This is a genomic window from Clostridium sp. AF35-15 (genome assembly GCF_003477745.1).
In the GTDB taxonomy this organism is placed as follows: Bacteria; Bacillota; Clostridia; order Lachnospirales; family Lachnospiraceae; genus Otoolea; species Otoolea fessa.
Genome location: NZ_QUDY01000004.1, coordinates 51521 through 166863 on the forward strand (window position 1 = coordinate 51521; position 115343 = coordinate 166863).

The window sequence follows — 115343 nt, forward strand, 5'->3', positions numbered from 1 at the left end:
CCGTGTTCTGCCATCGGCTTGCGGATATAAGAAATCCGGTTATCTGTTTGACGTCCCATGCAGACACCTCCCAATTGCACGTGTAATCCACTGGCAGAGGTAGCCAGCAATTCCACCTAACGTATTTAAAAACATATCATCCACATCAAAACTTCCCACCTTGAATACGAGCTGAATCGTCTCGATGCTCAAAGTCAGAAGGAAGCTCAGAATCAACATCAGGTACCATTTTCCAAATCTCGGACTGATGATCGGCAGGAAAAATCCAAACGGCATGAAGCACACCACGTTGCCAGCCGTATTTAACAGGAACGCTTCCGTTCCCACTATATCACGATAAATATAAAACCGTTTGATTTCCTTAAATAAAACGAGATTATAGGCATACTCCACATGCGGCGCGCGCCCGAATCCGTCCGAAAAAAACATAAAATATATAAGAAGCACCAGGTATGCGACAAAGAATATCCAGCACACCTTCTGATGCGTTTTTGTCCGTTTCCACATAATTCCCCACATAAACTGCCAGAAATGAGAAAAACCGTACACCGTCCCCGGTCATACGGTTTTTCTCTTTCGACTGGGCATATCTGCCCTGTTTCAAATCCAATTTTTAGAATGTAATATCTGATTTGCGTTTCAGTAAAAACGCACCGCTGACGATCGCCATCACACCGGCTGCCAGCCCTACCGTGATGATCACGCTTCCAATCACGATATTAATCACACCGGTTCCCTGCATCGTTTTGTAGATCTTTTCCATATCGATCCGCTCCTTCTTACACTCCGTCGCATGGCATTTCCCATTTCAAGCATGCCGCTCCGTGAACCAAATCTCTATTTTGCACCGTACTGCTCATAGTATGCGTCGATCGCTGCTTTCAGTGTATCATCGATCACGACCTTGCCCTGGCACTCCTTGTTGTACAGGCACTCTACGACATCTGACATCGATACGATCGCTGCGGTCGGGAAGCCGTACAGTTCCTTGATCTCATCCAGCGCACACTTTTCTCCCTTGCCGCGCTCCATACGGTTTAAAGATACCATCAGGCCTTTGATCTCCACATCTGCCTGGGATTTGAGGATCGGGAAGGTCTCCTCGATGGATTTACCGGAAGTGGTTACATCCTCGATGATAACGACGCGGTCGCCGTCCTTTAACTTGCTTCCCAGAAGGATGCCGGTATCGCCGTGATCCTTGACCTCTTTCCGGTTGGAGCAGTAACGTACTTCTTTGCCGTACAGCTCACTGATCGCCATCGAGGTGGCAACTGCCAGCGGGATTCCCTTGTAAGCCGGTCCAAACAGGACATCGAAATCCAGACCATAGTTGTCATGAATCGCCTTTGCGTAATACTCGCCCAGACGGCGCAGCTGCGTACCGGTTACATATGCACCCGCGTTCATGAAGAACGGAGATTTACGTCCGCTCTTTAAGGTAAATTCGCCAAACTTGAGCACTTCGCTCTCTACCATGAAATTGATAAATTCCTGCTTATACTGTTCCATCATACTCTCCTATCTTACCGAACCGCACCAATCAGTTCATGTATATCTTCAATGCCATATTTTTCCATGTAGGCGTCGATGCCCTTCACGATCTCCTCCGTCGCATACGGATTATGGAAATTCGCCGTACCGACTGCCACCGCGCTTGCGCCTGCCAGAATAAATTCGATCGCATCGTCCGCATTCATGATACCGCCCATGCCGATGATCGGAAGCTTGACCGCCTGCGCCACCTGATAAACCATGCGGACTGCCACTGGTTTCACTGCCGGGCCGGACAGACCGCCGGTACGGTTGGCTACCGCAAAGGTTCTCCGGTTAATATCGATCTTCATGCCAGTCAGTGTGTTGATCAGGGACAGCACATCCGCACCGCCTGCCTCGGCTGCCTTCGCCATCTCCGTGATGTCGGTAACATTCGGGCTGAGCTTCATGATAATCGGCTGTTTCGCATGGCGTTTTACCTCGCGGGTGATCGCCTCCACTGCTTTCGGATCCTGTCCAAATGCGATGCCGCCCTCCTTGACGTTCGGGCAGGAAATGTTGATCTCCAGCATATCGACCGGCTGGCTCGCCAGTTTTTCCACTACATCGACGTAATCTTCCGTCGTTTTTCCACATACATTGACGATAATCTTCGTATCATACTGACGTAAAAACGGGATATCCCTCGATGCAAATAAATCATACCCCGGATTCTGTAAGCCGATCGCGTTGATCATGCCGCCGTACACCTCCGCAATACGCGGGGTCGGATTGCCTGGCCACGGCACATTTGCCACACCCTTGGTCACAACCGCGCCGAGCTTGTTCAGATCGACCATCTCGCCGTACTCTGCCCCTGAACCAAAGGTTCCGGATGCCGTCATGACCGGGTTTTTAAGCTCTACACCCGCAAGATTGACTGCCATCTGTCTCATAATTCTACCTCCTCGGCTAAAAATACGGGACCATCCTTGCAGATCCGCTTGTTGTGTACATTGCTGTGGTGGTCTACATCCTTCGACTGGCAGACACATGCCAGACAGGCGCCGATTCCACATGCCATCTTCTCCTCCAGGGAAATATAGCACTTGATTCCCTTTTCTGCCGCATACTCCTTGATGGCGCGCAGCATCGGAGTCGGTCCGCAGGCGTAGATCACATCCGCCGTCAGGTTCTGCTCCCGGATCGCGTCCAGGACATTGCCCTTCGTGCCGACGCTTCCGTCCTCGGTCGCCACAAAGACTTCTCCATATGCCTCAAATTCATCCCGGAGGAAGAGATTTTCATCCCGGTATCCTAAAATGATCTGTTTTTCGCAGTTTAACTGTTTCGCCATCTCAAGCATCGGCGGAACACCGATACCGCCGCCGATCAGAAATACATTTTCGCCCTCCTGCGGGAAACCATTTCCCAGAGGTCCCATGATGTTGATCGGGTCTCCGGAAACATATTTGGAAAATTCATCCGTTCCTTTACCGGCAATCCGGTATACGATCCGCAGGCGTCCTTCATCCGGATCTGCCTCGCAGATACTGATCGGGCGCGGAAGAAGTCTGGAACCGTCCTGGCTGTAGACCGAGATAAACTGTCCCGGTCTTGCCTCGTCCGCTATGTCCGTCACGATCCACATACTGAAAATGCCAGGTGCCAGTTCTTCCTGACTATATACAACTGCTGTCTCTTTCTTCTGTGCCATGAGCTCCTCCTTACAGTACGCGTCCGATGTCCGCAATCATATCGATGACAGCCTGTCTCGATGCATCCGCAAAATGCTCCGGACCGAATTTGGCGTATGCGTCTTTCTTGTATGCCGCGATGATACCGCGGGAAGAATTGACGATCGCGCCCAGTCCATCCTCGTTGAAGCAGTATTTTAAGTCTTCGGCCGTACCGCCCTGTGCGCCATAACCCGGAACCAGAAAGTAAGTCTTCGGCATCAGCTTACGCAGAATCTTGCTCATCTCCGGGTAAGTTGCGCCCACAACTGCGCCTACATTACTGTAGTCGCCATCCATGGAAGCCTCCCCCCACTCAACGACCTTCTCCGCTACCAGCTCATAAAGCGGGCGGCCGTCCACCAGACGATCCTGGAACTCGCCGCTGGATGGGTTAGAAGTCTTTACCAGTACAAAGATACCGCGGTCGGATGCGTTGCACTCGTCCACAAATGGTTTCACGCCGTCGGTTCCCAGATACGGATTGACCGTGACATACTCGGTATTGAACGCGGAACAGGTCGTATTTCCAACCTTCACGTTGCCGAGATGACCGGTTGCGTAGGCAGCCGATGTGGAACCGATGTCGCCGCGCTTGATGTCTCCGATGACAATTAAGCCCTTCTGCTGGCAGTATTTGACAGTCCGGTCATACGCTTTCAGGCCTTCGATGCCAAACTGCTCATACATCGCAATCTGCGGTTTGACCGCCGGAATCAGATCAGCCGTCGCATCCACGATCGCACAGTTAAACTGCCAGATCGCCTCTGCCGCTCCTTCCAGGGTCTCTCCGAACTCCGCAAATGCTTTTTCCTTCACGTGCTCCGGAATATATCCAAGCATCGGATCCAGTCCTACACAGATCGGTGCCTTTGTCTTCTGAATCTTCTCAATCAATTTACTAACCATCACGTTCTCCTCCAGAGTATCTCTCATAAATAATCAACTTATTTTATCATAAGTGGAGGGCGCTTTCAAGGGCACGGAGCAAGGAAAAAAGGGTTTTTGCTTATGCCCTTTTGATTGCCCCGAAAGAAGCGCGCCAGCTGTCACGGCATCGGACGGCTGGCGCGCTTCTTTCTTGAGTGTATCGTTTCTTTGAATAATTGGTTTTAAAATTACAAAATTAGTTTTTCTTGCTTAAATATAAACTATTTCAACATTTAACACAATGAATCAATGCATCTAATGCAGCGTCAACGTCGCCACATAATCTCCATTTTTGTAACTTTTAGCCGCAAAATGTTCCTCCGTCTCCGTCTGAAGTTCCATCCAGAGTTCTTCGGCGGCGAGCATAATGTGGGAGAGCATAATGCCGATGCTGAATTCGCGCATCGCATGGAAGCTTTTGCCCGGAAAGCGGGTTTTTAGGGCGAACACATAGATTCGGTCGGAATAGACGATGAAGCGCCACGGCTGGGTGTTCATCGCGGACGGTGCGAGACGCGCCGCACGGAGAATCGTCTTCATCTGCTCTCCGGCTTCTTCCTTGAAAATACAGAGTTCATTGAGCGGGAGGCGCTTTGCCAGCGGGCTTTCACGGTAGAGCTTGCCCTCCGGGTAGCCGAATGCGACCATCATCAGGCAGCGTTTGCCGCCGCGCACCTTCTGCGCCGGCTGCACGCTGCCCAAATAGCAGGTTCCAAGCCCTTTTGCCGTCATATAGAGCACCATCTGCTCCATCAGATAACCGGCATTGCGCTCGCAGCCTTCCTCCTGGTCCGAATAGATCGCCAGATAGTAGGGAGCATCCACCTTCCAGAGTCCGTGGACATCGGCTTTTTTCTTTGTATTGTCGAATATCACTGCCTCAACCCGGATCCGGTCATTTAACCGGGAGGTCTTATCAAAATAGGACAGGATCTGCCCACGCAGCTTCTCCGTGACCTCCCGATCGGTGTATTTTCGAACTGAATGGCGACATCCTATCGCCTCATACAAATTCATCATACCTGCTCCCCTCCTATCTTTTTGCTGCCGTTATCATGCGCATGACCCGCAGTATCTTTTTCTCTGCCTCTCTATGTGCATTCCAATTTCTATACAAATTCTGACCGTTTCAGCACCACCTTTAAATCAGTCCCGACATCAGTGGTACTACCACTACGGTCAAAAGACCGGCGACCGCAATTGACAAGCTGCTCATCGCACCCTCGATCTCGCCTAATTCCAGCGCCTTTGCCGTTCCAATCGCATGGGCTGCTGTTCCAAGTGCCAGACCCTTCGCGATTGGCTCTTCAATTTTAAATATCTGAAACAGCCAGTCGGCTATAATATTTCCCAAAATTCCTGTAATTATAATGCTGATAACCGTCAGCGTCACGATACCTCCCGCTTCCTCGCTGACGCCCATGCCAATCGCCGTCGTAATGGACTTCGGAAGCAATGTCACATAGTGCGTATGCTCCAGTTGAAAGAAACGGCACATCACATAGATACTGCCGACACTTCCCGCTACCCCTGCCACAATTGCAGAAGCAACCGCAATCAGGTGCTGGCGCAAAAGCTCCAGCTGCTTATACAGCGGAATCGCCAGACAGACCGTTGCCGGTGTCAGGAAATAGCCCAGATACACCGCACCGCGGTTATACTCCTTATATTCTATATGAAAAACAGATAAAAATGCAATCACAACTATAATTGCAACCAGCAGCGGATTTAAAATCGCCCAGCCGGTCTTCTTTTTCAGCCAGACGCCCAACATATACGCGCCAACGCTGACCAGCATTCCAAAATAAAGAGAAGAATGAATCAGTCCATTCATGCTTTCGCACCTCCTTTATTCTTTCTGCGGATGATGCTCTGCGCCACGCACCCGGTCGCAACCATAACAAATACCGTCGAAATCACGGTAATCACTGTCAGCGGCACCAGGATGGACTCCGCCTCCTGCACGCTGTCAAGCAGACCTACACCTGCCGGTATAAACATAATCGGCATCGTATCCAGGAAGAAATCTCCCACTTCCGCCACATCTTCTGTATGTAATGCACCTGTGCAAAGCAGAAGCAGAAGAATGAACAATCCGTATACGCCGGACGGAACCGGAAACGGAAGCAGATAGTTCAAAAACTCTCCCAGCATTGTGATGCCAAAAATAATTGTCACTTCTTTCAAGTACTTCATGATGTCTTCACCTTTCGTATTTAATGCCTCTATTCTATCACTCCCAAATTTATAGGACAATATGAAAATTAGCATAAATTCTGTCAATTTCCTTGAATTTTTTGCGTCTTTTTTATACGATACAGGTAAGCTTTTCCGATTCGTAAAATCCAGACATTTTCGATCCAAAAAACGTGAAGTTTTTATCCGCAAATACGTTTATCTTTATGAAAGACTTATCTTCTCAGCTGCTTTTGTAGCTGGTACACTTTGTATTGCAAGAAAGAAAGGATTAGAAGTTATGAATTTAATTCAGACAAACTCTCTCTCTGCCAGACAGGCAGAACAGATCCTGGCACTGTTGAATGAATGCCAGAAGACGCAGCCGATCCACATTTCTTTTCCATTTGAAGACGGAAATTGTTTCCTGCTTCTTCTGGATGAATCAGAGACACTTGCAGCCATCATGGGAATGATCCTTCCACCGGATGGCTCTTCGGACGAGGAACCCGTCGAATGCATCGCCTTCACCCGCCCTTCCCTGCGCCGACGCGGATATTTTGCCGCACTCTTAGAAAAAGCCTGCGACATCTCCGGTGAGCACGATATTCTATTTCCGGTTGACCCGGAATCTGCTGATACGGCTGCCACGATGAAAGCCATTCACGCTGACCGCGTTGATCAGGAATATCAGATGAAATGGGACTTTGACCCGGCGGCCGAACGCTTTGACTCTCCCATGGTTGAAAAACGCCCGCTTACCTTTACCTGCACTTCTGCACCGGAAGGTGACGTCAACGAAAGTGTTGATCCCGACAGCTGCTGGGACTGCTTCCACAGCGCCGATGATCCAGATCCGGCCGTTACAATTCTGACCTATAAATTTTTAGAGACTCCGCCAGATCCGATGTGCTCTCCGGCTGCCGTGTGCATGGCGCGTATGCAGCCCGTCCCGGACGTTCCCGGCACATTTCATGCCTGTTTCTACGGTTTCCGGGTCCATGACCTCTGCCGCGGACTAGGAATCGGTGAAGCTGCTTTCTGTCTGGTCTTAAACGATCTGATCGCGCGCGGCTGCACCCGGATTGTTCTTCACGTCAGCAGTGACAATTATCCGGCACTCTCGATCTATAAAAAAGCAGGGTTCCGAATTACCGAAACCCTGTCCTATTTTATGTATTAAAGATATGGCAGGCGCTTCAGCCGCCAAAAGCACCCCGATACATGGGCTATTCGTTTACATCACGACTATTCTTCCTGCGTCGGATGTTTTTCCTCAATCTTCTGACGGATGCTTAACATCTTGCAATCCGTCTCCGCGATGACATCCGCGCACTTTTTCAGCTCCGCACCGATCTCTGCGGCTTCCTGGGCATCCAGCTGCTTTTTATACTTGAGCTGGTGATCCAGACTCGCCCAGAAATCCATAGCGATCGTGCGGATCTGGACTTCCACACGGATATTTTTCTTACTGCTTGAAAAGAATACCGGTACTTCCACGATCATGTGGTAGCTGCGGTAGCCGTTTTCCTTCGGCGCCTTGATATAATCTTTGATCGCAATGATGGTCACATCATCCTGGCGTTCCAGCATCCGGCTGATCTCGTAAATATCGTCCACAAACGAACATATCACACGGACACCCGCTATATCATCCAGGTTGGACTCCATCGATTCGATCGAAAGCGGAAGTCCGCGCCGCTGCAGTTTTTCTACAATACTCTTCGGCTTCTTCACTCTCGCCTTGATCATCTCGATCGGGTTTCTTGCATTCCGCATGGAAAGCTCATCGTTGAGCACTTCCAGCTTCGTCTTAAACTCTCGAATCGCGCAGCTGTACTGCATCATCGCTTCCTGAAACTGCCTTGCCGTCTCCCGGAATGTCTCAGGAATCTCAAACACCTGAGGCGTATTGACCGCGAAATGGCTCAGCTCGCTGTTGGGATTCTGAGCAATATTCATTTGTATTCTTCCACCTCTTCTATATATCTATATTCTTTTATGCCTTCTCAACTGCGTCAGCCGCCGCATCCAGCCATGGGGATTCCACATACTCAACCAGCCCCTCGTCCACCTTGGACGCAATCGACGGATCGATCGGAATCTTCGCAAGCACCGGAATCCCATACTCGTCTGCCGTCTCCTCGATATGGCTTTCACCGAACACAGAAATCTTCTTTCCGCAGTCCGGACATTCCAGATAACTCATGTTTTCAACCAGTCCCAGAATCGGAATATCCATCTTCTTCGCCATGTTGACCGCTTTTGCCACGATCATCGAAACCAGCTCCTGCGGGGAAGTCACAATAATAATACCTGCCAGCGGCAGGGACTGAAATACAGTCAGCGGCACATCGCCGGTTCCCGGAGGCATATCGACAAACATATAATCAATGTCCTTCCAGAGTGCCTCGCTCCAGAACTGCTTAATCACGCCGCCCACAACCGGTCCACGCCAAATTACCGGATCCGTCTCATGCTCCAGAATCAGGTTCGAAGAAAGAATCTCTATCCCCGTCGAGGTCGTGCGCGGCAGCATCAGCTGATCCGCTGTCACACCTACCATGCCGTGAATGCCAAATGCCTTCGGGATCGACGGTCCTGTAATATCTGCATCAAGAATGCCAACGCGGTTGTTTCTCGCACGCATCTTACATGCCATCAGGGATGTCACCAGGGATTTTCCGACGCCGCCCTTGCCGCTGACTACACCAATTACTTTTTTAACTGAACTCTGTGGATTTAACGGCACCCGGAAACTCTCCATCGTCCGGCTGGCACACGTTTCGCCGCAGCTTGAACAATTATGACTGCAATTCTCACTCATACATACTTCTCCTTTTTATCAGGTTGGATTCTGATCGTTCGCTGGTTTTCGTTTTTGCATCCTCTTCAGACGTTTTCCAAGACCAAAAACCTGTAACGCCCAAATCCTCCCCTGTCGTAATCTCCGTACATTTTACCATATTTTCTGCAAAAATGATAGGGGGCAAACACAACTGGCAGCGTTACAAAAGAATGTGCCGTTACTGTACATGTATGCGTGAACAGTAACGTTTTCTATGAGACAAAAACAGACAGCCCGTTTGCTGCACTGCATTCAGACTGTCTGTCTTTTTTATATCCTATTCATTTTTCTCTACAGATACGCCTGTACCATCGGGCGCAGCCGTCTTGCCATGATCGCCGCCAGAATGCAGAGAATATAATCCGCCGGCATCTCCGGCAGGCAGTAAACCAGCACAATCGCTTTCCAGCCGATCGGCTGCAGGGTTACGAGATGGGTAATCAGATAGAAATAAACCATTCCCATTCCATAATATACCACATATCCAGCCGTCGCCGCCGTCATCAGCGCTCCCATTTTCCAGGAATTCAAACATTCACAGACCTTTCCCATGACCCACGCCGCAAGGAGAAATCCCAGCAGAAAACCAAAGGTCGGGCGCAGCAGATACGCCGGACCGCCGCCGCGTGCAAAGATCGGGACGCCCGCAAGTCCAATCAGCAAATAGACACCCACACTGGTAAATGCCCGTCTGGAGCCCAGCAGAAATGCTGCCAGCATCACGAAAAACCACTGCAAGGTGAAGTTCATGGTATCTGCGCCGGTCGGAATGACAACCTTGATAAATGCCCCCACGGCGACCAGCGCCGCAAACAGACCGCAAAGCGCCACATCCTTCGAATGTTCCCGGCTCCGCGAAACTGCTTTTTCTCTCATCTGTTTTCCTCCATCATGCATGATGCATTTTTTCATAAACGGTTCCTTTCATGGCATGCAGCCACCGTGCCTGCAGACTTTCGCTGTCCATGTATGTTTCCTTTTGCTCAAAACGAATCCTCCAGCATCACTCCGCCTGGAATTTACGGATCATCCGCACAAGTCCAAGACTCTCCATCCGTTTTGCAATCAGATAAAAGAGTGCTGCATCCACCGGCCACTTGATGAGATTCTTAAGCACACGCATCGGCAGAAGCACCATCATTGCTTTTCCAGACATCATGCTAAGCCAGAGTGTGTTCAAAAATATGTTGCAGATCAGCGCCACCACCAGATCCGCCCAGAGCGCCCGGCGGAAGGTAAGCGGTTTCCGATACAGAATTGTGCCATATAGCACGCCGCCCAGCATCGCATTCAGCGTAAATCCCGGAAAAAATGCCCCTGTCGGCTTTACGACATATTTGACCAGGTCCAAGACTCCGCCATAGACCGCTCCAGCCACCGGACCGAAGAGGTAGTAGACAAACTGGTTGACCACACCGCCGAATCCGATTTTCAAATACGGACCAGCCTCAATCGTGAAGTATCCCAGAACAACGGAGACAGCCATCAGCATGGCGGCAGTCGTGAGTGTTTTCACGTGTTTCAGTTCCTGAAAGGATGCCTGATAACATACTGCAAATTTTTTCATAAAAAAATACCTCCTTTTCTGCAGATCTCTCGAACCACATCAGGAGATAGATTGTATCAACGATGCAGCGGGATGCGGAATACTGACCGCGAAACCCCGGAGGGTCTCTTCGTCCGGCTGACAACTCCCTGTTCAACCGGCACTTAACGCCTGTATTCCTACTCTGCGTTTCTTTTTTTATCTTTTACATCATACCACAATTTTCCCGCTTTTCAAGCACTTTATAAGCGCATCTGTCATTTTCGAACCAGTCAGCATTTACTCTTCTTTTTGGCTCTGTTCGCTGTATTCCCTAAACGCACGATCCATCTCGATATAGTTGCGTTTCAGGGAAACCGGCTTTCCGTCGCGGGTCAGGAAACAATGGCGGCTCTCACCCACGCAGCGGATTGCGCCCGTTTCCTTGTCAAAAACCGTGTATTCCAGCGTCATGCGGATGCCGTTGTATTCCTTCATCTGAACCAGCACCTGCACCGTCTCGCCAAACCGCGCCATGCTCTTATAATCGCAGTGAACCGACAGCACCGGGCTTATGATCCCCTGTTTTTCCATGATGTCATATCCCATTCCCATCTGCTCCATCATGTCGATCCGCGCTTCCTCAAACCAGTGTAGGTAATTTGCATGGTGAATGATTCCCATCTGGTCGGTTTCATAATACTGCGCTTTGTGTTCGTAAATTTTCAGTTCCATAAAAACCCCTCTTTTCCATCTAAAAAGGGATACCTGCACAACTGCAATTTCTGCCGTTCTGCAATATCCCCCTCTGGTTCTGATATGTGTGTCACCGTCCGCACACTGTGCAGGCAATGGCTGATACCTTACTGTTCCAGTTCTTCTCCGAGTCCGCTCTCGATCGCCTCGGTAATCGTCTTCAGCGCTTCTTCCTCATCCGGTCCGTCGCAGGCAACCGTGATCTCGGTGCCGCACTTGATACCCGCTGCCATCACGTTCAGCACGCTCTTTGCCACAATATGTTTCTCCCCGCACTCAATCAGAGTCCGGCTCTTAAATTTCATCGCGGTCTGCGAAAGCACGCCAGCCGGCCGCAGGTGAAGTCCCGATGGATTAACCACTTTCACTTTCTTCGATACCATAGCTGTCCCTCCCTCGTCAATTCTTAGTTTTAATTACCCTAATTTTAGTCTAAGTAAGGCAGACTGTCAAGCGTTAGACCAGCACCTGCTGCGCATAATTAACAGACGCCATCGCATCGCGGCAATACGCATCTGCTCCGATCATATCCGCGTATTCCTGGGTCAGAACCGCGCCGCCGACCATGACTTTCGCCCACGGTGCTTCCTTGCGGAGCTGCTTGATCGTCTCCTCCATGCTCGGCACGGTGGTCGTCATCAGGGCGGACAGACCGACCAGTCTTACATGGTTCTTGATCGTCTCTTCCACGATCGCCTCCGGAGCTACGTCCTTACCTAAATCCAGCACATCATAGCTGTAATTCTCCAATAATACTTTTACGATATTTTTTCCAATGTCATGAATATCACCCTTGACGGTCGCCAGCACGATCTTGTCCTTCTTCTCTCCTGCTTCCCCGGAGGACTCCATCTGGTTTTTGATGACCTCAAACGCCGATTTTGCTGCCTCCGCACTCATCAGAAGCTGCGGCAGAAAGACGGTGCCTGCCTCAAAACCCTTTCCGACCTTATCGAGTGCCGGGATCATGCAGGAATTGATGACGGTCAGGGAATCCATGGTCTTTAAGAGTTCCCCGGCTGCCGATGCCGCCTGCTCTTTTAAACCTCTCTCCACACTGACCGTAAGCTGATGCTCCGGACCGGATGCCTGGCTGCCAGTGTCCGCACTGCCGGAAGCTCCAGCTGCACCTGCCGCCGGGGCACCCGAACCTGCGCTGCCTGCTGCACCTGCGCCGGAAGCTCCGCCCGCACCTGCCTTTGGAATCGCCAGCCGCGCTGCCTGCTCAATATAATCGCCGCAGTGTTCATCCAGTGCTGCCAGAGCCCGGTAACTATAATAAGAACGCATCATTGCCGCCGAATTTGGATTGATGATCGCTGCGGTCAGACCGCTCTGCATCGCCATCGTAAAGAAATTGGAGTTGACAATCTCACGCTGCGGTAATCCGAAGGAAATGTTTGAAACGCCGAGAATCGTATTGCAGCCAAGTTCCTGACGGACACGGCGCACCGTCTCCAGCGTCACCAGCGCGCCGGTCGGCTCGGAGCTGATCGTCATACAGAGCGCATCGATCACGATGTCTTTTTTCTGGATGCCATACTTTTCCGCCTCCGCACAGATTTTCCGCGCGATCGCCATACGTCCGTCCGCCGTCGCCGGAATGCCTTCCTCGTCGATCGTCAGCGCAACCACCGTGCCGCCGTAATGTTTTACCAGCGGAAATACAGCGTCCATGACCTCCTGTTTGCCATTGACAGAGTTAATCAGTGCCTTTCCATTATAAATACGCAGCGCCTGTTCCATCGCCTCTGTATCAGTCGTATCAATCTGCAGCGGAAGCTCGGTCACCGCCTGCAATTCCTGTACGACCTCGCGCATCATCGCCACTTCATCGATCTCCGGCAGTCCCACGTTGACGTCAAGCACCGCAGCGCCATTTTCCTGCTGGGTGATCGCCTCGCGCAGGATATATTCCAGGTTGTGATCGCGCAGCGCCTGTTTGAATTTTGATTTTCCGGTCGGATTGATGCGCTCGCCAATAATGACCGGATCGGTTCCCATCTCAACTACCGACGCGTAGGAAGTGATGAGAGTGTCATTTTTCGGCTCGATCGGCTTTCTCGTTCTGCCCTTACACATCTCTGCCAGCAGACGGATGTGCTCCGGGGTCGTACCACAGCAGCCCCCGACTGCCGAAACGCCCATCTCCAGCATTCCTTTCATTTCCTCGACAAATTCTGGCGGATCAATATCATATACGGTCTTTCCTCCCTCGCTTCGCGGAAGTCCCGCATTTGGATTGACAACCACCGGGATCGACGCATACCGAAGCAGTTCTTCCACAATCGGCTTCATCTGAACCGGACCTAATCCACAATTGATTCCGAGCGCATCCACGCCCAAACCTTCCAAAAGTGCCACAACGGACTTCGGTGTTCCGCCAGTTAAAAGTTTGCCTTTTCCATCGAAAATTGTGGTTGCAAAGATTGGAAGATCGGAATTTTCCTTTGCCGCCAGAACCGCTGCCTTGAGTTCATACGTGTCGCTCATCGTCTCGATCAGAATCAGATCCGCGCCGCCTCGCACGCCTGCCTTTACCACCTCGGTATAGATGGAGACCGCCTCCTCAAAGTCCAGATCACCCATTGGCTTTAAAAGGCGTCCGGTCGGTCCCAGATCCAGCGCTACATAACCACGGCCGCAGTGTTCTACCGCTGTCCGGGCATTTTTCATCGCCGCATCCACGATCTCATCCAGATTAAACTCGGCTGCCTCATTGTATTTCAGGCGGTTCGCGCCGAATGTATTCGATAAAATAATATTCGCGCCCGCGTTCAGATAATCCTCATGGATCTTTACCAGAACCTCCGGATGCTTGATATTCCAGGTTTCCGGCAGTTCGCCCGGTTTCAGCCCGGCTCCCTGCAGAAGACTTCCCATTCCTCCGTCAAATACCAGTATTTTATCGTTCCAATCTTCCCGTATACCCATGTCAGCTTCCTCTCTGTTTTTTGTTTCTTACTTATTTATCTCTCCGGTACAGGCAGTTTTTGTTTGAACAGACCTCACAGCCCTCTTTCACACAGCCCGCCGCTATCTTCGATACTCCGATGACCGCCGTCACCGACTTGGACGGCATCATCAAAAAACTTTCCGTCAATGTAATCCCCACCGTCTTTTCCGCTTCCAGTACCCGGCAGAAATCCGGCTGGCACGAAAGCGGCAGATCTCCATAACCTGGCGAAAAGCGGGGACGCAGATAGAGTCCTTCTTCTGCTGCCTCCGCTTTTAATTTGTCATTGATTTCATTGCAGTAACTCTCAATCCGTGCCGCCGCGCACGCCTGCAGGACAACCGCCCGGCTCATCGAAAGACGGCTGTATCGGCGCAGAAGCAGATCCACACCAGCCCCCAGCGTCGCCGCAAAAAGGATGACCTCCTGGCAGTCCTTTAAATTGCGGCTGAGCGCCCGGCTTTTTACTTTAAAACACGTAAAATCAAGTTCTGAATCTGGCAGCAGCGTCAGCGGATAGCGTCTGAAAAAGCTCCGGCAGTTGACGGACCGCTCTAATTCTCCCAGACAGTCCTCCACCAGATCTTTCGTCTGCGGATCCGGCTCCTGCTGCCCTTTAATTCCTAAATACCGATATATTTCTCTCCGATTGACTTCCGCCATTACAGAATCTCCGACAGGTTGTTCTTAATCTGCGCCGCTACATCCGGTTTATTCATTGAATATACATGGATTCCATTTACATGGTTCGCAATCAGATCGATGATCTGCTCAGTTGCATAGGCGATACCTGCCTGCTTCATCGCTGCCGGGTTATCACCAAAACGATCTACGATCGCCTTGAAGCGTGCCGGAAGGTAGGTGCCGGACATGCTGCAGATGCGCTTAATCTGACTTATGTTTGTCACCGGCATGATGCCTGCGACAACCGGAACCGTGATTCCTTTTTCTCGGATACGGTACAGGTAATTATAAAGGATATTATTATCAAAGAACATCTGGGTCGTCACAAAATCACAGCCCGCTTCCGCTTTTTCTTTCAGATGATCGATATCCACTGTCTTGTTGACAGATTCCACATGTCCCTCCGGATAGCAGGCTGCGCCGATGCACAGAGCCGGGCAGGTCTCACGGATCTCGCGGATCAGCTGGGATGCATACTGATAATCTTTTTCTACCTTGCCGTCTTTCGGAATATCGCCGCGAAGTGCCAGGACATTCTCAATTCCGTGTGCCTGAATCTCGCGCAGGACACTGTGCACCTTCTCACGAGTCGAGGAGACGCAGGTCAGATGTGACAGCGTCGGCACCTGGCAGGTGCTCTGGATATCCGATGCGATCTGGACCGTATACTGGCTTGTGCCGCCGCCTGCTCCGTAGGTCACGCTCATAAATGACGGATTTAACTTTGCAATCTCAAGCGCCGCTTTCTCAACGGAAGCGAAGTTGCTCTCCTCCTTCGGCGGGAACACTTCAAACGAAAGCGTCGGCTGTCCTTTGGCTAAAATATCCTTAATCTTCATCGTATTTATCTCCTGTTCTCATCATTTCGTCCGGTTCTGCCCCGGACCTCTATTGCCTATGTATTCTATATGATTTTTGCTCAGTATACCATATTTCCCCAATGAACGCCAGACTTCCGACAGCTATCTTCTGGATTGATTTTCTATGTCTTGCCATAGGCAAAATCTATAGGAACCAAATAAAATACATAAACATACGATACAGATAATTAATTCCAGACAAAGCAAACAAAATCAGCAAAATCACCAGCACAAGGCTCATTTTCCCCTTCTTTTTCTGATTTTTTCCTTGCTGCACCGCACTTCGTCTCTGCGTTGTCTGATACGACATACTGTTCTGGTTCTGTGTCCGGACGGATGCCTGTCTGCCTGCGCCTGCTGCTTTCTGCGTCTGGGAATATGCCTTCGCCCGGTCCGCAAGCGTGCGGATGGCATCTGTTCCTGCCCTTGCACTCGTTTCCCACGAGGCAGATCCCGCATTGTGATACTCACAGTCCGTCTCATGCGCCGGGTGACGCTCATTCAGATAATAAGTTGCATTGACATAGTTAGGATTCCGGATCCACTGTTTACAAAAAGAACAATAATGACCATACTTGATCGGATGGTCGCAAATCGGACAAATTCGTCTCTGCATGAAATACCTCCCCTCGAATCGAACATACTTTTTCGAAAACACCTCGTCAATTATTTTTTATTGTATCATAACTTTTTTACTTTTTTCTATATTTTCTCTTGTATTTTCTCCATTTCGTGTTAAAATACAAACGTCCATTACACCTGTCAAGACAGGTGTAAGCCATTTATTTGACCGGAATGGCCGAAACGATTCATTCCGTTCACAATTATTTTACTCTGGGAGGTTCTATCAATATGGAACGTGTGAAAGCTTTTCTGAAACGGAAGCAGGTTATCATCTCCGTTCAGACGTATCTCATCGATGCGCTGGGCGCGATGGCATTTGGTCTGTTTGCTTCTCTTCTGATCGGTACCATCTTCGGCACACTGGGGGAGAAGACAGGCGTTGTAATTTTTACCACGATCGCAGGCTACGCCAAGAGCGCGACCGGTGCAGCGCTCGGCGTCTCGATTGCCTACGCCTTAAAGGCACCGACGCTCGTCCTTTTCTCCGCCGCTACCGTCGGCATCGCGGGCAATGAACTCGGCGGTCCGGTCGGCGCGCTCGTTGCCACCATCATCGCAGCCGAGCTTGGAAAAATCGTCTCCAAAGAGACACCGGTTGATATTCTCGTCACCCCGGGTGTCACCATCATCTCCGGCATCCTGGCCGCACAGTTTGTCGGTCCGGGCGTCTCCGCATTCATGACCGCTTTCGGAAATCTGGTGAAGACAGCGACCGTCATGCAGCCGCTTTTCATGGGTATTCTGGTTTCTGCCCTGATCGGCATCGCCCTGACGCTTCCGATCAGCAGTGCGGCAATCTGCATCATGTTAAGCCTCGACGGTCTGGCAGGCGGTGCCGCCACCGCAGGCTGCTGCGCGCAGATGGTCGGATTTGCCGTTTTAAGCTTCTGTGAAAATAAATGGGGTGGTCTTCTGGCACAGGGACTCGGAACCTCGATGCTCCAGATGGGAAATATCGTCCGGAACCCGAAAATCTGGATTCCACCGACACTCGCCTCGATGGTCACCGGTCCGCTCTCCACGATGGTCTTCCATCTGGAAAATATTCCAGCCGGTTCCGGCATGGGAACCTGCGGTCTCGTCGGACCGATCGGCATCTACACCGCCATGCAGGGAAGTGGAAATTCGATGATGTGGCCGGGCATCCTGCTCATCTGCTTCGTGCTTCCGGCTGTTTTGACCCTGTTCTTCGGCGCACTTTGCCGGAAAGCCGGATGGATCAAGGAAGGCGATTTGAAGCTGGATCTATAATTATAGCTCCATAAAACAGGCATTGAAATGCTATTCATCCACCACTGTGTGGATAGCAAGCATTCCAATGCCCGTTTTTTTGATCCAGTTATCTTTTCCCTACTCCTTATCGTTCTTCTTTCCCCAGCAGCTCCCGCATACTTGCGAGTAGCTTCGCCTCTTTGTCTTCCTTATATTCTCCGAGCAGGACCTCTTCAAACTCCTTCTCCACCTTCATCCGGCGGAAATACGAGCTCATTTCATCCGCCATGCCGGAGAGCCGGTTTAACAGGCGTGAGAAATCGCGCAGCATCACGTCGTCCTTGTGGTACGGATAAACAATGTCGTGGTCAACCTCACTCCATCCCTCCTCGAACAGCGTTCTCGCCTGAATCTCGACGTAGTAACCGCGGTATTTGATGATGTAGTGAAGGGAACGGTAGATACCGCCTGACTTGATTTCGATCACATTTTCATCGTAGATCCGGCTGTCCCCGTTTCGGCGGTATACCTTCGGACGCTCTGCAATATAGCAGTGTGTCTCATCATTGTCAAAATCGCGCTCACGGTCTTTTACATACTGCTCCGGGGCATTTTCAAACGCCGATGTGATGTATTCATGGAAATGACGCCAATCCTCACGGTACAGGAAGAATACACGGATACCGATAAGGTCCGTCACGTATTTCCAGTAATTATCAACTCCCAGCTGGGCAAATTTCTCCGGCTGCTCTTTTTTCTTGCGGATAATCTTCTCCAGCAGATGCCCCGGTGCCTTGGTACGGTAACGGTAGGAATGGATCCCCGCTTTTTCAATATCATACAGATACTTATCTACAAAATCCTTGCCAATCTCCCGCAGCTTTCCCTCGATCGTCGCATAATGATCCGCGATCGCAGTCAATTCCTCCCAGGAAACGCCCGCCGCGTCAAAGTCTTCCTGTTCGATCCGATATTTTCTTAAAAATAAATCTCTCTCCATTATCTCCTCTTTATCGGAAGCCCACTGAGCGCAGGAACCGGGCAAATGCCTCCCTGCCTTCCGGCGTACACTTATATACGCCCGCGTCTTCCAGTACCTGCTCAAAGACAAGACCTACCTCTTTTTGCAGGATTTCGTTTATATTTTCACTTGTTATATGCTCATACTTCGGCAGGAACTCATCCACCCAGTCCGCATGCTTTTCAAGCTCTGGATTGGAACGGATATCGCCTCCGGAAAGGATCGCCTCCGCCAGATCGGCAAGCTCCTGTTTCAATCTGGACGGGAGCACCGCCAGACCCATGACCTCAATCAGACCGATATTTTCTTTCTTGATGTGATGCAGCTTCGCGTGCGGATGGTAAACACCAAGCGGATACTCATCCGTCGTGATGTTATTGCGGAGCACCAGATCTAGCTCATAGAAATCGCCATTTTTTCTGGCAATCGGCGTGATCGTGTTGTGCGGTTCTCCGTCCGTCTCAGCATAAATAAAAGCATCCTCATCCGTATAGCTGCGCCATGCACGCAGCACTTTTTCACCCAGATCAATCAGGCGGTCTGGATTCTTGGAACGGGTCCGCAGAACTGACATCGGCCATTTAACGATTCCGGCTTCCACATCCTCGAAGCCTTCCATCTCAAATTTCTGTTCAATCGGCGCTTTTGCCATCGCAAACGTGTAATGTCCGCCCTGAAAATGGTCGTGACTTAAAATCGAACCGCCGACGATCGGCAGATCCGCATTGGACCCCAGGAAATAGTGCGGGAACAATTTCACAAAATCAAACAATTTGACAAACGTTGCCCGTTCGATCTTCATCGGCGTGTGCACACCGTTGAACACGATGCAGTGCTCATTGTAATACACATACGGCGAATACTGAAAGCCCCACTGGCTGTCATTGACCGTGATCGGGATAATACGGTGGTTATTGCGCGCCGGATGGTTGACACGTCCGGCATAGCCTTCATTTTCCTTGCATAAGAGACATTTCGGATAACCGCTCTGCTTTGCCAGTTTGGCTGCCGCGATTGCCTTCGGATCTTTCTCCGGCTTGGATAAATTAACCGTGATGTCCAGCTCCCCGTATTTTGTATCCGTTTTCCATTTCATATCCTTGGAAACACGGTAACGGCGGATGTAATTGGAATCCTGGCTCAATTTGTAATAATAATTGGTTGCCGCCTCCGGCGATTCCTCATACAATTTCCAGAAATGTCCAATCACCTCGCTCGGGCGCGGCATCAGGCAGTTCATCAGCTTCGTGTCGAACAGATCGCGGTACACCACGCCGTCCTCCTTCAAAACGCCCGTCTCATGTGCATAATCAAGCAGGGCATCCAACGTCTCTTCCAGTGAAATCTCCCTGCATGCGCCCTGCGGTTCTTCATATTCATCCAGTCCCAGGACCTCGAGAATCTGGTTCGTCGCGTAAATGCGATCCGACTCCTGAAGAAGCCCCGTATTGACTCCGTACTGTACTAAATTTCTGATTTCTTCATATACTGCCATACCCTATCCTCCTGACTGAAAAACAACCTTGCTGTTTCATTCTTATCCTTTTATCATTATAACTTTATCGTTACTGTTCACGCATACGTGCCCAGTAACGGAATTTGCCGTGGCTTCGCATTTAAATACGGCAAATTCCTGCTGCCACCACGTTTTCTTACGGCACTTTCGGTTCCAAAAGTGCCTACCTGTGAACAGTAACACTTTATCTGCCCATCTACCACTGCGCCACCTTATCTCATGGCATTTTCGGTTCCAAAAATGCCTGCATATGAACAGTCACTGTACATCCTCTTACTCTTGTGGCTTCCATTTACATAAATTTTGTCAAATCCAGACATTTTAAGCGATTTACCAGGATTCCTCCGAGAAGCCCAATCAGCGCCCCCGCTGCCGTTCCGGCTGCCAGAAGCACCGGAAGATAGTAGAACAGACTCGCATTTTCCACCACCAGCGCCGCCACGATAAGCTGCCCGATGTTGTGTCCCGCACCACCCAGGATGCTGACACCGGTCACGCCGAACCAGTCCAACCGGCGGAACACCACCATCAGAAGAAGGCTGACCGCAGCACCTGCCAGACTATACAGCATCATCGACAGGTTTCCAAACGTAAATCCTACCAGCACGATACGCACCAATGCAATCGCCGCTGCCGCACCGGATCCCAGCAGATACAGACTCACGATCGACGCCAGATTCGCCAGTCCCAGCTTGACCCCCGGAACGCCCAGGTTGATCGGTATCAGGGTCTCGACATAGCTCAGCAGAAATGCCAGTGCTGTCATCATTCCATATAAAGCGATTTTTCCGGCTCTGGATGTGCCCACTCGTCCTTTTTTCTGCATTTCTTCCTCCTCTGTATGCCTCTCTATATATTAGTAAAAATTTTTAGTTTTGTAAAGCGCGTAACTCCGATTTGTTACTGTTCACGCATACGTGCCCAGTAACGGAATTGGCACTTTCGGTTCCAAAAGTGCCTACCCGTGCCCAGTAACGATTTTGCCGCTGCGTTTGGTTTCTGGGCAGTAATCTTGACTTTCCTATCAACCTTTGTTAGAGTAGTTGCAGACATTTTTGCAACCATAGTTTCAAACCGAATTTTCGATATTTTTAAGAATGGAGCTCTTTATGAAAAAAAAAGATTTATCCGCGCTTCTGACACTTTTTGCCGTTGTATTTTTAGGTTGCGGCGCGGCGCTTCTTTTCAGCAAATCCCGCCGGGAGCCGATCAGCCGTTCCGCGTTTCTGCTGAATACATTTGTCAACATCACACTCTATGATTCGCAGGATGAAGCGATCCTTGACCACTGTGTGGACATGTGCCAGGAGTACGAAAACCGTTTCAGCAAGACGATCGAGGGCAGCGAGCTTTACAAGTTAAACCACCGCAGCGCCGACGAAACGACTTTTACCGTCTCCGATGATATGGCGGCGATGATTTCTGAAGGACTGCATTACAGTGAGGTTTCCGATGGTGCCTACGACCTGACGATCGAGCCGCTCAGCTCTCTCTGGAATTTTACCAGCGACGAGCACGTGATCCCGGCGGAGGATGACATAACAGCGGCGGCAGAACGCGTCAACTGGAAAAATGTGAAACTTGACGGAAATACTTTAACCTTCCTCTCCCCGGACACGACGATTGACCTCGGCTCCATCGCCAAGGGCTACATTGCCGACCGCATGAAAGACTATCTGACCGAATCCGGCGTCGAAAGCGCCATCATCAACCTGGGCGGCAACGTACTCTGTGTCGGTGAGCGCACAAACCACCAGCCGTTCCGCATCGGGCTGCAGAAACCGTTTGCCGACTATGCAACGGTTTTTGCCGATCTGAATATTGATGACATGTCCGTTGTCTCCTCCGGCGTCTATGAGCGCCATTTTGAGAAAAACGGTGTCAATTACCATCACCTGTTAAACCCGAAAACAGGCTATCCGTACCAGAACGGACTGGTTTCCGTGACGATCGTCTCCCCGCGTTCGGTGGATGGCGATGTACTCAGCACGACCTGTTTCTCAATGGGACTGGATAAGGGCCTGGATAAGGGCCTGGAACTCATCAATTCAATGGATGGCATTTATGCTTATTTTATCACGGATGATTATAAACTGATTTACTCGGATGGAGCGGAGGCATTTATTGATGAAATCAAAGAAAAATAGAAATGATTTTGTTTTGATTCTGGTTCTTCTTGCCGTCATACTCATCGGTTTTCTGGTTGTGCGCTTGCAGCGCCAGAAGGATGCTTTTACCGTCGATGTCAGTGTCAATGGAACAACCGTCGCCACCTACCGGCTGGATGAGGAGATAGACACCTGGATCGACGGGTATCAGGGGGGACAAAATCATCTGGTGATTCAAGATGGATGTGCCCGGATCGAAGAGGCAGACTGCCCGGACAAGCTCTGTGTGAAGCAGGGAACCGTTTCAGAGAGTGGGGAATCGCTGGTTTGCCTGCCGAATAGGGTGGTTGTGGCGGTTAAATAGATATGGTTTGCCAACACGGACGGAAACGCCCAGCGGGTACGCATAATTGCGCCGCTGGGCGTTTTCTGTTTATTTTATTCCACAAATTTGATCGATTTTAAGCAGCTCTTCCTCGCTCAACGGTGCCCCATCCAACATTTTCAGATTATCTAATATCTGCTCCGGTTTGGACGCACCGATGAGAACGCTGGTTACCACAGGATCCTTCATGACCCATTTGAGCGCCATCTGGGAGAGTTTTTCGCCTCTCTGTCCGGCCATCTCGTTGAGGGCGCGGATCTGGCTGATTTTTTCTTCGGTGAGCTGGTCTTTTTTGAGAAATCTGCCGTCGGTCATGACGCGGCTGTCGGCTGGGATGCCGTACAGATAACGGTCGGTTAAGGTTCCCTGTGCAAGCGGGCTGAATGCAATCAGACCTTTCTTTTCTTTGACAGCAGCTTCTTTTAAGCCGTTGTTTTCGATCGTGCGGTCAAAGATGCTGTAGCGGTTCTGATTGATGACGAACGGGCATTTCAGATCACGCAGGATCGCAGCGGCTTCCTGCATTTTTTGTCCATTGTAGTTGGAAAGTCCTGCATAGAGAGCTTTCCCGCTCTTAACTGCCTGATCGAGTGCTCCCATCGTCTCCTCAAGCGGCGTCTCCGGGTCCATCCGGTGATGATAGAAAATGTCTACATACGGAAGTCCCAGGCGTGTAAGGCTCTGATCGAGGCTTGCGAGCAGGTATTTGCGGCTGCCCCAGTTTCCATAAGGGCCGTTCCACATCTCGTATCCGGCTTTCGTGCTGATGATCAGCTCGTCTCGATATGGCATGAAATTTTCCTTTACAATCCGTCCCAGATTTTCCTCAGCACTTCCCGGCTCCGGTCCATAATTGTTGGCAAGGTCAAAGTGCGTGACGCCATTGTCAAAAGCGGTAAAACACAGCTTCCGCATTGTCTCATAGACGCCGGTGCTGCCAAAATTATGCCAGAATCCCAGCGAAACTGCCGGAAGCCTGAGTCCGCTGCTGCCGCAGCGGTTGTAGGTCATTCCATCATATCTTGCGTCTGCTGCCTGATACATATACTCTTTCCTTTCCTACTCCCGTCCAGCCTCTGCCTGAACCTCGCGGATAGCTGCGTCGATCTGTGCCTCTACGGATACCGGCTTCTGGACCGGTGCTTCCGGCTGCTTCTTTACTTTCTGTACGGTCAGCGGCATATTAACGCCCAGCGGATTGAGAACGATGCCCTTTGCCTCCTCCGGGAGTACCTGAGCCAGCTTGAGCGCATCTACGACAACCGGGCGGAATTTCTTCTCACGGTTGAAGCGCTGGAACTCGATCACATCCGTAAAGATCGGCTGGAAAATATCTCCGCTCTTTAATTTAACCAGCGGAATGCCATTTCCTTCCTCTGGAAGCGGCACGATATAGCGGCCCTTCGTGAAGTGCGCGCCGATCTCCTCCTGTAAATCGTTTAATTCCGGCGTAATCTCCTGATTTGGCTGACGGCGCAGATCCTGCATATAGTAAAGCATCGTCAGGTGCAGCTCCGGGTTCTCCACCCAGACTTTTCCATTCTTGCTCTCCTCCGGGTCTTTGCGTCTTACAAACTCGGTCAGCTGAATCATCTTCTGCTCCTCGCCCACGTGTACCTGGATAGCATTGACACCCATCGTGTAAAGGCTGGTATAGAAAAGCAGAAGGCTCTTTCTGTCCACCTTCGCGATTCCTACCGGAATCTGCTGCTCTGCCAGCTTCTGTGCGCCTGCCTTTGCGCCCTCTTCGTCCGTAAACAGCAGGATGGCATCATCCATTGTTTCCGGATCACAGTATACATACGGCTCTTTCGTACATCCGGAAAGAATGGCATATAAGGAATCTGCCTCTCTTAACTTCTGTGCGAAGATATCCGGCTCCTGTTCATTCGTATTTGTCTGCTTTGTCTCGTTTTCCATCCGTCTAATCTCCTTTTTATTGAATCGTCATCAATGCCTCAAAATCAGCCCGTGCAAATCGGTGGTAAATCGTGTGCCCCATCTCCTCACGGATACAGTAATCATATGCATCAATGCTGCTGTCTGTAAAATAAATGACATAATCAAAATCCATGCCATCCGGCATCTGCCGGCACTCATACGCGCCGAATTTTTCAAACACAGCGGTAATCTCTTCCTTTGTGCAGGCGTGCTTTTCCCGAAACAACTGGATCAGCTCTTTTAAAAACGGCGGTTCCGGAACCTGCTCATGGACATACTCCACAAAATCCGGCGGGATCGTAAAGACGATCCGATCGGCGTGGATCCGAATCTGGGTATCTCCCATTTTCTCCTTCTTCGCCTCCAGCTCATGCCGTATCTTCTTCGCCAGCTCCCGGATATCCGTCTCCTGTATCTCCAGCATCGCATTCAGGGAAGAAAGCGGATAATAAAGGCGCATCGTCTCCCTGGCATAACCAAGTTTTAGCTGCGCCTCTTTGATCTGATCCGTCATATTTTGAATTAAAGCTTCCAGTCTCATGTCATACTCCTGCCTCGGAAACGAAACCTCCGTCCCCGGCATCTTTATTGGGTCGATTGAATCATTGATAAGTACCTTTTTCACAATCTCTCTCATTATAACAATTTACCGAAAATGCGTCAATATGCGGATATTTGCTTTTTCGGTTTCATAGTTATTGGGCACGTATACGTGAACAGTGACACGCATATGTGCCCAGTAACAGACCTCTACAAATAGCAGGTCGTAAAATGCGCCTCGCCCTCGTCATCCAGATCCATGAGCATGTAGCTCGGGCGTCTGCCCTCCTGGCGCGGAAACGAAAGACTGCCCGGATTCAACACAGTCAGATCCCCGCGCCGCTCCAGATACGGCTTGTGGGTATGTCCAAACATCGCAATCTGCACGCCGCGATCCTGTGCCTCATCGATCAGGCGCTCCGTCCCAACCGATACGCTATAAAAATGACCGTGGGTCAGAAATGCGCGGTATTTTCCAATCGAAATCTCCTTCTCGCGGTCCAGATGGGAGAAAAAATCATTATTTCCCAGCACCATATAGACCTCGCAGTCCGGGTTCTGCTCCTTACACCACGACGTAATCATGTCCTCACTTCCCTCGGCGTCACCCAGATGAATGAACATGTCAAACGGTGCTTCATTCTGGATGACTTCCAGCAGATTACCATCCCGACGGTGGGTGTCGCTTGTAATTAATATTTTTTTCATCACTCGCCAAGCGCCTCCTTCAGCGCATCCTTCATCCGCTCCAGCGCCTTGCCCCGGTGGCTGATACGGTTTTTCTCCTCCATCGTGAGCTCTGCTGACGTTTTGCCGTACTCCGGCAGCCAGAGAATCGGATCATATCCAAATCCGCCATTTCCAGCCGCTTCCTTTGCAATCTCGCCCTCCATCGCCGCTTCTGTGTGAAGCACTCTGCCATCCGGCAGCACTGCCGCGATATTGCACATAAAACGGGCGCTCCGCTCTTTTCCTTTTGCATCCTTCACGCGCTCAATCAAAATCTGGTTCTTTTCCTCATACGGTGTGTCCCCTAAATACCGCGCTGAATAAACGCCCGGCTCGCCGTTTAAATAATCTATCACCAGTCCAGAATCATCTGCCAGCACAATGCCGCCCGTCTTCTCCCAGACTGCCTTCGCCTTGATCTCTGCATTCTCGCGGAAGGTGGTTCCATTTTCCTCGATCTCGCCTTCAAATCCAGCCTCGCGCATCGTAACAATCTCACGGTTTAAATCCTTTAAAATCTCACGGATCTCTTTCAGCTTTCCCGCATTTCCCGTCGCAAATATAATTTTCTCGCTCACTTTTCCTCGCTCCTTTATCCTCAAACAGCATGGCTTTTCATATCCCGACATTCCGAATCACCGTTCTTCAAAAACAGCTTCCGCCATACCTTCACATCCGTACCAGCAATCAATTCTAGGAATCCACATTCCTCGTATACGCTTTCAAACACACATTGCAGTTTTGCTCCGTCTCCACGCGCTCCCAGGAGGAACCGCGGTAACTGATATAGCCTTCACCGTCGCTTAAATCGACCGTCAGTCCCTTATCCGGCGAACTGTACTCGATCGCCACCGGATGAATCGCTCCCGGCGTCGTGATCTCGACAATCACGGCAAACCGTTCGCCTGCCTCCAGCGTCACCGTCTTATCCAGCAAAACCGTATAATATCCGGCGTTCGCAACCTCCCCGGAAGCCACCTTTCTGCGCCGCCCGAACTGGGAGCTGCCCTCGGCGTCCGTCACGGTATATACCTGATACGATGTATTTTCCCCGGTTGCATAGAAGCCGACTGCCTCCAGCTCTTCTTTCTCCTCTGCCGTATAAATATTGGCAAAAAATGCCGATTCTTTTCCGTAACCGAGCTGCCCGACCCAGCCGCACAGATCTGTCTGGTAAATGTGGTCGTAATTATCTGCCGACTCGATTCCGGAATAGAGAATGTTGTGGATCCCAATATTTGTATCATAGTAGGACACGTAAAAATACCCATCGTCCCCAAATTCGCCGCCCCAGCTGTTGGCGCAGATAAACGCGCCATCCCCCTCCGGCGGCTGGTTAAAATTGTCTCTCGAATAGTGGTCATCCCAGCCGATGATCACAACGTCATGATTGGGCTTCTCATCGCCATTATACCAGTACGCCCCTGTCTCTTTCCGGTAATAATGCGTATCGTCGCGGTCACTGACCATCGCCGTATACAGGGAGCTCTGAACGCCTCCGTACAGATAAACCGCCCGTTTAACCGCCTCATAATCCTTCTCCGGCAACACCTGTATCTCCTGCACATGACAAGCAGGGCTTAAACCGTCAGGCGAATAGCCGTCGCCGTATGGATCCTCTTCTTCCAGCACCGGTCCCTGCCACGCCAGCAGATACGCCATCGACATCGTATACTCGCCCCCGGCATTCTGTGAAAAATGGAAGCTGTTCCGGAGGGACATATGATCCTCCGAAAAGCTGACATTCCACTCCGGCCGGACACGACTTTCCAGCGCCATCACCGATGCAAACGCCCAGCACGTTCCGAGACTCCCCTGGTTTTTAACCGCCGGTGCCCGGCCAGCCTTCCGGTAATCATAGGATTCCGGCAAAAACGTGGCTGGATCCTCTGACCCAGTCAGTTCCATTTTCCGGTTCTCTGCATCCCAATTTTCTTCATAGGAAAATACCTCCGTCACCGCCTCAAGCGGCACATACAGGATTCCATTTTCCCACTCTGGGGCTGCTGCAATCGTCTGGCTCTCCTCCCCAAGCAAAAGTTCCGGGCTTCCGACCGTCATCTCCGCATGAGTATTGCCGCGCTCCATCACAAGCCGGTTTCCATCGTAGAGAAGCGCCGCACAGGAAAGCGCGTCCGGCAGCATCCCATACGGTATCATAAACTGCCCGTCCTGCGACATTCTCAAGCTTCCAAGCTGCGGATCGACCATTGTTCCATCGACTTCCAGCGTGATCGGGCTGTCATTAATCTCCTCGGCCATCTGCTCATACCACTCCGGCTGCCACTCGGCGCTCTCCTCCGTCTTTTCCACCTGCTTCGGAATATGAATCAGACGGTTCTCGCGTACCAGAAATCCCAGCAGAAGCACCAGAAGCGCCCCATAGAAAACATTACGCTTCAACCTGATCCCCCGTTTTTCTTCTCGGCGGCTTCGGACCCATAAACTGATAATAATACGTCTTCATCATACCATTGTAGATTTTCCGGTTCTTGTCCGCTTTCCTGCCAATATAGCGCTCTGCGTCCTCATACGCGGTAATCAGGTACATCGACCAGGAATCCAGCGCCTTAAACCGTTCACCGATCGTCTTATAGAGCGCTGGAAGGTTCTTTTTCTCCTCGATACGCTCGCCGTAAGGCGGGTTTGTGATAATAAAGCCATATTTCTTCGGATGGCTCAGCTGCGCCACCGGGCGCTCCTGGAAATGAATCATGTGATCCACTCCGGCTCTCTCCGCATTTTCCCGCGCCGCCTTGATTACCTCTCCGTCAATATCGTAGCCCTGAATGTCTACCTTTACGGTATCATCCACCATCTCGGTCGCTTCATCGATCGCGTCGTACCAGCATTTCTTCGGAATCAGGTTTGTCCAGCTCTCCGACAGGAAGGAACGGTTCATGCCCGGTGCCATATTTGCCGCGATCATCGCCGCCTCGATTGGGAAAGTACCGCTTCCGCAGAACGGATCGACCAGAATCCGGTCCGCTTTCCACGGAGTCAGAAGAATCAGCGCCGCTGCCAGTGTTTCCGTGATCGGCGCCTTACTCGTCATCTGACGGTAACCGCGCTTGTGCAGCGACTCGCCGCTCGTATCGATACCGACTGTCACCTGATCCTTATAGAAAAAGACGCGCAGCGGATATTCATTGCCCGTCTCCGGCATCCGGTCCAGATCGTAATATTCCTGCATATGACGGGCAATCGCCTTTTTCATAATTCTCTGGATATCTGACGGGCTGAACAGCTTACTCGAAATAGACGACGCCTTTTTAACCCAGCATTTACCGTCCTTCGGAAGATATTTCTCCCACGGAATCGCACGGGTCGCCTCAAACAGCTCGTCAAAGGTCACTGCCTTGAAGCTTCCCACTTTTAAAAGGACGCGCTCCGCCGTCCGCAGAAAAATATTCGCACGGCAGATCGCCTCCGCATCGCCGATAAAGGTTACGCGACCATTTTCCACCTCGGTAACCTCATAGCCCAGATCCACTACCTCTTTTTTTAACACTGCTTCCAGTCCAAAATGACAGGGAGCAATCAGTTCATATCGTTCCAATCTTTTTTCCTCTTATCTCTCTGTGGATTCATTGCCAAATCATTTCATGCAAAGAATCCTTTTATTTTCATTACAGTCTTCACCATTTTTATTCTAGTTGACTGGTCTGCATCTGTCAATGAAAAGCCGCGGCAAAAGTGTCTATCTCAGGCTGCACTGATACTGTTCACGCATACGTGCCCAGTAACGGAATTTGCCGTGGCTTCGCATTTAAATACGGCAAATTCCTGCTGCCACCACGTTTTCTTACGGCACTTTCGGTTCCAAAAGTGCCTACCCGTGTACAATAACACTGCACTGATACTTCCCCTGATAAAAGCGGTAACCGCCGCCCAGATTATAAACCTCATATCCCATCCGGTCATACCAGCCGCACACCAGAAGGCTTTCACTCCCCCGCGCACAGTAAAACAGAAGCGGACGTTCACCTGTAAGTGTCTGCCGGTTATCCTGAAGCCATAAAAATGGAATATTTTCCGCCTCGCAGAGGTGAGACACATTATATTCTTCCGGCGTCCGAAGGTCAATCAGCCGTCCCGTGTACCCTTGCTCCAGCCACGCGTCCAGATACCGCACCGGTATGGTCTGATACATCCGTCATCCCTCCTCATTTTATACAAAAACGGTTTCTGACAGAACCCGATTTCTTTTTTACCTCTATGTAATATTAATATATGCTTTGTCCGGCGGACAGGTGTCAGAGGAGATGCGGCAGCCTCTTCCATTGGCACGAAAGTACAAAAGACGAACAAATGCCGGGAAACGGTGGATATTCCGCATTCCCGGCATTCACTATTTTTTCTCTTATCTGCCTGTCTCATCAGTCACAATCGCTGTAATCATCCTCTGTCTTGTCCTGATACTGGTTTTTAGAGCTATTTCTGGAACGGTTCTGGCTCTGGTTCTGCATGCGGTTCTGGCTCTGGTTGGAACCATAATTAGAGCTGTTCTTGGATGCATTTTTGGTGCTGTTTTTCTCGGCACTGTTATCATAGTTGCTGTAACTGTTTTTGCTTGACATAAGTCATTCCTCCTAAATTCCTGCCCTGTCAGGTTTTCTACGTGTCGGTTCCGGCTTCCTGTGAACAGCCGCTTAACCGTCACTTTCTTGTTACAGGTCTTAGTATGGAATTTTACTGCGAAAGTATGCAGGGTAATTCTTACTTTTTATGCCAGTAATATTTTTTTGTTTCATCGGACGCAATTTCCTATGAAATCAAAAAACATCTGCATCCAACCCTTTTTTCATGAAAAGGTTCAATGCAGATGTTTCGTAAATTCATTCTTAACCCAGCACGTTCACAATCTTAACCGGTGTGCGGTAGTTCCATGGGGAAGTCTTGATGCCGGTTCTTTCAGTTGAAGCATGTACCACTTTGCCGTCGCCGATATACATCGCTACATGGTTGATACCTCTTCCGCTTCCGTAGAAAATCAGGTCGCCCGGCTGCATCTGGTCAGCGCTGATTGCTGTACCCTGCTTGGACTGGGAAGTTGAAGAACGGTTCAGGCTCACACCGGCACCGTGCTGCATCACATATTTCGTAAAACCAGAACAGTCAACCCCTGTGTGCGGGTCGCTGCCGCCAAATTTATAACGTCCACCTACAAACTGCAGTGCATAATTGACTAACTGCTCTCTGGTCGAGAGATTGCTCTGCTCTGCGACAAATGCATCTGCGACTGCAGCTGCTTCCTCTGCCTTGCTGAGCATAACGCTACTCTGAACCTTCAAATAGCCTTCCATCTCACCGGCCGCTACCTTGATCCAGCTGTCATCTGCCTTTCCAACTACGTCATAGGACTCGCCCTTTTCAGCCATCGCTACTACTTCTGAGTTTTCATCCTCATCCGCATAGATCGAAAGGTCTGCTGCCACGGTTGCCACCATGTCGCTCTCATAACCTGTAGACGGCCCCGCAAAAGCTGCCTGCGCGCTGCCAATGGTCAGCATTGAGCACACGCATACCATACTGAAAAGTTTCTTTGTTCTATTTAAATTCATGCTTCAAAACTCCTTAATTAGATTTTGTGATTCCCGCAGATATTGCTGAAACAAAAGAATCGAGTCCCAATCGCTGTGGTGCTATCTATCGGTCGAAATGTTACATAATTATTAAATCTTGTTACGTTATTATTATATTTTCTTTTCTTTTCGTTGTCAAGGAAATGACGGATCTTTTATATTTATTTAAGATTTTAATTTCGGACAAAAAAACGCAAAAATACAGGGAATTTCAACCATATTGGGACAAAATATTTTTGCCCCAGGCTGCCGAAATTCCCTGTATTTTCAAGTGTTTTTTATATCATCTCATATATAATGCAAATCACGATTCTGAAACATATTTCATAATTCTAAGATTCTGTCTCTGGCAAAATTTTATTTTCATTTTTCACCAGCCGTGTCCAGCGTAAACCAGAACTCCACACCGTTCTCATGGTTCTTCACACCGCACGCCTTATGGTGCATCTCCATGATCGCCTTGACGATCGAAAGCCCGATGCCGCTGCCGCCATATTCCCGCGTTCTCGCTTTATCTACCTTGTAAAACTTCGTCCAAAGGTTCGGAAGCGCTTCGTCCGGGATCGGATTTCCCGTGTTAAATACTTCCACGCAAACCTCTTTTCCATCGCGCCGGTGGTCAATCCGAATCTGAATCTTCTTCTCCCTGCCACCCACATGATGAATCGCGTTCGTCAGGTAATTGGTGATGACTTCCTCTATTTTAAATTCATCGCCCATGACGTAGACTGGTTCCTTCCCGTCAAAATCCACAGTCAGCTCATTCTGCTTAAGCAGCACACCGGAAGAAGAAATCACACTGGCAATCAGCTCCGTCAGGTCAAACCGCTCCACAGACAGCCGTTCTCCCCCAAATTCCAGCGCCGTCAAGGTCAGAAGCTGGCGCACCATCCGATTCATTTTCCCAGCCTCGTCCATGATAACGCCGCAGTAATAATCGCGGTTCTCCTTGTCCTCCGCCATGCCCTCGACGAGTCCTTCCGCATAGCCCTGAATCAGCGCGATCGGCGTCTTTAACTCATGCGACACATTCGCAATGAACTCCTTCCGCATCTCATCGATCTGCACTTTCTCGTCAATATCCTTTTTAAGCTGTGCATTCGCCTCTTTCAGTTCCCCGATCGTTGTCTTGAGGCGCTCCGAAAGCACATTCATGCTGTTTCCAAGCGTATCAATTTCCTCCGTCGAGCGGCGGCTTGTCTCATAGCGGGCATCAAAATCCAGGTTCGACATCTTTTCCGACAGCTCCGACAGCCGTTTGATCGGCATCGTAATGTGCCGGGTAATAAAATAAATCAGAATACTTCCCGCCAGAATTACCACGATTCCAACAAACATCAGAAACCGGTTTGAGATAGCCGCGCTCTCATGGATGCTCTCCATCGGCATCGTCATGATGAAAATGGTCGCATTATCCGAGAAAAATCCCCAGCTTTCCAGATAAAACGTCTTGCTGAGCGGGTCAAACGTCTTCTGAATCATGTAGTTGTCATATTCCCGCAATACATCCCGCTTCGCCCCCGCATGACCGACGATATAGCGCCGCACCCGGTCACGCATGACTTCCACATCCCGCGCCGAGGAGACGAGTGTCTGGTCACTCTCGCTGTCATATAAAAGCAGGGAAATATTCGACCGGTCACGCAGCTCGCGGATCACATTTGCCAGCCGGACACCGCCGCTCGAAGCTTCCTCCCCATCCAGTTCATCCGCCGATGCATCCTCCGAGTCATCCTCCAGCACCACCGTGTCACCTTCCGCATATTCACCCAACGCATCCTGTGTCTCATCGCCAGCCCTATCACCGGTTCCATTTTTACCAGACTGAGCCGAACCGCCATCCGCACTGTCCATATCAGAACTTCCATCTTTCGACTTCTGGTACTCTTTCCAACCCGAATTCAGCTCCGCCTGTGCGTCCTCCAGCGAACTCTCGCCATTCCGGACCTCATCCTGGATAATCGCGTCAATCGCCCGATATCCCTTTTCCAGCGTATGAATCTTATAATTCTGGTAATATCCGGACAGAAACCAGTTATTGATACACCAGATAAGCGCGATTGCAACCGTCATCAACCCGGCAAATATGATTGTAAATTTCCATCGGACCGAACGTTTCATTCGCTTACCTCAAATTTGTAGCCCATGCCCCAGATCGTCTTGATGTACTCGCCTTTCTCGCCCAGCTTACTCCGAAGCTTCTTCACATGCGTATCGATCGTCCGCGCATCGCCGAAATAATCATAATTCCATACATTATTCAGAATTTTTTCTCTCGAAAGCGCAATTCCCTGATTCTCTGCAAAATACGTCATCAGCTCAAATTCCTTGTAGCTTAAATCCACCGGTTTTCCATCCACGCTGACCTGATGTGCCGTCTTATCAATGTGGATGCCGCCCACATCGATCACATCCTGGCTGCCGCCGTTGCTGCGGCGCAGGATCGCCTCCACACGTGCGACCAGGATCTTCGGACTGAACGGTTTGGAAATATACTCATCCACGCCCAGATTAAAGCCCTGCAGCTCGTCGCTCTCCTCGCCTCTCGCCGTCAGCATGATGATCGGCACCTGCGAATACTTGCGGATCGTCTTCACAACCTCCCAGCCGTCCATCTTCGGCATCATCACATCCAGAAGAATCAGCGCAATGTCCTTCTGCTGGAAAAACAGATCCACCGCCTCCTCGCCGTCCCCGGCTTCCAGCACCTGATACCCTTTAATCGAAAGGAAGTCCTTCACCAGCTTCCGCATCCTCGCCTCATCGTCCACGACCAGTATTTTAATCTTATCCATAAAATCTTCACCTCATTTATTTTACTCTGCCGTGTATGACAGAACCTTTTTCCACGCTGTCATATCCTGATTACATTCTCAATCTGTCTGTATTTTAGCAGATTCGGGTGGGAGATTCCATAGGTTCACAAAAGATTCATAGTTTCTGCCACATATAGAAAAGAGAGTCCTTTTCCATCCTCCTGAGTTCCCCAATGCAAGCAATTTATATATTCAGTTGCCAAGGACAAATGGAACTTTTTCATCTCACACGCAAAACAGGACTGTCCGACAAAATCCAGTATTTCCCTGCATTTCTCATCCAGCCCTGTTTGCTTTCTATTTCACAGTCTTCCCAGGCTGTTCCATATCTTATATTTTATTCTTCGGTCTTCTCCGCTTCATCGCTCTCGACCACACCAATGGAAAGATCTTCAAGCTGTTTCGGATCAACCTGAGACGGTGCTTCCATCATCAGGCAGGAAGCATCTTTTACCTTCGGGAATGCGATGACGTCGCGGATGCTGTCTGCGCCGACCATCAGCATAACCATACGGTCCATACCGTAAGCCAGACCAGCGTGCGGCGGTACTCCGTATTTGAATGCGTCTAACAGGAAGCCGAACTGCTCCTGTGCTTTCTCCTTCGTGAATCCAAGTACCTCAAACATCTTCTCCTGGATGTCTGCCTGATGGATACGGACAGAACCGCCGCCCATCTCGGTACCGTTCAGGACGATATCGTATGCTTTTGCACGTACCTTGCCCGGATCGGTATCGATCAGCGGAAGATCCTCTTCCATCGGCATGGTAAATGGATGGTGCATAGCTACGTAGCGATCCTCTTCCTCTGAATATTCAAGCAGCGGGAACTCGGTTACCCACAGGAACTTGAAATCATCCTTCTTTAAGAGGTCAAGCTGTCTAGCGATCTCCAGACGTAAGTTTCCAAGTACATCAAATACAACTTTATCCTTGTCAGCTGCGAACAGAAGCAGATCGCCCGGCTTACCGCCCATAGCAGCCACCAGTGCATCCAGCTCTTCCGGCTTCATGAACTTGGAGAAGGAGCACTTGTAGGTACCGTCCTCATGGATTGCCAGATATGCAAGACCTTTTGCACCAAAGCCTTTTGCGTACTCAACCAGCGCATCGATCTTCTTTCTCGGCATAGCGCCCTGTCCTTCTGCGTTGATACCGCGGACAGAGCCGCCATTTTCCAGTGCACTCTTAAATACAACGAACTCGCAGTCTTTTACTACATCCGATACGTTTTTCAGCTCCATGCCGAAACGCAGATCCGGCTTATCGGAACCGAAACGATCCATTGCCTCGCGCCAGGTCATACGCTGGATCGGAAGCTGCAGATCGTAATTGCAGATCTCCTTGAAGAGCTTCTTTAACAGACGCTCATTGACATCCAGAACGTCCTCAACGTCAACGAAAGAAAGCTCCATATCGATCTGGGTAAACTCAGGCTGACGATCGGCTCTTAAGTCCTCGTCACGATAGCAGCGTGCCAGCTGGAAGTAGCGGTCATATCCAGAACACATCAGAAGCTGTTTTAACAGCTGCGGAGACTGCGGCAGTGCATAGAAGCTGCCCGGATGTACACGGCTCGGTACCAGGTAGTCTCTCGCGCCCTCCGGAGTACTTTTAATCAGAGTCGGAGTCTCAATCTCAAGGAAGCCTTCCTCTGCTAAGAATGCACGGGTCAGGATAGCCACGCGGCTTCTTGTCATCAGGTTTCTCTGGATATCCGGACGTCTCAGATCCAGGTAACGGTATTTCAGGCGAAGATCCTCTTTGGTTTTGGAGTTCTCCTCGATCGGGAACGGCGGTGTCTCAGACTCTGCCAAAATGCGGAGGTAATCCGCGCGGATCTCAATCGCACCTGTCTTTAAGTTTTCATTTACTGCACCGGAACGTGCCTCTACGCGTCCGGTTACAGCGATAACGAACTCGCTTCTCAGCTTTTCTGCCTTTGCAAAGCTCTCAGCGCCGCAGTCAGCTTCCTCGAAGATCAGCTGCAGGATACCGGAACGATCCCGCAGATCCACGAAAATAATGCCGCCTTTATTTCTGCTCTTCTGAACCCAGCCCATAACGGTTACTTTCTCACCGATATTGGCAGTTCCCAGCTCGGTACAGCGATGGGAACGTTTCAGTCCTGCCATAGATTCTGCCATGATAGTATTTCCTCCGTTTATTATAGTTTTATCTGAAAAATTCAAAAACTGAATCACTTCAAACTGTCTTTGTAAAATTCCACGATCTCCTCGTAGCCGTCCTTCGCCAGCTGCTCCTTCTGGAATTTCTTGTTCTTGTTCATCTGTGCGACTGCCACGCGGGTGCCGTTAGCGCGCTCTTCCTGTGCTTTCTTTAAGACGGCACGGAACTGCTCGCCGCTTAAACCTTTCTCATACAGGAATGCTTTCTTGCCGGCTGCCTCCGGTACTTTGAAACCGGAATCCATCAGGATCGTGATGATACGCTCAAAACCGATGGAAAATCCGCACGCCGGTGTATCGACGCCGGTAAATTTGCCGATCAGCTTGTCGTAACGTCCGCCGCCTGCAACGGAGCCGCCGAAGCCTTCCATGGAAACCTCAAAAATCGTTCCGGTATAGTAGCCCATGCCGCGCACCAGCGTCGGGTCAAATTCAAGACCGAATTCGATGTCTGCAACCGCTTTAACAGTCTCCATGATCGTTGCCAGATTCTCTGCCTTTGCCGGATCCATCACGCCGGAGAGCTTCTCGCCCAGCGCGCGGACGCCTGCCGCATCGTTCTGAATCTCTGCCAGAAGTCCGGTGTATTTCTCAACCGCCTCTGGCGCATAACCTTCTGCAAGCAGCTCTTCGCGGACACCGTCCAGACCGATCTTATCCATCTTATCGAGAATGATAAATACCTTATCGGTCTCATTTTCCGGGAATCCGCTGTAATCTGCCATGCCCTTTAAGATCGCACGGTCATTGACGCGGACAGTGTATGCCTTGTCCGGGCAGATGCGCTTCAGCGCCTTGGTAAGCGCCAGAATCTCCTCGATCTCAGCCAGGTTTGTCGCATCACCTAAAATATCGATATCACACTGTACAAACTGACGGAAACGCCCCTTCTGCGGACGATCGGCACGCCATACGCTTCCGACCTGCAGCGCCTTGAACGGCGCTGATAAATTAGCAGAATTGTTTGCATAATAACGGCTGAGCGGCAGAGTTAAGTCATAGCGGAGACCACCGTCTACGACATCTGCCTCTGTCTGTGCTGCCTCGACGTTCAGCTTCTCGCCTCTCTTTAAAATCTTGAAGATCAGCTTCTCATTGTCGCCGCCCTGCTTGCTGGTCAGGTTCTCAATGTGCTCCACGCACGGAGTCTCGATCGCTGAGAAGCCGTATCCGCGGTAGGTATCTTTGATGATATTCAGCACATAATCCCGGATCTCCATCTCGCCCGGAAGAATGTCCTTCATGCCTGTAACTGGTTTTTTCTTTAAAGCCATGTGTCAAACTCCTTCTATGTCTTTCTGCGACCATATTTCCCGCGCAAAGAAAACTTCACTTTTCCATGCTGGAAACTGGATTTTTATGTTTCTCTGTTACAAAGTGTTTTTCTGCATCTGACACCCTGTATCTGTGAATTTTTCGTTTTTACTCTCTTCGTCCAAGCAGCTTCTCTTTCCGCCCGATCATCTCATCGATCCGGTCGATATACTGCTCAACTTCCTTGACGTTCTCCGCCCTCTCAATCCGGTTTTCTGCCGGGAAATAAACCTTGGTAGTCGTTCCCGCACCGCAGGCGGCGATCGTCTGTTTTTCTTCCATAATCAATATATTATAGAGACATTCCTTGCCCGGAACCGCATAACCGACATTTTCAAAATTGCCCGCCATATTTTTCTGGCGGTAGAGATAGTACGGTTTCAGTCCCATCTCCTCGGCATACTGCGCGGTCAGGTCAATCATCTCCTGTGTATTGACAATCTTCAGATTTCCGTAGCGCTCCTTATAGATATTCAGGCGCGCCGCGCGCTTGATCGCCAGCGAATGCACCGTCACGCTGTCCGGTCTGAGTGCCTTGATCTCCTCCATTGTCTGGCGGACATCGTCGATCGTCTCCTCCGGCAGACCCACGATCAGGTCCATATTGATATTGTCAAATCCCAACTCCCGCGCCAGCAGGAATTTTTCCTTCACATCCTCCACCGTATGACGGCGTCCGATGAGGTCAAGCGTCGCCTGCTTCATCGTCTGCGGATTGATGGAAATACGGGAAATGCCGTGATTCCGGAGCACCTGCAGCTTTTCGCGCGTGATGCTGTCCGGACGTCCCGACTCAACGGTAAATTCAACTGCCTGTTCCACCGGGAATAATTCTTCCACCTTTGTCAGGATCTCATCCAGATCCTGCGGATTTAACGAGGTCGGTGTGCCGCCTCCAAAATAGATGGTCGAAAGCGGGCGATCCTTCATCTGCTCCGCCACATATTCCATTTCCTTAAAAAGCGCCTCTTTGTAGAGGTCCATCCGTTTTTCCCATTTCACAATCGGAAACGACGTAAACGAACAGTACAGGCAGGTCGTCGGACAGAACGGGATTCCCACATACAGGCTGTACCCATTCTCATAATCGATCGTGGACAGCAGGCGTCTCTCGCGCTCCGCCACGTCGATGCTCAGATCGATCTTTTCCTTGCTGGTGAAATACGTCTCGCGCATATAGGTCTCGATCTGCTCGTCCGTCCAGCCATCATACAGCTTCGTGAGCGCAATCTTCGTCGGACGGATGCCGGTAAGCGTCCCCCACGGAAGCTCTCTGCCGGTCTGGGCACTCAAAAGACGGTATAACGTCTGTTTGATCTCATTTTTCGTCTCAAAACGGTTGGAAAAATCCGGATAAATCAAAGCAAAGTGAACGGCATCTTTCTTCACCGGCGTCACATCCAGGGAAAACGAGTTTCCGTCCCGGACTCCCCGCACAATCAGATCCGCCTCCCCGGCTTCCTCTTCCTTGTGCGTAAATGTCTCGCCCGGATAAAATGCCATCAGGAGCTCACGGATATCCTGTTCAAAGGACGCGTCATTTAACAAAATCGCTATCATGCTTCGCGCCCCCTGTATCCCGCCAGCGGATTGTACTGTTTTTCGTCGGCGATCGTCGTATATCCCATGTGTCCCGGATATACATTCGTATCATCCGGCAGGTTCAGAAGGATATCTGCCACCGAATGAATCATCTGACGTCCGCTTCCAGTCGGGAAATCGATGCGTCCGTAAGAACCTTCAAATAAGGTATCTCCCGAAAACAGCACCTTCTCTGATTTTACATAATAACAACAGGAACCTTCTGTATGTCCCGGTGTATGAAGCATCTGGAACGTGTAGCCCGCTGCCTCGAACGTCTCTCCATCCTTCAAAAGCATATCCGCTTTCAGATGCAGACCGCCGCCCTGAAACTGGACGGACAGGTTCTTATCCGGATCCGCCAAGACCGCCTGCTCCTGCTCACAGGCATAGACCGGCACGCCCAGATCCCGTCTCAGCTCTTCCATCGCCGTCACATGGTCAAAATGTCCATGAGTCAGCAGAATCGCCTTTGCCTTCGCTCCGGTCTGCGCCAGTGCATCCTCGATCCGCGCCGCCTCATCGCCCGGATCGACAATCACAGCTTCTTTCGTCTCCGGATGCACCGCAATATAACAGTTCGTCTGGACCATTCCCACGATCAGCCGTTTTATCTCCATCTTTTCCTCCTAATAATATGTGAAACTTTCACAGGGTGTAAGTACCTGTGAAATATAGAGAGAACCGCTTATCCGGCAGTTCTCTCTATATCTAATACTCCTTCAATCTGTCTGAGTTTATCAGATAATTTATTTAATTCCTCAATTCCGTGAATATCGAACGTCATGACGATCGTCGCCTTGCCCTGCTTGCTTGTCCGCACATTCATCGAGGTAATATCGATCTGGCGCTCGGTAAATACCTTGGAAATATCCACAAACATGCCGATGCGGTTGTTCGCATAGATCTTGATTTCGGTGGAATATTTTTCCGTGCCCGTCTGTGCTTCCGGCTGCTGCCACTCGGCTTCAATCAGGCGCTCACGCTCTTCCTGCGGCAGATTCATCACATTGATGCAGTCCGTCCGGTGGATCGAGATACCGCGTCCCCTTGTGACAAATCCGACGATCTCATCGCCCGGAACCGGGCTGCAGCACTTCGAAAAACGAACCGCCAGATCGTGGATTCCCTTGACAACGATACCACTCTTCGACTTCCCGGCTGCGATCACCGGAACCTTGTTTCCATCCGACGCCATGTTATCGAGGATCGTCGTGTCGGTTACTTCCTTCTTTAACTTCTTGTTGCGCTCATCCAGCATCTTGTTGATGACCTGTCCCTCTTTGAGGGCGCCATGTCCGATCGATGCCAGAACGGAATCCCAGTCACGGTACGCATAGCGCTTCATGACCTTTTCCATATATTCCGGTTTATTTAACTCTGAATAATTGATGTCCTTCGCCTTACAATATTTATCCAGAAGCGCACGGCCGCGCAGGATATTGTCCTCTTTCAGCTCGCTCTTGAACCACTGGTTGATCTTATTCTTCGCCTGTGTGCTCTTAACCAGTTTCAGCCAGTCGCGGCTCGGTCCCTTGGAATTCTGGGAGGTAATAATCTCGACACGGTCACCATTTTTAATGACATAATCGATGTTGACCAGTTTTCCGTTGACACGGGCACCAACCATCTTGTTGCCGACCGCACTGTGGATCGAATACGCAAAATCGATCGGGGTGGAACCGCTCGGCAGGTTCTTGACATCGCCCGTCGGGGTAAAGCAGTATACATCATCCGTAAAGAGATCCAGATCACTCTTTAAGAGACTTAAGAACTCTTTATTATCGGACATATCCCGCTGCCATTCCAGGATCTCACGCAGCCAGGAAAGCTTTGCCTCGGCGCTGTCAATCGCCGCCTTGCTGCTGCCGCTCTCCTTATATTTCCAGTGTGCCGCGATACCATACTCAGCGGTACGGTGCATCTCATAGGTGCGGATCTGAATCTCAAACGGCTGTCCGCTGCTGCCAATCAGAGTCGTATGCAGCGACTGGTACATATTCGGTTTCGGCATGGCAATATAATCTTTAAAACGTCCCGGAATCGGTTTGTACATCTCATGGATGACACCGAGCGCCGCATAACAGTCCTTCACGCTCTCCACGATAATCCGGACCGCAAAAATATCATAGATCTGATCCAGCGTCTTGTCCTGGTTTACCATCTTTTTATAGATGCTGAAGAAATGTTTCACACGGCCGTCTACCTTGGCTTCGATGCCCGCATCGTCCATATGTTTCTTGACTTCATCCATAATCTTATGGATAAACGCCTCCCTGGTGTCCTTACGGAGCGCCAGTTTTTCGGACAATTCTTTGTAAACCTCCGGCTGGAGATATTTGAGAGACAAATCATCCAGCTCGGTCTTGATCTTGGAAATACCGAGACGATCAGCAATAGGCGCGTAGATATCCATCGTTTCACGCGCCTTTTCTTTCTGTTTTTCCGGCTTCATATATTGAAGTGTCCGCATATTGTGCAGACGGTCTGCCAGCTTAATCAGGATAACCCGGATGTCCTTCGCCATCGCTAAGAACATCTTACGTAGGTTTTCCGCCTGAATCTCTACTTTATCGATCGTCCACGAGATCTGGGTCAGCTTGGTAACGCCGTCTACTAAAAGTGCTACCTCCTCGCCAAAGATCGCCGTGATCTCCTCCTCTGTCATGACCGTATCTTCCACGACATCGTGCAGGATACCTGCCACCAGAGTCTCTTTATCCAGCTCCAGATCCGCCAGAATGATCGCCACACAGAGCGGATGGATGATATACGGTTCACCTGATTTACGCCTCTGGTCCTTGTGTGCGTCATACGCGATCTGGTACGCTTTCTCAATCATGCTGATGTCATCCGACGGATGGTACTTGCGAATGGCGGCAATCAACTCATTATACAGTACCTCCGGACTCGTAAAATCCGCCGGCGCTTCAATTTCCTGATCCAGCTTTTTTATTTTATCCAAATTTCCCATATATGCCTCCTGACCCTTCCGTAGATAACTGAAACGCCTGCCGTTCGGAATCCGGAAAGCGGTTCACGCAAATGAAATAAAATATTATATAGAATACCCCTATTATACGAATATTTGACAAAAAATGCAACGGCAAACTATTTTGTTACTATTCACGCATACGTGCCCAGTAACGGAATTTGCCGTGGCTTCGCAAATTCCTGCTGTCGCCACGTTTTCTTACGGCACTTTCGGTTTCAAAAGTGCCTACCCGTGAACCGTTACCTATTTCCCCTCATAGGTAATTAGGGCATCCACCGCATATCCGTTCAGTTTTTCGCGTCCCTTTAAGCCTGCCAGCTCCATCACGCAGCAGATTTTTACAACCTCGCCGCCCATCTTCTCGATGAGCTTGACAATCGCCTCGGTCGTTCCGCCGGTTGCGATCAGGTCGTCAACGATAACTACCTTCTGTCCCGGTTTAATGGCATCCTCATGCATCTCCAGAACCGCGCTGCCATACTCCAGATCGTAGCTTACAGATACCGTCTTGCACGGCAGTTTGCCTTTCTTGCGGATCGGCACGAATCCCTTGTGCATCGCATATGCAACCGGCACGCCGAAAATAAACCCGCGGGACTCCGGACCAACCACAATATCATAATCCACGCCCTCTAAGGATTTCTGGATTCCGTCGATCGCAAGCTGCAGTCCGTCTGCATCCTGTAAAATCGTAGTAATATCGCGGAAAATGATACCCGGCTCCGGGAAGTCCGGAATGCTTCTTACATATTCTTCCAGCTTTTTCATGATTTTAACCTCTTTTCTATAAATTTTGTATCTCAATTTCTCAGTTTTAAATCGCCATCCGGCTCTTTTTCCACCGTTCTTCTCATTTTTGCAGAAGTTTTCCCCTGCTTCTTCTTCCTTATATACATAGAAGCCACAATCACCGCCAACACAAACAGCGCACCTCCGCTGATCAGCAGTCCCTCATGCAGTCCCTGCGGATAATACCTGAGTTCCACCGTATGGGTTCCCGCCGTCAGTTCCACGCCGGTAAATGCCTTCCAGACCGGACGCGTGATAGCTTCTTTTCCATCCACCGTGACCGTCCAGCCCTCGTCATACGGGATCGTGAGGAACAGCGTTCCGCCCTCGCCCGCGTCGATCGTGCCCTTCATCGCCTCCTCGCCCAATGTTTCCAGTTCAAATGGATGCTGGTTGAGGCGCTCATAGAGCGCACGCAGCCCGGCTTCGTCAAAGCGGTACGCGCTCGCGTCCATGCTTCCGGCACTGTCATTGCTCTCCAGCAGAATCAATGTGCCTGCCTTCACATATCCGGTTTCCACCAGATACCCGCGTTTCAACGTATCAATGCTGCGGCTCTCCCCGCCGACATCCAGTTTAACCGAATCAATCTGACGGTTTGCGACACTTATATAATACTCCCCATCTTCCGGTGCTGTAAAGGAAAAACGATTCCCCTGCTCCTCCCCGTCCGTGAAAATCAGGCACTCCGGCACGCCCAGCACATCCGATAAATCATTCTGGACATCCGCCGGCGAAGAAAGATCGCGTTTCCAGCCCGTTTCCACTATGTCCGGCAGGATAAAGCCGAGCGGCAGCGTCCACGGATTCTCATAGAGGTACGTGTCACCTGAAAATGCATAGAGCGACAGGCGCGGATTGTCCTGCTTGCCCCCATAGAGTGCATATTTGATTGAAAATAACGAATCCACCAGCGGCGTACTTCCCACAATGCTGTATGCGTTCGTCGAACCTTCGCAGCCCATCTGTTTGAAGAAATCCGTCACCCCGGCATTTGCCACCGATGAAAACAGAGATACGGATGGAAAATGCATCCACGCGCCATCATTTTTCGTGCGCGCATTCGTTTTATCAATCCGGTAAAATTCCGTCTTTTTGAGCGGCTCTGTCACCGCTGCAACATCCTGATTGTCTGCCACATAATCAGTCCGGCTCGTCGTCGGAATACTCGTTGCCGCCATATTGGCAAGCGCCTCCACACTTACCAGCGCCATCGCCAGAAGCGCCGCCGTGAACGCGAAATGTTCTTTATTTTGATAGAAATAAAAGACGCCCAGATACAGCAGCAGAAGCACCACTGCCACATACCAGACAACTGGCTCAAACGCATCGTCCGTCACCAGCTTTTCTGCCAGAATCACGTAGCCAATCGCGGCGGATGTCACCCCGGCAAACTGCCGTTTGGATATTTCATCCAGATATAGATACGCCCGGAAACACATCGTCAGCACCAGCGCGATATAGATAAACGACTGGCGGCACGGCAGGCTGTTCGGGTAATGGAAGCCATGCCAGATAAAATTCAGCACATTGAACGAAAAGCTGGCATAGAAAAAGAGCAACAGCACACCGTACACAACCTTTTCCCGGATCGCAATCCGGCGGTTCAGAAAATACAACCCCATGAAAATGTAAACTGCCACGCCGCAGTAGAGGTTCGGCCAATGGTCGAGTCCCGTCTCCACCTGTACATTTCCGATGTGCCGCGCGATCATGTCAAAGATCGGGAAGTAGATTTCCAGTGTGGTCGGAAAATTAAAATCGCCAGACGCCGTACTCTGCAGCGCCGCAATCTCCGGAAGAAGCACCGCAGCCGCCAGCGCACCCGCCAGAAGCGAATACACACCAAACAGGAAAAAGCTGTGCAGACAATCTTTCCATCCCGGCCGTTTCTCCAGAAACAGGAGCGCCACATAGTAAATCACCATGAAGAGGCATATCATAATTGATATATAGTAGTTGGACAGGATTGAAAGTCCCAGCATCAGGCAGTAAAAAAGCCCTTTTTTTTCGCGCACCAGCCGCTCCAGGCCGTGCAGGATCAGCGGCAGCAGCACGATGCAGTCCAGCCACATGATGTTCCAGCTATACGCCGCCATATAGCCGGACAGCGCATAGAATACGCCGAAATAGCACGCTCCAAACTTCTGTGAACCCGTGTACTTTTTCAGATACCACGCCATCGAAAGACCCGCCAGACCGCTCTTGAACACGATCATGTAGGTCATAAATTCGATAATCAGGGACGACGGGCATAACAGCAGCAGCCAGTTAAACGGGCTCGCCAGATAGTACGCATAGAGCGCGGCAAAGTTTACGCCCATGCCGACATCCCAGCTGTAAAGCAGGCTCTCGCCACTTAAAAGCTTATGCCGGAATTCCGAGAAAAACGGCGCATACTGGTGGTACATATCCGTCCGCAGGAAGCTTTCCTGCCCAAAGGGGAAAATACCGCGGTATGCAAAAATCAGGATCAAAATCACCACCGGCAGGAAAAATGCCGCCAGGAGATCATCCGACGGACGGAAAACCGCAGCCAGGCGCCCCATTCCGCGGGGTGATTTCTCTGGTTCATCCCACTCATCTAATTCATCTAATTCTTCCTGCTCCCAGTCATCGTCATTCAACTCATTAACGACATCTGCTCTGGACTCTGAAAGTTTAGATTTTCTGGCATCTTCTTCCTGTCTCCAGGCAGGCATTCGTTCAGCACGTCTCATATCTGTACAAGCGATCTCCGAATCCACGTCCGCACCTTCCCGCTCGTTCTCATACTCCTCTATTTTCCCCGTTGTTTCCGCTCCCGTAAGCTCCCTGAGTGCTTCTTCCAGTTTACTGGAACTTTCGTCTCGTTCTCTTTGCTCCATCTTCCCTCCATCCAGAATCCTGTTCAGGCGGCGTTTTCTCTACTCTTTCCGGTCTGTCTTCAGCATCCATTTCCGCTGTCATTTCCCCACACAGCCCTATTTCGAGGATTCTTTCTTTTTGAAAATAAATAATTTACTGCAAATATAATTCAACACCAGCGAGATCGCTGATACCACAATCTTACAGATCATATCCTGTTTGATTCCCATGCCGTCTACCATCACGATCATCGCCACATACGTGAACACCGATGTGAGAATACGGCAGGAGAAAAACGAAGCCATTTCCTTAAGAAGATATACAGGGTGGAAATTGTAGCTTCGGAATACCCAGATCTTGTTTGTCACATATGCAAACAGGATCGCCGCCGCCTGACAGCAGATCGTCGCCATACGGTAGTTCATGCCGTTGTGGCGGAAAACCGCATAGGAAATCCAGTCCACCAGCGTCGTCAGAACGCCGAATATCAGATACGATATCGTCTCCCTGTTTACAAACTTTCCCCAGATCAGGGATAACTTTTCCTTTATCATCACTTTTTCTCCGAAAAAAGAATTGTATGGGCAGCGGTCCTTCGACATACCCATACAATTCCTGTACTTCTTGGTTTAATATTACATTTCCTCTAACAGCTTGTTGACACTGACCAGCTTGACGCAGAGTGCAAACAGCTCGGTTGCAGTGATCAGATCCTGCAGCGGCGGATAGGACGGAGCAATACGGATGTTGCGGTCTTCCGGATCCTTGCCATATGGATAAGTTGCACCGGCTCCGGTCATAACAACGCCTGCTTTCTTGCACTTCGCAACGATCTCCTTCGCACAGCCGTTCAGGGAATCAAAGGAAATGAAGTAGCCGCCGTGCGGTTTTGTCCAAGTACCGATCTCCAGTCCGCCCAGCTCACGGTCGAGAATGTTCTCAACAGCCTCGAATTTCGGACGCAGGATGTTGGCGTGCTTTCTCATGTGCTCTACCATGCCGTGGATATCCTTGAAGAAACGCACGTGGCGGAGCTGATTCACTTTATCATGACCGATAGTCTGAATCTTTAACTGTTTCTTGATATCATCCAGGTTATTGTGGGAGGTTGCGATTGCCGCAATGCCGGAACCCGGGAACGTAATCTTGGAGGTTGAAGAGAATTTGTAAACCATATCCGGGTTGCCGGCTTTCTTACATTCTGCCAGAATCTCCAGCACATGATCCTGCTCATCGTCATATAAATGATGGATACCGTATGCATTGTCCCAGTAGATACGGAAATCCGGAGCAGCCGGATGCATGCGTGCCAGACGGCGTACCGTCTGATCGGAGTAGGAATTGCCGGTCGGGTTAGAGTACTTCGGAACGCACCAGATTCCCTTTACGGTCGGGTCGGTTGTCACATACTGCTCTACCAGATCCATATCCGGACCATCTGCGGTCATCGGAATGTTGATCATCTCGATGCCAAAATATTCAGTAATGGAGAAATGTCTGTCATATCCCGGTACCGGACACAGGAATTTAACCTTGTCAAGCTTGCACCACGGGGTATTTCCCATAACGCCATGAGTCACAGAACGGGAGATGGTGTCGTACATTACGTTCAGGCTGGAGTTTCCATAGATAATGATATTGTCAGCCGGAACCTCGATCATATCCGCTAACAGCTCCTTCGCCTCGCTGATACCGTCCAGACCGCCGTAATTGCGGCAGTCTGTCCCATCTTCGCAGGTCAGATCACTGTCGCTGCTCAGTACGTCCATCATTCCCATCGATAAATCAAGCTGCTCTGCACTTGGCTTACCGCGTGACATATCCAGCGTCAGATTCTTGCCCTGAAACTCCCGGTACTGATCGCTCAGATCACGCTTAAGTTCCAGAAGTTCTTCTTTCGTCATCTCGCTATAAGGCTTCATCCTTCAACATCCTCCTTGTTTCTCTTATTTATTTCATCATAATTTCATGGTCTGCTTTTCATCCAGCTCCCCTTGTTCAAGGGTTCGGATCATCTCATCTAAGCATCGTTATAATAATAACATAGGTACAAAGGGCATGACAAGCATTAATTTGTTATGTCAGCACATAAAATTTGTTATATGGTACCGCTTGGTTTTTCCGATTCGGTGCATTTCACGGACAGCAAATTATAATAAAAACATGATGTTCCCCCTTCTTTCATATACTAATGAAAATATATCTTTCAGGTCACATCATGTTCATTCATTTTCCCATGCATTCTGTTCCATCACGTTTCCGGCACATCATTTCCCCGCTGCTGGTTCCCGCCCTGTTTGCCATCTCTTTCTTCGCCGGGCAGACTGCCGCACATTTCCTGCGCCGTCCATCCGGGCACACGGTTTCAGCGCCTGTTATCGCCTGTGGCTCGCTCCCGCCTGCCTTTGATTCCGATTCGATTCCGGTTTCCGCAGATGGAAACTGGGGACTTGGATTTCCCAGTCCAGGGCAGACACCGGTCGGCAATGCCTCCGCCGACACTTTAAAAAATTTTGATGCTTTCTATGTAGGCGATACCTCCAAACCCGTCATCTATCTGACCTTCGACGCCGGATATGAAAACGGCTGCACACCTGCCATTCTGGAAGCACTGAAAAAACACCATGTCCCGGCAACCTTTTTCGTCGTCGGCAACTATCTCGAAACCAGTCCTGAACTGGTAAAACAGATGATCGCAGAGGGTCACACCGTCGCCAACCACACGTATCACCATCCCGATATGTCCCGCATTTCCGACAAAGCAGCATTTGAAAAGGAGCTGACTGCCCTGGAAACACTCTACCAGTCCGTCACCGGGCAGACAATGAAAAAATATTACCGTCCGCCGCAGGGCAAATACAGTGAATCGAACCTGCAGATGGCAAAGGAGCTCGGCTACAAGACCTTTTTCTGGAGTCTCGCCTATGTGGACTGGATGCAGGATCAGCAGCCATCCAAAGAAGAAGCATTTTCCAAGCTTCTGACGCGCATCCACCCCGGCGCGATCGTCCTTCTGCACAGCACTTCGCAAACCAACGCTCAAATTCTCGATGAACTTCTGGCAAAATGGGAGGAAATGGGGTATCAGTTCGGGCAATTAGATGAATTATAAAATTATACCAGCAACATTTTCCGGATAAACGAAAGGATCGCGCCTCCGATGCTGCAGAACAGCAGAAATCCGTGGTTCGCATTGATCGCCTCCAGCGCCGCATAGCCGCCGTCCACAATCGGCTGTAAGCTGCCCGCATTCTTCGGCATCAGGTACGCTGCCGGACCGGCTGCTAATACCAGAACAAGGATGATTATAAACGGGATAAATCCGCGCCCCGTATCGTATTTTTGCAGCCGTACTTTACCACCCGCGTGCTTGCCTGACAGAATCCACAGGCACCAGATCGCGCCCATCAGTACCAGAAATACGCCAATCCCTACATACAGCCCCAGACCATAATTTTCCTCGGTAATCATAGTTCCGATATAGCCCAGATCGTCGCCGCCATACCGGAATGCCTTCGCATTTGCCCAGGTGATTCCCGCCATCAGAAGGAAGCTGGCTGCCTGCATCACGCGCGCCATCAGCACAACCACACCGGTTACTCCGGCTGCCGTCACATCCAGCACGGACGGACCGTCGTTTGAGTCACTCTGCGTATGCGCCTCACTGAGCTCCGCCGCCCGTCTGGTGCGCTCTGCCTCCCGTGACTGGCGTTCCAGTTCCCGCTGGTGGCTGCGCTCCATCCGGTTTTTCTGACGCTCTGAGCGCTCCCGCTCCGACTCCAGAGCATGAAGGCGTTTTTCCATCTGCTTCTGCTGTTTTGCATCCCGCTTATCCTCTTTCGAGCTGGAAGAAGAACGTCTCGCGTCCTGTCGTCTGCGCGATGCCGCTTCACGGTCGCGGCGGGCATCCTCCTGTGCCTGGGATTGGCAGCGTTCATTGTCGCGGCGCTCTTCCTCACGCTTCTGTGCGTCCTGACTCTGGCTGCTCCGCTTTTCCTGACTGTTTCGTTTCGATCCAGAGCCGGATTCCGCCTTTTTCTCATCCGATTCCATCCGAGCTGGATTCCGCTGTTCTGAATCACCGTCGTCATAGCTATTTTCCGGCTTTCTTCCCACCGTTTCCTGTTCTCGGCGTACTGTATCATTTACAAGCGGAGTTCCGCAGTTACTGCAAAAATTTCCAACTGCTTCCTGTCCGCATTTTGGACACTTCATTCTATTTTCTCCTTCCTCCAAACGATTCTTTCCATCCATTTCCGCACTCATTTCTGGCATTTGAAACGCATTTAACCAATGTACATTTTTTTTACACAGCCAGAACTTTATTTCCTGTTTCCCATGCCCAGCTGCCAGAACGCCACTGCACTCGCTGCTGCCACGTTGAGCGAATCCACACCGTGTGACATCGGGATTTTCACGGTGTAATCGCACGCCGCGATCGTCGATGCCGCCAACCCGTCACCCTCGGTTCCGAGAATGATCGCTAATTTTTCTTCCTGCGAAAGCGCCGGATCCGCGATACTCACGGAACGGTCACTGAGCGCCATCGCCGCCGTGAGAAATCCCAGCTTCTTAAGCGTTTCCATACTGTTCTCCGCCCAGTCGCCCTTCGGAATGTACGTCCACGGCACCTGAAACACTGTTCCCATACTGACACGGCTTGCGCGGCGGTACAGCGGGTCACTGCATCCCGGTGTCAGAAGCACCGCATCCATAAAGAGCGCCGCCGCTGACCGGAAAATCGCCCCCACATTCGTAGGATTTTCTACATTCTCAAGAATCGCGATCCGTCTGGCACCTGCACAGATTTCCTCGATCCCCGGCATTTTCTTCCGTTTCACCGCACACAGCATCCCGCGCGTCAGCTTAAAGCCGGTCAGGCGCGTCAGCACATCAAATGGTGCCGTAAACACAGGCACTCCCGCACACACCGGGCGTTCCAGAATCTCCCGCCCTTCTGTCTCGATATGGCGTTCTTCCATCAGAAAAGAAACCGGCTCATATCCCGCGTCGAGCGCCCGCCCGATGACCTTAGGGCTTTCCGCAATGAAAAGACCTTCCTTTGGTTCATTATAATGAAATAACTGCCCCTCGCTCAGCCGGGCGTAGATATCCAGCTCCGGCGCTTCCAGGGTTGTAATTGAAATATGATTCATTCTGCTTTTCACCTTTTTTAATATGGTTTTCATGTTCTATCGAGTATACCACATTTCTTACAAAAAGGAAGTGCTGATTATGGACGCTGACATGAAATCATTTCTCTATTCTGCCGCATTCTATCATCCTCTTTCCGATTCCGTTCCTATTTCCATACAAATCTATCTTCGGCAAAAGATTTCGATTTGTCACGTTAAAAATGGCAGCAAATAAAACGGTTTCAACAATAAATTTTCCTCTTTCCCCACATCTTTCTGTGACAGCAAATATAGGTTATGCACATTCCTTGAATATTTTCTGTAAAACTCTCAGATTGACTCATGTTTTCCCGTTCCGGAAGACTTTATTTCAAAAGCATTTATTTTGCAACACACTTTTTAATGGCATTTTTATGAAATTTCATAAAAAATGCACCTTGGCACATTCTTTATGAAATAATAAAAAAAGAGCAGCAAAAGCTGGATTTACACTCGTTTGCTACTCGTTTCGGTATTATTATATTTCCTGTTTTAAAAAAAGTCAAACCAAAAAATCACCTGTCGGAAACAGGAATTCTGGTTATTGGTTCACGGGTAGACACTTTGGGAACCGGCACTCCCACTCTCCGCTTCAACGCCTCAATATACAGTCCCGCAAACCGTCCCGGTGTCACGCGATTGTGGGTAATGTAACCGATCTCCATATAATCGTCCACATCAAGTGGAATCGCTACAATATTCGGTCCGTTCAGTTCCTCATTGATGACACCGCTGCAGATCGTATACCCATTCAGCCCAATCAGAAGATTAAACAGGGTCGCGCGGTCGGACACCAGGATGTCCTTGCGGCTGTCCAGCGTGCTGAGGATCTCCTCGGAGAAATAAAAGGAATTGTGCTCGCCCTGCTCATAAGACAGACGCGGATAAGGTTCCAAATCCGACAGGGTGATAGAACTGCGGCTTGCAAGCGGATTGGCCGCACCGATAAATACATGGGGCTTTGCTGTAAAAAGCCGGGTAAATCTGAGGTCGTGTTCCCGCAGCGTCTTGCGGATCACCGTCTCGTTAAAACGGTTCAGATACAGCACGCCAACCTCGCTCCTAAGCTTCGCCACATCCTCAATCAGCTCATACGTCTGCGTCTCGCGGATACGGAAATCGTACTCTTCTCCGCCGTACTCGCGGATCAGATCGACAAACGCCTCAACGGCAAAGGAATAGTGCTGGGTGGAGACACAGAACTGGCGTTTCTGCGGCACAGCGCCAAAATAGCGCTCCTCGATCAGGTTTGCCTGCTCGATCACCTGTCTCGCATACCCCAGAAATTCTTCCCCGTCCGGGGAAATCACCACGCCCTTGTTCGTGCGGGTAAACAGGGAAAAACCAATCTCATGCTCCAGTTCCTTGATCGCCGCCGTGAGGCTCGGCTGTGCAATATAAAGTTTTTTTGCCGCCCCGCTGATGGTTCCGGCTGCCGCCACCTCCACCACGTATTTTAACTGAAGTAATGTCATGCCCTGTTCTCCATTCTTACTGATTTTCTGTCATTTCTTTCTGAACCGCATCTGCCACAGAATCACACCAGGCTCAAATCCGCCTCTAACGCACCTAGTCCACAAATTTTTCCGTCTCTTTCAGACGAACCAGCGCTCTCGCCATCGCCGCGCGGGTGCTGTAATACTCGGAAATGCTCTGTTTCTGGCGCAGCCGCTCTTTCGCACGCTCTAATGCCTCCTGCGCCCGGATCCGGTCGATCTCCTCCGGTTTCTCGATCGTATCTGCCAGCAACATAACACGGTTGTTGGCGATCTCACAGAAGCCCTGCCCGACGACTGCCGCCTCCCACGGACCGTCCTCTGTCGCCTGGAAACGCATTTCTCCCGCTTTGACTGCCACGATCTCGCTCTCATGGTGCGCCATGACAGCCATCTCACCATCCACCGCCGGAAGGATCAGACAGTGGCAGACTCCCTCATAGAATGTCCGGTTGCTGGATATGATTTTTACATGAAAATCTGCCATCCGTTCCTACGCCTCCTGTTTCTCTAAAGCCTTCGCCTTTGCCACTACATCCTCGATCGTTCCGACATTGAAGAATGCTGCCTCCGGGTACGCATCCATCTCACCATCCAGAATTGCCTTAAAGCCCTTGACGGTATCCTTTAACGGCACATACTTGCCCGGTACACCGGTAAAGTTCTCCGCCACGTGGAACGGCTGGGATAAGAAACGCTGTATCTTTCTTGCGCGACCGACGGTCAGCTTATCTTCCTCAGACAACTCGTCCATACCCAGAATTGCAATGATATCCTGCAATTCCTTGTATTTCTGCAAAATCTCCTGCACCCGTCTGGCCGTCTCATAGTGTTCTTCTCCGACCACATCCGGTTCCAGAATACGGGACGAGGATTCCAGCGGATCGACCGCCGGGTAGATACCCTGTTCTACGATCTTTCTGGAAAGAACCGTAGTCGCATCCAGATGGGTAAAGGTAGTCGCCGGTGCCGGATCGGTTAAATCATCCGCCGGTACATAGACTGCCTGGATTGAAGTGACCGAACCATCTTTCGTCGAGGCAATCCGCTCCTGCAGCTCGCCCATCTCATTCGCTAACGTTGGCTGATAACCAACCGCCGACGGCATACGCCCAAGCAGCGCTGAAACCTCCGAACCTGCCTGTACATAACGGAAAATATTATCGATAAATAGTAACACATTCCGGTGCATTTTGTCACGGAAATATTCTGCCATCGTAAGCCCGGTCTCTGCAACTCTCATACGAGCTCCCGGCGGCTCGTTCATCTGTCCAAACACGAGCGCTGTCTTTTCCAGAACACCGGATGCCTTCATCTCACTCCAGAGGTCATTGCCCTCACGGGAACGCTCACCGACACCCGTAAAGATAGAATAACCGCCCTGCTCCATCGCAATATTCCGGATCAGCTCCTGAATCAGGACTGTTTTTCCGACGCCCGCGCCGCCAAACAGACCGACTTTTCCGCCCTTGGAATACGGCGCCAGAAGATCAATAACCTTGATGCCCGTCTCCAGAATCTCCGCGACCGGGCTCTGATCCTCAAATGGCGGCGGATCCCGGTGAATACACCAGTGCTCCTCACCATCCAGCTTTTCTCCTCCATCTACCGTCTCACCTAAAACATTAAACAAACGTCCAAGCGTCTTTTCGCCAACCGGAACGGAAATGCCTTCTCCCGTCGGTGTTACCTTCATGTCACGGCTCAAGCCCTCGCTTGCCGACAGCATGATGCAGCGGACGATATTATTTCCCATGTGCTTGGCAGCTTCCATCACACACGTCTTTCCCTGATTTTCTACTGTGAGCGCGTCCCGGATCTCCGGAAGGGGACCGCTCTCAAATTTCACATCGACAACCGGACCGGAAACCTGGACAATCTTGCCTTCCGGCAGGCTGGTTTCAGTCTTTTTTGTCTCTGCCGCCTGTTCTCCCATCACACTCTCATCTCCTCTTCTCGTTCTCGTCTCTGTGCAGCCGCGCCGCCGCATACTTCGGTGATCTCCTGTGTGATCGCCGCCTGCCGCGCCCGGTTGTACATCGTATTCAAATCTTTTAAAAGTGCATCCGCATTATCCGTCGCCGCATCCATCGCCATCATACGGGCATTCTGCTCGCTGCAGAACGACTCAACCAGCGCGCCATAGATAAATCCGGCTACATAGTTCGGAACGATCGCATTCATCGCTTCCTCCGGCGTTGGCCGGAGGGAAAACTCCTCCAGCCGCACATCGACCGGAATCGCCATTCCGTGCATATCCGGCTTGGTAATCGGAAGCACCCTTTTATCCTTCGCCACACTCTGCATCACATTTTCCATTCTTGTATACAGGACATGGATCTCATCCAAATCACCCGACAAATATCGTTCCAGAAGCATTCCAGCAATCCACCTTGCCCGGTTAAACGTCGGATCCTGCGCCGTATACTGGAAATTTTCTTCAATCGGGATGTGCTGGGAGGCAAAAAACTGCCGCCCCGTCTCACCGATGACAAACAGATGTACCTCGCGGGAAGGATCCTTTAAAAATGTATCCGCCATCTTCATGATATTATGGTTATAAGCACCCGCCAGCCCTTTATCACCGGAAATAACCAGCAGCCCCGTTTTTTTCGACTGGTGTCCTTCTTTTTCAAAATAGGGGCTTTCCATGTTTGGCAGATGCCTCTGGATACGCCGGATGACATTTTGCAATGCATAGAAATACGGCTCCGTCTCTGCCAGTTCTTTTCTGGCTTTCTTTAATTTTGTCGAAGATATCAGGTACATCGCATTCGTGATCTTGCGCGTATCCTGAATACTCCGGATCCGGTTCTGGATCTCTCTGAGTCCTGCCATCTTCCATCACCGCCTTACTGCTTATCCGGTTTTGCATCCGCTGCTGCCTCCGGCGCATTTCCCTGTGCTTTCAGGAATTTTGCCTTGTACTCGCCCACCGCCTTCGCAATCTCTCGCTGGATATCATCGCTGAGTGTCTTCGTCGTGCGGAGTGCATCGCCCACCTGCGGGTAGAAACTTCTCATATATTCGTAGAGCCCGCCCTGGAATGCTTTCAGCTTTTCCTTCGGAATATCTACCAGCAGATGGCTCGTTGCCGCATACAGAATCACAACCTGTTCTTCCATCGAGAGCGGATGCTCAAGCGGCTGTTTTAACAGCTCCATCAGACCGCTGCCGTAGGTAAGCTGTGCCTTAGTTGCCGGATCCAGATCGGAGCTAAACTGTGTGAATACTTCCATCTCGCGGTACTGTGCCAGGTCGATACGTACGCTTCCGGCTGCCTTCTTCATCGCCTTGGTCTGCGCTGCGCCGCCGACACGCGATACCGAAAGCCCTACATTGACCGCCGGGCGCATGCCCTCGAAGAACAGCGAACTTTCCAGGAAAATCTGTCCATCTGTGATGGAAATAACGTTGGTCGGGATATACGCCGACACATCGCCCGCCTGTGTCTCGACAATCGGCAGCGCTGTGATTGAACCACCGCCCAGCTCATCCGAAAGCCGCGCCGAGCGCTCCAGCAGACGGGAATGCAGATAGAATACATCGCCCGGATATGCCTCACGTCCCGGAGAACGTTCCATCAGAAGAGACAGTGCACGGTACGCAACCGCGTGTTTCGATAAATCGTCATAGACAATCAGAACATCTTTTCCCTGATGCATAAAATATTCTGCCAGTGCCGTTCCTGCATACGGCGCGATATACTGTAAGGACGCCGGATCACTCGCCGTCGCTGCCAGCACGATGCTGTACTCCATCGCCCCGTGTTTTTCCAGTGTATGAACCAGTCTCGATACCGTTGAAGCCTTCTGACCGATCGCCACATAGATGCAGATCACGTCTTTTCCCTTTTGGTTCAGCATCGTATCTACCGCGATCGAGGTCTTACCGGTCTGGCGGTCACCAATGATCAGCTCACGCTGTCCGCGTCCGATCGGGAACATCGAATCGATCGAGAGGATACCGGTCTCCATCGGGGTATCAACTGACTGACGCTCGATAATACCCGGCGCCGGTGATTCCACCGGACGGTATCCGGCTGCCTCAATCTCCCCTTTATTGTCGATCGGATTGCCCAGCGCATCTACAACACGCCCTAAGAATCCCTCGCCAACCGGGATACCTGCCATCTTGCCGGTCCGCATCGCGCGGCTTCCTTCTCCGATGGTGTTCGCATGTCCAAAGAGGATGCAGCCGATCTCCTTCGACCGGATATCCTGTACCATGCCTCTCACATCGCCGTCAAACGCCACAATCTCACCGTACATCGCATGGTCGATTCCATCCACATAGGCGATGCCGTCGCCCACCCGGCTGACCGTACCGATCTCACGGGCTGAAATGTCGATTCCATCCAGATTTCCTTTCAGAATCCCGATGATTCCCTTCTGGGTAAGGAAATCACCCGAATCCGGCTCTTTTACCAGATTCTTTAATTTATCTGCCAGTGCCCGTTTTCTTCCCTCCGTGCTCCAGTCATATTCCTCACTTCCGACCCGGAGGATAAAACCACTTCCAAGCTCCGGCTTTTCTTCCTTCACAATCCGGAGTTCCCGTCCCGGATATTTCTCCGAGAGAAATTTCCGGATTCCGGCTGCCTGTTTTTCATCCGGCTCTTTGACATATTCCAGCACACAGCGCAGATATTTATCCGGCTTTTCAAACGTCTCCGCTTCCTTAATCAGATCCGGCATCATTTTCATTGTCTGATCCTGTGCCAGCACCTCGATGATTCCCCGGACTGCCAGCGGAAACAGGCTACGAACCAGATCTTCCCGCTTCTCACGGGTCAAATCCGGATTTTCAAGCTCTGCCGGAAGCTGCGGTGTCGCAGCCAGTATCTCAGCCGCATGCTGCAGATCATCGACAGAAATCTTCTGCCTCTTTATTTCTTGTAAATAGACATCAAGTTTCTTCATTCTCCGTCGTACCCGCTTTCTTCAAAAACTCATCATAAAGAGCGCTGTCATCCGACTTCTTGTTCATCGAACCAGCCGCCGCGTCCAGAACCAGCGACAAAATTTCATGCTTCGCCTGTTCGAGCATCTTGTCCTTCTCCCGGCGTGCATCCTCGCCCGCCTTACGGATGACTTTATCTGCCTCTTTCTGGGCGTTTTCAATCAGCTGGCGTCCTTCCTCACGTGCACTCGCACGCGCCGCATCCAGCACCTTGTTTTTCTCTGCTTCTATTTCATCCTGGCAGGCTGCGTATTTCTCTTTCTCCGCCTGCGCTTCTTCCTGCATCTTTTTTGCCTCATCATACTTTTCCTGAATGGCTGCATTCCGTTTATCGATCACTTTGTTGATCGGCTTAAAGAGGAAAATACGGATAATTGCATACCAGATTAAAAGGTTGATGATCGTAAAAACCAGGTTGATGTCCAACCGTAACATAGCCTTGCCCCACCTTTCGTTTTCTATCGTATCAGCTTAAAAGAATAATAATCAAAAGGGCAATAACGAAACCATAAATAGCAGTTGCCTCGGCAAGTGCCGCACCTAACAATAGAATCTTTGTGATTTTTCCCTCTGCCTCCGGCTGTCTTGCGACTGCCTCAGTCGCCTTAGATGTGGCGATTCCGATACCAATTCCGGCTCCTGCGCCTGCAAGAACTGCCAGACCTGCTCCGATTGCAATGATTGTACCCATAATAAAGTCTCCTTTTTGTAATTTTCTATTTCTCTTCTATTACTCGATTGATTCCTTGATAAAAAGCCCTGTCAGGAAGACAAATACATACGCCTGAATCAGACCGTCAAAGATATCAAAGTAAGCGCTGAACAATACCGGAAGCCCTACCGGAAGGATGTATTCAATCAATTTCATGATGACGAACGCGCCCAACACGTTTCCGAACAGTCGCATACACAGCGACAACGGTTTGATAAATACCTCCATGATATTGATCGGTGTCACGATGGCGATCGGCTCTGTAAAGCTCTTTAACCATCCTTTTAAACCTTTGACCCGAATCCCTGCTGTCTCAATCAGCACAATACTCATCAGCGCCAGTGCTGCCGTGACGTTCAAATCCTTGGTTGGCGGCTTGAATCCCAGTATACCAAGCAGGTTCGCCACGCCCAGATACATCAGCACGGATGTCAGATACGGCGCATAGCCTTTTCCTTCCTCTCCGAGGATTCCCTCGCCAATGCCCTGCAGCCACGTAACAGCGTTCTCCAGAAGGAGCTGTCCGCGTCCGGGATGTTCAACTTTCAGACCGTGCGTCACAATCAGTGAAACCACGAGCACCACTGCCATCATGATCCATGTAACCACAACGGATTCTGATATGCCGATCCCGCCAATTGTAAAGGCTGTCTCACAGTTCAATTCCTTGATCAGGGTCGCACCCAGATCTCCCATACTGTCACTTCCTCTCTCCGGGTTGTTCTCCCGCGGCTGCCCCGGCTATTGTTCTTTCATTTCCCGATGCCGCCACGTGTTCTAGTTACTGTTCACGCATACGTGCCCAGTAACGTTTTCTCCTGTGTCTCCACATTCTTCCCGTCTGTTCCCGATCTTACTCCCAGAAATACAAATGGTAAAATTATATTTTTTTCCTATATCCATAGATAAAATGAATGGTGATAGTTATTGGTAATCGTTATTGTGGCTGGACATTTCTGGAAAAATACGATAAAGTGTGACTATATTTGGTAAATACACGTACAGATATAAAATCAGATAAACACTGTTTCAATCAGGCAGAAACAGTCCGACATACAGAAAGGATTTCAACTACATACATGGACATCAGTTTCGACTACTACAAGGTTTTCTATGAGGTGGCTCGATGCCAGAATATTACCCAGGCGGCTTTGAATCTCTGCCTCACGCAGCCAACCGTAACAAAATACATTCATAATTTAGAAGATATGCTTCAGTGCAAACTTTTCAACCGCTCCCAAAAAGGCGTGACCCTGACCGATGAAGGGCGGATCCTGTTCCGCCAGATCAACCGTCCCTGCCAGCAGATGGGACGCGCGGAAGAGATTTTAAAAGAATATACGAACAGTCAGAGCGGCAGGGTTTCGATCGGTGCGAGCGAGCTGACGATGCGCTTCTTTCTGCTTCCTTATATTGAACAGTTCCAGCAGCGTTTTCCGAATGTGACCGTGCAGATCCATTCCAACTCTGCGCCGATCACCGCTTCTTCCTTAAAGGCCGGGGAAAATGACTTTGCCGTCATCATCTCTCCGATCCACGAGATCATGAAGGAGCTGGATCTGGTTCACGTGATGCCGGTTTCCGAGTTCCAGGACATCGTCATCGCCGGAAACCGTTTTTCCGAGCTGCAGAACCGCACACTCTCCCTTGAAGAGCTCTGTATGCACCCACTTGTCAGCATGGAGTCCGGCACAACGACGCGGCTTTTTTGGGACAATCTCTTTGAGGAACAGGGGCTGGATCTGCGCCCGAGCATCGAAGTTTCTTCCAACGACCTGATCGCCCCGACCGTCTCCCACAATCTGGGAATCGGCTTTGTTCCCTCGGAATTTGCCCGGAACTACCTGCTCAACTACCGCGTGTTCCAGCTTCACCTAAATATTACTATCCCGAAGCGCCAGATCCTCGTCCTGCAAAACCCGATGCGCCCGCTGACGCCGGCGGCACAGGCATTTCTGGATATGCTGAAACAGCCGGTGCAGGAAAGTATAGGGAATGGACAGCCGATCTTGTTACACCCATAGGGATTTTCACTAAAAATACCCTGTCGGTCGGATTTTAATGCTCCTGACAGGGTATTTTTGTTTGTAATCTACAAGCTTCTAACCTCTTCATATAAATGAAAGTGATTTTTTCTAAATTCCAGAAGCCCTTCCCGCTGCATTTTCCCCAGCTCTGCCGACAGCGCCGACCGGTCCACGCCCAGATAGTCGGCGAGCTGCTGGCGGTTGAATGGTATATCAAATCTCTCGCTCTCATTTTTTACCGCCTGATCGGAGAGGTACGACAGAAGCCGTCCCCGGATGGATTTCGACGATGTATTGAAGATCCGGCGGGACAGCTGCAAGTTTTTCTGCGCCGAGATTGCAAGCAGGTTGCGGATAAGCTGCGTGTGATGTCCGCAAGAATTGGGACACTGCGACAGCATTTTTCCAACATTTAAAAACAGCACTTCCGTCACCTCCGCTGCAAACACATCGACCAGCAGCTTTTCCCCCGGCACGCACGCATATGTCTCCGCAAAAATCTGTCCTGGTTCTACCCGGTCTAGAATGCTGCGGTTGCCCCACAGATCATCGTTGACAATCATCACACTTCCGTGCATCACCACCCCCAGAGATGTGACCGTATTCCCCGCGCGATAAATCATTTCTTCTTTTTCATAACTGCGTTCCTCCGCCCCCAGACAGGACAGCATCTCCCCGATTCCAGATTCTCCCGCGCCTCGAAACAGAGGGCTGTGGCTTAGAAGCTGCATCTCGAAGAGAGTTAAATTCAGGCTGGCGCCCGTTTTATAGTTTGATGCCATATAGATGTTGACCTTTCTATTTTAATAAGTGTTCTTAATTATATCAAATATTTTTATGTTTTTCTGCAATCTGATTTCCCGTTCTTGCACATCCATGCAACTTCTGCGATAATAGAAACGCCGCAGGCAATTTTTAATGGATTTTTGCGCGTGACTGTGAAGGTACTGAACAGCTACGTTTTAAATTAGAATTTGTATCGGACAAGATATTTACATAAAGAGGAGACGTTCAAATGCTCGAGCCAAATCAGCTTCTTCAGACATATATCCGCCAATATCAGGCGGCAAGCAAGAAAAAACGAAAGACCAGTTCCCGCCCCCGCGATCTGAACGAGCGGACGAACCGGCTGTTAAAAACATTGAAACGCACCAAACCGACGCAGGTCACCAGCCTCTCGCTGGAGGAATGGCACCGCCAGATCAAAAATCTGGCTTATTTTGCGTACCGTTCCCACAACGATGCTGTCACAAAGCTCATTGAAACCAGCCTGCTGCCACAGCTCATCCGCCTGGATGAGGCAATGTTTCTGCCCGCCCAGCGCGATGATATTTCCGTGGATTTTCTGAATTATCTGGAAACAGAATTGGATGGTCAGCTCTGCACGCAGACACTTCTGGAGCTTTACCAGATCTATAAGCGCTACGTCATCCAGTATAAAATCATGGATCTCGTCCCATCCCGCCCAGAGCTGGAATTTCCGGAGACTATGGCGATGAACCGCCGTTTCATTCTCCACATCGGACCGACCAACAGCGGCAAAACATTTCACGCGCTGGAACGCTTAAAAACAGCGAAAAAGGGCACTTACCTCGGTCCGCTGCGCCTTCTGGCGCTTGAGGTATATGAAAAAATGCACGACTGCGGCGTTCCCAGCACCATGCTGACCGGTCAGGAGTGTATCGCCGACGATGACAGCCGGATCACAGCTTCGACGATCGAGATGGCAGATTTCTCCGAGGAATACGATATTGCCGTGATTGATGAGGCACAGCTGACCGCCGATCCAGACCGCGGGCATTGCTGGACAAAGGCGATTCTGGGACTGAAAGCCCACGAAATCCATGTCTGCATGAGTCCCGCCGCTGAATCTGCTGTCACACACCTGATCCATCTGTGCGGCGACAGCCTTGCCATCTGCCGGTATCAGCGCAAAACTGCGCTCATCTGTGAGGACACGCCATTTTCTTTCCCGGAAAGTGTTCTTCCCGGCGATGCACTCGTCGTATTTTCCAAAAAATCTGTGCTGGATGTGGCGGGCCGTCTGGAAGAAGAAGGTATCAAGGCAAGTGTTATATACGGAAGCCTGCCGCCGGAGATCCGTCGCCGCCAGATGCAGCTTTTTACCAGCGGCAAAACCAAGGTGGTCGTCGCCACCGACGCGATCGGCATGGGACTCAACCTGCCTGTCCGGCGTATCGTATTTGTCCAGACCCAGAAATTTGACGGTACCACCCGGCGCGGTCTGACCGTACCGGAGGTCAAGCAGATCGCCGGGCGCGCCGGACGCTTCGGACTCTTTGACACCGGCTACGTCAACGCGATGGGGCAGGAATCCCTTGATTATATCCGGGAACAGCTTACTCAGGAGGAAGAACCAATCGAAAAAGTCAGCCTCGGTTTCCCGCAGATTCTCCTCGATCTGGACGAGCCGCTGGACGTTATCATCAAAGTCTGGAAATCCGTTGAGCCGACGCCTCCGTTTGAAAAGGTCAGCGTCGATGAGATTTTAAGCCTTTATGCGCAGGCAGAACGCCACAGAGACGATATCTACGGATTCGATGACAAACGGATTCTCTACCGCATGATCAGCTGTCCCATCGATATCAAGGATCATCAGGTTGTCCTGCAATGGCTGCGCTACTGCAAGGATTACCCGGCGGACAAGCGCCTGAAACACCCGGACAAAGGCGCCGGCTCCAAGCTGGGGCTGCAGAAATACGAAACGTATTACCGCAAGCTCGACCTCTACTACCAGTTCTCCCATCGTTTTGACAAGCTCATCGACGAGGACTGGCTCGAACAGGAACGCAGCCGCACTGAAGGCACGATCATGCAGTATTTGTCCAAGGGCAAAAAAAGCTACATCGCCCGCTGCCAGCGCTGCGGACGGATGCTGCCGGTTGGATATCCGTTTAAGATTTGTGATCCGTGTTTTCGTCACAGTTCCATTATCGATTAGCCCCTGATTTTACCGTTTTACGTTCCGGCTGTTCAACACCACCAATGCCGTAAAAATCAAAAGAATGCCCAGCACATTTTCAACCCGCAGCATTTCTCCAAATACCACAATCCCAGCCACATCTGCCACCATCGGCTCAGCAAACGCCAGAACCGAGGCTTTTCCTGCCTCCATCTGGCGGAGTCCCAGTGTGTAGCTTACAAACGGAAAAAAGGTAGATACAAGTTCCAGCGCCAGCCCTTTGCCAAGAAGCGCCGGAGAGGTCATCAGGCTCGAAAACACCTCCGGTAATTTTACAAAGGGAATCAGGCTGATGGTTACAGCCATAAAAGAATCTTTATTCTGAGGTGATGATATAATAACGGAAGATGCCATGACGACATAGGGGATGATGTTTCGGGGCAGCGCATGACGTGCTGCCTCTTTTTTCGAAATTTATGCTATAATACAGAAAGAGGGAATCAAATTTTAGGAAAACAAGGAGAATTTCAATATGTATGATGTGTTAATTATCGGCGCCGGTCCCGGCGGTATCTTTTCTGCCTATGAGCTGATGGAACGTAAACCGGATTTAAAGATCGCTGTTTTTGAGGTAGGACATCCGCTGGAGCACCGTAAATGTCCCATTGATGGTGATAAAATCAAGTCCTGTATTCACTGCAAATGCTGCTCCATCATGAGTGGATTCGGCGGAGCCGGTGCATTTTCTGATGGAAAATACAACATTACCAATGATTTCGGCGGCACTCTCTATGAGTATATCGGAAAAAAGACAGCCATTGAACTGATGGAATATGTGGATGGAATCAACCTCCGTTTTGGCGGGGAGGGCACGAAGCTGTATTCCACTGCGGGAACAAAATTCAAGAAAACCTGTATGCAGCACGGCCTGCATCTTCTGGATGCTTCGGTCCGCCATCTGGGTACAGATATTAATTATATTGTTCTGGAGCACCTCTATGATCATCTGAAGAATAAGGTGGATTTCTATTTTGACTGTGCCATCGAAACCGTGGAGAAAACGGAGAAAGGTTACAAGGTTTACAGCGATGATACAACCTTTGAGGGTACGAAATGTATCATTTCCGCCGGCCGAAGCGGCAGTAAGTGGATGCAGAAGGTATGCAAGGATCTGGATATCCATACGAATTCCAACCGTGTGGATCTGGGTGTCCGGGTTGAGCTGCCGGCTGAGATCTTTTCGGATCTTACGGATGAACTCTATGAGAGCAAGATCGTGTATCGCACGGAAAAATACGAGGATTACGTGCGCACCTTCTGTATGAATCCCAAGGGAGCTGTGGTAAATGAAAATACCAACGGCATCGTAACGGTAAATGGCCACAGCTACGAGGATCCTGCAAAGCAGACCCATAACACGAACTTTGCCCTCCTGGTGGCGAAACATTTTTCAGAGCCCTTCAAGAATTCCAATGAATATGGAGAGAGTATTGCAAAACTCAGCAACATGCTGGGCGGTGGTGTAATTGTGCAGCGTTTTGGAGACCTGATCCGCGGAAAAAGAAGCACGCAGCAGCGAATCAATGAATCTTTTACGGTTCCAACCCTCAATGCGGCTGCCGGTGATCTGAGCCTGGTTCTCCCAAAACGGATTCTGGACGGTATTATCGAGATGATTTATGCCCTGGATAAGGTAGCACCGGGTACGGCGAATGATGACACCCTTCTCTATGGAGTGGAGGTAAAATTCTACAACATGGAGGTGGAAGTGGATCACAACCTGATGACCTGTCATGATGGACTCTACGTCATCGGTGACGGCAGCGGTATTACCCATTCCCTTTCCCATGCATCTGCCAGCGGTGTCTATGTGGCACGGCAGATCGCGGAGACAATTTAATAATAAACGGTCAGAAATGTCTATTAAAAATGGATAAGATGCAGCCCCTATCGTCTGCCATCTTATCCATCTCATTTCACTTCTTTCGCTTACCAATATCTCATTCAGATGCATTTTCCTTGATTCCCACTCAGATCCCCAACTTCCGAAACAACGCATACAATTCTTCTGCCTCGTCCATCGAAGGTTTCCATCCATATTGTTTTAAATCGACGCGGTCACCGTCCTCGGTGGAGTCCACCCGTATTCCATCCTGTTCCAGCAGTTTTTTCTGCTGTCCCGGATAGTCGAACGCCGCTGCGCCGCTTAGAAAGCCCTTGGAATTAATCACCCTGAATGCCGGGACATCGCCCAGGCGGTTGGTGCGGAGCGCATATCCCACCTGACGGGAATGGCGCGGTGCACCGCACAGGAGCGCTACCTGACCGTAGGTCGTCACGCAGCCGTCCGGAATGCGCCTAAATACTTCTTTCATTCTCCGATAGATGTCCATAATTATTTTCCCAGCACCTCGTCCGCATGATCAAGTGCTGCCTCGATATTCGGGCAGAAATGATCGCGTCCGACCATATCCACAAATCCTGCTTTCTCCATCACGTGCATCGGCTGCTCGTTGACATGGGACAAAATCAATGTGACGCCGTTCTTCTGGCAGCGCTCATAGAGGGCAACCATCGAATTCATCGCTGTACTGTCAACTGCCGGAACAGCACGCATACGAAGAACCAGGCATTTCGTCTCCTCGCGGGTTTCAATCTGGTTGATGCGGTCTGCTGCACCGAAGAACAGAGGTCCTGTAATCTCATAAACAGCCAGTTCTCTCGGTATCTCCCGCAGACGTGCCTGTTCTTTCATGGCTGCTTCTTCATCTTCTGCAGCTGCCGCTAAGAGCTGTGCCTCTTCCACTGAAAGCTCTTTTCCGGCTTTTTTCGCTTTTCTTACTTCCTGCGCTTTGCGCTTCTGCTCCTCTACTTCTTCGACATAAAGCCAGCTTCTGACGCCCGTCTCATCGCTCATCCGCTTCATAAACAGCAGGCAGGATAACAGCATACCGATCTCGATCGCTACAACCAGATCGAAGATAACGGTTAAGAAGAAGGTCAGCACCAGAACCGCAATATCACTCTTCGGAGCCGTCTTGGTCAGACGGACGAAGGTTCTCCACTGACACATATTGTAGGCAACCATAAACAGGATTGCCGCGATGGTCGGCATCGGGATCCAGCTTGCACACGGCATCAGAACTACCAGAATCAGAAGCAGGACAACCGCATGAACCATGCCTGCAACCGGGGTACGGCCGCCATTTTTGACATTGGCTGCGGTACGCGCGATCGCGCCCGTCGCCGGAATACCGCCAAACAGGGCGGAAATAATATTACCCGCGCCCTGTGCCACCAGCTCCGTGTTGGAACGGTGTTTTCCGCCGATCATGCCGTCCGCTACCACGCAGGAAAGCAGAGACTCAATCGCCGCCAGAACTGCAATCGTAAACGCATCCGACAGGGAACCCTGAATCACATCGTAGCTGAACACCGGCAGACGGAACGCCGGAAGCTTGTTGCTGACCGTGTAAAGGTCGCCGATCGTATTCACATGCAGCGGCAGGAATTTTACCATTAAAATACCTGCGATAACAGCTACCAGCGATCCCGGAATTTTCTCCGTGATCATCGGCATCACGATCAGAATCGCCAGACACACCACGCCGACGATGATCGCGTGCAGGTTGACACTTCCGAATCCGGCTGCGAACGCTTTCAGCTTCTGCATCGTCTCGATCGTCTCCATTCCTGCCGGATAGGTCACGCCGAAGAAATCCTTCAACTGACCGATGACGATCGTCACCGCGATACCGGAGGTAAATCCGGTTGTAATTGTAAACGGAATAAACTTAATCAATGAACCAAAATGGCAGAATCCCATGACAACCAGGATAATACCTGCCATGATCGTCGCAACTGCCAACCCTTCCACGCCGCTCTTCGCCACGATACCTGCCACGATCGTTGCAAATGCCGCCGTTGGACCTGCAATCTGTACCTGGCTGCCCCCTAAAAATGAGATCACAAATCCGGCTGCAATCGCCGTGTAGATACCCTGTTCCGGACCTACACCCGAAGCCAGCGCCAGCGCGATCGAAAGCGGCAGCGCGATGATCGCTACGATGATACCCGCTACCACATCTGACATCAGCTGTGCGCCGGAATACTTCTTCAATGTTGTAAACAACATTGGACGTATTTTTTCCATACCTCAAACTCTCCCTTTTTCTTCCCAATTTAAATAAAAAGTAATTGCCAGCCCTAAAAAGAACCGACAATTACCTATTATACAGCAAAATAAGGGTGTGTCCAGTTCTTTCGAAGTTTTAACACAGGAATGTTTCCGACTTGTTACTGGGCACGTATGCGTAAACAGTAACTCAGACTTCTAGATAAGCATTTGTTAAATTTCTTAGTTGTGATTTTTTTGTCAAAATGACGGATTTGTAAAATTTCTGTCACAAACTTCCGGCTATTTTTTCGATTGACTTTCCTTTAAAAAAGTCTATAATTCGTACTTGTAAAAAGCATTGAGCAGGACACGATTTCCAATTCTCCACGTTTTCAGAGAGCTGCCGGGCGATGAAAGACAGTAACGCCGATGGAAATTATCCCCTGTGAGCTGATCGGACAAACGCATGCAGGATACCAGTAGTCCGGTCCGGATTCCTACCGTTAAAGAGGAACATATTCAGAATGATGGATATGGCTGAGAGATCGGCTTTACAGCCGGTAAAAGAAGTGGTACCGCGGATGCTTATGCCTCCGTCTTCTTGAACTTTTAAAAGTTTCAGGAGGACGGAGGCTTTTTTGTTTCCCCGCTCCCGAAACTCCGGCAAACTGCCGGGACACTAAAAACCATTTGACCTATGGGAATGGAGGTATCTTTATGAACACATTAGTTATCGTAGTTATCGCAGCCTGTTGTCTGGCGGCTGGTTATCTGCTCTACGGCAGATGGCTCGCCCATAAATGGGGCATTGATCCAAACGCCAAAACACCGGCCGTCACAAAAGAAGATGGTCAGGACTATGTTCCGACCGATGGCTGGGTTGTATTTGCCCACCAGTTTTCATCCATCGCCGGTGCCGGTCCTGTCACCGGTGCTATTCAGGCGGCTGTCTTTGGATGGGTTCCAGTCTTTCTCTGGATCATCCTCGGCGGCATCTTCTTCGGCGCTGTTACCGATTTTGGTGCCCTGTACGCCAGCGTTAAAAATGAAGGCAAATCGATGGGACTTCTGATTGAACAGTACATCGGCAAAACCGGTAAAAAGCTGTTCCTTCTGTTCTGCTGGCTCTTTACTTTAATTGTAACCGCCGCTTTTGCCGACATGGTTGCTGGTACATTCAATGCATATGAGACGATAGACGGCGTGACCAGCTTATCCGCCGCCGCAACTGTCAACGGCGCAGCCGGAAGCATTTCCCTTCTGTTCATTGCCTTTGCCGTTGTATTTGGGCTGATTCAGAAAAAGGCTCAGTTCCATGGCTGGAAACAGACCTTGCTCGGACTTGTCTGCACGGTAGCTGCTTTCGTCATCGGCATGAACTGCCCGCTCATTACCACCAAGGCGAACTGGTCCTACATGGTATTCGCTTACATTTTCCTCGCAGCCGTTCTTCCTATGTGGCTTTTGATGGAACCGCGTGACCTGATGACAACCTTTATGTTTGCCGGTATGATTATCGGTGCCGTCGTTGGACTGCTTGTCGCACATCCGGCAATGAACCTGGCGCCTTACACTGGTTTCCACAATGAGAAATCCGGTGACCTGTTCCCGATTTTGTTTGTAACCGTTGCCTGCGGCGCCGTATCCGGTTTCCACAGCCTGGTTTCCTCGGGTACTTCCTCCAAGGCAATCACCAATGAAAAGGATATGCCGAAAGTTGGCTTCGGCGCTATGCTTTTGGAAAGTTTACTGGCTGTCCTGGCTCTGTGCGTTGCCGGTGCTGCCGCTTCCGCTGATGGCACGCCTGCAGCCGGTACTCCGTTTGCTATCTTCTCCTCCGGTGTTGCCGGATTCCTGGAGATGTTTGGAATCCCAGTTTACGCTGCCCAGTGCTTTATGACGATGTGCGTCTCCGCACTTGCCCTGACAAGCCTGGATTCCGTTGCACGTATCGGACGTATGTCCTTCCAGGAGCTGTTCAGTGTCGATGACATGGAACACGCCGAAGGATGGAGAAAGCTTCTCTGCAACAAATATTTTGCAACGGTTATCACCTTGGTATGCGGCTACATTTTAACCCAGATTGGCTATTCCAACATCTGGCCGCTGTTTGGCAGCGCCAACCAGCTGTTAAGCGCCCTGGTTCTCATCACCCTGTGCGTCTTCTTACGCGTCACCGGCCGTGAAAACCGCACGCTGCTGGTTCCACTGGTTGTTATGCTGTGCGTTACCTTCACCGCACTCGTTGAGCGCTGCATCGCACTGGTAAAGGCTTACAATGCCGGAACCGCTGTCTTTATGGTAGAAGGACTGCAGCTTATCATCGCGGTTCTGCTGATGGTTCTGGGTGTCATTATTGTGGTTCATTCCGGTAAAGTACTGTTTTCGAAATCGACTGCTTCGAAGACAGAAAACGATAAAAGATCTGAAATGAATAAACCGGCGCATTGCTAATGATTTCATCAAAATCAAATTATAACCCGACTATAGGTACCAAAAAGGGAGTCTCTCGCTCACGAAAAGAGACTCCCTTTTTTGGTATTTTTTAATTCTATTGATAACCACTCTGCTACTATATGATGCCAACTCTTCACTTCTGAATCTTTCTCACCGCGAATAATTGGCACTTTTGTTACTGTTCACGCATACGTGCCCAATAACGCACTTTTTTCTATTCTTTCATCTTTTTTCAAATTTCTCTGGTATTTCCCCTGCATTTCGTCTATAATAGGAAGCAAATTTTTCAACCAAGCACAGCGCTGACAGGCGTTGTATCAGACAGGAGGAGACATGGATATTGTATGTTTAGATCTAGAAGGTGTATTAGTGCCGGAAATCTGGATCGCATTTGCTGAAGAAACCGGAATCCCGGAGTTAAAACGCACCACCCGCGATGAGCCGGATTATAACAAACTGATGAATTACCGTTTAAACATCCTGCGCGAGCACGGACTGGGACTCAAGGAAATTCAGGAAACGATCTCTAAAATTGATCCGCTTCCGGGCGCAAGGGAGTTTTTAGACAAATTAAAAGAAATTACTCAGGTAATCATCATCAGCGATACCTTCTCCCAGTTTGCCGGACCTCTGATGAAGAAACTTGGCTATCCGACCATCTTCTGCAACTCTCTGGTTGTCAGCGAAAATGGTGAGATTACCGATTTTAAGATGCGCTGTGAGAAATCCAAATATACAACCGTCAAAGCACTCCAGTCCTGCGGCTTCGAGACGATCGCCAGCGGCGACAGCCACAACGACCTCGCCATGATTGAGGCAAGCAAGGCGGGCTTCCTCTTCCGCACGACGGAGGAGATCAAGGCAGAATATCCGCAGATTCCGGCTTATGAGACGTATGATGAGCTGTTAGAAGCGATTAAAAAGGTATTAGCGTAAACATTCCGTATTTTCATAATTGCATATGCAATCGTAAAAGCAGCCCCCGGAATCCACACTCCGGGAGCTGCTTTTCAATCGTTTATCCTCTCAAATGTTCACTGATTATTTTTCAATAAATAACTGTTTTACATCAAATGCCTCGTCGATCATGCCGGATTCATACATGAAATCAGCGGTCTTCTGGAAGCCTTCTTTGTCATCATCTGTGATCTCGGTAGAGAAATCATAGAGATCGTACATGCTTTTGACTGCATCGGTGTCCAGATCCAGCTCATCGGCTACGATCTGCATCGTCTCATCCGGTTTTTCTTCCATGAAATCAGCAATCTCGGTCTGTGCTTCTTCCAGCTTCTCGATGATCTCCGGGTGCTCGTCATAGAATTTCTGCGTCACTGCCACTGCAATGATCGCCTTAATCAGGCCTTCGCCGTCGGCTACCAGGTGGTAACCCTGCTTCCCTGCATTGTAAGCAGTTGCGCCAGCAACCAGAGCCACGTCTACACTGCCGCCGTCCAGACCTGCTTTTGCATCCGGGATCGACATATTGACATAGTTGACATCGTCGATCGTCATGCCAGCCGTTGCCAGATAGGAAACGAGAAGCTCATGCAGGTTGGTTCCGGTCGGTCCTGCGATTGTCTTTCCTCTCAGGCTTTCCGGCGTCGTCAGGGACTCATCCTTAGAATACATACAGAATGCCTTCGGAGAACGGCTGTACATATTTAATACCTTGATATCCGCTCCATTTGCTGCAGACAGAATCACCGAAGTACCGCCAACCGCATACAAAACCTGCACATCGCCGGAAGCCAGCGCCTGTGTCTGATCTGCCCCGGAGGTCAGCTCCGCATAATCAACCTCAATCCCCATATCGCCAAATGTTTTTTCAAAAATACCCTGATTTTTTTCGATGATCGTCGGCACATTGAGCGGAGAAGTTACATACGTAAAGGTCAGCTTATCCAGATCAGATTCTTTCGCTGTCTCCTCCTCGGCTGCCGCCTCCTCTGCGCTGGTTTCTGCCTCTGCCTGCGTGCTCTCAGCCGCATCTTTTGTACCGGAGCAGCCTGCCAGGGAAGCTGCGGTAAGGCAGAGTGCCATTCCCATTGCCATCCATCGTTTCATCATAATCGTTCCTCCTCTAAATAAAATGTAAATTATTTATAATATCCCTTTTCAGGGTTATCATCTCATCCTCCAAAAGATTCCTCTCTTCCTGCGGTGCCTTGACCTCATAGAGCGCCTTGACCATGCCCTTTTCAATGACCGCAATCTGGCTTCCCAGAATCAGTGCCTCATCGATGCTGTGCGTCACAAACAGAATGCTCGCACTGCGCTCCTGCTGGACGCGCAGAAGCTCTTTCTGCATCTGTTCCCTTGTAAAATAGTCAAGCGCGGCAAACGGCTCATCCATCATGATAAAGGTCGGCTCATACGCCAGCGCCCGCGCGATCGCCGCCCGCTGCTGCATTCCGCCGGAGAGCTGTGCCGGATATGCTTTTTCAAATCCAGATAATCCGACCGTGCGGATAACCGCCTCTATTTTCCCCGGATCTGTCTCCTTTTTTGAAAGCCCGAACACCACATTTTCCCAGACGGTCAGCCACGGCATGAGGCGCGGTTCCTGAAAGACAAATGCCGTCTTGTGGGCGCTCTCCCAGCGGATCTCTCCGCTGTCCGCCGTCTCCAGTCCTCCGGTCAGCCGCAGAAGCGTCGTTTTCCCGCATCCGCTCTGCCCCAGAATCACGGTGATTCTCCCCGCCGGAAGCGACAGGTTGATCCCGTTTAAAACGGGAATCTCCCGGTTATCCACTCGGTATGTTTTATGAATATCAATCAGTTCAATTCCAGCCATTTTCCCCGGATCCTTTCAGCACAAATCCTATCATCCATCCAAACAGGCGGTCCGTCACATATCCGACTGCCCCGATCACCAGAATCCCCACGATCACCTTGTCGGTCCGCGACATCTGCTGTGCAAATAAAATCATATGTCCAAGCCCGGTGGACGCCGCCACCATCTCCGCACCGATAATGGCGCGCCAGCTATAGCCAAGCCCGATCCGCATTCCGACCAGAATATCTGCCATCGCATAGGGCAGAATGATGCGGAAAAATTTGCGGCGCTTCGAGTAGCCGAACATATCGCCCACTTCCAGAAGTTTCGAATCGCACCCGGTAAATCCCTTCACGATATTTAAGTACATCGGGAAAAAGGACGCCAGCACAATAATCACCGTCTTCGTCGTCTCTCCGATTCCGCACCAGAGAATCAGCAGCGGAATCATGCTGAGCGGCGGGACATTGCGGAAAAACTGCACAATATACTCATAGTAAACGCTGCTGCCCGGAAACATCGCCCGGAACATTCCCAGCACAAAGGCAAACAGGAACGCAATCGCAAATCCCTTCATGACACGCAGGAAACTGATTGAAACATCCCGCCACAGTTCCCCGGTTTTCACCATTTTTAAAAAGCTCGTCCACACCCGCGCCGGGGACGGCAGCACATACGCACTGACCATCTCCATGCGGCAGACCAAATACCAGATCAGAAATACCGCTCCGATTCCCAGCGCCGGACCGAAGTATTTCTGCCAATTATCCTTGAATTTCTTCGTTTCTTTCATTCTTCCCATTCTTTTGCCGCAATTCATGCATTTTCCGCTTCTTCAAGCGTTTTCCATGAAGCGCAACTTTCTCTCACTCTGTCTGCACGCCATCCCCGTGATGGCATCCATCCTTACAATACAAAAGTTCCAGCAGATCCGCCTGCTTCCAGCTTCCGCTCTCCACATATGCCCGGATTTTCTCCGGACTGCTGACACTCTCTACCTTCGCCGCCTGTCCATCTTTCCGGCAGATTCCCGCAAAATACCCCGGCGGAATCGGGCTGTCTTCGATCGCCCGGACGCACACCTCACCGCCCGCCAGACGATTCCATGCGATAAACCGCGTATTCTCAAGTCCCAGCGAATTTCCAAGCACCGCAAGACTCTGGCATGGCGTCGTGATGATCTTCTCCCCATCCGCCAGATCCGGACGCGTGCTTAATTCCCGCGCACAGTGAAGTAAAATCGGCTCGATCGGGGCAACTTTCAGGTTTTCAATTCCAGATTCGTTTTCCGGCTCCTTCTGTATCTCTTCAAGCAGCCGAACCGCCTCCGGACAGCGCGCATCCGCAAGCGTCACGCCCGCCCGCAGACTAGCTTCATATCTTTCCCGGACGATCCGTCCCCAATCGCCCCGGCACTCGACCCGCGTCAGACCATGCCGTTCTAAAAAACGCTTCAGCGAATCTTCCTCACACATCCCGGCAGAAACCGGATTTATCCACAAATACTGCATTGTTTCTCCACTCTATCCAATCAGGCTGCCTAGCTTTCACACCTATGCACCTAATTTACTGCGTTTTCACGTTCCCTGCAAGTTAGTTTTTTCTAACTAGCTTATCATAGCAAAAAATCGATATATTGTCCAGTTTTGATTGTAAACTTTTACAATTTTATAAGTTGACACTAGCCGGTAAAAATGATAAAATCGGTTTTAATAGTTCCTATTTTCCTACATCTTTAATAGGTTTTATTCCGAACAGATTCCTGTTTTTATTGAATCCTATAAAAAAAGCAGGCGGACAGGGCATCAAGGATACAATTCAGGCGATCGAAAATGCCGGATATACCTATGAGATCGAGTCGGATGACCGTGAAGAATAATGGGACGCATTTTTCTATAAAAAAGGTTTTAACCAATTCTCGCACTTTCCGTGAAAATCGGCTAAAACCATTTTTCATTACAGCATATTAATAAACCCGGTCGATACCAGGAAAAGAACCAGCATGACAGCTGGCACAATATACCGGATTAAGAAGCTGTACATACCTGCTCTTGAAAAATGTTCCCCATTTTTCTCGACTTCTTCCACGATCCACTTCGGTCCGACCACCCATCCGATCAGGATGCTGGTTAAGAAGGAAATGATCGGCATAAGGAAGCTGTTGCTGATATAATCCATCACATCAAGCAGCTGTCCGGTGGAACCGTTCGGCAGCTTCAACTCAAAATACAGAACATTGTAGCCCAGACAAATGAGAACTGCCGTGATCAGGGAATAGATTCCGACCATCACACACATCTGTTTTCTCGTCTTTCCAAACACTTCCATGCAGTTGGCAACCAGCGTTTCCATGACAGAAACGCAGGATGTCAGCGCCGCAAAGCCAAGCATCAGGAAAAATGCAAGTCCCACGATATGACCGGCGCCGCCCATCGCCTGAAATACCTTTGGAAGCGAAATAAAGGTCAGACTCGGACCGGACGCCATGCCATCGCGTCCTAAAAATACAAAGACCGCCGGAATAATCATCATACCGGACAGAAGCGCCACACCTGTATCAAAAAATTCAATCTGATTGGTCGCCTTGTTCAAATCGATCTCATCTTTGACATAAGAACCATATGTTACCATAATTCCCATCGACACACTCAGTGAGAAAAAGAGCTGGCTCATCGCATCCAGCAGTACTTCCAGAAATCCTCTTACCGTCAGTCCCGTAAAATCCGGGCGCACGTAGACGAGGAATCCCTGTATTCCCGTCCGGACCGTCCCATCCGCGTCCGTGTAGGAAAGCGTCAATGAAAAAATCGCGATTCCGATGACTAACAGGATCAGTCCCGGCATGATAAAACAGGAAAATTTCTCAATTCCCTTCTCTACACCTCTGTATACAACCCAGATTGTGAGCGCCAGAAAAATTCCCGTGAAAATCAGCGGCGCATTCTTTTCCGTGATAAACGATGTAAAATATCCGTCCTCCGCCACATCCCTGCCGGATGTCGTCAAATACTCAAAGAAATATTTCGTGATCCATCCGCCGATGACCGAATAATACGTCATAATTAACATCGGAACCAGAAACGTCAGGTATCCGACAAACTTCCTCTTCGGATGCAGCGTTCCAAACGCCTGCAGCGCATTCTCCTTCGTTCTTCTGCCGATCGCCACATCCGTCGTCAGAAGTACAAATCCAAATGTCGCCACCAGCACCAGATACACCAGCAGGAACAGTCCGCCTCCGTCTTTCGCACATAAATACGGAAAACGCCAGATATTTCCTACACCGACGGCACTTCCGGCTGCTGCCAGCACAAACCCCAGCGAACCGCTGAAGCTGTTTTTCTTTTTTGCCATTTACTTATAACCCCCGTGATTGTAACTTTTATGTCCGTCTCCCGAGGACATAGACAGCTTCTATTCTACCTGTTTTTATTAGAATTACAAGTATCTGCCGGCAATTTTCTCCTCAAATTTCTCCCCCTCCCGCTTTTCTTCCCAGCCGCCCCATCGTTACTGTTCACGCATCATGCCCAGTAACGGAATTTGCCGTGGCTTCGCATTTAATTTATTTTTCCCCCCTTCATCTCTACTTGCCTGCCTTATCATCTTCTGCTAAAATTAAAAAGACAAAAACAGGAATTTTCCCATGGAATGAGGCATATACACAATGAACAGCAATCAAACATTCCCGCGTCTTTGCCGGGTTTTAGAAATATACGAAGCCGATTTTGGCTGTGAAGAACGCCCGGACGGACAGGAAACGATGGTCTGTGTCCGTCTGCTGGACACAACTGAAAATGCAAACCTCTCAGAGCATCCAGAATACACGATACGCACCGCGGATCAGGCACTCTATGATGCCGGAATCGATGAGGGCGATCGCGTCTGGTTTGACCCGGAATCCGGGCAGATTGAGAAAGCGGCTGAATCACACTAAAATATAAAGAGGTTACAAAGGAATATCAAAATGGAACCATTTTACTATAATCACATGAACAAGAACCAGCAAGCCGCCTACCGCGCCATGCAGCAGGGGCTTACCAATCTCTCCGACGAATTTCAGATTCCGCGCCTGGAGGGAAAGGATTTAAGCAATGTATTTTTTGAACTGCGGCTCGATCACCCGGAGATTTTCTGGGCTTCCGGCTTTAAATATAAGTATTACCCAGATTCCCCGAATCTGATCCTGATACCGGAATACCTCTTTGACAAGGGCAAGATCCGCGAACATCAGAAAGCGATGGGCGCCCGCGTCGAAAAACTTGCCCGCCCAGCAATGAAGCTGACTGAACTGGAAAAAGAACGCTATATCCACGATTTTATCTGCGAACACGTTCACTATGACAAATTAAAAAAGCCCTACTCCCATGAGATCATCGGACCTCTGGGACAGGGCGTCGGCGTCTGCGAGGGCATCGCCAAATCGGTCAAAATTCTTTGTGATACGCTCGGCATCTGGTGCATGATCGCGCTCTGCGGCAATAACCCTGAAAAGGGCATCAAATACCGCCATACCTGGAACATCGTCAAGATCGGGAAAACGTACTACCATCTGGACGCTACCTTCGACAACAGTCTCGGCAAATGTCTCCAGACCGGCGAGGAAATCCGCTACGATTACTTCAATCTCGACGACAAGGCGATCTTCCGCGACCACGAACCGCTCATCGCCCCGGCGCCTGCCTGCACGGACAGCGATCATTTCTACTACAAAGAAAAGAAGCTTTCCTTTACCAAACAGGAGGACGTTTACAAGCGCTCCTTACAGGCGACCAAAAAAGGAAAAACACTGACGTTTCACTGGCGCGGCGGCTATCTGACAAAGGAAGTTCTGCGTGAACTGCTCGACCTAATCGAAAAAGCCGGAAAAGAACGGCAGAAAACAGCTCTCATTAAGCTTAACTGGCCGCAGGCAGTTCTGCGCGTCCGCTACACCGATGAGGCCATCCAGCCGATTGTCACCATGGAGGAAGCAAATGAAGGGGAAGAAACCCCGGAAGGCACAGCGTCTTTATAGTTCGCTGTGCTTTTCCGCGGAGCATTTTTGTGTCATAGGACGAAGTTTCCTATGACATGAAGATTCTAACAATCATAGAGATCATCTTCCAAAACCAGATCCTGATGTTTATCAAAGCTGCCTGCCAAAGGAGCTTATCCAGAAAGTTTTACGCTGTTTTTTTGCTATACGTCAATGATTAGGATGAAATTTCTTAGAATTTTTCTCAAAGGAACTATTGCTATAGTCTCTCTTTTACTTCCATAACTGGGCACACACCAACTCCAGTACACTTCCCGCGATACATCTCGCCTTGTCCGAGATCAGAAAACAGTTGGAAAGTTCCTCTTTTCTCGGATCGACATCTGCTACCTTGAAATGTTCCGTCACCCGATAACCATCCCGCAAAAGACCTCGCAGAATGCCCGTGATCTGTGTCTGAACCAGAAGTTTCGTTCCGTCCTCCTGCCAAATCTCCGCGATCGTGTCCCCGGCTTCAACGATATCACCGATCACACGCACATTTTTGAAAATACCCGCTGCCTGCGCGTGAATCACCCGCTCTGCACCGTATCCGCCGATCACGCCCGGAATCCCCGTATTCGGGATTGCCGCACCCTCGCGGATAATTCGCCCCAGCCGGTGACCGCGCTTTGTCTCCACCACAACATCCACATCCTCACCTGCCGTAAAGCCCGGACCAAGTGCAATCGTGAGCGGTGCCATATCCCGGCGGGTTCCAAGATTTCGCTTTGCCAGAATCGCATCGATCACAACAGCCGGTTTCAGCGCTCCAATCGACACGCCTTTCGGATCAATCAAAATCGGCACGCTATTTTCCTGCCAGACCGCTTCTGCCTCCTCATATCGATCAATCCGGACAGCACGAAGCCCCTCGACCTCAGTTGTTTTTGTATAAACCGCCTCACACAGAGCTACCTGTCGCCGGATCGCCGCCGGATTTTCAATCTCCAGCACCAGCACCCGAAGCCCTGCCGCCCAGAGCCGATGAATCGTTCCAGTTGCCAGGTCACCGCCGCCGCGCACAATAATTAAATCATCTCGTTTCATGAGGATGCCTTCTCCTATCTCACTTTTGTTACTATTATTTCCATTACCTGTTTATGCAGCTTCTTCTTCAAATAATTCCTTTGATTGTGTTTTCTACTTTTAGAGTAATTCTTTTTACTGCCACACACACGACACCTTATCATAAACAGAAGTGTCTATCCGTCCGCTCCACTGCTCCCACTCTTCCGGACGCATCCGCCACGCAAGACCACAGCCGGCAGAAATCTCCCTCGGAAGTGGAATTAAACGTCCCGAAATGCCCGTTTCCATACATCGTTTTTCCCATTCCATCGCCGCCACAGTTGTCTGAAAGGACAGTACGATAAATGGATGTTTTTCTCTCATACTACCAATTTCTCCCCTACGCTTCCTCTGCCAGTGCCCGAACTGCTTCTGCTGCCCTCTCAATCTCCTCTTCCGTATTAAAATGCGAAAAACTGAACCGCACCACTCCCTGACCTACCGTTCCAAGCGCCCGGTGCATGAGCGGCGCACAGTGTGCCCCCGCGCGGACGCAGATGCCGTATTCTTCCCAGAGTGCATCCGCCACACGTGCCGAATCTTCCCCGGCAAGGTTGAGGGAGACGATCGGCGCATGACATTTTGCCGCCGGATCTCCATACACAATGATGCCCGGAATTTCCTTCACCTGTTCGTAAAAACGGCGTGTTAAATCCCGCTCCCGTTTCTGCAATTTCTCGATCCCCTGATCCATCCGGTAACGGATGCCTGCTGCCAGCCCCGCCAGACCATGGACATTGAGCGTCCCAGCTTCGAGTGCCGTTGGCATTTCCTTCGGATGGTGTTCATCATAACTGTGAATGCCGCTGCCGCCAACCAGAAGCGGTTCCACCGAAAGTCCCGGCTTCACATACAGCCCGCCGGTTCCCTGTGGTCCCAGAAGCGCCTTGTGCCCGGTAAAACAGAGCACGTCGATTCCGAGCTTCTGCACGGAAAACAGTTCTTCCCCTGCAGTCTGCGACGCATCCACAATCAGAAGCAGTCCATTCCGTTTAACAAACGAAGAAATATAGGAAAGATCCGTCACATTTCCTGTCACGTTGGAGGCGCCGGTAATTACCACCGCACGCGTCTCTGGGCGCAGAAATGCTTCCAACTCTTCATATTTTAGATTTCCACGCGCATCCACACCCACAAAACTAAGCATCGAACCCTGATCACGAAGACGATAAAGAGGACGCAGCACCGAATTATGCTCACAGACCGTCGTGATCACGTGATCGCCCGGACGAATCAGCCCGGAAATGGCTATGTTCAGCGCCTCCGTTGCGTTTGCCGTAAAGGCAATCCGCGACGCATCTTCCGCATCAAACAATTCTGCTGCTGCCGCACGTGCCCCGTACACCAGTCTTGAAGCATGTAAGGTTGCCTCATGCGCGCCGCGCCCCGGATTTCCTGCGGTGCGAAGCGCCTCAAGGACCGCCTGTTCCACCTGCAGCGGCTTTTGAAGCGAAGTCGCCGCATTGTCCATATAAATCATGGTTTTACCACATTTCCAGCGCCCAGCATTTTTTCAGCGATGACATACATGTTGGTTACACCGCCGACTGCCAGCTTCTCGGTCAGACCATAGAAATTCAGGCAGGTGCCGCAGGTCAGGATCTCCACACCTTCTGCCTCCAGTGTCTTCAGATCCTCCAGCATCGGAGATCCTTCACAGGTCAGACTGGCTCCGCCGTTATAGAAAAGAATGGTTTTCGGCAAGTTGTCCTGCTGGGTCAGGGCAAATGTAAATGCCTTCAAAAGCGTCTTTCCAAGTTCCTCACTGTCCTCGCCCATCTTATCATTGGCAATCACAACCACGGTATCGGTACGGCTGTCCGGAATACAGGCTTCGCATCCGGCTCCTGCCTGTGCTTTTTCCTCTTCTGTCTGTTCACCCACCGTAAAGATAACCTGATATTCCTGATCCGCCAGCTTCTTTGCACTGCTCTGATAGCCCTTCTGCTCTGCCATTTTCGTCAGATTCTGAACTGCAATCTCATTATCCACCAGCACTTCCACCTGTCCGGCACCCGAAAGTTCCTCTATCGCGTGTTTTGCCTTTACGACCGGAATCGGGCATGCGTCTCCTCTTGCATCTACTTTCTTCATTTCTGTTTCCTCCTATCCTCGTACAAAAATTTCAACCTTTCCCGGTTCCGTGATCGTTCCCACGATCCGCGCCGGAAGCCCGGCGTTCTGCAGCTCCTGTTCCAGTTTCTCCGCCTCATCCGGGGCAGCTGCCATCAGAAGTCCGCCGGAGGTCTGCGGGTCAAACAAGACCTCTTCCATTGAAAACGGTACATTTTCAAACTGCACCGCCGCCCCGACATAGTTGCGGTTTCTCTGTCCTGCCGCCGTGTATAAAAACGCATCTGCCGACTCACGTGCGCCCGGAAGCACCGGGATATGCTTCACATCAATCTCGCACGACAGCCCGCGCCCCATCATTTCATGCAGATGTCCCAGAAAACCGAACCCAGTCACATCTGTGCACGCGTGAACCGTGTACTTCCGGCTGATTTCCGCCGCTGTTTTATTGAGCGTCGTCATCGACTGTACCGCTCTGTCCATCTGCTCTTTTGTCACTTCTCCGACGCGGTTTGCCGAACAAATCAGCCCAACACCCAATGCCTTTGTCAAAATCAGGCGGTCGCCCGGCTGTCCGGCATCATTGGCGTACAGCTTTTTCGGATTTACCAGTCCCGTCACGGACAAACCGTATTTCACGCCCGTGTCCGCAATCGAGTGACCGCCCGCGAGAATGCCGCCTGCTTCTGCCACCTTCTCCGCGCCGCCCTGTAAAATCTGTCCCAGAACATTCAAATCCATTGATTCCGGAAAACACACCAGATTCAGCGCCGTCTTGACCTCACCGCCCATCGCGTACACGTCGCTCAGCGCATTTGCCGCTGCAACCTGTCCAAAAATATACGGATCGTCCACCATCGGCGGGAAGAAATCAACCGTCTGTACCAGCGCCAGCTCCTCCGTGACCTGATACACTGCCGCATCGTCCCGGCTGTCATATCCGACTAAAAGATTCGGATCCTTCTCGCCGCGCGGTAGTTTTTCCAAAATGCGGCTTAAAACACCGGCTCCCAGCTTCGCCGTACAGCCGCCGCCCGTACAAAATACAATGTCCTTTTTCTCACTCATTTTTCTCACCCCTGATTTCGTTCTGTTTCTGAAAAGGAAGTTAAAATTCCCTGAATTCCGTAGCTATGTTTCAGGATATCCAGTACCTTTCTGCCATCCTCCCGGCGCTCTGACGTGTCCGCCTGGTTCAGAACCACAAAAAACGAACGCCCCGATATATCTTTTCTGGCACCGTTTTCGCTACCAAGAAGCCACGCCAGAAGTTCTGGGGTCAAAGGCGTATCTTTCGAAATGGGCACTTCTTTGAGCAGTCTTTTTCCTTCTTTGGGATAAGCTGCGTCCCCATACTCGCACACATCCCTGTTCCACGCCTCAATCGCCAGTTCCGCCCGAAAGCACACCTCCCCCAGCGGACGATACAGGGCACTCAGCCCCGCAACCGCCAGCACGATATCGCTCTGCGGCAGTATCACCGGCTCATACGCCGCCGGAAATTTACACGGAAGACATTTCGCGCCATCCGCCTCCAGAAATGTGATATCTGCATCCGAAATCCACTCGCTTCGAATCGATTCTGGCAGAATTGTCAATTTTTCGTGTGGGGCTGGGGTTCCGGCTACGACATAGGTTCCCTGCTGCCAGAGACGATCGCGCTCTTTTCTGGCATTCTCCCACGCGGTATTTTCTTCCTCATTTACCACAATCCACGGCACATTTACCGGCTTCCGAATATGCGTCGTCGTCGCCGTCAGCACCCGCCATCCCTTCGCCGTGCAGTACGCCGACAGCGCATACAGAAGCGTCGTCTTTCCGCCTCCGCCAATCAGCGAGACCACGTGTCCTTTTTCACGTAAGAAAGGAAACTTCTGCTCCCAGTCCATCACCGCAGCTTCTCTTCCCATTCCTTCTCCCGAAATCCCGTTAAAACAGTATCTCCATCCACAATGACAGGGCGTTTTACCAACATCCCATTGGTGGCAAGCAGCTTCAACTGTTCGTCCTCGCTCATCTGCGGCAGCTTATCCTTTAACTGCATTTCCTTATATAGCATCCCGCTCGTATTGAAAAATTTCTTGATCGGCAGCCCGCTTCTCGCCTGCCACTTCTTCAATTCCTCATACGTCGGATTTTCCTCCACGATATGGCGCTCTGTATATGAAATTTCCTGTGCATCCAGCCATTTTTTCGCTTTCTGGCAGGTACTGCATTTTGGATAATAAATAAACAGCATCGTATTCCTCCTTTGTGAGCATGCTTGCTATTATACGGCACCTTCTATTTTAAATGCGGCCGTTTTAAACAAAGCATTTTACCTTTTTAAATTACCTACAGAAATTATACCCAGACACCAGAAAGATTGCAAGGGATGCCTGAAAATGATACAATAATAGTATCTGCAACTATATTCAAGTCGAACGTCCGTGAGACTTGGCGCGTGATCCTGGTCAGCGAAGCTGACATATTCCTATCAGAATCACTGCGCAACCTCGCGGAGCGTTTATCTCAGTCGGAGACAAGGCTTCCACTGAGACAAATTTGCTATTACTCACCACCTGAAGAGGTAGGAATCTTCTCGACTGAGATACCCCCCTCTTTTATACCAACAGGGAAACACATTCACCCAAAAATTATTATAAAAATATCCACTATGAAAGAAAAAATATTTAACATCATCCAGATCGGCGACAAGAGCAACCGTATCAGCCGTGCATTCGATATTTTCATCACCTTCACGATCATCTGCAATATCATTGTCACGTTTCTGGAAACATTCGATCAATTAACATCCTTCGGTGGTCTGTTTACCATGCTGGAACATGCCAGTGTCCTGATTTTCTGTATTGAATACGCGCTGCGCATCTGGACTGCCGACTATCTCTATCCAGAAAAAACGCCGGGACGCGCCCGGTTCTGCTTTCTCATTTCCTTTGATGGAGTGGTGGATCTACTGACGATCATCCCGGTCTTTTTTCTGTCGGGCTTCATCATTTTCCGTATGCTGCGCGTGGCGCGGATTTTCCATCTGTTCCGGCTCAATGCGAAATACGACTCGTTCAACATCATTACCACCGTACTCTATGAAAAACGGAACCAGATCATTTCCTCTGTGTTCATCGTCATGGTGCTGATGCTGGCGAGCAGCATGTGCATGTATAGTGTCGAGCACAACGCTCAGCCGGACATTTTCCGCAATGCATTCAGCGGCATCTGGTGGAGTATGTCCACGCTGCTGACCGTCGGTTACGGCGATATTTACCCGGTCACAACGCTTGGGCGCGTGATGGCGATCTGCATCGCCTACCTCGGAGTCGGTGCCGTCGCGATCCCAACCGGTATCATCAGCGCCGGTTTCGTCGAACAGTACCAGCGCAAGAGCAGCCTGTCCAGCATGAAGGACGCGGATATTCAGGAAATTGCCGAGGTTTTCGTCGATAAACGATATGCCGGAAAAACCATTGAAGAGATGGAAGAAGAGCAGAATATCAAGATATTTCTGGTGCTGCGCGATGATCTGTCGGTGCTTCCGCAGAAAAATATGGTTTTGAAATTAAATGATATTGTGATTATACGAATAGAAAATGAAGCGTAATCAAACTTATCATCAAACATTTTTTATGAACGTGAAAAAGAATGTGCCTTGGCACATTCTCGCGCCGAGCGCGGTCGCTTGCGACATGTTTCTGCTTCGCGCGAGTGCGCATCATTGGCACGTTAGTGCCTTTTTGTGTAATAGGGAATTCCAAGGAATTTCCTATTACACAAAAAGACTGCCGTCCAAAGTTTCTCTCTCTGGACAGCAGCCTTTTCTTTTCTTCAAAATCAGCTTCTCAGCTCAATTCCATACATCTTATTCAGCTGTTTCAGCACTTTCTTGACATATCCGTCAACGGTATCTGCCTTGAACGCCTCTTCCTTCGGAGTGAAGAGAACGGTAAATGCCATCGATTTCTTATCGGCTGCGATCTGTCTGCCCTCGTATACGTCGAACAGGCTAACATCCTTGACGTAAGCACAAGCCTCGCGGATACAGCCCTCAACCTGTCCGCAGGTGATGTCTTTGTCCATAACCAGCGCCAGATCACGTTTTTCCTCCGGGAATTTTGGAAGCGGCTCAAATACTTTGGCTTTTCCATACCATTTCTCCAGCGCTTTCATGCTGATCTCCAACACATACGCATCTTCGCGCATTGCCTCTTCCTTCATGATCTCATATTTTACCTTACCGAGGTAACCAATCTCCTCGCCCTCGCAGAAGATCGCTGCGGTCTGATACGGATGCAGGAACGGTTTCTCTGCTTTTTCATAGTTAAAAGTAATATTTAAAACATCGGCAACTGCCTCTGCCATTCCCTTTAAGGTAAAGAAGGACTCTTCCTTACCAAATGCACCGATGCACAGCGTCTCTCGCTCTTCCGGATATTCCGTCAGAGGCAGGGACTTCGGAATAAATGCATTTCCAATCTCGAAGATACGTCCCTCGAAGATGCCTCTCTTCTGGTTGCGTCCCATCGCATGAATCATCTGCGGTGCCAGTGTTGTTCTCATCAGGGACAGATCCTCGTTGATCGGATTCATGATGCGGATCGCCCTGCGCTCTGGCGCGTCCTCTGCAAATCCCATTTCATCCAGATCCGACGGGGAGAAGAAGGAATAGTGGATTCCCTCAAATGCGCCAACACTGCACAGCGTTCTCTTTACTTTCAGAATTGTTCTCTGACGCAGGTTGCTTCCACCGATCGTCACCTTAGCACTCGGCAGGAAGGTCGATGTGATGTGATCGTAGCCGTACATACGGATCACTTCCTCGGCAACATCCGGATAATCTTCCATATCCTCGCGGTATGCCGGGAAATGCATGGTCAGTTCGTCGCCGTTGATCTCCGGCTGGAAGTTTAAGCCAGTCAGGATGCGTAAAATATCCTCGTTCGGAACGGTAATACCCAGAACAGCGTTTACCTTCTTAACACTTGTCTTGAAGGTAGTCGGCTCTAAGGAGTTTCCGGTATTTACATTTTTATGGGTCTTGGAAATCTTACCAACTCCCAGCTCCTCAACCAGGTGCAGGACACGTTTCATCGCCATCTCAGTTGTGTACTCATCGACCCCCTTAGAATATCGCTGGCTCGCGTCGGATCCCTGTCCTAATGCACGGGAGCTTCTGCGGATGTTGTCACGGGCAAATTTAGCTGCCTCAAACATCACTTCCGTCGTGGTATCACGGATCTCAGAATTTAAACCACCCATGATTCCGGCAAGTGCTACCGGCTTTTTGCCGTCGCAGATAACCAGATTGTTCGGATTTAAGGTAAATTCTTTCTCATCCAGCGTCACGATCTTCTCGCCCTCGGCCGCGCGTCTTACGTTGATCGCATTGCCCTCCAGATAATCGCAGTCAAACGCATGAAGCGGCTGACCTAACTCACGCATGATATAGTTTGTAATATCAACAATATTGGAAATGGAATTATTCCCTACCAAAGCCAGACGTCGTCTCATCCATGCCGGGGACTGACCCAGTTTTACGTCATATACATAGTGTGCAATGTAACGCGGGCAAAGATCCTGTGCCTCTACCGTTACGTTGAAGCCTTCTTTCTCAACTTTTGTCTCAGTGTAATCCAGTGCCGGCGTCTTGAGCGGCTCGCCCAGTGCGGCAGCAACCTCTCTTGCCAGACCGAAAATACTCTGGCAATCCGGACGGTTTGCCGTGATAGAAACATCGAAGATCCAGTCATTTAAGCCGGTCAGCTCTTTGACATCCGAACCAATTTCCGCATCCTCCGGCAGAACCAGCAATCCGTTGTAACCAGCACCCGGATACAGATCCTCGTTTAAGCCAAGCTCGGTACCAGAACACAGCATACCCTGGGACTCATAACCTCTCAATTTACCCTTTTTAATGGTAGCCACGCCCTCGATCGTCACATGATCTTTTGCAGTTGCATATACTTTCGCGCCAATCATGGCAACTGGGAATTTTCCACCAGCTTTTACATTGTCAGCGCCACAGCAGATCTGTAAGAGTTCCGGACCACCTACATTGACCTGGCACACATGAAGATGTGTTTCCGGAATCGGCTCACAGGAGTCAACATAACCAACGACGATGCCGCTGATATCCTTGCCAACCTGCCATTTTTCTTCTACCTCAAATCCACAGTCAAAAAGCTTCTTCTCCAGCTCATCTGCGGAAATATTAATATCTACATAATCTTTTAACCAGCTTAACGGTACAAGCATTTCTAATCCTCCTGTCCTGATCAGTCATCGATCTGATCCAGCACACGCAGATCAGACTCAAAAAGCATCTTGATGTTGTTGATGCCGTATTTCAGCATTGCGATACGCTCCAGACCCAATCCGAATGCGAATCCACTGTATTTATTGGAATCAATGCCACAGTTTTCCAGTACCTTCTTATTTACCACACCAGCGCCGAGAACCTCGATCCAGCCAGTTTCCTTGCACAGACGGCAGCCCTTTCCGCCGCACTGGAAGCAGCTTACATCGACCTCGACAGACGGCTCCGTGAACGGGAAATAGGACGGACGAAGTCTCGTTTTTGTCTGCTCACCGAAAATTCTCTGAACAAACATATCCAGCATACCCTTTAAATCACACAGGGTGATGCCCTCATCAACAACCAGGCCTTCCATCTGGCTGAACATCGGAGAATGGGTCGCATCATCATCAGAACGGAATACCTTACCCGGGGAAACAACCTTGATCGGCGGTTTTTTCGCTTCCATGACATGAACCTGTCCAGCCGATGTCTGGGTACGAAGCAAGAACTCCGGAGACAGGTAGAATGTATCCTGCATATCGCGTGCCGGATGATCCTGCGGTGTATTTAAAGCCGTAAAGTTATAATAATCGGTCTCTATCTCGGTTCCCTCATATACCTCAAATCCCATAGAGGTGAAGATATCCGTCAGCTGATTGCGGACCGTCGTAACTGGATGCAGCTTGCCGTAACGGATTTTAACCGGCGGCATCGTAATATCAATCTTCTCTGATTCATAGCGCTGCTGCTGCTCTTTCTCCTTTAATTTCTGATCCAGCTCGTCAAAGAAATTGTTTGCCCACTCCTTGGCGCCGTTGATTGTCTTACCAAATTCCGCTTTCTGATCATTGGCAACATTACGCATTTCTTTCATCAGCAGACCAATTCTGCCCTGCTTATTATCCAGAAAGGTCTTCTTAAACTCATAGACACTCTTGGAAGTCGTCAGAGCATCCGCACCCTGGCGGATTTCCTCTTTGATCGCAGTGATCACTTCATTCAGCTCTTTTAAATCCTGCATGATTTCTCTCCTTCTATTACTTTTGTTGCTTTTTATCTTGATATTGCTTTAACTTGTGGACACGAATTTGTGCATAAAGGATGTTCTCTGGCACATTCGGGCGTCTCGCGCGGTCGCTTGCGACATGACATAAAAAAATCCCTTCGCACAAAACGTGCAAAGGGACGATCATATCTATACCGCGGTACCACCCAGCTTCCTGTCGGCAGCTCATTTTTTCGTCTGCCACAGACACTTTCCGGTATGTAACGTACACCAGACGGCAATGCCTACTCTAAATTTCAGCAATGCAGCTCCCGTGGGAAATTCGGATATCTGTCTGAACGGAAAAAGGCTCACAGCCGCTGACCTCTTCTCTCTGACCGGAAACAGTATCTTATAAAACACGATCATAGCTTTTGGTTTGTTTGGTTTGATTGATTTCATGTATGCAATCTGTTTATTATTTTAGGCATGTTGGTGGGAAATGTCAAGGGATTTCTTTCCTTGATATTTTCATCTTGGTATTTTCAAATTATAAGAAATTTTACTTACTGCAAGCATTTTGCAAGCACAAAGCCCAGAAACCTCTAAAAAAGCAGATGTTTCAGTTTGAAAACTTCCGTGTAAGGAAGCTCACTGCAATCAATGCCCTAAATTTTTATATTACCCTGTGCATGGCATTTCTGGCACATATGTCCATGAAATCAGAAACGCATGCCCTGAAGGTTGCAATCATACAGAAAGCAGACCCTATAAAAGAAAAAATCCATTTCAGCTATTATCGGCTGGCTAAAGGTATCTCAGGCATACTGTCGTATGTAAAAGAAGGGATCAGGCTATGGTTTCGGACAAAACGTCCGATATACCGTCAACTTTGCCTTAAGCTGGTCGCTTAAATAGATAAAAGAATAACTCTCCCAAGTAGTGAAAGGAATCATCCATTTATCATTTATCTCCTTCTTCTATCATATAGAATAATTATAATTCAAACATTTAGAATTGTTATTATATTTGTGGTGTATGTCAACAACTTTTTTTCTTTTTAATTCTACCAGCAGACAGCATCTCTTTTTATGCAAGGTTATCATTTTATCAACTGTATAAGCACGCAAAAAAGCACCAGCCAACTAAGTGACTGATGCTTCTCACATCTGATATCCTTTATTTTTTATAAACTGTATTCCCTTTTGCAATCACTTCAACAAGCTGAAGTTCCTGGTCGAGAATACAAAGATCCGCATCATAGCCTTCTTCAACCTTACCTTTTCCCTTAAGACAAAGAATATCTGCTGGATTCGATGTAATTGTAGAAATTGCTATTTCTAAAGGAATTTCTGTTTTAAATACACATTCCTTTACTTCCTTCAGAAGGCAGCTGGACTGTCCAACGCCCATTCCAAGGAATTTGCCATCACTACTGTACATCGGAAGGCTTCCCTGCCCGTCAGAAGAAATTGTTATGCGGTCAGGATTTACTCCTGAATCTAACATCCGTTTGATACCATTACATACACGTACCTCATCACAGATAGTTTCCCAATAGTCAATATCTTCATTTCCAGTAAAGTCTACTGCTCCGCCTTTCAGTGCATACTCAATCGACTTGCCAAAAAGCATCTCATTTCGATTGATATGTGTTGGCAGTATTTGAGTTGCCGGTATCTCTGTCTCATCGACTACTCGTTCAATCAGATCTAAGCATCTCGGACTATCGCCCAGATGAACATTTACAATGCCAGCTTTCCCGGAAAGAACACCACCAAGCCTTGTATCCGCAATGACACGTGCAAATTCCTCGAAAGTCGGCTGTGAAGAACGATGATCCGAGATCGCGATTTCTCCCGTTCCAATGATTTCCTGAATCATCATAATATCTTTCACAATACTGTCAGTCAACGTGCGGACCGGAATCTGATAACTTCCGGTATAACAGTATGCAGACATTCCCTGCTCATTCAATCCTTTTGTCTTTGCAACCAGTGCACACATATCACGACCGATTCCATCTGTTCCAAGGCAGCCAACAACGGTTGTCACTCCAAACTTCGTAAGTCCTTCCATGGTTGCTTCCGGAGTACGATTGGCGAATCCGCCTTCGCCACCACCTCCGAGTACATGAACATGACTATCAATGAATCCCGGAGTTAAAAGTAGCCCCTCTCCATTGATCCTTTCTGTCTCAGAAAGAAATCCGTCTGCGGATATAGAACCCGCATCTTTAATCTTAACAATCTTATCATTGATTATAAGTACATCTTTTTTCCCCAGATGCTGTGGAGCATAAACATCAATATTCTGAATTAATTTCATCACAAATCACTCCCACTGAGACAAATTTGCTATTACTCGCCACCAAAAGAGGTGGGAGTCTTCTCGACTGAGATAAAATACATATTTTAGAATCCAATTCCAACTGCAACAAGAACTGTAATGATTGCACCAATCATTAAGACACCAAGGAATTTCCACATGAATTTAATCCAATTAGACCACTCAATCTTTGCAATTGCAAGAGATCCAATCAAGCATCCGGATGTAGGAACAATCAGGTTTGTAAATGCATCACCAAGCTGGAATGCAACTACAGCTGTCTGACGCGAAACACCTAACAGGTCTGACAGCGGAGCCATGATCGGCATTGTGATGGCAGCCTGTCCTGTTCCGGATACAACGAAGAAGTTAAATACGGACTGGAACAGATACATAAGTACGGCTGCAACTGCTCCGGAAACTCCAGACAATGCATTTGAAATATTATACATAATTGTATTAATAACTGTAGGTGTTGTCGGATCAGAACCACCAAGAACCTGCATGATTCCCTGTGCCATAGCAACGACAAGGGCAGCACCGATCAGGTCTTTTGCTCCATCTTTGAAAGATGTTGCAATATCATTCAGTTTCATATCATTCAGTTTAAAGATAACTCCAAACACACCGGAAACAATTCCCATAATAAAGAACTGTGTTGCAATCTCCGGCATGTAGTATCCCTGAGTCATAACTCCCCAAACTACCCATACTACTGTAACAGCCAGTGTCAGAAGGACTAAAATGTGTCCAAGACCAAATGAATGTCCTTCGTCAATTCCTGTTGTTTCATTCTGCTCACGGAAATATGAATCCGTCTTATATGCGATTGAGATTGTCGGATTCTTTTTAATCTTTGATGCATAGAACATAGTCATTCCACAGCCGAGTGCTGTAAATACGACCCACATTACCATACGGAATCCTGCACCGGAGAATACGTCAATACCTGCAATACCCTGTGCAATGCCTACAGAGAACGGATTCATCCAAGATGAACCGAAACCAATCTGTGTGGCAACATAAGTAACAAGAACTGCGATAACTGAATCATATCCAACTGCTACAAACAACGGACAAAGAATCATAGTAAACGGAAGCGCTTCTTCTCCCATTCCGAAAACTGCTCCACCAAGAGAAAACAGTACGAAAAGTATCGGAATCAGTAGTTTTTCTGCTCCCTTGGCCTTACGGATCAATCCGATCAATCCAGATTCAATCGCACCTGTACGGATCATGATACCAAATGCACCACCTACTACCATAAGGAATGCGATAATCTCGATTGCAGAACTATTTACGATTCCGTTATACATATAGTTGAAGAATCCTGTTCCACCATCTCCGCTAAAGAGTGCTACTCCTTCTGTTACTACATTTCCTGCATCATCTGTCAGATACTGGAAACTTCCGTCCTTGATTACTGTACGGGTTTTTTCAACACCATTGATCATATATGAAATATCCTGTGTTTCGTAAAATCCCTTTGGTACAAGAAATGTCAGAAGTGCTGCGATAACGACTACTAAAAAGATGATAATGTAGGTATCTGGCACTTGGAATCCCTTGTTAAAGGACTTTAGCCCTTTTTCTTCTTTTTTGCTCATTTTTGAGTCTTCCTCCCATTTTTTGATATACCATATTAGTGTACCATAGAATGCTAAAAAGCCAACTAAAAATTTACATGTTTTTTGTCATTTTCCTGTATTTTTATACACCCAAAAATGGAATTGGCTCTGGTAATGCAAATCATGACCACTGGCTTAGCCAGTGATTAGACTGCGCCTTCCGGAACCTGCGGAAAGGCCAGATCCTCAATCGTTCCATACTGAAGAGCCGCATTTCTCTCTTCCTCTGCCCAAAGTCTGCTTGGATGATTGGAAAAATTGATAAACATAGTAACATCCCCCTCATTTTTATCTCTATCTTATCTTAAATCCTCTTTCTTCTTCACAGGGAATCTCTGTGATCTCCATATCCGCCACGTTGATCCATCTCTGTTGCTGAATCCGATCTAACATTTCCCGAATGGAAGCTTCGCTTCCCTGCACTTCCATCTCCACTCTTCCGTCCCACAGGTTCTCCACCCAGCCGGCCAGGCCAAGGGACTGGGCGATATAAAAGGAGCGGTAGCGGAAGCCGACGCCCTGGACATCACCTGAAAAAAAGATGTGTTTTCGTACCATAATTTACATCTCCTCCGGATACTGAAATCCCCATTCTTTTCTGAATTCCGTCATCATACCCATCACATCTTTTGTATAATCCAAATGCATGCATTCTGCATCCCCACGGATGGCTTTCTCCATATCCGCCAGCTCATAGGCCAGCGCATCTGCATGCTCACCGGTCTGAATCACTTCCGTTTCTCCGGAATCTGTATAGGTGATTCTCGCTTCCCAGGCTCTCGGATATTCCATGATTTCTATATATCCCTTTTCACAGGATACCATGCCTCTTTTCGGCTGCTTGGAATGCAGCGACAACATGACAGATGCCATCTGGCCTTCCTGATTCATCAGCAGCAATCCTGCCTGTTCATCCACTCCTGTAGGTGCCGGTTTTACCTGGGATAAAAGCTGATCCGGCTTGGAATCCATAAACCAACGGATAAAGGAAAGCGCGTACACCCCGATATCCAGCATGGCACCTCCTGCCAGGTTTTTATTAAAAAAGCGGTTGTTCATATCATATTCTTTGAAGCTTCCAAAATTCATAGTAATCAGATTCACCTTTCCAAGTTTCCCTGACTCAAGAATCTCTTTAAGTTTTTTATAAATCGGCATATGATAAATCGTCATGGCCTCACCTATGACAACACCCTTTTTATCCGCCAGAGCAATTGCCTCATCCAGTTCCCGGCTGTTTAAGGTGATAGATTTTTCGACCAGAATGTGCTTTCCATTCTCAATTGCCCTGCGCATAAAATTAATATGGGTATTATGGGGAGTTGTGATATAGATTACATCAATATCCGGGTCTGTAAACATGTCATTATAATTATCATATACCTTTTTTATCCCATATTTTTCTGCAAATTCAACCGCTTTCTCATGGGTTCTGTTACCCACCGCATCGATGTTTCGCCCGTTTTTCTTTAAGGCCACGGCCATTTCATTTGCAATCACTCCGGTTCCAAGAACTGCCCATCTGATGTTCTGCATGTATCTCTTACCTTTCTTTATCCAACTAGCACTCCACCGCTACCTTAATCACTCCATCTTTCTTGTTCTCAAAAAGCTCGTATGCATCTTCGATCCGGCTAAGCGGATAGGTATGGGTAATAAGCGGTTCCGTATCGATCTTGCCCTCTGCAATGAGGCGAAGCGTCTCCTCACAGTCGCATCCATCTACACCGCCGGTTTTAAAGGTAAGATTCTTGCCATACATATCCGGAAGCGGCAGCGTCTGGGCTTCGTCATAAAGCGCTACCACTGTGACGATTGCATTAGGCCTTGCACATTCCCAGGCTAACCGGAAAGTAGAGGGAGCTCCTGCCACCTCAAGGACTACATCGGCTCCGCCATGATCACTGTTTTTCTGAACATATTCCAGACATTCCTCCGGTGAAACGGTGTATACATCCGGATAATGCTCCTTTATAAAGCGGATACGGTTTTCATCTTTCTCGCAGACAATGATTCGTTTCGGTTTCTTTAACATTACGCATAGAAGGGTACAAATACCCGTCGGACCGGCACCGATGATCAGAACTGTATCTTTCTCCGTGATCTCAGAGATTCTCGACGCCCAATAACCGGTCGCCAGCACATCTCCCACAAACAGTGCCTGCCGGTCTGTCACTCCATCCGGAATCTTATTTAATCCCTGATCTGCAAATGGAACCCGCACATATTCGGCCTGTCCGCCATCGATACGGCATCCCAGGGCCCAGCCGCCATTCTCCTCCGTACAGTTATTTACATATCCATTTTTACAGAAAAAGCATTCACCGCAGAAGGTCTCTACGTTTACAGTGACCCTGTCCCCCGGCTTCACATGGGTCACCGCTGCCCCAACTTCTTTCACAATTCCTACCATCTCATGGCCGACTGTAATTCCAGGGACCGCCCGCGGCACACTTCCGTGTTTGATATGCAGATCACTGGAACAGATGCTGGCCAGTGTTACCTTTACAATCGCATCCCGTTCGTGCATAAGCACCGGTTTTGGTTTTTCCACTAATTCAAACTTTCCCTTAGAAATATATGTATATGCCTGCATTGCTTAACCCCCTTCTTTCTATTATTCATACTGAATCCTATTATAGGCGAAACTTGGGGTTATTAGCAAGATTTGCCGTAAAAAACATGCTTCTGCTTCATTGAAACATTCCGCGTACATGATGGCTAGTTCCAACTGCTGGCAGGCTCCGGTATCATATGTCATTTTTTCAGAAAAACGTCCAAAGCGAGTTGCCTGCGCAAGGTTCCATTTTTCAAGGATCACCTGCATCTGCTGGTTTGTCCGTTTCAACTCATCCGTAAGAACAGCCAGCTGGCTACGTAATTCTTTTTCCTGCTCCATGCTTTCAAGCAAGAGCTGCAGGATATCTTTTTTATTCAGTTTTGCCAGCTGTTCTTTTGATAACGCAAGTGCCATACGGACGATCAGTCTCCTTCGCTTTTATGGATCCAGTATAACAGAAGAAGCGAAAAAACACAAAAATCAGACCGATATCTTTTCGGTATTTTGACGGTGGAAAACTCCTGCTCCAAAAGCAGTTCTTTCTGTAGAGAATACCTTCCAGGCTGCCTGAAAACAGGTGGATCCGGCTTACTTTTCATGTGGCAGAGAAGACTGTCCACAATTCATGTTAAGCGGATAAAAAACAGAACTTTTTATCCCCATACAGGCTTTCGAATCAAACAGAAAACTTCTCTGTTTTGTACAAAAGTCACACTGGATGTTTTGGATCGATCTTATGGACAGATGGATCTATGGAGTATCCGCTCATGAGCAGATGATACTGCTCCGAAGTGATGTTCCGGGCTTCCGCTTCCGATCGGGGCCATTGAAAAGTTCCCGCCTCCAGCCGCTTATAAATAAGCAGGAAGCCGTCTTCCTCCCAGACCAGCCCTTTGATCTTCCGGTTACTGGAACCACAGAAGAATTTGAGCGTTAACATTTCATTTGGATCAGCTGTTACAGACCTCTGCACAGGGAACTGCTTTGGCTGCGTTACTTCAACAAAGCCGCTTTCTACAAGCAGGGCCTCTTTCACTTTGCGGAGCCAGTAATAATAAGAGTCTCATGAAAGCTGATGCTGTGCACAATAATCTTTGACAGACAGACCAGATTCGTTGCGCTCCTGAATAATAGCAGCCCAGTTTTTTACACGGATCTGTGCTGTGGCAAGTTTGGTGTTCATAATTGACCTCCTAGTGTGAAAAATGGGAAAAGTGTATTGTACAACTTTTCCAACATTATCTCAAACTTGGAGGTGTAGTTCTAGAGATGTGTGGTTTACTATTTACGATCGAAATGTTCCAAGACAAACTCAAACCAGATAAATAAGCACGACAAAAGCCCTTAGCTATGAGTTTTATACCCACAGCTAAGGGCTTTTTAGATAAATATGGATTTATTTGTTGCACAACCACCTGTCAATCATTCTCTAACCCTAAAACCACTGGATTACAAGAATAATGGCTCTCATGCAACCGTTATCAAATTGTTATCAAAAGACTTTTAAAAGTGCTGCAAACCCGCATAAACGCTGGATTTACTAAACATTTTTGTTTATTCAAACTCGGCAAGTCCAAAGATATTATTAAATATATTTGTTTAAGTTTTGTATCTTTTTTGCCGTTATTTTATTTCAGTTGCATATATTATTTGGGCTTGCTGATTTTCTGTTGCCAATTTGTTGCCACTTCATTATAACCGGCACAAAAATATTTTACAACCTTTATTCCAACTTCTTACAAAACTTTATATTATATAAATCTCATTTTCTAAGAACCATCCATTCGATAATGCTGTAGCTTTAACCAGCTCTTCATTTTCTGTATAAGCAACAACAGCTAAACTATTTTCTGCTCTTGTACACGCAACATAAAAAAGACGCGCTGTTCGTGTAATACCAGTATCTTTACCATCACGTTCATTTTTTATATCCGTGTCGCTCTGTGCTTTCACTCCAAACAATTTCTCATAGCTGAATAAAAAACCTTTAGCTTGTGCGTCATCCAGAATGACCATAACTCTAGGGAATTCTAACCCCTTAACACCTTGATGTGTAGCGAAACGTGTATTATCAGAAACATATAATGCATATCTTTCTACTTCGTAAAATGGCACAGACAGCGCTGTTCTCAGCGCTGTTATCTTCTCATCTTCATCTTGAGAATACTCTGTTAATAATTCATCTATACGACTCCCAACATCAAATAATCCTGTATTTTGAATAGATTCCAGGACTTCTAAACAAGTTAGATTTTTTTCATCATTCCAAAGTTGCATCAAAGTCTCCACTGCTTCTTCAGCATTTTTCAGCAATTCTGTTTGGTCTTTAAATTCCTCTACGAAAGCATCTTTACTTAATAAAGGAGAATTTTTCCTAACGATTTTGGCAACTTCAAAATCATTTCCAATCTTATAAGCTTTCACTAAAGGAGATACAATCTTTGATAAAATCGATAATTCTAATATTGAACCATCACGTAATGATGTATCAAATTTTTTTGAATCATTTAAGGGCATATATAATTCAGAAAATCCAAATCTACTTGCTGCCATATGGTGCTCAAGAATCAAACTTTTGTACTGATCATCATCATTCCACCCAACGTCACCAGTATCTTGTGCCATCATTTCTGCAACTTTTTTTTCTATATACTCCTTGTCTTTCGATTCTGAAGTAATAAATAATCGTACTATCCCCTCGTCTGCATCGTCTCTCGCTCGTTGTTTTTTGTCATCTACAGTACTTCTTATCGAATTAGCTAAAGTGACAATACGTTTTGCACTTCGATGATTCATTATTTTAACAGGTTTTATCCAATTATCCGGAATACATTTAGCAAGATCTTCTTTTCCATCCATATATATCTTTTGCATAGTATCGCCAAACATTCCAACAATAAATTTCCCACTGTATTTTTCACACACAATTAACAACGCATCAATCAATTCCTTTTTGGTATCTTGACTTTCATCAATTAATAAAATTGGATATTTTGAAGTTAAAATATCCTGCATAGTTGGTTCTGTTGCAATAAACTCCGTGCTCATTTTAATGACTTCACTATGACTAAGCGAATCATATCCAACATTGTCTCCATTAGGATTGTACGAAAATTTTTGTACTGTTCTAATTTTAGCAAGCCTATCCATCTTCTTTTTTATCTTCTCTTCTCTTTTTTCGCCTGCTTTGCTTCCAGTTTTCTTAGTCTTCTTTCTTTGAAGTTCCTCAATCTCCTTTTGAACAGATTCTACAAGCCATGACTTTATATCTGCTTGATAGTATTTTATCAAATCCCATAAAAAGCTATGTATTGTAGACACAGAAAAAATTGTTTTGTACTGTAGCCTCCTAGATATTTCATCACATGCCGCATTTGTATAAGTAATCACTGCAACCTGTTTACCGTTCATTAAAAGATTTTCGCCTTGTTCTCTATCTAAAAAATTCAATGTGTTTATGAGACTTCTCGTCTTCCCCGAACCAGCTCCTGCAAATACAAAAAAACATTTTGGATTTTTTGTAGAAAAGCAATCTTCTATCTCCTTATCCACATGATCATCAACATGATCATCCCCATAACTTTTTTCTAACGGTATTTCTTTTTTCATTATTTTATTCCTCTGGATCTAAATATGTTTGTAACCATGCTAAACCTTCATCAATATACGTAGGAATTGTAAGTTCATTAGGGTCAATCGCATAAATCAAATCTAATGCAAATTCAGCTTTTTGATCTGATTTTCCATTGCGCAATGTTTCATATACTTTCTTGTGAAAAGTTTCAAAAGAATCTGCTGAATTAATTTCATCACATACACTCTTTATCAAACTACCTGTATCATCTATTGATAATTCTTTAAAAAGTTTATAATTTGTGTAAACAAGGCAATCTTCAAATGTACTCGCAATCGCCTCTTTATCGTCCCCTCCATAATCAATAATAACTGGTGTTTGATATGCAACTCGAATAGGATATTTATAAGGCGTTTCTCGTAATAGCTCTTTCTTTTCAAAAGGTAATGACAAAAGATTATCTAAATTTTTTTCTTTAAGAAGCCATTGAGTAATCGTATAATTACTACTAATCTCCCCTTTTCCACGTTCTGGAAAAATAGCTTTATGATGTCCTGTTGCTTCGGCTGAATCTATGTCTGCAATAACAAGTGTAGGTATACATAATTTTTCAATCAGCGGATTTAGTCGATGAGAATGTCTCCCGTTTATACTAAGAATTGATATATATCTTTGATATAATTTAGGATATTTATTCCGTATAAAATGTGGCACTAACATATTTTCTGCTGATCCCTCAACCAAAATCACAGCATCTGCAAAAAACAAATCACAATGTGTTGTTTGTAAATAGCGTGTTACAAATTTATCTGTTTCATCATTTTTGCCAAATACATCAGATAAATTTATCACTTTTGATGTTGCAATTATATTTGTTGAATTTTCTGCCAATCTTTTAAAATAACGCAAATCAGCGAAATTGCTTTCCCTTGCTATGTGACTTGAATGAGTACTGATTACTAGCTGCGTAGCAAAGTTACTATTTTCCTTTATAAATCTATGATTCGTCAAAACACTATATGCTTTACGAATAAATACTTGCTGCACCTGAGCATGTAAATGTGCTTCTGGTTCTTCAATTAAAACGATATGTAACGGCTCAATCACCAAACCTGAAGTTTTCTTTATCTGTTTTGCCTTCCCTTCATGCATCCAATCATCTCGAAACCTCATCAAATCAAAAACCATAGAGATAAGATTTTGATAGCCTAATCCATTATACTTTTCTGGTAATTTTAAAGTTGTATCACTCCTGCTAAGTGTGTACTGCACCGCCGCATCATGTTTTAAAGTTTCACCCATAACCATTTTAGTAGCGATTGTAAGTTTGGGATCGGCTATTCCTGGATATCCCAATTCCTCCAATTCACGAATTGCTGGTGCAAATTTAATAATAAGATTTTTATCAAACACTTGTCGTGCCTGTTCAGCAGCCTGTAAAATATCTAAATCTTCTGATGACGGAGATTTCTCCGGATCAAGATGTTTTTCATAATAATCTCGCATTTGCTCAGATAACTGTTTTTGAGATTTTGTTGTTCCTTCCGTATTATCTGGATCTGCAAATCCACGTTGTGCATCAATCATATCCACTTTAATAATTCTCTTTAATGGATTATCAATAAAACATTCCATTTCAAAAGGTGTTTCCTGAGGTATCTCTGTTTCTTCTCTTGCAGCATCTAAAATATATGTTTTAATCGAAAAATATGCATTGAGATTTTTCTCTAAAAACTCACATAAATTTTTAGGATATAATCTTATCTCAACATTTTTCTTAGCAGTCTCAGCTCTACGTGCTGCAAAATATTCCTCTCTGTAATCTGCAAATAATTTAGATATATCTTTTGGCAAAAATGCCAGTCTAGTACCCAACTTTCCTCCACGCCATTTCAATGTTGGAATGATATTTGCTACATAATGTATTTCATCACGCTCTACATCAAGCCATATATCCATTTTGGGAACTAAACTTTCCCACTCCATAAGAGTCGTAGGTTCTTTACTATCTTCTTGTATCCAACTATCACCAATTTTATTGATAGCTGAACGCTTCGATATAGTTATATCATTAAAGTTAAAGTTTCTATCTGCAAGAAACTTTCCGAGTGCATCCATAGCAGACGTTTTTCCGCTATTATTAGCCCCAACAAAAAGTGTCGTCTTTTCACTAAACTCTATATGACATTGTAAGAGTTTTCGAAAATTTTGAATAGTTATCGCCAGTATTCTCATATCTCATCTCCGCATTACTTTACAATTTTTTCACGAAATTCTTCTTTCTTTTCTTCCAATCCGACGCTCACTCAACTTAATCCATATATTTCTTAATGTAGTAACTTCAAATTCTGTTAATCCCAATCCTTCAATCAACAAAATCCGATCTGTATAATCAAGTACTTCCTCTATTTTGTCATCCCGAATTAATTTATCAATTTTAGTAACATCTAATTTTTCTGCATTCTTCATTGGAATTTTTAATTGACGTATCTCTCCTGGTTCAAATGTTAGAACACCACCACCATAGCTTCTCCCAGTAATTTCCGCCAATGCCAATGTAAAAGAATTTAAGAAAGCCGCTGCTACAAACTCAGGATTAACTCCATCTAAGAAACGCACTTTGTGAATTGTATCTGTGCTCACAGCATTTACATGATTTAATATAATTCGCGGATAACGATTAACCTGCCTTAAAATGAAGGCATCCGGCTCCCACGATTGTGGAACACAATACCAATTTTTTCTTATGCGACATTTATATCCTTTATTGTATCCTTGTTCTTCGCCATAATTAATATACTCTTGTTCTTCTTTACTAAGCTCTGAAAAAGGCAAATTTTTAGGCATAAACATGTACACTTTTTTTCCGTTTTCGATCAATGCCTTGAAATCTCGTTCTGACAAAATAACCCCTTTTAATTGCTCCGTTCTTCCAATGACCATACGAGTTGAATTAGCAAGCTGATACTCATCAACTGTGTTTCTATTTAACAAAAAGAACGAATTTTCTCCGCTTACTAAGCCTACATTTATTTCAAACAATTCTGTTGTAAACGGTATTTTTTCACTTTCCCTCAATCTTCTAATTAAATTTATTTCTCGATTTGTCAAATAGTATTTAATCCATTTTTCTGTACTATGATTAAGCTCTTTCATTTCATAATTATAAAAATTATTAAGGTCTAGTTCTTTTAAGTCATCTAAATCAGTTAATTCAATTACTTGAATTCCCTTATCCTCAGACTTTTTCTCTCCTAATAACAAAATCACTTCTTGTTGAATCTCTTCAAAAACCAATTTCTGAAAAGTAATTAATGTTAGTCTGTCAAAATATTGTGCTAAAAATTCTCTCGTTTCTCCTGCGTAATTTACTTGAAAGAGCTCTGCTGGAATAACCATTCCTAATCTTCCATTTTCACTTAACGCTAAACATGATAAAACCAAAAAAGGCAACCAAATATTAGTTAATTTTGTCGGATGAAATCCATTTTCTTTCATATAAGAGAATGCAATTTCTCTGGATTTTTCATCAAAATCTTGGTACCGAATGAATGGGGGATTCCCTACAATTGCATCATAGTTCCTTTTTCCAACAACCTTATCTCTATAAAATGCAAAAAAATCCTGGCATTCTACATTCGTACCATATTTCATCGCTTTCCTTGCTTCTTCAAGGCACAATTCTACTCCTGTAATATCTAAATTTAAATTAAGTTTCTCTCTTCTTTCTACTATAGCTTTTAAAAAATTTCCATCGCCGCAACTTGGTTCTAACACTTTCTTGGTATTCTTACTTATTATCCACTTACAAATAAATTCTGTAATAGCCTGTGGGGTGTAATATCCCCCACGCAACTTATCAAAACTTTTTTTACTCTTCATCTAAATCCTCTCGTCTACAATTCTCAGCTCCATATAATTTTGAAATTAATCCATCTAATTTTTTATCTTCTATTTGAATCAATCTCTTATACGTTTCTTTTTGAAGTTTTGTATGCTGTTCGTCTCTTTTATTTTTTAATTCCATAAGCTTCTTAACGGTATCAACTATCTCATCATGAAGTTTCACTTCATTTAAATCATCAAAGTTTATTCTATAGATTGGTAACTGTGCAACAAACTGTTTTCCATGAGAATAATAGTCCCCTCGAAATTTACTTGCTTTACTCTTTACTACCATTTCTATCATCCAATAATTCAATACTGCTTGAATGTAAAACAAGGATTCTCTTGTATCATCTTTCTTTTCTAATCCATAAAATGGTCCATTCCCTCCACCAGTAAAGCAAATTGTTCTGGCATCATATACATAATTTCCCTGAGTTGCTAAAACTGACCAAACTAAATGATCACCCTTTACAAACCTCTTTAAACTTTGGCTCCTACCAAATTGATACCAATTATTCTCCGACATATTGTTAATGCTACGTTTACATAATTCTTCTTTAAAGGAATCTAAATATTCCAATGTCTTAGGAAACAATTGTTTCATTTCATCCATGGAATATAATACTTGTTTCTTTTCCTTCTGATAATAAGGAAAAATAATTCGTCTATTTTCATTAATTTGGGCATATTTCTCTAGTTGCAAATCATAAATGCATGGTTTAGTAATTGCCGATTCAATTTGCCACTCTCTTCCTCTACAATCAATAAATTTTATAATCCCTTCTTTTTCTTCTTTTGGTTCAATAATATATATTGGATCTGCACTTGTTTGTAAACCGACAAAAATATCAACTAAAGATTCCAGCGGCTGACAATATTCTTTCTTTTTTTCTAAAGTTTGCACTATCTCATTTGATAAAAAAGTCCATGGTGCTACCCCAAGATATTCAATAGGGTATTCTTGCATGTCAACTGCTCCTGTTGCATAAAACCTATTAATATCTTTGACAAAACCAATTTCAAATGATTTCCGTTCTTTTTTTTCAACAAACAAAAGACAAGTGTATGTACTTCTTCCTTTAAAAACCTGCTCTGTACCAAAATGAATAATTTGTTTAACACATTTCATCTCTGATAGCATTTTCCGCAAGGAACTGCCCGATTTAATAAGCATAAATTTATGCGGAATTATATATCCCATTTTTCCATTCGCTTTTAATAGTGTCAATCCCTTTTCAAGGAATAAAAAATACTTGTCCAATAAATCTGTTCTTGCCGTTTCATACTCTGAAAATTCAGATTTATAATACTCATACTCGTTTTCAGAAAAGTGCACCATATTCTGTACTCGAATATATGGCGGATTTCCAACAATTGCATCAAATTTTTTCCCTGCAAACTCCGTTTCCCAATTGAAAATTTTAATTTTTTCAACCAATTCCGGATCCTCTAACAAATCCTGATTATATTGCATATACTTTTCATCTACAAGGCTATTACCATTTTTAATATTGTTATCTAGACTCGGAAGAATTCTGCAACCATTATTTTTTACAAAACATTCCATTTCATATAAAGAGCTTTCTTCAATAAGTTTAATAAGCAAACTAAATTTTGCAACCTCCACAGCCAAAATATCAATATCTACTCCCCATATGTTTTTCTGTAAAATCGTTCTCTTCTGTTCATACGACAACTTAAAATTATTTGCCGTGTCACGAATAAGTATTCCCCTTTGTATAGCTGTTTCCAAATCATTTTTCATATAATATTCAACATAACGATTTATAATAAATTCATATGCGGCAAGTAAAAAGTTTCCAGATCCACAACAAATATCTACTATTCTATAATTTCCCCATTCCGTAAATTTTTCATTTGTAAACAGCGGATTCAAAGTCGTTTTAACAATAATATCTGCAACATTCTTGGGCGTGTTTACCACTCCTTGTGAATCTACAATTTCTGGTTTTCTTTCTGCAACTACTGTTTTTTCTTTTATTACTATTTCTTCTTCCAAAAATAATTCATAAATTTGGCCAATAATAAATGGATCGACTATGCTAAACTCATAACAACTATTTGGATAGTACAATTCTTTAAAGATATCCACAAGTACACTATCAGATATTTCAAATTGTTCCCCATCAATCAATTCAAATAGTCCAGAGTCATACTTTTTATCTGCCGCCGCAAATACTTTTTTCAACTCCACATATGTACCTATATTTTTAAGGCTTTCATATTTTTCTAATTCTCGATCTTCACATATTCTTAAAAATACAATTCGATTAATCAATTTCTGAACGAAAATATTTAATGTTTCCTGATTAATCGTCGGATTATTTTCAAAAATATCCTCACTTAATACCAATCTCCATACCTTTATTTGTGATAAAAAATATTTATCAAATGGTTCCTTCTTTAGCGAACTGGATATATTCGCAAATGTTCTTTCAAAAGCTCCCGAAACCACCGTCTCATATGAAAGCAACCTAGATATCTCATCAAATTTATCTACATATTCTGTAAAATGGAAATGAGCAATCTGGGCAACTGAAGGTTTATCATTCTCGTTCGGTCTTACTGATGTATCATAGATAACCAAATCTGTAAAATTCGACAATACAGATATTTCTAGATTTCCATTCCAGCCGTACCGTCTAGTTTGAAATGCCGCTTCTTTGCTTGTCATGATATCTACATTAGGCTTTTTAGTTTCCAGAAAAAAATATGGTGTAGAACCTACATGAAATTCATAATCCGGCTTCTTTTTTACTTGTTTTCCGTTTTCCTCTACAAATACAGATGCCTCATGTTTTACTTCTCTTAAATGCTGCGGCAAATTCTTTTTATTTTGTACATCCCACCCTAATATTTCAAAAAAAGGATTTACAAAATCATTACGAACTTCTGTCTCATTGTAATCTGGTCTATTGTATTGTTTAAAGTGTTCCTGATAAGCTTCTACCAGTTTAAGCAATCTATCTTTTTGCATCCTTTTTCTCCTTTGCTTTTTTCACATTGAAAGTATCAATTTCAACTAAATCACCAATATCACAATTTAACTCATTACATATCTTTTCCAAAACAGTTAAAGTCACTGCTTCACCATTAGTCATTTTAGCAATAGTTCCATTACTAATTCCTGTTCTTCGCTTCAAATCCCCTTTTTTCATTCCGTTATCAATCAGAATTTTCCATAGTCCATTATATGAAATAGCCATCTCGCACCTCATGTTTTCTTCCGAATGTATGTTCTGTTTAGTATATCATTGTTTTATCTTTTCGTCAACATCGCTTGCATAAAAATAGATTCTATATCTATTTTTTTAGATATAAAATCTATTTTTTCAGATTATATCATAATATTTAACCAGCGGTTTAATTTACTATTATTTCATGAAGTACAATTTCCTCCGCACAAGCCCAGATATTATTCATTCTCCCAACCCATGCCATCTGATCCTGCATCTTCAATTCTTCTGTTACTCCCTGTTCTTCTTTCATCTGCTCCACCAACCTGTCCATCATCTGATGACACTCCTCATCAATCTGGTGTAGATGCTCATTCAGTTTTCCGGCAAGTACCAGCTCCAGATACAGCCCTTTCCGATGTCCTTTTAAATACGTCCTTCGTAACATTCCATACTTCCCAATCGGATACTCCGTCTCCTCCGGGAGGTACAGGTCTGGATAATACAGACCGTCCTCTCCCAAAGTATAGCTGATTCCGTTTTCTCCCATAATGTGTTTCTCCATGATTTTGTCCTCCTATCTTGCCCCTAGGTCCTTACTCTGGCTTCGGGTGCGTTGCATGTTTTTCTGTTCCTGCTCTATTTTCTTTCTGTTTGCTGCCAGCTTTTCCCTGACACCATGTGGCTGTGGCTCTGGCTCTTTTCCGGTTTCCTGTTTCCATTGTGCGATTGCCTTCTGATACTGACTATACTCGGGCTTTGCAGTTTTGAAGTCTTTCAGAAATTCCTGTACATTTCTATAGCCGACTTTCTGTACAATCTTCGGAAGATAATCTTTCATGTTCCTGATCTGGCTTGTCAGATCGTCAATTTCTTCCTGTAATTCTTTTTTCTTTCTTCCTTTAAACCAGCCTTTGATCTCAGACAGTTCTTTTTTCTTTGCAGAACGCTGTTTCTCTTTCTTATAAATTGCATTATTCTGCTGTTCCAGTTCATTGTAAATCTTATAGAATCTCGGATATTTTGATGCCATTCTTGTCATTTCCGGCTGTTTCGGTTCTGGCAATCTTTCCACTGGCTCGTTAATTTCTGCTTCTGTTCGCCCTGTTTCTGGCATTACGGTCCGCATTTCAGAAACATCTGTTTTCTGTAATTCTTCTTTCTGTTCCAATGATTCCTTATACTTTTTCACAAGTACGCTTTCTATCATCAGTTCCAATGCCTCAATCGCCATCGTAACAACTTTTGCAAATAAGTTTGGTTTTCTTCCTTTCCGGGAAATTGCACTCTTGATTGGTTCTGAAATCCTTTTTTGTTTCACTTCCATAATCTGTGGTTCTGGAATGCCACTGATCAGTGCCATATCAACTGCCCGATTCCATTCCTGGCGTTTCCGATTATTCGCTTCGATTTCCGATGCCTTAGGATTACACTTTCCAATTTTCTTTGTTGCAAGATAAACACTGCCACGTTGAAATACCTGCAGCTTCTGGTTTTCATCTTTCATATAAAGATTAATCAGATCAGTATAGGAACGCTTCACTTCATCCAGGAAAGAATTGCTTTTAAACCGTTCATCTTTAACTGTAAACAACTTCTTCTCATAAATCTCGCCCTTCTTTACAATGTGACAGCCTTCCCGGATTTCTCCGTCTTCTCCTAATATTTCTTTCTTGGTTCGGACATGTTTTCCATTTTCATCATAAAACATATTTCTACTGGCAGTCTTAATGATTGGTTCATCCAATAGCCTCCGTTCTGCAAATATCAAATGAATGTGATAATTGGTCTTTCTTTTATTGTGGTGCAAAGCAGCGATACACTCCGCTCCATAATTCTGTTTAAAATGATTTGTAAAAAGCTGCAGCAGTCTGTCCGGCTGATATTCTGTAAAACTCTCTGGCAAAGCAATGATCAATTCTCTTGCCTCAATACATTTTCCTTCTGTTCCACTTTTTGCAAATTCTTCCTGATTACATTTTGCAAGTTCCCGCCAGAATTTCCGTTCTGTGGTTTCATAAACCGCATAAAGGTTTTCCTGTTTTGCATGACTGGATATATAAGTGATCCTGCCTTTTACATTGCTTAGTTTTGTCATTTGAATAAATGAGTTTCTTCCGATAGGCACTCCCTCCTTGTCTCCGGCAAAGTAAATTCTGCTATATTTTTTGTGAGTGGATGCTCAGGCATTCGTTTACGAACTTATTGCCGTATCCGGCATTTTAGCTCCCGGCAGGGCGAAATACCCTTGAGCATAAAACACATTTTTGTGCGATGGGTGTATTTCGCTCTCAAGCGCCGAGGGCTTTGATAAATACTGCCTGTAACAACTACTGTCCGGCTTATGCTTTTCATCTTGGGCGTATCCGCCCAGTTTTTATGCCCGTATCCGGGCTATTTTTTCTTTCTGACAACAGATTATCTATTTCGCTTTCTTCTATTTCCCTGTCAGATTTAATCTGGTATTCTTGCCCGAATATATTCCAGATCTCCGCAGTATGGTGTTCCTACCAGATACCATTCTCTCGCCAGATTCATTTCCATTCTTGTCTGTACCCACTGGTCGTCCACCAGTACTTCCATACATTCTCCGCAATGAAATCCTGTATCAATCCACAAATCCATTACCAGTAATCCATATCTACCATTTTCACAGTTATATCCTAATCTTCCTTCTCTCATTGCATCGTTCTCCTTTATCCATCATTTTCCGGGTTTCCAACACACTTTCGACTTCACATTCCAGACTTCTCCTTGTCTGCTATCTACAGGTGCGTGTCACGCTCCTGTTATAAAGTAATCAAGCAGAATTGTTACCAGCGAAAACTCTCCGGTACTCCGCATTTATCCAAATATTCCTGCCTTGCCTTTTCCCGTTCTTCCTCTGTTGCTGCTGTTTTAAAAGTTGTATAAAGCTCTCGTTTTACCATGCTGTCCAGCTTTTCCATCAATGCTTTTTCAATTTCCGGTAAATAATCTTCATTTCCGGCAAGATGGTACTGAAACAGAGCTAACAGCAAATCTTTTGGTATCTGTACCTGCGTTTTTTTCTCCATATTTTTCCTTTCCGTGACGGTCGTGACGATAGTGACGATATTTTCACTACCGACACGCTATCTAAAATACCGTCACAACCGTCACATATCGTCACGCTGTTGTTCCTACAAAAGTCAGTCTGATTTTTCTTCCATCATGTCCTCGCTCTGTTTTATACTGGATTCCATATTCCAGAAGCAGTCGTTCCAGGCTGACATTCAATTTTCTTGATAATGCGTTAGGCTGCATCTCTACCTGCAGAAGTTTTACCAGTTCCGTTGCTGTTCCCGTCCATTCCGGCTGTTCGTCTGTTACCAGTTCTTTGATTTTTTCAAGCAATGGATCTTCTGGTTCTTTCCAAAGTTCTGTTTCTGTTTTAGTTAATTCCCAGACGCATCTTTCTCGATTAAAATTCAAGTACAGCTTCTGATCCTGTTGGTCTCTTCCTGCCACCTCCAAAACTGCCTTGTTATCTGTCCGTTTTTCTTTCTGCATGACGAATGCTCCATCCGCCGCTCCCAGCAGTCCATTCGTACCGGAAATCATATCAAAGCTGTCTGAGGATTCCATTTTTCTTGTGTGATGCACCACCAGAAAGCAGATTCCATAATGGTCACTGAATGCTTTCAGCTTCGTCACAATCTCATAGTTGCTGGCGTAGCTGAATTTATCTCCACCAACCTCCCGGACTTTTTGAAGCGTATCAATAATAATGAGCCTTGCGTCCTTATGCTCTGTTACAAACTGCACAAGCTGTTGTTCCAATCCGGCATTTAATGATTTGGACTTTGTAGCAAAATAAAAGTTCTCACTGCCTTCCATTCCGAACATCTGTGATAATCGTTTCTGCAACCTTGCATAATCGTCTTCCAGTGCCAGATACAGAACCGTTCCCTGTCTCACCGAAAATCCCCACAATGGAATTCCTTTACTAATGTGATACCCAATCTGTGCCATAAAGAAAGATTTTCCAATTTTCGGTAAACCTACAAACAGATACGTTCCGTTATACAAAAGTCCATCTACGATTGGCAGCTTTGGCGGATATGCCGTATCATACAATTCCATCATAGAAACTGTTTCCAGTTCATCCGGATTCCTTTTATTTACTGATTTTGCTGTATTTTCCGCATTATTTGTGGCTTGCAGATTGCCCTTACCGGGCAAATCTGCTATACTTTGGTTAGTTAATTTATTACTTGATGGCTGTTCCACATCTGCGCCAACAGATGTTACCGGAACAGTCATTTTTTCTTTTGCTGTCATTCCTTTTCCCCTTTCACTCCGTTTAAGATTTCTGCAAACAATCGCAGGGTACTCAGCAATTCCTCATTCTCATCACTGCACTTTTCCAGATGTTTCAGCTCGTCATAAATCTCTGCCATCTGATTTCGCAATGCTTTATACACTCTTGGATTTCCCTGTACCACAATTTCCCGATCAGTTAATCGTTTTGTGATATACTCCTGCTTGCTGAGTCCTGACAACCGGACACATGCATCAATCTGCTCTGCTTCTACCGGTAATACCCGGAATGCTACGATTTTGTTTCTCCATCTTCCTTTACTGTCCAGATTTTTCTCCATTTGATTTTTCCATCCTTTCAATATCCAGCTGTTCTGCCATCTGTGTCTGCTCACTTGGAAACAGATGTGCATATCGGTAAGTGATATCAATGCTCTCATGTCCCATTCGGTCTGCGATTGCTAATACCGTAAATCCCATATTGATTAATAACGATACATGGGAATGTCTCAAGTCATGCACTCGAATTCGTTTCACCCCAGATATTTTTGAGCCTCTGTTCATTTCATGATGCAGATAAGATTTGGAAATTGTGAAAATCCGTTCGTCCTCTTTCGGCTCATACAGCATTTTCAGATAATCCTGCATCTCATCACACAAAAACTGTGGCATCTTAATGGTTCGATTACTTTTTAATGTCTTTGGCGGTGTAATCACATCTTCCCGATGCAGTCTCTGATAGGACTTGTTAATCCGTAGTGTATGCGTTTCAAAATTGAAATCTGCTGGTGTAATTGCTAATAACTCGCCCATGCGAAGCCCACACCAATAAAGTATTTCAAACGCATAATAGGAAACAGGCTTATCCATCATGACATCTGCAAATTTCAGATATTCTTCTTTTGTCCAGAACAGCATTTCCCTGTGTTCCTCTTTTCCCATATTTCCGGCTTTCTGTGCCGGATTAGATGGAAGATGATAAAAATTTACTGCATGATTGAAAATAGCACTTAACTGACTGTGAATTTTCTGCAGATAAGCAGCGGAATACGGTTTTCCATTTGGCTGACGGATCGCTAGCAGTTCATTCTGCCATACAATAATATCTCTTGGCTCAATTTCCCCCATCTTACGCTTTCCGAAATAAGGAAGAATTTTAGTTCTGGCAATATTTGTCTTCGTTCCCCAGGTGTTATCACGAATTCGATTTTGCATATCCTCCACATAAATCTCGTAAAAGCTTTCGAAGGTCATATCCAGTTTGGCTTCTTTCTTCAGCAGTAGCTCTCGTTCCCACATCTGTGCTTCTCGTTTTGTAGGAAATCCTCTTTTCGACGACTGGTGTGTTTCCCCTGTCCAATCAGTATAACGATAGACCACTCGCCACTTTCCAGTGGCATTATCTTTGTAAATACTCATACAAATTCTCCTCTCTCTTACACTTCGCTGTAACATACTTTTTTGCGGAAATAATTGGTGTTTACTCTGCCAGCTACCGTAAGATAACCCAGCTTCTGTAATTCATCATTTAACTGTTTGACAATCTTATAAGCATAAGACTTGGAAACTCCCAGATCCGCTGCAACTTCTTCTACTGTCATAAAAGTTCTGTTCGTCACATCGCATCTCTCCTCTCTATATTAACGTAATTTGTTTAAGCTATTGCATTCGCATAATACTAAACATTTTAATTTAAGTCAAGTGATTTTATGAGAATATTAAATTTTTTTGTTTAAGTTCTTCTTGCTATCCGAAAGTGCTCATGCTATACTGAACCTAAACAGAATTGTTTTATTTTCTATCACAATTAATTATGACAACACGAATGACTACTATAAGGAGGCAAACAAAAATGGCAATCGGACAACGTATCAAATATTTTCGTAACCGCATCGGCATGACACAAAAGCAACTCGGAGAACAACTGGGATTCATGGGAAAAACCTCAGATGTCCGCATGGCTCAGTATGAATCTGAAGCCAGAGTTCCTAAGATTGATCTTGTAAAACAAATGTCTCAGATCTTTGGTGTCAACACACATGCTTTAACCGTGCCCGATATTGATACCCATATAGGTCTGATGCATACACTATTTGCACTGGAAGATATGTATGATCTGAAGGTAAAAAATGTAGATGGACAACCTCATCTCTGCCTTGACTCTTCCATATCTGCTCCCGGCTCATCTGTCGATGAAATGTTTCGTGCATGGATGGAACAAGCTGACAAACTGGAAAACGGTGAAATCAGCAAGGAAGAATATGATGAATGGAGATATAAGTACCCGGAACTGGATACTTACCAGAAACGTGCCAAGGTACCATCTCAGGAGCTGAGTAATTACCTCGTAAAAGAATTGACTAAAAAAGAAAAATAAAAGAAGAGACTAGAAAAACCTTACCGATATTCAGTTTTTTTACTTCTGAAAATCAGTAAGGTTTCTTTATATACGTTATGAAATAAAATTTATATCTTTTGAATAATTACAAAATGTTGCCATTTTGTTGCCAATCACTAAGCAAATTTGCTTGCAACCCGCATAAATACTGGTTTCTCGTGACTGTGTGGACTATTCAAACTCTACAAAGACTAACGCTTTTTGTTTAGGAATTATTCTCTGTAATGTTTCTCGTTCTTTTGATTATTTGATATATCCATATTATCCTGCCTATACGAGCTAATGTTATCATTTTGTTATCGGCATTGATAACACCTACTCGATAACTGTGGATAATAACTATATGTAGCATGTCAAATTATAAGCTATTTTGCTTAGAGATTCAACACAAAACTGAAATTTTACTTTTCCTTATATTCATCTGGTATTGCTATTTGAAATGTTTCACACAACAGCATCACATCATGCACATCATTTTTATCGTGTTCATATCCCAAATGAAGCATTACCTGACTCAATGGTTCAATACAAGAAACAGTTATATCTCCAACTTTTCCAATACCGGAAAAAGTTTTTGATGGAAATATATCTCCCTCATAAACAATTCCGTCATCTGTAAATTCAAAACAATGTAAATCAATGATTCTTTGTTTATCATCTTTCCAGACAGTATGACCATCCGTTGTATAATCAGTATTTACTTCCTCAAATCCATGCTGCTTAATCACATAAATATAATCATGATAATGTTTCAGTTCAACAAACAAATCAATATCATTGTGTATTCTTGATTCTCTTTTAAGAAGTGCATCAACACCCCATCCGCCATCTAAATATACTTTAATTTCGTTTTGCAAAGCATATTTTATAATTTCACATGCATCTTCTGTACGTACCATAATCTATCCTCCAAATTCAAATCTTTGTATGCTTTCCAACTCACTAAAAGCCTGAAATTTGTCAGTCTTTCATCCTTTTTGTTATCAATCACCAATTAGCTGTAATCCATTAGGATTTAGCTGATATATTTTATCGCACACCTCTTCAATATACTTTCTATCGTGAGAAATGCTAATGACAGCCCCCGGAAATTCTCGGAGCATTTTTCTTATTACCGGACCGGACAATGGTGAAAAATTTCTTGTCGGTTCATCCAGAATAAGAACATTTGCACCACTTAAGCTCATCCTCAAGAGAAGCACTTTCGCCTTTTGTCCGCCTGATAACTCCCGAATCGGATGCTCCATTTCATCTGGTGTGTATTTAAGTGAACCAAGGTATGTTCTAATTCTTGTACGCTCTTCTTTATCTCCTGTTTTATCAAGGTAATCAACCGGTGTAACATCCAAATCCAGCAGGTCTTCATAAGTTTGAGGCATATATTCTGCTTTAATGTCATTCCGATTTAGGAGTTCTTCCGCTATCTTTTTTAGAAGAGTCGTTTTTCCTGCCCCGTTGGCTCCTATCATACAGATTTTTTCTGAACCTTTTATTTTTAAATGAATTCCTTCTGCTAAAATTCTTTTGCCATCCGGAGTCACAAGCTTTGAAAGTTCATATTCTATGACCGTTTTTCCTGCGGGAATGTGTGAGTTTTCATCCCCTAATTTGACAAAGATTGCTTCTTCCTGTTCCGGCATCTGAGTCATATTTTCATCTTCTTTTTCAAATCTTCGTTCCATTGCCTTAACCGTATGCATTTTGTCCTTTAAGTTTTTGGCAACAGACGGTGCTTGTCTGGTACAACTTCTTAATGCACCTTGTACACTCTGCATAACTCTTTGATATTTTTCATCGCGAATCTTTTTCTCCCTACGGTCACTCAGTGCCCGCTGTTTTTGGATTTCAAATTTATGAAGCCGTTCTTCCACATAGCGTCTATAGGGAAGCTTTGCCACGGTATATCTCGCCTTTGTTTTTCGTATAATCTGCTCGATATGTATCACCATGTTGGCAGTACGCTCTATCAGCGTTTCATCGTGTGAAATAAAAAGCACAATGTGCTTCCAGTCATTTATGATTTTTTCCAGTAATGTAAGCGTCGCAATGTCGATGTCATTGGAAGGTTCGTCCAACAACAGCACAGAAACATCGCGAATGAAAAGCCTCATAAGTTGTGTCTTGACTTTTTCGCCTCCTGAAAGACTACCCATTGTCTGGTTACTGTAGAAAAAATCATTTTTCATTCCAAATTTTCCCGCAATAACAGACAATTCTTTAGGCGTTTTCTCCCAGAATATTTCCTCTTCAGAAAAATATTCGTATATTGTTTTTTCCTTATCTTCATCGAGCATCTCCTGCGGAAGATAACCAAGACGTTCGTGTCCCATTATCCTTTCCCCATCTGCTTCTATATAGTTTTCTACAAGCGACGGATTGTATATCCACTTCATTAATGTCGATTTCCCATTTCCCTCTTCTCCAATAATAACTGCCTTATCTCCATCATTTAGCACAAGGTTGAAATCATTAAGAATTATTCTCAGGTCTTTTTTATGTGTTAAATTTAATTTTTTTATCTGCAACATTAAAGTTTCTCCTTTTCGAAGTCTGAGCCAATTATTATTTTGAACACACAAAAACGAGTCTTTTTTGCATACGCAAAAATAGACTCGCTAAATAGCCCCTTATTTCTTTTCCAAAAGGAAAACAAAGGAAATGCCTCTTGCGATAATCCAACTTAAGCGTACACAAAACAAACCTATTCTCTACAGGCTCAATAACTATATGTGTCTTACTTAAATCAAATTATCTATTAATCATTTCCTCACCTTACACAAAATGTGCCTTTCTTTCTTCTAATGGCAATACTATCATACTGTATTTTTTGTGTCAATACATTTCACCTTATGGAAGTGCAAATTAAAATTTTCACTTCCTAATTATACATCCAACCATTACGAAATTCAATCTTTCACAACCTCTTTACAACCACAACCACAGCACTCCAGCAAACGCAGGAGCACCATACCGTAAAACGCTTATGTGTAAATCAACTCCGTTCCTACAACTTCCCTCACACAAGCCTGAATATTATTCATTCTTCCAATCCATTCGTAGGGATTATCTTTCTTTAATTGTTCCGTCACATCTTGTCTGTCGGCATATTCCTTTACCAGTCGAAGAAACATATCCTCTGCTTGCTTATCGACTTCTGCAAGATAACTATGCAGCTTTCCGCTTGTCAGCAGGTTCATATATAACACTTTATAGTGTTCCTTTAAATGCCTTGCATGTCGTTTCCCCCATAAACCAATCGGCTCTATTTCT

109 protein-coding genes, 1 riboswitch and 1 other annotated feature (1 of these 111 cut by a window edge) are annotated in these 115343 nt (G+C 47.3%); of the genes, 14 read left to right on the forward strand and 95 right to left on the reverse strand.

The window, feature by feature from the left end; translation table 11 throughout:
- Positions 1–39: 39 nt before the first annotated feature.
- The 9 genes from DWZ76_RS05860 to DWZ76_RS05895 all read right to left on the reverse strand — a co-directional run bounded on the left by DWZ76_RS05860 (position 40) and on the right by DWZ76_RS05895 (position 6338).
- Positions 40–507, reverse strand: a complete 468-nt coding sequence (locus DWZ76_RS05860; protein ID WP_107000974.1) for a VanZ family protein — start codon at positions 505–507, stop codon at positions 40–42.
- Between the two features lie 106 nt (positions 508–613).
- Complete coding sequence (locus DWZ76_RS15040; RefSeq protein ID WP_022359365.1) at positions 614–763, reverse strand: hypothetical protein; 150 nt, start codon at positions 761–763, stop codon at positions 614–616.
- 74 nt (positions 764–837) lie between these two features.
- Entirely contained in the window at positions 838–1512 is a 675-nt protein-coding gene (gene pyrE, locus DWZ76_RS05865) for an orotate phosphoribosyltransferase (RefSeq protein ID WP_107000484.1), read from the reverse strand.
- Positions 1513–1526: 14 nt separating this feature from the next.
- Positions 1527–2432: a dihydroorotate dehydrogenase gene (locus tag DWZ76_RS05870; RefSeq protein ID WP_022359363.1), complete on the reverse strand. Its 906-nt coding sequence runs from the start codon at positions 2430–2432 to the stop codon at positions 1527–1529.
- Positions 2429–3193 carry a dihydroorotate dehydrogenase electron transfer subunit gene (locus DWZ76_RS05875; RefSeq protein WP_118472157.1) on the reverse strand — a complete coding sequence of 255 codons (765 nt, stop codon included), beginning with the start codon at positions 3191–3193 and terminating at the stop codon, positions 2429–2431. Before DWZ76_RS05875 ends, DWZ76_RS05870 begins: the two co-directional genes overlap by 4 nt.
- 10 nt (positions 3194–3203) lie before the next feature.
- Complete coding sequence (gene pyrF / locus DWZ76_RS05880) at positions 3204–4121, reverse strand: orotidine-5'-phosphate decarboxylase (protein WP_117796163.1); 918 nt, start codon at positions 4119–4121, stop codon at positions 3204–3206.
- 276 nt (positions 4122–4397) lie between these two features.
- Positions 4398–5162, reverse strand: a complete 765-nt coding sequence (locus tag DWZ76_RS05885) for a nitroreductase family protein (protein ID WP_333489839.1) — start codon at positions 5160–5162, stop codon at positions 4398–4400.
- 121 nt (positions 5163–5283) lie between these two features.
- Positions 5284–5976 carry an LrgB family protein gene (locus DWZ76_RS05890; protein WP_107000487.1) on the reverse strand — a complete coding sequence of 231 codons (693 nt, stop codon included), beginning with the start codon at positions 5974–5976 and terminating at the stop codon, positions 5284–5286.
- Positions 5973–6338 (reverse strand): CidA/LrgA family protein, encoded by a 366-nt coding sequence (locus DWZ76_RS05895; protein ID WP_107000488.1) that lies wholly within the window; start codon positions 6336–6338, stop codon positions 5973–5975. Before DWZ76_RS05895 ends, DWZ76_RS05890 begins: the two co-directional genes overlap by 4 nt.
- 280 nt (positions 6339–6618) lie before the next feature.
- On the opposite strand from DWZ76_RS05895, the gene DWZ76_RS05900 reads away from it, so the two are divergent.
- Entirely contained in the window at positions 6619–7500 is an 882-nt protein-coding gene (locus tag DWZ76_RS05900) for a GNAT family N-acetyltransferase (protein WP_182431276.1), read from the forward strand.
- Positions 7501–7565: 65 nt separating this feature from the next.
- Here the strand turns inward: DWZ76_RS05900 and DWZ76_RS05905 are convergent, their stop codons facing one another.
- The 10 genes from DWZ76_RS05905 to DWZ76_RS05950 form a co-directional block, all read right to left on the reverse strand.
- On the reverse strand, positions 7566–8279 hold the full coding sequence (locus tag DWZ76_RS05905) for a GTP pyrophosphokinase family protein (protein ID WP_107000490.1): 714 nt from the start codon (positions 8277–8279) through the stop codon (positions 7566–7568).
- Between the two features lie 37 nt (positions 8280–8316).
- The gene (locus tag DWZ76_RS05910; RefSeq protein WP_118472159.1) at positions 8317–9144 is read right to left on the reverse strand and encodes an Mrp/NBP35 family ATP-binding protein; all 828 of its coding nucleotides are present in this window, start codon (positions 9142–9144) and stop codon (positions 8317–8319) included.
- Between the two features lie 312 nt (positions 9145–9456).
- Entirely contained in the window at positions 9457–10041 is a 585-nt protein-coding gene (locus DWZ76_RS05915; protein ID WP_022359354.1) for a biotin transporter BioY, read from the reverse strand.
- 127 nt (positions 10042–10168) lie between these two features.
- Positions 10169–10732 (reverse strand): folate family ECF transporter S component, encoded by a 564-nt coding sequence (locus tag DWZ76_RS05920; RefSeq protein WP_022359353.1) that lies wholly within the window; start codon positions 10730–10732, stop codon positions 10169–10171.
- 63 nt (positions 10733–10795) lie between these two features.
- Positions 10796–10900, reverse strand: a riboswitch (THF riboswitch).
- Positions 10901–10990: 90 nt separating this feature from the next.
- On the reverse strand, positions 10991–11425 hold the full coding sequence (locus DWZ76_RS05925) for an acyl-CoA thioesterase (protein WP_107000491.1): 435 nt from the start codon (positions 11423–11425) through the stop codon (positions 10991–10993).
- A 128-nt stretch (positions 11426–11553) separates the two neighbouring features.
- Positions 11554–11829 carry an HPr family phosphocarrier protein gene (locus DWZ76_RS05930; protein ID WP_022359351.1) on the reverse strand — a complete coding sequence of 92 codons (276 nt, stop codon included), beginning with the start codon at positions 11827–11829 and terminating at the stop codon, positions 11554–11556.
- 73 nt (positions 11830–11902) lie between these two features.
- Positions 11903–14380 (reverse strand): homocysteine S-methyltransferase family protein, encoded by a 2478-nt coding sequence (locus DWZ76_RS05935; protein ID WP_118472160.1) that lies wholly within the window; start codon positions 14378–14380, stop codon positions 11903–11905.
- A gap of 31 nt (positions 14381–14411) precedes the next feature.
- Positions 14412–15065 (reverse strand): vitamin B12 dependent-methionine synthase activation domain-containing protein, encoded by a 654-nt coding sequence (locus DWZ76_RS05940; protein WP_118472161.1) that lies wholly within the window; start codon positions 15063–15065, stop codon positions 14412–14414.
- Complete coding sequence (metF, locus tag DWZ76_RS05945) at positions 15065–15925, reverse strand: methylenetetrahydrofolate reductase [NAD(P)H] (RefSeq protein WP_118472162.1); 861 nt, start codon at positions 15923–15925, stop codon at positions 15065–15067. Before metF ends, DWZ76_RS05940 begins: the two co-directional genes overlap by 1 nt.
- Before the next feature lie 166 nt (positions 15926–16091).
- Entirely contained in the window at positions 16092–16562 is a 471-nt protein-coding gene (locus tag DWZ76_RS05950; protein ID WP_118293476.1) for a hypothetical protein, read from the reverse strand.
- 236 nt (positions 16563–16798) lie between these two features.
- Here DWZ76_RS05950 and DWZ76_RS05955 point away from each other — a divergent pair, with 236 nt between their 5' ends.
- Positions 16799–17821, forward strand: coding sequence for a PTS sugar transporter subunit IIC (locus DWZ76_RS05955; RefSeq protein WP_118472163.1), 1023 nt, complete (start codon positions 16799–16801; stop codon positions 17819–17821).
- A gap of 106 nt (positions 17822–17927) precedes the next feature.
- Here DWZ76_RS05955 and DWZ76_RS05960 read toward each other — a convergent pair whose 3' ends face one another.
- From DWZ76_RS05960 to DWZ76_RS05970, 3 genes are all read right to left on the reverse strand, one after another.
- Positions 17928–18782 (reverse strand): RelA/SpoT domain-containing protein, encoded by an 855-nt coding sequence (locus tag DWZ76_RS05960; RefSeq protein WP_265104151.1) that lies wholly within the window; start codon positions 18780–18782, stop codon positions 17928–17930.
- A gap of 10 nt (positions 18783–18792) precedes the next feature.
- Positions 18793–20298, reverse strand: a complete 1506-nt coding sequence (gene galT / locus DWZ76_RS05965; protein ID WP_118472164.1) for a UDP-glucose--hexose-1-phosphate uridylyltransferase — start codon at positions 20296–20298, stop codon at positions 18793–18795.
- 313 nt (positions 20299–20611) lie between these two features.
- Positions 20612–21145 carry a Gx transporter family protein gene (locus DWZ76_RS05970; RefSeq protein WP_118472165.1) on the reverse strand — a complete coding sequence of 178 codons (534 nt, stop codon included), beginning with the start codon at positions 21143–21145 and terminating at the stop codon, positions 20612–20614.
- Between the two features lie 283 nt (positions 21146–21428).
- Between DWZ76_RS05970 and DWZ76_RS05975 the strand changes: the two genes are divergently transcribed.
- Both DWZ76_RS05975 and DWZ76_RS05980 read left to right on the forward strand, forming a co-directional pair.
- Positions 21429–22466 carry an FAD:protein FMN transferase gene (locus DWZ76_RS05975; protein ID WP_118472166.1) on the forward strand — a complete coding sequence of 346 codons (1038 nt, stop codon included), beginning with the start codon at positions 21429–21431 and terminating at the stop codon, positions 22464–22466.
- Positions 22447–22791, forward strand: a complete 345-nt coding sequence (locus tag DWZ76_RS05980; protein WP_181357182.1) for a NusG domain II-containing protein — start codon at positions 22447–22449, stop codon at positions 22789–22791. Before DWZ76_RS05975 ends, DWZ76_RS05980 begins: the two co-directional genes overlap by 20 nt.
- Positions 22792–22860: 69 nt before the next feature.
- Here the strand turns inward: DWZ76_RS05980 and DWZ76_RS05985 are convergent, their stop codons facing one another.
- The 21 genes from DWZ76_RS05985 to DWZ76_RS06085 all read right to left on the reverse strand — a co-directional run bounded on the left by DWZ76_RS05985 (position 22861) and on the right by DWZ76_RS06085 (position 48059).
- A complete protein-coding gene (locus DWZ76_RS05985; RefSeq protein ID WP_107000500.1) occupies positions 22861–23856 on the reverse strand; it encodes an aldo/keto reductase in 996 nt (331 codons plus the stop codon).
- Between the two features lie 15 nt (positions 23857–23871).
- Positions 23872–24732 (reverse strand): SseB family protein, encoded by an 861-nt coding sequence (locus DWZ76_RS05990; RefSeq protein WP_022359338.1) that lies wholly within the window; start codon positions 24730–24732, stop codon positions 23872–23874.
- 16 nt (positions 24733–24748) lie between these two features.
- Positions 24749–25378 carry a DUF3877 family protein gene (locus DWZ76_RS05995; protein WP_181986221.1) on the reverse strand — a complete coding sequence of 210 codons (630 nt, stop codon included), beginning with the start codon at positions 25376–25378 and terminating at the stop codon, positions 24749–24751.
- A 125-nt stretch (positions 25379–25503) separates the two neighbouring features.
- The gene (locus DWZ76_RS06000; protein WP_107000502.1) at positions 25504–26001 is read right to left on the reverse strand and encodes a metallophosphoesterase; all 498 of its coding nucleotides are present in this window, start codon (positions 25999–26001) and stop codon (positions 25504–25506) included.
- Positions 26001–26600 (reverse strand): RdgB/HAM1 family non-canonical purine NTP pyrophosphatase, encoded by a 600-nt coding sequence (gene rdgB / locus DWZ76_RS06005; protein WP_118472167.1) that lies wholly within the window; start codon positions 26598–26600, stop codon positions 26001–26003. Before rdgB ends, DWZ76_RS06000 begins: the two co-directional genes overlap by 1 nt.
- 115 nt (positions 26601–26715) lie before the next feature.
- Positions 26716–28425 carry a lectin like domain-containing protein gene (locus tag DWZ76_RS06010; RefSeq protein ID WP_118472168.1) on the reverse strand — a complete coding sequence of 570 codons (1710 nt, stop codon included), beginning with the start codon at positions 28423–28425 and terminating at the stop codon, positions 26716–26718.
- Entirely contained in the window at positions 28415–29581 is a 1167-nt protein-coding gene (locus tag DWZ76_RS06015; protein ID WP_107000505.1) for a class I SAM-dependent RNA methyltransferase, read from the reverse strand. Before DWZ76_RS06015 ends, DWZ76_RS06010 begins: the two co-directional genes overlap by 11 nt.
- Positions 29582–29854: 273 nt before the next feature.
- A complete protein-coding gene (locus DWZ76_RS06020; RefSeq protein ID WP_117796172.1) occupies positions 29855–30175 on the reverse strand; it encodes a rhodanese-like domain-containing protein in 321 nt (106 codons plus the stop codon).
- A 226-nt stretch (positions 30176–30401) separates the two neighbouring features.
- Positions 30402–30602 (reverse strand): hypothetical protein, encoded by a 201-nt coding sequence (locus DWZ76_RS06025; RefSeq protein WP_107000506.1) that lies wholly within the window; start codon positions 30600–30602, stop codon positions 30402–30404.
- 264 nt (positions 30603–30866) lie between these two features.
- Positions 30867–31586: a C40 family peptidase gene (locus DWZ76_RS06030; protein WP_022359330.1), complete on the reverse strand. Its 720-nt coding sequence runs from the start codon at positions 31584–31586 to the stop codon at positions 30867–30869.
- 384 nt (positions 31587–31970) lie between these two features.
- Positions 31971–33728 carry a HAMP domain-containing sensor histidine kinase gene (locus DWZ76_RS06035; protein WP_118472169.1) on the reverse strand — a complete coding sequence of 586 codons (1758 nt, stop codon included), beginning with the start codon at positions 33726–33728 and terminating at the stop codon, positions 31971–31973.
- Positions 33725–34402: a response regulator transcription factor gene (locus DWZ76_RS06040; RefSeq protein ID WP_022359328.1), complete on the reverse strand. Its 678-nt coding sequence runs from the start codon at positions 34400–34402 to the stop codon at positions 33725–33727. Before DWZ76_RS06040 ends, DWZ76_RS06035 begins: the two co-directional genes overlap by 4 nt.
- Positions 34403–34760: 358 nt before the next feature.
- Entirely contained in the window at positions 34761–36569 is a 1809-nt protein-coding gene (aspS, locus tag DWZ76_RS06045; RefSeq protein WP_107000508.1) for an aspartate--tRNA ligase, read from the reverse strand.
- 53 nt (positions 36570–36622) lie between these two features.
- Positions 36623–37885: a histidine--tRNA ligase gene (gene hisS, locus DWZ76_RS06050; RefSeq protein WP_107000509.1), complete on the reverse strand. Its 1263-nt coding sequence runs from the start codon at positions 37883–37885 to the stop codon at positions 36623–36625.
- Between the two features lie 148 nt (positions 37886–38033).
- Positions 38034–39485 (reverse strand): coproporphyrinogen dehydrogenase HemZ, encoded by a 1452-nt coding sequence (hemZ, locus tag DWZ76_RS06055; RefSeq protein WP_118472170.1) that lies wholly within the window; start codon positions 39483–39485, stop codon positions 38034–38036.
- A complete protein-coding gene (locus DWZ76_RS06060; RefSeq protein WP_022359324.1) occupies positions 39482–40126 on the reverse strand; it encodes an MBL fold metallo-hydrolase in 645 nt (214 codons plus the stop codon). The genes hemZ and DWZ76_RS06060 overlap by 4 nt, the downstream gene beginning before the upstream one ends.
- Positions 40127–40194: 68 nt before the next feature.
- Positions 40195–42480, reverse strand: a complete 2286-nt coding sequence (locus DWZ76_RS06065) for a bifunctional (p)ppGpp synthetase/guanosine-3',5'-bis(diphosphate) 3'-pyrophosphohydrolase (RefSeq protein ID WP_022359323.1) — start codon at positions 42478–42480, stop codon at positions 40195–40197.
- A gap of 264 nt (positions 42481–42744) precedes the next feature.
- The gene (locus DWZ76_RS06070) at positions 42745–43269 is read right to left on the reverse strand and encodes an adenine phosphoribosyltransferase (RefSeq protein WP_022359322.1); all 525 of its coding nucleotides are present in this window, start codon (positions 43267–43269) and stop codon (positions 42745–42747) included.
- 32 nt (positions 43270–43301) lie between these two features.
- Entirely contained in the window at positions 43302–46157 is a 2856-nt protein-coding gene (locus DWZ76_RS06075; RefSeq protein WP_118472171.1) for a YfhO family protein, read from the reverse strand.
- A 96-nt stretch (positions 46158–46253) separates the two neighbouring features.
- Positions 46254–46691 carry a GtrA family protein gene (locus DWZ76_RS06080; protein WP_118468332.1) on the reverse strand — a complete coding sequence of 146 codons (438 nt, stop codon included), beginning with the start codon at positions 46689–46691 and terminating at the stop codon, positions 46254–46256.
- An 81-nt stretch (positions 46692–46772) separates the two neighbouring features.
- Positions 46773–48059, reverse strand: coding sequence for an aminotransferase class I/II-fold pyridoxal phosphate-dependent enzyme (locus tag DWZ76_RS06085; protein WP_107000512.1), 1287 nt, complete (start codon positions 48057–48059; stop codon positions 46773–46775).
- Between the two features lie 296 nt (positions 48060–48355).
- On the opposite strand from DWZ76_RS06085, the gene DWZ76_RS06090 reads away from it, so the two are divergent.
- A complete protein-coding gene (locus DWZ76_RS06090) occupies positions 48356–49249 on the forward strand; it encodes a polysaccharide deacetylase family protein (RefSeq protein ID WP_243017783.1) in 894 nt (297 codons plus the stop codon).
- Between the two features lie 2 nt (positions 49250–49251).
- Here the strand turns inward: DWZ76_RS06090 and DWZ76_RS06095 are convergent, their stop codons facing one another.
- From DWZ76_RS06095 to DWZ76_RS06140, 10 genes are all read right to left on the reverse strand, one after another.
- A complete protein-coding gene (locus tag DWZ76_RS06095; protein WP_118472172.1) occupies positions 49252–50352 on the reverse strand; it encodes a zinc ribbon domain-containing protein in 1101 nt (366 codons plus the stop codon).
- A gap of 107 nt (positions 50353–50459) precedes the next feature.
- Entirely contained in the window at positions 50460–51293 is an 834-nt protein-coding gene (locus DWZ76_RS06100) for an RNA methyltransferase (protein WP_118472173.1), read from the reverse strand.
- A 533-nt stretch (positions 51294–51826) separates the two neighbouring features.
- Complete coding sequence (locus tag DWZ76_RS06105) at positions 51827–52786, reverse strand: LysR family transcriptional regulator (RefSeq protein WP_118472174.1); 960 nt, start codon at positions 52784–52786, stop codon at positions 51827–51829.
- A 94-nt stretch (positions 52787–52880) separates the two neighbouring features.
- The gene (gene atpC / locus DWZ76_RS06110) at positions 52881–53294 is read right to left on the reverse strand and encodes an ATP synthase F1 subunit epsilon (protein ID WP_022359057.1); all 414 of its coding nucleotides are present in this window, start codon (positions 53292–53294) and stop codon (positions 52881–52883) included.
- A 6-nt stretch (positions 53295–53300) separates the two neighbouring features.
- Positions 53301–54701 carry a F0F1 ATP synthase subunit beta gene (gene atpD / locus DWZ76_RS06115; protein ID WP_107000980.1) on the reverse strand — a complete coding sequence of 467 codons (1401 nt, stop codon included), beginning with the start codon at positions 54699–54701 and terminating at the stop codon, positions 53301–53303.
- 41 nt (positions 54702–54742) lie between these two features.
- A complete protein-coding gene (gene atpG, locus DWZ76_RS06120; RefSeq protein ID WP_107000517.1) occupies positions 54743–55645 on the reverse strand; it encodes an ATP synthase F1 subunit gamma in 903 nt (300 codons plus the stop codon).
- A 14-nt stretch (positions 55646–55659) separates the two neighbouring features.
- Positions 55660–57729 carry a F0F1 ATP synthase subunit alpha gene (gene atpA / locus DWZ76_RS06125; protein WP_118468164.1) on the reverse strand — a complete coding sequence of 690 codons (2070 nt, stop codon included), beginning with the start codon at positions 57727–57729 and terminating at the stop codon, positions 55660–55662.
- Positions 57716–58204, reverse strand: coding sequence for an ATP synthase F0 subunit B (locus tag DWZ76_RS06130; protein WP_118468166.1), 489 nt, complete (start codon positions 58202–58204; stop codon positions 57716–57718). Before DWZ76_RS06130 ends, atpA begins: the two co-directional genes overlap by 14 nt.
- Positions 58205–58235: 31 nt before the next feature.
- Positions 58236–58460 carry an ATP synthase F0 subunit C gene (atpE, locus tag DWZ76_RS06135; protein ID WP_022359062.1) on the reverse strand — a complete coding sequence of 75 codons (225 nt, stop codon included), beginning with the start codon at positions 58458–58460 and terminating at the stop codon, positions 58236–58238.
- 39 nt (positions 58461–58499) lie between these two features.
- Positions 58500–59177, reverse strand: coding sequence for a F0F1 ATP synthase subunit A (locus tag DWZ76_RS06140; RefSeq protein ID WP_107000520.1), 678 nt, complete (start codon positions 59175–59177; stop codon positions 58500–58502).
- A 383-nt stretch (positions 59178–59560) separates the two neighbouring features.
- Here DWZ76_RS06140 and DWZ76_RS06145 point away from each other — a divergent pair, with 383 nt between their 5' ends.
- Positions 59561–60505 (forward strand): LysR family transcriptional regulator, encoded by a 945-nt coding sequence (locus tag DWZ76_RS06145; protein WP_118472175.1) that lies wholly within the window; start codon positions 59561–59563, stop codon positions 60503–60505.
- Between the two features lie 68 nt (positions 60506–60573).
- On the opposite strand, the gene DWZ76_RS06150 is transcribed toward DWZ76_RS06145, so the two are convergent.
- Entirely contained in the window at positions 60574–61239 is a 666-nt protein-coding gene (locus DWZ76_RS06150) for a Crp/Fnr family transcriptional regulator (RefSeq protein ID WP_118472249.1), read from the reverse strand.
- Positions 61240–61523: 284 nt separating this feature from the next.
- Between DWZ76_RS06150 and DWZ76_RS06155 the strand changes: the two genes are divergently transcribed.
- Complete coding sequence (locus DWZ76_RS06155) at positions 61524–63470, forward strand: DEAD/DEAH box helicase (protein WP_118472176.1); 1947 nt, start codon at positions 61524–61526, stop codon at positions 63468–63470.
- A gap of 9 nt (positions 63471–63479) precedes the next feature.
- On the opposite strand, the gene DWZ76_RS06160 is transcribed toward DWZ76_RS06155, so the two are convergent.
- Positions 63480–63797: an EamA family transporter gene (locus DWZ76_RS06160; protein WP_182431278.1), complete on the reverse strand. Its 318-nt coding sequence runs from the start codon at positions 63795–63797 to the stop codon at positions 63480–63482.
- 166 nt (positions 63798–63963) lie between these two features.
- Between DWZ76_RS06160 and DWZ76_RS06165 the strand changes: the two genes are divergently transcribed.
- Positions 63964–65331 carry an NAD(P)/FAD-dependent oxidoreductase gene (locus tag DWZ76_RS06165; RefSeq protein WP_118472178.1) on the forward strand — a complete coding sequence of 456 codons (1368 nt, stop codon included), beginning with the start codon at positions 63964–63966 and terminating at the stop codon, positions 65329–65331.
- Between the two features lie 130 nt (positions 65332–65461).
- Here DWZ76_RS06165 and DWZ76_RS06170 read toward each other — a convergent pair whose 3' ends face one another.
- Together DWZ76_RS06170 and DWZ76_RS06175 are read right to left on the reverse strand one after the other, a co-directional pair.
- On the reverse strand, positions 65462–65824 hold the full coding sequence (locus DWZ76_RS06170) for an MGMT family protein (protein WP_118472179.1): 363 nt from the start codon (positions 65822–65824) through the stop codon (positions 65462–65464).
- Positions 65825–65826: 2 nt separating this feature from the next.
- Positions 65827–67584 (reverse strand): SulP family inorganic anion transporter, encoded by a 1758-nt coding sequence (locus DWZ76_RS06175; RefSeq protein WP_118472180.1) that lies wholly within the window; start codon positions 67582–67584, stop codon positions 65827–65829.
- Positions 67585–67897: 313 nt separating this feature from the next.
- Positions 67898–68152: a binding site (T-box leader), on the forward strand.
- Between the two features lie 113 nt (positions 68153–68265).
- Between DWZ76_RS06175 and DWZ76_RS06180 the strand changes: the two genes are divergently transcribed.
- Entirely contained in the window at positions 68266–70002 is a 1737-nt protein-coding gene (locus tag DWZ76_RS06180; protein WP_118472181.1) for a carbon starvation CstA family protein, read from the forward strand.
- 336 nt (positions 70003–70338) lie between these two features.
- Positions 70339–70941 (forward strand): bifunctional phosphoserine phosphatase/homoserine phosphotransferase ThrH, encoded by a 603-nt coding sequence (thrH, locus tag DWZ76_RS06185; RefSeq protein ID WP_022359071.1) that lies wholly within the window; start codon positions 70339–70341, stop codon positions 70939–70941.
- A gap of 105 nt (positions 70942–71046) precedes the next feature.
- Here the strand turns inward: thrH and DWZ76_RS06190 are convergent, their stop codons facing one another.
- The 5 genes from DWZ76_RS06190 to DWZ76_RS06210 all read right to left on the reverse strand — a co-directional run bounded on the left by DWZ76_RS06190 (position 71047) and on the right by DWZ76_RS06210 (position 76135).
- The gene (locus DWZ76_RS06190) at positions 71047–72072 is read right to left on the reverse strand and encodes an NrtA/SsuA/CpmA family ABC transporter substrate-binding protein (RefSeq protein ID WP_333489837.1); all 1026 of its coding nucleotides are present in this window, start codon (positions 72070–72072) and stop codon (positions 71047–71049) included.
- A gap of 13 nt (positions 72073–72085) precedes the next feature.
- Positions 72086–72799, reverse strand: coding sequence for an ABC transporter ATP-binding protein (locus DWZ76_RS06195; protein WP_117796190.1), 714 nt, complete (start codon positions 72797–72799; stop codon positions 72086–72088).
- A complete protein-coding gene (locus DWZ76_RS06200) occupies positions 72786–73574 on the reverse strand; it encodes an ABC transporter permease (RefSeq protein ID WP_118472250.1) in 789 nt (262 codons plus the stop codon). The genes DWZ76_RS06195 and DWZ76_RS06200 overlap by 14 nt, the downstream gene beginning before the upstream one ends.
- Positions 73575–73647: 73 nt before the next feature.
- Positions 73648–74292 (reverse strand): hypothetical protein, encoded by a 645-nt coding sequence (locus tag DWZ76_RS06205; protein WP_118472182.1) that lies wholly within the window; start codon positions 74290–74292, stop codon positions 73648–73650.
- 445 nt (positions 74293–74737) lie between these two features.
- Positions 74738–76135: a sodium-dependent transporter gene (locus DWZ76_RS06210; RefSeq protein WP_118472183.1), complete on the reverse strand. Its 1398-nt coding sequence runs from the start codon at positions 76133–76135 to the stop codon at positions 74738–74740.
- Positions 76136–76448: 313 nt separating this feature from the next.
- Between DWZ76_RS06210 and DWZ76_RS06215 the strand changes: the two genes are divergently transcribed.
- The gene (locus tag DWZ76_RS06215; protein ID WP_117796193.1) at positions 76449–76718 is read left to right on the forward strand and encodes a hypothetical protein; all 270 of its coding nucleotides are present in this window, start codon (positions 76449–76451) and stop codon (positions 76716–76718) included.
- Between the two features lie 30 nt (positions 76719–76748).
- The gene (locus DWZ76_RS06220) at positions 76749–77798 is read left to right on the forward strand and encodes a transglutaminase domain-containing protein (protein ID WP_118472184.1); all 1050 of its coding nucleotides are present in this window, start codon (positions 76749–76751) and stop codon (positions 77796–77798) included.
- Between the two features lie 234 nt (positions 77799–78032).
- On the opposite strand, the gene yqeB is transcribed toward DWZ76_RS06220, so the two are convergent.
- The 7 genes from yqeB to DWZ76_RS06255 all read right to left on the reverse strand — a co-directional run bounded on the left by yqeB (position 78033) and on the right by DWZ76_RS06255 (position 83181).
- Positions 78033–78848 carry a selenium-dependent molybdenum cofactor biosynthesis protein YqeB gene (gene yqeB / locus DWZ76_RS06225; protein WP_118293485.1) on the reverse strand — a complete coding sequence of 272 codons (816 nt, stop codon included), beginning with the start codon at positions 78846–78848 and terminating at the stop codon, positions 78033–78035.
- A gap of 114 nt (positions 78849–78962) precedes the next feature.
- Positions 78963–79193, reverse strand: a complete 231-nt coding sequence (locus DWZ76_RS06230; RefSeq protein WP_107000534.1) for a DUF3343 domain-containing protein — start codon at positions 79191–79193, stop codon at positions 78963–78965.
- Positions 79194–79209: 16 nt separating this feature from the next.
- Positions 79210–80349, reverse strand: a complete 1140-nt coding sequence (locus tag DWZ76_RS06235) for an aminotransferase class V-fold PLP-dependent enzyme (protein ID WP_118472185.1) — start codon at positions 80347–80349, stop codon at positions 79210–79212.
- Positions 80346–80963 carry a sulfurtransferase-like selenium metabolism protein YedF gene (gene yedF / locus DWZ76_RS06240; protein ID WP_118472186.1) on the reverse strand — a complete coding sequence of 206 codons (618 nt, stop codon included), beginning with the start codon at positions 80961–80963 and terminating at the stop codon, positions 80346–80348. Before yedF ends, DWZ76_RS06235 begins: the two co-directional genes overlap by 4 nt.
- A gap of 12 nt (positions 80964–80975) precedes the next feature.
- A complete protein-coding gene (gene selD, locus DWZ76_RS06245; protein WP_118472187.1) occupies positions 80976–82010 on the reverse strand; it encodes a selenide, water dikinase SelD in 1035 nt (344 codons plus the stop codon).
- A 5-nt stretch (positions 82011–82015) separates the two neighbouring features.
- Entirely contained in the window at positions 82016–82852 is an 837-nt protein-coding gene (yqeC, locus tag DWZ76_RS06250; RefSeq protein ID WP_243017784.1) for a selenium cofactor biosynthesis protein YqeC, read from the reverse strand.
- Entirely contained in the window at positions 82831–83181 is a 351-nt protein-coding gene (locus DWZ76_RS06255; RefSeq protein ID WP_022359085.1) for an arsenate reductase family protein, read from the reverse strand. Before DWZ76_RS06255 ends, yqeC begins: the two co-directional genes overlap by 22 nt.
- Before the next feature lie 417 nt (positions 83182–83598).
- Between DWZ76_RS06255 and DWZ76_RS06260 the strand changes: the two genes are divergently transcribed.
- Positions 83599–84540, forward strand: coding sequence for an ion transporter (locus DWZ76_RS06260; RefSeq protein WP_022359086.1), 942 nt, complete (start codon positions 83599–83601; stop codon positions 84538–84540).
- A 230-nt stretch (positions 84541–84770) separates the two neighbouring features.
- On the opposite strand, the gene pheT is transcribed toward DWZ76_RS06260, so the two are convergent.
- The 23 genes from pheT to DWZ76_RS06380 form a co-directional block, all read right to left on the reverse strand.
- Positions 84771–87191: a phenylalanine--tRNA ligase subunit beta gene (gene pheT / locus DWZ76_RS06265; protein WP_118472188.1), complete on the reverse strand. Its 2421-nt coding sequence runs from the start codon at positions 87189–87191 to the stop codon at positions 84771–84773.
- A gap of 20 nt (positions 87192–87211) precedes the next feature.
- Positions 87212–88255 (reverse strand): phenylalanine--tRNA ligase subunit alpha, encoded by a 1044-nt coding sequence (pheS, locus tag DWZ76_RS06270; protein ID WP_117796200.1) that lies wholly within the window; start codon positions 88253–88255, stop codon positions 87212–87214.
- Between the two features lie 1143 nt (positions 88256–89398).
- Positions 89399–90547: a beta-aspartyl-peptidase gene (gene iadA, locus DWZ76_RS06285; protein ID WP_118472190.1), complete on the reverse strand. Its 1149-nt coding sequence runs from the start codon at positions 90545–90547 to the stop codon at positions 89399–89401.
- Positions 90548–90633: 86 nt separating this feature from the next.
- Positions 90634–92154, reverse strand: coding sequence for a putative basic amino acid antiporter YfcC (gene yfcC, locus DWZ76_RS06290; protein WP_118468203.1), 1521 nt, complete (start codon positions 92152–92154; stop codon positions 90634–90636).
- Between the two features lie 167 nt (positions 92155–92321).
- Entirely contained in the window at positions 92322–92444 is a 123-nt protein-coding gene (locus DWZ76_RS15400) for a hypothetical protein (protein WP_022360385.1), read from the reverse strand.
- Positions 92445–92469: 25 nt separating this feature from the next.
- On the reverse strand, positions 92470–92733 hold the full coding sequence (locus DWZ76_RS06295; RefSeq protein ID WP_182426641.1) for an acylphosphatase: 264 nt from the start codon (positions 92731–92733) through the stop codon (positions 92470–92472).
- Positions 92734–92736: 3 nt separating this feature from the next.
- On the reverse strand, positions 92737–93711 hold the full coding sequence (locus DWZ76_RS06300) for a Gfo/Idh/MocA family oxidoreductase (protein ID WP_118472191.1): 975 nt from the start codon (positions 93709–93711) through the stop codon (positions 92737–92739).
- Positions 93712–93736: 25 nt separating this feature from the next.
- Positions 93737–94771, reverse strand: coding sequence for an alcohol dehydrogenase (locus DWZ76_RS06305; protein ID WP_118472192.1), 1035 nt, complete (start codon positions 94769–94771; stop codon positions 93737–93739).
- Positions 94772–94792: 21 nt separating this feature from the next.
- Complete coding sequence (locus DWZ76_RS06310; protein ID WP_118472193.1) at positions 94793–95149, reverse strand: hypothetical protein; 357 nt, start codon at positions 95147–95149, stop codon at positions 94793–94795.
- A gap of 295 nt (positions 95150–95444) precedes the next feature.
- On the reverse strand, positions 95445–95771 hold the full coding sequence (gene tnpB / locus DWZ76_RS06315) for an IS66 family insertion sequence element accessory protein TnpB (RefSeq protein WP_347474982.1): 327 nt from the start codon (positions 95769–95771) through the stop codon (positions 95445–95447).
- 710 nt (positions 95772–96481) lie between these two features.
- Positions 96482–98344 carry a UvrD-helicase domain-containing protein gene (locus tag DWZ76_RS06320; protein ID WP_118472194.1) on the reverse strand — a complete coding sequence of 621 codons (1863 nt, stop codon included), beginning with the start codon at positions 98342–98344 and terminating at the stop codon, positions 96482–96484.
- A gap of 4 nt (positions 98345–98348) precedes the next feature.
- On the reverse strand, positions 98349–100544 hold the full coding sequence (locus DWZ76_RS06325; protein WP_118472195.1) for an AAA family ATPase: 2196 nt from the start codon (positions 100542–100544) through the stop codon (positions 98349–98351).
- A 30-nt stretch (positions 100545–100574) separates the two neighbouring features.
- Positions 100575–102191 (reverse strand): N-6 DNA methylase, encoded by a 1617-nt coding sequence (locus DWZ76_RS06330; protein ID WP_182430789.1) that lies wholly within the window; start codon positions 102189–102191, stop codon positions 100575–100577.
- Positions 102181–105195 carry an N-6 DNA methylase gene (locus DWZ76_RS06335; protein ID WP_182430791.1) on the reverse strand — a complete coding sequence of 1005 codons (3015 nt, stop codon included), beginning with the start codon at positions 105193–105195 and terminating at the stop codon, positions 102181–102183. Before DWZ76_RS06335 ends, DWZ76_RS06330 begins: the two co-directional genes overlap by 11 nt.
- On the reverse strand, positions 105182–105424 hold the full coding sequence (locus DWZ76_RS06340; RefSeq protein ID WP_118472196.1) for a helix-turn-helix transcriptional regulator: 243 nt from the start codon (positions 105422–105424) through the stop codon (positions 105182–105184). Before DWZ76_RS06340 ends, DWZ76_RS06335 begins: the two co-directional genes overlap by 14 nt.
- Positions 105425–105581: 157 nt before the next feature.
- Positions 105582–105959 (reverse strand): TnpV protein, encoded by a 378-nt coding sequence (locus DWZ76_RS06345; protein ID WP_118472197.1) that lies wholly within the window; start codon positions 105957–105959, stop codon positions 105582–105584.
- Between the two features lie 12 nt (positions 105960–105971).
- Positions 105972–107492, reverse strand: coding sequence for a MobA/MobL family protein (locus DWZ76_RS06350; protein WP_182430793.1), 1521 nt, complete (start codon positions 107490–107492; stop codon positions 105972–105974).
- Positions 107493–107848: 356 nt separating this feature from the next.
- Positions 107849–108076, reverse strand: a complete 228-nt coding sequence (locus DWZ76_RS06355) for a DUF5348 domain-containing protein (RefSeq protein ID WP_118472198.1) — start codon at positions 108074–108076, stop codon at positions 107849–107851.
- 131 nt (positions 108077–108207) lie between these two features.
- The gene (locus DWZ76_RS06360; RefSeq protein WP_118472199.1) at positions 108208–108450 is read right to left on the reverse strand and encodes a complexin-2; all 243 of its coding nucleotides are present in this window, start codon (positions 108448–108450) and stop codon (positions 108208–108210) included.
- Positions 108451–108541: 91 nt separating this feature from the next.
- On the reverse strand, positions 108542–109696 hold the full coding sequence (locus DWZ76_RS06365; RefSeq protein ID WP_118472200.1) for an AAA family ATPase: 1155 nt from the start codon (positions 109694–109696) through the stop codon (positions 108542–108544).
- Entirely contained in the window at positions 109693–110016 is a 324-nt protein-coding gene (locus DWZ76_RS06370; protein WP_118472201.1) for a mobilization protein, read from the reverse strand. The genes DWZ76_RS06365 and DWZ76_RS06370 overlap by 4 nt, the downstream gene beginning before the upstream one ends.
- A complete protein-coding gene (locus DWZ76_RS06375; RefSeq protein ID WP_118472202.1) occupies positions 109994–111094 on the reverse strand; it encodes a site-specific integrase in 1101 nt (366 codons plus the stop codon). The genes DWZ76_RS06370 and DWZ76_RS06375 overlap by 23 nt, the downstream gene beginning before the upstream one ends.
- A 17-nt stretch (positions 111095–111111) precedes the next feature.
- Positions 111112–111294 (reverse strand): DNA-binding protein, encoded by a 183-nt coding sequence (locus tag DWZ76_RS06380; RefSeq protein WP_118472203.1) that lies wholly within the window; start codon positions 111292–111294, stop codon positions 111112–111114.
- A gap of 233 nt (positions 111295–111527) precedes the next feature.
- Here DWZ76_RS06380 and DWZ76_RS06385 point away from each other — a divergent pair, with 233 nt between their 5' ends.
- The gene (locus DWZ76_RS06385) at positions 111528–112052 is read left to right on the forward strand and encodes a helix-turn-helix transcriptional regulator (protein ID WP_118472204.1); all 525 of its coding nucleotides are present in this window, start codon (positions 111528–111530) and stop codon (positions 112050–112052) included.
- 422 nt (positions 112053–112474) lie between these two features.
- Here the strand turns inward: DWZ76_RS06385 and DWZ76_RS06390 are convergent, their stop codons facing one another.
- The 3 genes from DWZ76_RS06390 to DWZ76_RS06400 all read right to left on the reverse strand — a co-directional run.
- Positions 112475–112972 (reverse strand): aminoglycoside nucleotidyltransferase, encoded by a 498-nt coding sequence (locus DWZ76_RS06390; RefSeq protein ID WP_009247521.1) that lies wholly within the window; start codon positions 112970–112972, stop codon positions 112475–112477.
- An 84-nt stretch (positions 112973–113056) separates the two neighbouring features.
- Positions 113057–114601, reverse strand: coding sequence for an ATP-binding cassette domain-containing protein (locus DWZ76_RS06395; RefSeq protein WP_009247522.1), 1545 nt, complete (start codon positions 114599–114601; stop codon positions 113057–113059).
- A gap of 453 nt (positions 114602–115054) precedes the next feature.
- A protein-coding gene (locus DWZ76_RS06400; RefSeq protein ID WP_009247523.1) for a TnpV protein crosses the window boundary here: on the reverse strand, positions 115055–115343 show its 3' portion. Its footprint extends 89 nt past the window's final position; 289 of the gene's 378 nt are visible here — the last part of the coding sequence; its start codon lies beyond the right edge, outside the window — the gene reads right to left on this strand; its stop codon occupies positions 115055–115057.

Bases quoted from the DNA above. Each gene is read 5' to 3' on its own strand.
- DWZ76_RS05905 (WP_107000490.1), bottom strand. From the start codon at position 8,279: ATGAATATTGCTCAGAATCCCAACAGCGAGCTGAGCCATTTCGCGGTC.
- DWZ76_RS06355 (WP_118472198.1), bottom strand. From the start codon at position 108,076: ATGAGAGAAGGAAGATTAGGATATAACTGTGAAAATGGTAGATATGGA.
- DWZ76_RS06215 (WP_117796193.1), top strand. From the start codon at position 76,449: ATGAACAGCAATCAAACATTCCCGCGTCTTTGCCGGGTTTTAGAAATA.
- DWZ76_RS06310 (WP_118472193.1), bottom strand. From the start codon at position 95,149: ATGGCACTTGCGTTATCAAAAGAACAGCTGGCAAAACTGAATAAAAAA.
- DWZ76_RS06365 (WP_118472200.1), bottom strand. From the start codon at position 109,696: ATGACAGCAAAAGAAAAAATGACTGTTCCGGTAACATCTGTTGGCGCA.
- metF (WP_118472162.1), bottom strand. From the start codon at position 15,925: ATGAAGATTAAGGATATTTTAGCCAAAGGACAGCCGACGCTTTCGTTT.
- DWZ76_RS05950 (WP_118293476.1), bottom strand. From the start codon at position 16,562: ATGCAGAGACGAATTTGTCCGATTTGCGACCATCCGATCAAGTATGGT.
- DWZ76_RS06090 (WP_243017783.1), top strand. From the start codon at position 48,356: ATGTTCATTCATTTTCCCATGCATTCTGTTCCATCACGTTTCCGGCAC.
- DWZ76_RS06260 (WP_022359086.1), top strand. From the start codon at position 83,599: ATGAAAGAAAAAATATTTAACATCATCCAGATCGGCGACAAGAGCAAC.
- DWZ76_RS06375 (WP_118472202.1), bottom strand. From the start codon at position 111,094: ATGAGTATTTACAAAGATAATGCCACTGGAAAGTGGCGAGTGGTCTAT.
- DWZ76_RS06060 (WP_022359324.1), bottom strand. From the start codon at position 40,126: ATGGAGATAAAACGGCTGATCGTGGGAATGGTCCAGACGAACTGTTAT.
- yqeC (WP_243017784.1), bottom strand. From the start codon at position 82,852: ATGGGAAGAGAAGCTGCGGTGATGGACTGGGAGCAGAAGTTTCCTTTC.
- DWZ76_RS05970 (WP_118472165.1), bottom strand. From the start codon at position 21,145: ATGCAGAAAAAAGGACGAGTGGGCACATCCAGAGCCGGAAAAATCGCT.
- DWZ76_RS05890 (WP_107000487.1), bottom strand. From the start codon at position 5,976: ATGAATGGACTGATTCATTCTTCTCTTTATTTTGGAATGCTGGTCAGC.
- yfcC (WP_118468203.1), bottom strand. From the start codon at position 92,154: ATGAGCAAAAAAGAAGAAAAAGGGCTAAAGTCCTTTAACAAGGGATTC.
- DWZ76_RS06200 (WP_118472250.1), bottom strand. From the start codon at position 73,574: ATGAAAGAAACGAAGAAATTCAAGGATAATTGGCAGAAATACTTCGGT.
- DWZ76_RS06095 (WP_118472172.1), bottom strand. From the start codon at position 50,352: ATGAAGTGTCCAAAATGCGGACAGGAAGCAGTTGGAAATTTTTGCAGT.
- DWZ76_RS06350 (WP_182430793.1), bottom strand. From the start codon at position 107,492: ATGACAAAACTAAGCAATGTAAAAGGCAGGATCACTTATATATCCAGT.
- DWZ76_RS05980 (WP_181357182.1), top strand. From the start codon at position 22,447: ATGAAATCAAAGAAAAATAGAAATGATTTTGTTTTGATTCTGGTTCTT.
- DWZ76_RS06105 (WP_118472174.1), bottom strand. From the start codon at position 52,786: ATGACATTACTTCAGTTAAAATACGTGGTGGAGGTGGCGGCAGCCGGA.
- DWZ76_RS06085 (WP_107000512.1), bottom strand. From the start codon at position 48,059: ATGAAGCCTTATAGCGAGATGACGAAAGAAGAACTTCTGGAACTTAAG.
- aspS (WP_107000508.1), bottom strand. From the start codon at position 36,569: ATGGCAGAATCTATGGCAGGACTGAAACGTTCCCATCGCTGTACCGAG.
- DWZ76_RS06320 (WP_118472194.1), bottom strand. From the start codon at position 98,344: ATGAAAAAAGAAATACCGTTAGAAAAAAGTTATGGGGATGATCATGTT.
- DWZ76_RS05935 (WP_118472160.1), bottom strand. From the start codon at position 14,380: ATGGGTATACGGGAAGATTGGAACGATAAAATACTGGTATTTGACGGA.
- DWZ76_RS15400 (WP_022360385.1), bottom strand. From the start codon at position 92,444: ATGTTTATCAATTTTTCCAATCATCCAAGCAGACTTTGGGCAGAGGAA.
- DWZ76_RS06330 (WP_182430789.1), bottom strand. From the start codon at position 102,191: ATGAAGAGTAAAAAAAGTTTTGATAAGTTGCGTGGGGGATATTACACC.
- pyrE (WP_107000484.1), bottom strand. From the start codon at position 1,512: ATGGAACAGTATAAGCAGGAATTTATCAATTTCATGGTAGAGAGCGAA.
- hisS (WP_107000509.1), bottom strand. From the start codon at position 37,885: ATGGCTTTAAAGAAAAAACCAGTTACAGGCATGAAGGACATTCTTCCG.
- DWZ76_RS06210 (WP_118472183.1), bottom strand. From the start codon at position 76,135: ATGGCAAAAAAGAAAAACAGCTTCAGCGGTTCGCTGGGGTTTGTGCTG.
- DWZ76_RS06335 (WP_182430791.1), bottom strand. From the start codon at position 105,195: ATGCAAAAAGATAGATTGCTTAAACTGGTAGAAGCTTATCAGGAACAC.
- DWZ76_RS05870 (WP_022359363.1), bottom strand. From the start codon at position 2,432: ATGAGACAGATGGCAGTCAATCTTGCGGGTGTAGAGCTTAAAAACCCG.
- DWZ76_RS06190 (WP_333489837.1), bottom strand. From the start codon at position 72,072: ATGATGAAACGATGGATGGCAATGGGAATGGCACTCTGCCTTACCGCA.
- DWZ76_RS05920 (WP_022359353.1), bottom strand. From the start codon at position 10,732: ATGAAAAAATTTGCAGTATGTTATCAGGCATCCTTTCAGGAACTGAAA.
- DWZ76_RS05990 (WP_022359338.1), bottom strand. From the start codon at position 24,732: ATGGAAAACGAGACAAAGCAGACAAATACGAATGAACAGGAGCCGGAT.
- DWZ76_RS05930 (WP_022359351.1), bottom strand. From the start codon at position 11,829: ATGGTATCGAAGAAAGTGAAAGTGGTTAATCCATCGGGACTTCACCTG.
- DWZ76_RS06345 (WP_118472197.1), bottom strand. From the start codon at position 105,959: ATGGAGAAACACATTATGGGAGAAAACGGAATCAGCTATACTTTGGGA.
- DWZ76_RS05960 (WP_265104151.1), bottom strand. From the start codon at position 18,782: ATGGAGAGAGATTTATTTTTAAGAAAATATCGGATCGAACAGGAAGAC.
- DWZ76_RS05915 (WP_022359354.1), bottom strand. From the start codon at position 10,041: ATGAGAGAAAAAGCAGTTTCGCGGAGCCGGGAACATTCGAAGGATGTG.
- DWZ76_RS06040 (WP_022359328.1), bottom strand. From the start codon at position 34,402: ATGGATAAGATTAAAATACTGGTCGTGGACGATGAGGCGAGGATGCGG.
- DWZ76_RS06030 (WP_022359330.1), bottom strand. From the start codon at position 31,586: ATGAATTTAAATAGAACAAAGAAACTTTTCAGTATGGTATGCGTGTGC.
- DWZ76_RS06140 (WP_107000520.1), bottom strand. From the start codon at position 59,177: ATGGGAGATCTGGGTGCGACCCTGATCAAGGAATTGAACTGTGAGACA.
- atpG (WP_107000517.1), bottom strand. From the start codon at position 55,645: ATGGCAGGACTCAGAGAGATCCAGAACCGGATCCGGAGTATTCAGGAT.
- DWZ76_RS06020 (WP_117796172.1), bottom strand. From the start codon at position 30,175: ATGTATCAGACCATACCGGTGCGGTATCTGGACGCGTGGCTGGAGCAA.
- DWZ76_RS06080 (WP_118468332.1), bottom strand. From the start codon at position 46,691: ATGATAAAGGAAAAGTTATCCCTGATCTGGGGAAAGTTTGTAAACAGG.
- DWZ76_RS06340 (WP_118472196.1), bottom strand. From the start codon at position 105,424: ATGGCTATTTCATATAATGGACTATGGAAAATTCTGATTGATAACGGA.
- DWZ76_RS06255 (WP_022359085.1), bottom strand. From the start codon at position 83,181: ATGCTGTTTATTTATTATCCAAAATGCAGTACCTGCCAGAAAGCGAAA.
- DWZ76_RS06220 (WP_118472184.1), top strand. From the start codon at position 76,749: ATGGAACCATTTTACTATAATCACATGAACAAGAACCAGCAAGCCGCC.
- DWZ76_RS06175 (WP_118472180.1), bottom strand. From the start codon at position 67,584: ATGGAAAAAATACGTCCAATGTTGTTTACAACATTGAAGAAGTATTCC.
- DWZ76_RS05975 (WP_118472166.1), top strand. From the start codon at position 21,429: ATGAAAAAAAAAGATTTATCCGCGCTTCTGACACTTTTTGCCGTTGTA.
- DWZ76_RS06300 (WP_118472191.1), bottom strand. From the start codon at position 93,711: ATGCAGAACATCAGATGGGCAGTTCTTGGAACCGGAGTGATTGCAAAT.
- pheS (WP_117796200.1), bottom strand. From the start codon at position 88,255: ATGCAGGATTTAAAAGAGCTGAATGAAGTGATCACTGCGATCAAAGAG.
- atpA (WP_118468164.1), bottom strand. From the start codon at position 57,729: ATGAAGAAACTTGATGTCTATTTACAAGAAATAAAGAGGCAGAAGATT.
- DWZ76_RS06305 (WP_118472192.1), bottom strand. From the start codon at position 94,771: ATGCAGGCATATACATATATTTCTAAGGGAAAGTTTGAATTAGTGGAA.
- DWZ76_RS06035 (WP_118472169.1), bottom strand. From the start codon at position 33,728: ATGAAACGTTCGGTCCGATGGAAATTTACAATCATATTTGCCGGGTTG.
- DWZ76_RS06390 (WP_009247521.1), bottom strand. From the start codon at position 112,972: ATGGTACGTACAGAAGATGCATGTGAAATTATAAAATATGCTTTGCAA.
- hemZ (WP_118472170.1), bottom strand. From the start codon at position 39,485: ATGATAGCGATTTTGTTAAATGACGCGTCCTTTGAACAGGATATCCGT.
- DWZ76_RS05940 (WP_118472161.1), bottom strand. From the start codon at position 15,065: ATGGCGGAAGTCAATCGGAGAGAAATATATCGGTATTTAGGAATTAAA.
- DWZ76_RS06145 (WP_118472175.1), top strand. From the start codon at position 59,561: ATGGACATCAGTTTCGACTACTACAAGGTTTTCTATGAGGTGGCTCGA.
- DWZ76_RS05895 (WP_107000488.1), bottom strand. From the start codon at position 6,338: ATGAAGTACTTGAAAGAAGTGACAATTATTTTTGGCATCACAATGCTG.
- DWZ76_RS06065 (WP_022359323.1), bottom strand. From the start codon at position 42,480: ATGGGAAATTTGGATAAAATAAAAAAGCTGGATCAGGAAATTGAAGCG.
- DWZ76_RS06205 (WP_118472182.1), bottom strand. From the start codon at position 74,292: ATGCAGTATTTGTGGATAAATCCGGTTTCTGCCGGGATGTGTGAGGAA.
- DWZ76_RS05885 (WP_333489839.1), bottom strand. From the start codon at position 5,162: ATGATGAATTTGTATGAGGCGATAGGATGTCGCCATTCAGTTCGAAAA.
- DWZ76_RS06325 (WP_118472195.1), bottom strand. From the start codon at position 100,544: ATGAGAATACTGGCGATAACTATTCAAAATTTTCGAAAACTCTTACAA.
- DWZ76_RS06025 (WP_107000506.1), bottom strand. From the start codon at position 30,602: ATGTCAAGCAAAAACAGTTACAGCAACTATGATAACAGTGCCGAGAAA.
- DWZ76_RS06160 (WP_182431278.1), bottom strand. From the start codon at position 63,797: ATGGCTGTAACCATCAGCCTGATTCCCTTTGTAAAATTACCGGAGGTG.
- DWZ76_RS05900 (WP_182431276.1), top strand. From the start codon at position 6,619: ATGAATTTAATTCAGACAAACTCTCTCTCTGCCAGACAGGCAGAACAG.
- galT (WP_118472164.1), bottom strand. From the start codon at position 20,298: ATGGCAGTATATGAAGAAATCAGAAATTTAGTACAGTACGGAGTCAAT.
- selD (WP_118472187.1), bottom strand. From the start codon at position 82,010: ATGAGTGAGAAAAAGGACATTGTATTTTGTACGGGCGGCGGCTGTACG.
- DWZ76_RS06100 (WP_118472173.1), bottom strand. From the start codon at position 51,293: ATGAATCATATTTCAATTACAACCCTGGAAGCGCCGGAGCTGGATATC.
- DWZ76_RS05955 (WP_118472163.1), top strand. From the start codon at position 16,799: ATGGAACGTGTGAAAGCTTTTCTGAAACGGAAGCAGGTTATCATCTCC.
- yedF (WP_118472186.1), bottom strand. From the start codon at position 80,963: ATGAAGAAAGTAGATGCAAGAGGAGACGCATGCCCGATTCCGGTCGTA.
- thrH (WP_022359071.1), top strand. From the start codon at position 70,339: ATGGATATTGTATGTTTAGATCTAGAAGGTGTATTAGTGCCGGAAATC.
- DWZ76_RS06195 (WP_117796190.1), bottom strand. From the start codon at position 72,799: ATGGCTGGAATTGAACTGATTGATATTCATAAAACATACCGAGTGGAT.
- DWZ76_RS06165 (WP_118472178.1), top strand. From the start codon at position 63,964: ATGTATGATGTGTTAATTATCGGCGCCGGTCCCGGCGGTATCTTTTCT.
- DWZ76_RS05910 (WP_118472159.1), bottom strand. From the start codon at position 9,144: ATGAGTGAGAATTGCAGTCATAATTGTTCAAGCTGCGGCGAAACGTGT.
- yqeB (WP_118293485.1), bottom strand. From the start codon at position 78,848: ATGAAACGAGATGATTTAATTATTGTGCGCGGCGGCGGTGACCTGGCA.
- atpC (WP_022359057.1), bottom strand. From the start codon at position 53,294: ATGGCAGATTTTCATGTAAAAATCATATCCAGCAACCGGACATTCTAT.
- DWZ76_RS06370 (WP_118472201.1), bottom strand. From the start codon at position 110,016: ATGGAGAAAAATCTGGACAGTAAAGGAAGATGGAGAAACAAAATCGTA.
- DWZ76_RS06295 (WP_182426641.1), bottom strand. From the start codon at position 92,733: ATGGTACGAAAACACATCTTTTTTTCAGGTGATGTCCAGGGCGTCGGC.
- DWZ76_RS06130 (WP_118468166.1), bottom strand. From the start codon at position 58,204: ATGTTACGGTTGGACATCAACCTGGTTTTTACGATCATCAACCTTTTA.
- DWZ76_RS06170 (WP_118472179.1), bottom strand. From the start codon at position 65,824: ATGGACATCTATCGGAGAATGAAAGAAGTATTTAGGCGCATTCCGGAC.
- DWZ76_RS05925 (WP_107000491.1), bottom strand. From the start codon at position 11,425: ATGGAACTGAAAATTTACGAACACAAAGCGCAGTATTATGAAACCGAC.
- DWZ76_RS05860 (WP_107000974.1), bottom strand. From the start codon at position 507: ATGTGGAAACGGACAAAAACGCATCAGAAGGTGTGCTGGATATTCTTT.
- DWZ76_RS06180 (WP_118472181.1), top strand. From the start codon at position 68,266: ATGAACACATTAGTTATCGTAGTTATCGCAGCCTGTTGTCTGGCGGCT.
- DWZ76_RS15040 (WP_022359365.1), bottom strand. From the start codon at position 763: ATGGAAAAGATCTACAAAACGATGCAGGGAACCGGTGTGATTAATATC.
- DWZ76_RS06230 (WP_107000534.1), bottom strand. From the start codon at position 79,193: ATGAGAGAAAAACATCCATTTATCGTACTGTCCTTTCAGACAACTGTG.
- DWZ76_RS06070 (WP_022359322.1), bottom strand. From the start codon at position 43,269: ATGAAAAAGCTGGAAGAATATGTAAGAAGCATTCCGGACTTCCCGGAG.
- DWZ76_RS05875 (WP_118472157.1), bottom strand. From the start codon at position 3,193: ATGGCACAGAAGAAAGAGACAGCAGTTGTATATAGTCAGGAAGAACTG.
- atpE (WP_022359062.1), bottom strand. From the start codon at position 58,460: ATGGGTACAATCATTGCAATCGGAGCAGGTCTGGCAGTTCTTGCAGGC.
- DWZ76_RS06395 (WP_009247522.1), bottom strand. From the start codon at position 114,601: ATGTTGCAGATAAAAAAATTAAATTTAACACATAAAAAAGACCTGAGA.
- pheT (WP_118472188.1), bottom strand. From the start codon at position 87,191: ATGCTTGTACCGTTAAGCTGGTTAAAAGATTATGTAGATATTAATATT.
- DWZ76_RS06385 (WP_118472204.1), top strand. From the start codon at position 111,528: ATGGCAATCGGACAACGTATCAAATATTTTCGTAACCGCATCGGCATG.
- iadA (WP_118472190.1), bottom strand. From the start codon at position 90,547: ATGAAATTAATTCAGAATATTGATGTTTATGCTCCACAGCATCTGGGG.
- pyrF (WP_117796163.1), bottom strand. From the start codon at position 4,121: ATGGTTAGTAAATTGATTGAGAAGATTCAGAAGACAAAGGCACCGATC.
- DWZ76_RS05985 (WP_107000500.1), bottom strand. From the start codon at position 23,856: ATGTATCAGGCAGCAGACGCAAGATATGATGGAATGACCTACAACCGC.
- DWZ76_RS06155 (WP_118472176.1), top strand. From the start codon at position 61,524: ATGCTCGAGCCAAATCAGCTTCTTCAGACATATATCCGCCAATATCAG.
- DWZ76_RS06235 (WP_118472185.1), bottom strand. From the start codon at position 80,349: ATGATTTATATGGACAATGCGGCGACTTCGCTTCAAAAGCCGCTGCAG.
- DWZ76_RS06150 (WP_118472249.1), bottom strand. From the start codon at position 61,239: ATGCAGCTTCTAAGCCACAGCCCTCTGTTTCGAGGCGCGGGAGAATCT.
- DWZ76_RS06360 (WP_118472199.1), bottom strand. From the start codon at position 108,450: ATGGAGAAAAAAACGCAGGTACAGATACCAAAAGATTTGCTGTTAGCT.
- DWZ76_RS06075 (WP_118472171.1), bottom strand. From the start codon at position 46,157: ATGGAGCAAAGAGAACGAGACGAAAGTTCCAGTAAACTGGAAGAAGCA.
- DWZ76_RS06000 (WP_107000502.1), bottom strand. From the start codon at position 26,001: ATGAAAAAAATATTAATTACAAGCGACACCCACCGTCGGGATGGTAAT.